Source organism: Armatimonadota bacterium, assembly GCA_029907255.1.
GTDB lineage: Bacteria > Armatimonadota > UBA5829 > DTJY01 > DTJY01 > JAIMAU01.
This window is the reverse complement of sequence record JARYMF010000006.1, coordinates 173014-271904: the sequence shown is the minus strand read 5'-3', so window position 1 is coordinate 271904 and position 98891 is coordinate 173014. Positions and strand designations below refer to the sequence as shown.

The following is a 98891-nucleotide window of genomic DNA, read 5'->3' as shown; positions in this document are numbered from 1 at the left end:
TCGCTTGAAAAATTATCGCCCATTATTATGACCTCAGCGGGGGATGAGCAGAGCATATCTATGCATTCAAGGTTATTGGCGTTGATTCTTTCGACAACCTCGCGCATTGTATTGGGGTAATCATGGGCGGCGTACACAAATCGCTCAATGCCCATCCAGTAATGAAGGAGTTGTCCGACTGCGCTGTACCCCGCAGGAATGTAGACAACTCCTATATCGCCAACATAGTTCGCCCATGCTTTGTAATTGTCCCACTGCGGCACATATCTGCGGGATGTTAGTGCATATTCAAGCACCCGTATATCATTCGCTGACTCAACTCCCCAGCGACTGACTGACCACGAATATGTATTGGAATTCCAAATGCGTCTTCTCTCAATGCTTCCGATGGGTGTATTATAACGCCACACAATTTCGCATTTGCCAGCCTGGAATTCCTTATTAATTTCCAAATTGACGCCGCCTGTATGCTCTACTGAGAAAAAAGCTGCCAAATTTGGCATGTAAAAACCAACGCCCATGCGCTTGTGATAGTCGACTAACGCTTTCTCAGGCTCCTGGTAGCTGGAGCTGAGGTCCCATGGCGCTCCAGTTTTGTGGTAGAACCAGTGCGATAGGTCAAGCATGAAGGGTACTACATCAGGTATCTTGCCCTTGTAAACATGTAGAATTCTTTCACGCAGTGAGAGTTGCATCAGAGGTTTATTATGTCACTACGCTATTAAAAAAGGGAGCCATTGAAAATAGAGCTTGTGACTTTGTTTCGCTTTCACTGCTGGCTTCACACTTTAAACCAGCTGCGCCGATTGCACTTTGTACTTCGGATTTTTCAACGTCTGATAGGTTCATCTCTATACCTACCGTAGTGCCTTCGGGCCCAGTTGCCAGATAGACTCTGTCGCTGAACGAAATCATCACCTTATACCCCATGCCCAGCGTGCCAGCCGTGGAGTAGCCTTTTGTCAGTGCTATGTCGGGCAGTGAAAGGGCGGCAATTCCGGGCCCTTTGTCTGATATGACGACCATTAGGCCGTTTTGCGTTCGGTGGATGGTAGCAGTACCCCCACCCGAGTGTTTCAATGCATTTGTTGCTGCTTCTCCAATGCTTACAACAAACTTGCTGATTTTTTCTTCGTCCATTCCCATGGACCTAGCCATCTCTTCTGCGCCATGTCTCACGGTTCTAAGATCCTCAGGAGTCTTTATTTCCCACGTAGCTAAAGGCGGCCCAGCAATCTTTTCTATTTCCGAATGTTCTGTAATTATTAGTTTTCCCTCGGTAGCGGCCATAATTGTGCGGCGGTAGAACTCAATCTTGTGCTCCTCGCTTTCACGAATGGCTTCTTCAGCTAGCTTTAGGTCGGTAATATCTTGCACAGTTCCAAACCCACCGCGCAGCCTTCCTTGTTCGTCAAACTCTAACTCTGCGCGTTCCCGAACCCATTTAATTTTGCCGTCCACTATGATTCGATGTTCGATATCATAAGGCTCGCCTTGTAAGGCTGCTTTCCATTTTCTATCAACGTATTCTCTATCCTCAGGATGGACACATTCCAGGAATTTCTCATATGTCATAGGTGTTCCTCGTGGTATTCCAAATATCCGATATACTTCGTCGGACCAAATTAGCACATTTTTTTGGACGTCTAGTCTCCAGCTCCCGGTATGAGCGACGGCTTGGGCTCGGTTGAGATCCTGTTGTATTTCTCTGAGTTGGTTTGCTATTCGTTGGATTCGCTGGCGTGCTCTGCGCATCATTATCGTAGCAAATCCAACTATCGCCGAACCTATGAGGTATGCAGTAAGAGCAGTCCAACCTTGCTGGGTTTCCGCCTGCGGAAATATTGTGTAAAGGGGCGGAATAAAAAAGTAATCGAAAGCAAAAAAACCAAGCACAAATGCTAGTATTGCCGGCCCTTCTCCAAAGAGGAGAGCAACCAACATTGTTAGCAATACATAGGGAATAGGAAACTCGTACAAAGGAAAACTTGGAGGCAACAAACTTAATATCAGAGTTAAAATTGCTTCTAGAGCAATTGTTGCAAAATAGCCTAACCATCTCGGATAATGGGTCATTTCAGCATTCTGTGTTTTTCTAGGAACTTCTGGTTGCGGTTCGTATAAAACTTGATAGTTCATTGTGAATTACCTGTATAGCTTAAAAGCGCTTTTGTAGCCGTCTGAAAATCATCGCAAATTTCAAAGCCAGGAAGCTCGTGAGCCCTGAGAATTTCAAGAATCCTTTGAGCCATTTTGCTTGGTACTACTGCAATGGCACCTCCTAGTGAACTTAGCCTTTGATAAATGCGCAGAACCTCCTTGATTCCTGCGCCGTCTATATATGTTGCCGACGATAAATCCACCACTAAGCAGCGGTTTTGGGAATCTCTGGCTGCTTTTTCAAGCATTGCACTAAATTCATCTACATTGCCGATGTCGATTTCGCCATGTACCTTAACAGCAATGCAAGAGTTGTGTGTGATTTCTATATCCATACATTGCCCTCCATGGCCTTTCTCTATAGAATATTGCGGCTAGTTATATTCTTCCCCTTAAAAGGTTATCCTATTTAAACTACCCAGCAAACGGCAGCAATTAAACCAAGAAGCATGATAAGAAATTTATTTAGCAATCGGTTGGTAGTGTTAGCTTAAGGCAAATAAGGGTGTCATATAAAATCTACAATGTTATTATTTTGTCCAGCAATTCACCACCTCACCTACGTAAAGTCGGTGATAGTCTTTCTGTGGGTACCATTCTTCAATTTTTGGATCAAGGAAGTTTTTGGGATCAATATCCTGGAAGTATATCTTTCGACATTCTAAAATCAGTCTTGCCTCCTTAAAGACGGTTGTCATTGGTAGCATGCCAGGAATCGGGGTCAATCCTGCCTGTCTTGCTTTATCTGACACGTCACGGCCTGATTTACTACCGCAAAATTGAAGTGCCTCCTTATATTCTTCTGAGAAGAAGCAAAGGGTGAAGTTCTCATTTTTCTCCAGAAACTTATATGTGTGCCGAGTTGGGCGGATTACGCAAAAACATATTGGCTTACCCCATAGAGCACCCATACCGCCCCACCCTGCCGTCATTGTGTTGTAATCTTCCGGCGGTCCTGCTGTAACCAGCATCCAATCTTTCAACACTATCTCGAAGGGGTTTAGGGTGATAGTTTCCACCGAAGTTTTTTTGAATACCTCTTCCATGCTCGCATCCCTCCTAGTTTGATAACCAAAATTTGTCCAGCATGTGTAAATAATACCCAACTTAAGGTAGCTCGCTCAATATTTGGTTGCTTGGTAGTTTGGATTTCACATCTGTGAAAAAGTTACTGGAAGTATGCGAAAATTTTGGGTGATACTCAACCACCCCGACCTTGAGCGGTTATTTATTGTTTTTATATGTTAGGGTTGCAGTCATTAAAAAATGCGAATTTTCGTTTAGCCCATTATGGCGACCAGCGTGGATTTTTAGAGGACATATCCACTGAATACAATTGGCCAGTAAGGTGGTCGGTGGGAAGGCCCAAATAACTCAAGATGTGGTGGGATATCCATTTCTCTATCTTTAGGACCGTGAGCTTGCGTCGCAATCGTCCCTGCATGTCTCGATTCAAAATCGAGGGGAGAGTGTTGGTAGTGATAATCTCGTCTAGATCGGGGCTGTTGAGATTCTCGCGTACCTCTGGGGAAGAGTAAAAGTGGGTAACGAAGAAGACAACCCTGCCTGCCCCCGCTTCTTTTAGTAGGCGACAGCATTCTTTAATTGTTCCGCCGGTGCGCACCATATCGTCAAATACTACGACGTCCTTTCCCTGGATGGCTTCCAGAGGACATGGTGATGATGGGTCAATAAAGCTCGATATATGCCGTTCGCCTGTTCGCTCCTTAGCAATATAGAGTAATCCTGCAGAGGGCATACCCAATTTATTTTGTACCTCAATGGCAAAACCCCTTGCTCCTTTGTCTGGCGCACATATTAGCACGCCATCACCAGAATGTAGACTTGGTGTTACATCGGACCTGCGGATGTAGTCTGCGAAAACCTCGGCAGGAGATAGGTTTAGAAAACGTCCATTCATGATTCGGTTAAAAAGTCTTTGCACGGAAGCCGAGTGGTTGTGTACGGTAATTACAGCATCAACTCCTGCGAGCGCCAGCGACTCCGCGTAAAGCTTGCTACTGAAAGGTTGGCCGTCGAATTTCTTATAGTCCCATATGTCGCGTTTAAAATCCACCTCTCCGTGTTCGGGCCTAGGTCCTCGGTCTTGAGCGCTGAAGAAAAGGTCGGGCTCGATTAGAATAACCTGTTTAGCACCATTATCTTTGGCTGCTCTTGCAACTAGTAGGGTCCGCCAGGAGAGTTCGTTCCGGCTTACGCTATTTGAGGCTGTGGAAACAATAATGACAGTCGTGTTGCACAGCTTGTTGCCAATATTCTGAAGGTCGTTCTCATCGCTGATAAAGCGTGGGCAAAATTCGCTGTTTGCAAATGTCTTTAGAGAAATAATGTCGGCTATATCTATAGTCTGCTTACAGTATACTGCAATGTCAATCGCAAACGGATTATCTGATTCTGTGCTTGTGACAAAGATTTGAGGCATACCTGAACTTTCCCCTACTCCCTATATTTGTTGGTGATTGGAAGACGTCTGTCCTTGCCAAAAGCTTTTGGTGTGATTTTAATGCCGGGTGGCGCCTGCCGCCGCTTGTATTCATTTCGGTCAACCATATGAGCAACCCGCCTAACAGTTGGCTCATCAAAACCCATGGCTACGATTTCTGCAATGCTTTTGTCTTGTTCAACATACGCATGTAGGATGGGGTCCAAGATCTCATATGGCGGCAGTGTATCAACATCCTTCTGGCCAGGGCGAAGCTCTGCTGAGGGAGGACGCTTTATGATGCTGTCGGGAATAACCTTTCCAAGGCTGTTTCGATAATCCACAAGCTCATAGACTAATGTCTTGGGAACATCCTTAAGCACGCCGAATCCTCCTGCCATATCGCCATAGAGAGTAGTATATCCTACCGCGATCTCACTCTTGTTGCCGGTAGTAAGTACTAGCCAGCTAAACTTATTGGATAGAGCCATTAGGATGTTTCCGCGTATCCGGGCTTGGATATTTTCCTCTGCTACTCCCGGCTGTGTTCCCGCAAAGGCGCCAGATAGCGTGGAGAGGTATGCTTCAAAGATTTGCTGGATTGGAATGTGGTAATACTGAATGCCTAGACTTTCGGCAAGTTTGACCGCATCGCTTTGTGTTTCCTCCGATGAATATTGCGAAGGCATAACTACTGCTACTACTCGGTCCTTGCCAAGTGAATCCACTGCGATGACTGCCGTAAGCGCGGAATCAATTCCGCCGCTCAAACCGAGAACTACCTTTTCAAAACCGTTCTTGTAAACGTAATCCCTAGTGCCGAGGATAAGAGCTTTGTATATTTCCTCTAATCGGCTGGGGGGATTTAGTAGGTACGATGGCAGTTCGTGCCTTGGTGCCTTTTGTAAGAATGGGGGTATTTGCACTTTCTCGACTATTGCTTCTTTAGGGCAGAGGCGCTCTTTTTGTTCTTTATACCGAGTGTCCGAAAGGCGATGGTGGAGGACCTCATTGATATCCAAATCTACTACAACAAGTGCTTCTTCGAATGCTGGGCCACGGCAGATGACCCTCCCATCCGGCGCGACAACCAACGAGTGGCCATCAAATACGAGCTCGTCCTGCCCACCTACTAAGTTGACGTAAGCAAAGAAGCATGAGTTGTCCATTGCGCGTGTGGCAAGCATCTCCTCGCGATGCCGCCATTTTCCCGCATGGAATGGCGAGGAATTTATGACAATGATGACATGAGCATTACCTAGGAGTGCTTGAAGTCTATGTGGTCCCTCGGCGTACCAGCTGTCTTCGCAAATTTCCACGCCGAATCTTACCTCGCCAGCCTTGAAGACTTTTGTTTCTTTGCCACGTTGGAAGTATCTATGCTCGTCGAAAACGCCATAATTTGGCAAGTTAAACTTATGATGCACCCCCACGAGTTCGCCATCTGATATGATTGCAGCTGCATTGTATATATCACTATTAACCTTATCTACAAAGCCAATGATCGCCGTGATTCCCTTTGATGCTCCAATGATTTTGTGAAGGCAATCAATATTTCGTTGGACGAAACCATTTTTAAGAAGAAGATCTTCTGGCGGATAGCTTGTGATTGAGAGTTCAGGAAAGGCGACGATATCCGCTCCGGCTTCCTTCGCCCGACCGATATATTCAACAATTTTCGCTGAGTTACCGTCAAGGTCGCCGACAGTAAGGTTAACTTGTGCAAGCGCTATTCTCAAAGGCATATCAATCGATTTTGCCATTTGGATTCTCCTATACTTAGTATATCTCCTGATTTGCCTTTTCTTCAAGTTAGCAGAGTTGGCAAGCAGGAGTGAATTTACATGTCGGCGAAATTTTTCATTGCAACCCCCCAAAAATACACCAAATGGCGGCTAAATGACTGCTGAAGGAGTGGCGACCTATGTCTTCACTTGTGGCCGATGGTTGTCGTTTTTCACAGTGGAGGGGGAGAATGGACGAACAAGAAATAGTGGCTCGTGCCCGACATGCAATTATTGACATGGCCCTGGGCGATGTACGAAAGGCATCTGCTGGCGGGGCAAAGATGGGTGCGTTTATTCTCGCCGCGTGCGTAATAGATTATCTGACTTGCCTATACGCTGGCCATGACAGCAATGCAAGCCTATTCCGCGAATTTGTGGCTCGCTTTTTTGACGACAAACGCTATGACCCAAATGACTTGTGGGATGCGATTCGATGCAAACTTCTCCACAGCTATACTGTAAAGGATGGACGTTATGCCTATACCGACGGAAATCCTCACCTTCATTTTAAACAGGATAAGTCTGGACGAATTCATATTAATTTGGAAGATTTCATCTCCGCTGTCGAGCGGGCGGCGGAGAACTATTTTACATTAGTAGAACGCGATTCAGAGGTTAGAAAGCGGATGGTCGGCCGCATCAAACGCGTTGGTATCCTCACAGTGTTTGAGCCGAAATTTTAGTTTTCAGTCTGCTAAGCAGCTCCGGAGGCGTGTGTGGAAAAAGTTGCAATCAAAGGTGTGGAGGTTAGCCGTTTCATTCTAGGGACGAATCCAATCAGCGGATTTTCCCATCAAAGTATAGAAATGGACCAGCGAATGCTGAGCTGGTTTACATTTGAGAGAATCAAGGCTTTGTTACGGGAAGCTGAGTCGCTTGGTATAAACACCGTCGTAGCGCGAACCGACCTCCGGGTGGTTAGCTTCTTAAGAGAACACTGGGATGAGGGTGGAAAGATTCAGTGGTTCGCCCAGACCTGCCCAAGCGAGGGTCCGCCCGAGCTGTGTATTAATCGAGCAATTGAAGGCGGCGCAAAAGCTTGTCACATTCATGGTGGTTACATGGACCACCAGTTTGTAAAAGGGGAACTTTCCCATATACCTGAGCTGTTTGAAATAATTCGCTCTGCTGGTTTGTTGGCTGGCATAGCGGCTCACGACCCTCGAGTTATAGAGTGGGCGGAAAAAAGCGTTGGATGTGGATTACTACATGTGTTCGTATTACAACTCGATGCGTCGTGATGAAAATCCGGCACACGTTCACGGTGCACAAGAATGGTTTTGGCAAGAGGATAGGGAAACCATGGCGCATCTCATACAAAGGCTTTCGAAGCCGGCGATTCATTACAAAATTCTTGCTGCTGGACGTAATGATCCTAAAGAGGCGTTTGGTTTTGCTGCGAGAGTCATGCGTCCACAGGATATGGTCTGCGTTGGCATTTACAACGAACATAAGCCAGATATGCTAAAAGAAGATGTGGAATTGTTTGAAGAGAGCATTCAAGGTTTGAGGTCCTAGCTAAATACAAGGTACGCTGAAGCAAGCCGCCATATTAATAAACTTATCGTAGCTTGATTTAAGGCCGACAGCTGAATCATTTAGTTGTAAATTTATTAGAGAGCTGAACATTGGATATAAAGCATCAAAATTTTAACATCGTCAACCGGGTGCCAGCTCCAAAAAATCGACTTGCACGCCTGGTCTCAGCCGCTGTTGAGCACAAAATTGTAATTCCAGCGTTCAATGTTCCCTACCTTCCGATGGCTGAGCCGATTCTTAAGACATTGGCGGAGCTTGATACGTTTGGAATGCTGGCAGTCGCGCGACTTGAACTCATAAAGTTCGAGGCAAAGAGCCTAGGCCACATTGCTGAAGAATATCGCCGCCACGCCGACCCCCGAGTGGCAACGCTCCATCTTGATCACACGCCGGTAATTGATGAGGATGGCTTACTTTGCGATTGGGAGCCCCTTATTAAGGAGGCTATATCTTTGGGCTACGACTCGGTTATGATTGACGGCTCCCGACTCCATTTTGAGGAGAATATCGCTGTTACTAGGCACGTCGTCGAGATTGCCCATCAAGAAGGCGTGCTGGTTGAAGCAGAGTTAGGCGCTGTGTTCGGCCATGAACCAGGTCCACTCCCTCCATATGATGAGCTTTTTGCCAGCAAAAAAGGATTTACAGACCCCGACGAAGCGAGGGAATTTGTTCAGCGAACAGGGGTGGACTGGCTTTCCGTTTCGATTGGTTCGGTCCATGGGGCGATTTCCGCGGCGGCAAAAGACCGACCAAAACCCAAGGCTAGACTTGATATTGGGCACTTAAAAAAGCTGCGCGATGCGACCGGAATTCCTCTTGTCCTGCATGGCGGATCTGGAATTCCACAGTCGTACATTAATGAAGCGGTGAAAAATGGTATCGCAAAGATTAACATCGCCACTGACATACGCCAGCCTTACGAGAGTGTTCTCGGTAGCGGCGGAAGTATTTCAGACGCACAGGCGGCGGTTGCCAAAGTAATAAGACATTTAATTTGCGAAGTGTATAAAATAGCAGGGTCAGCAACAAAATTGTCGGAGTTAGTCGGGAAAGTTTGAGCTTTGGGTTGTTGCTTGGTGATTCATTATGAGTTTAATGGGAATAGATATAGGCACGACAGGTGTAAAGGCGGTAGTTTTCGATGAGAAGGGTAGCCAGCTTTCCTGGGCGTACGAGGAGTATCCCCTCCTATTTCCGTTTCCAGGAGCCTGTGAGCTCAATCCTCACGTGGTGGTAAACGCTGCTTGCCGAGTGATTGAGAAAGCGGCGGGCGCTGTTCGGAGTTTAGATCCTGTAAAAGCTATTGGCATTGCGTCGCAGGGAGAGGCTTTCACTGCTATCACCTCCTATGGCCAGATGATAAGTAGCATAATGGTTTCATCCGACGCTCGCGCTGCCTCGCTTGTTGGCCCTTGGAGCACGGAGTTCGGCGTCGAAAGGCTTTATCGAATAACAGGGCACACACCATATCCTATGTATTCTTTATATAAACTCTTGTGGCTTAAACAAAATGAGCCTGAGAAATGGGACAAGGCGCTGAAGTTTCTTTTCTGTGAGGACCTACTTGCTTGGGTACTGACTGGTGAAGTAAAGACCGATTATACGATGGCCGCCCGTTCGATGCTTTTTGATGTTAGCCGCATGGAATGGTCGGCGGAGATTTTAGAAGCCGTTGGACTTTCTGCTGACCGATTGCCTGAAGTGATTCCTTCTGGGGAGGTTGTCGGCACTGTCAAACCTGAAATGGCTGCCAAGCTTGGTTTGGCAAATGGTATTAAGGTGTCAGTCTGTGGTCATGATCAACCCGTTGGGGCACTTGGATGTGGAGCAGCCTCGTCAGGCCAAGCTGCATATTCCATCGGTACGACTGAATGTATTTGCCCTGCTATTGACCACCTTGTTCTAAGCGATGAACTCATGAATGCTAACTTGGCAACTTATCCGCATGTATTACCAAACATATACACCACGGTTGCATTTAATATTACTGGTGGAAGTGTTCTACGATGGGTACGCGATAATTTTGCAACCGAGGAGGCAGAAGAAGCCAGAAGGAATGGAGAAGATCCCTACGACCGAATAATATCGGCGGCAGCAGAAGAGCCTTCGCGTGTCATACTTCTTCCCCACTTTGGGCCAACAGGCACGCCCCACTTTGATGCCCAAGGGGCTGGATTGCTATTTGGTTTGACCCTTTCGACCAATCGGTCGGAGGTCCTGCGTGCATTTCTAGATGGTATCACTTATGAAATGAAATGGAACCTATCAATCTTAAGGGATGCCGGTTTCTGCCTTGCTGAGCTAAGGGCCGTTGGCGGCGGGGCGAAAAATGATACTTGGATGCAGATAAAAGCTGATATATTGGGTATTCCACTCACCACAATGCGTGTTACTGAGGCAACTTGCATGGGGGCTGCTATGCTTGCAGGCGGAGGGGCAGGAATACTAGATATTGAAGAAGCAATTAGGACATGGGCGGTACCAATACGAACTTTCGAGCCCCGTCGCGAATATGCTTTGGTATATGAAGAGCGCTTTGCTATATATCGCGAGCTATATTCATCTCTTGCTCAGGCACGACAAATGTTAAGCGAAATGAAGTAAAGGAGGGTAATTTTATGAAAAGGATTGTGTTAGTTTTAATTATTAGCACAGTTCTGGGTTGCCTTGGTTATGCTTCTGAGGGGATCCCCCCATGGTTCACACCGCTTTTTAATGGCAAAGACTTGACAGGCTGGAAGCACGATGCCGAGGTTGAGAAACATTGGAAGGTTGTAGACGGCGTGTTGGAATATGATGGCAAGGGAAAGAACCTTGTTACCGAAAAGAACTACCGCAATTTTATTTTGATAGTTGACTGGAAAATCCCAAAAGGTGGAGACAGTGGCATTTATTTGCGTGGAAAACCTCAGGTGCAAATTTGGGATAATCCCATTGGTTCGGGCGGACTATATAATGACAATAACAAGCCAACAAGGAATATGGACAGGCCAGTTGGTGAATGGAATCGCTTTGTCATCATTATGCGCGGCAAGAAGGTGACCGTCGTCGAGAATGGTGTTCAGGTTGTTGATCAGGTGACGATGAATAGCATAGGCGGCGTGCCGGATGAGGGACCAATTGAGCTTCAGCATCACGGTACCAAGCTTTGGTTTAAGAATATCTATATTCGAGAATTGCCTTAAGGAAAGGATGCACAATGAGCGAATCACGAATTGGTGCACAACTCTATACTGTGCGCGAGTTTACGCAAACTCCTGCGGATATTGCCAAGACAATTAAAAAGATTCGAGAAATTGGATATGAGGCGATCCAGGTATCTGGCCTTGGCCCAATCGACCCGCTTGAGCTGAAGAAAATTGTTGACGGTGAAGGTGTTTATATTTGTGCTACCCACACTCCCTACCACCGAATGCGGGACGAAACGGAACGAGTCATCGAAGAGCATCAACTGTGGGGATGTCAGCACATTGCACTTGGTGGGATGCCCCAAGAATACCGAAATGCCAAGGGCTTCCATCAGTTTGCAAAGGAAGCTTCTAAGGTGGCAAAGAGGCTAGCCCAAGGTGGTCTGACTTTCAGCTATCACAACCATAGCTTTGAATTCGAAAAATTCGGCGACAAGATTGGCTTAGAAATCCTTCGCACCGAGAGCGACCCCACTTACTTCAATTTTGAGATTGACACATATTGGGTTCAGTATGGTGGAGGCGACCCAGCAGAGTGGATTTTGCGGTGCAAAGACCGCGTTCCATTGCTTCACCTGAAGGATATGGGCAATAGGGGCGGCCAGCAAATCATGATGGAGGTTGGCGAGGGCAACCTGAACTGGCCTGAGATATTGGAAGCTGCTATGGAAGCCGGAGTTGAATGGTACCTTGTTGAGCAGGATATTTGCGAAAGAGATCCATTCGAGAGCCTAGCAATCAGCCTTCGCAACTTAAGAGAGATGGGGTTAAAGTAGAAGTTGAGGGGGGAGCTTGGCTAGCAGAATAGCGGTTGTCCTAATTCGCTTTTAGGCGGGCAGTTAAGTGGGCAATGCAGGTGTATGAAATCCTTCAATCCGAGCTATGCTTGCTTGTGACCTAGGCTGCCACTAAGCTTGCGTTCCTATCCATAATTAGACGTCGTTGAGGGATAAGGCTTTATTTTCCGGTTGTCGAGATCAAGCTTTTGGAATTGGAGGCAGGGCAGGTATGAACCTCGTTTGGCTAATTGTATTTTGGCTAATGCAAGCGGCGGCACAGGTGTTTTTTAAGTATGGTAGCGCCCATCCAAGCAAATGGTTGATAGGTTATATCTGCGGCAATGTTTTTGGAGCCTCAAGCATATGGTTTCTAATGTTACTCTATCGTTCAATGAATCCAAATGTTGCACTTGGCTTGGGTACTGCTGGCGGATTCCTGGGCGCTCAAATAGCAATTCTCCTGATTTTTAGCCCAAAAGTGTCGCCAATGCAGTACATTGGAATGGCGGCAGTTTCCATAGGCATGGCACTTTTTATTGTGGGTAATACTACATAGCGCCAAGTATCCCTTATTTGTTTAAATGTAAGTTTGTGAGAACTCCCTGTGTAATGTTAGCTAATCACCGCAAGCTTTCCCATGTTGACTCTAGACGTTGCTAATGGTATACTCTTATCAGAAGAAGGTTTGCGCATACGGCTACCTTGTTATTTGAGGTGAAGCCGATGGAACTCGGCGAGCGGAGAAGCAGAATACTGGAAGCAATTGTAAATCAATACGTGAGGACTGCGGAACCGGTAGGTTCGGAAACGCTAGCGGCGAACTACAACTTTGGAATTAAGCCCGCGATGATTCGTCATGAGCTTGCGGCTATGTCAGAGCTGGGCTATCTAAAACAACCGCACAAATCTGCGGGCCGCGTGCCATCAGACCTTGGCTATCGGTACTATGTTGACAAGCTAATGCCTGACCCCAAGCTGGGGCGAGCAGAAGCTTCGCGTGCAAGGGCGGCATATAATCCTTATGAGAGCGAAATTGAGAACATCCTTTTACAGACGTGCCGGATTCTATCTGGATTGGCCCAATATACTTCTCTGGCAACTAAGCCACAGATGGGCACCATAAGTATTCGCCACGTAGCACTCTCTCCAATTGGCCGAGGCAAGCTTCTTGTAATCACTGTACTTAGCACCGGACATATTGATCACCGATTGCTAGATTGGGAGAGCGACCTCAACACTGTTGACCTTAATTCTATTGGGAATCTGGTTAACGAGCGTCTACAAGGTGCTGAGTTGCGCGAATTTACTACTAGGATTAGAAATGCTCTGCCGGCGGATCTTTTTAGAATGACCGCTCTTTACAAAAAGGTGGTTGCCCTCGTAAAGCAGGCGCTGGTTGCAGCTACTGATAGCGAGGTTTTCATAGATGGAACAAGCCACATTCTCAAGCAGCCGGAATTTTCCCGAACAGAAAAGCTTACGATGATTCTCGACGCCCTAGAAAAGCGCAAAGTACTATTCCAGGTTTTGAGCACGGCATTGCTTGGCAAGGATGTAACCGTCATTATCGGTGAGGAAAACCAGTTCTGTGAGCTAAGCGATTGCAGCTTTGTTACAGCAAACTATCACATCGGCGATCGCGTATGCGGGAGCATAGGAGTTGTAGGGCCTACAAGGATGGACTATCGGCGTGCAGTGGCCGCTGTTGAGCTAATGGCATCGAGCCTCAGCCAGATGCTGACCCAATTAAGTATTGGATAATCAGCATGCTACGGCGGGTTTCTGGATACCTAAATCCCTCAGCCCCAGGATCCCTTCTTAAGTTCAAAAATGAGTTCAAACATTAAGCAGGTAAGTAAGTCGGCGGACGTAGATGAGCGCCTTGCGGCATTGCTTGCGAATGCAACCGCAGTGCGCGCGGTTGCTTCGTCTGTTGAAGGAACACTTGGACCTAAAGGTCTGAACTGCATGCTCGTTGACAAGTTCGGCGACGTGACAATTACCAATGATGGCAGCACGATTCTCGACAAAATTGATATAAATCACCCTGCCGCAAGGTTGGTTATTCGTACAGCCAAGGCTCAAGATGAAGAAGTAGGCGACGGCACAACTACCGCTGCCATCCTAGCTTCTGCCCTTGTAATGGAAGGGGTCAGCAGGGTGTCGAGAGGCGTGCCGGTGACAAAGGTAATACAAGGGCTTTCCATTGGTATGAAGAAAGCCCTTGAGGTATTGGAAGCCGCAAGCAGACAAGTCAAGGACTTCGACGACCCGCTTCTGTGGCAGGCGGCTTATATCGCCGGAAGAGAGGATGCCGAGATTGCAGATTTGGTCGTCCAAGCGGCGAAGCTTGTGGGTAAAGAAAAACTGGCGGAACCAGCATTCAAACTTGCTGATACTATTGTTGCAAAAGAAGGCGCGCAGAACGAAGTATTTACGGGTCTCATTATAGAAAAAGAGCGCATGAACAGCCAGATGCCGCGCTCGCTCGAAGATGTCAAGGTTTTGGTAGTTGACGACGCGCTTGAGCCCGAACGAATGGAAGATGATGCACTTGGCACAGAATCGGGTTTTGCGCGGTATGTCCAACTTCAAAACGAGTTTTGTGAGAATTTGCGAAAAATCGTTGATTTAGGAATTGGTCTCGTTGTTGCAAATAAGGGCGTTGCAGATTTGGCAGAGGAGTTACTTACCGATGCCGGTATTATAGTTCTCCGTCGCGTATCTACGAGGGACATAGCAAGGATTGTGGAACATACAGGTGCTAAGACAATAAAGCGAGCGGGTCTAAAGAAACCGCTTGAGGAGTTATCTTTGTTTGTCGGGCGATGCGCACGGGTATATGAAGATGAGAGGTTGGAACATACGCGTATTATGGGCGGAGTTGGGAAGCCTGCCGCCACACTACTTGTCGGTGCAGCAACAAGGGAGGTCAGAGACGAACGCGAGCGGATAGCGCGCGATGCCGCCTCAGCAGTTCAGGCCGCTATTATAGGCGGCGTTGTTCCAGGCGGTGGCTCTATCGAGATTGCTGCATCAAGAGAGGTTTCTTTCCTGAGAGACGGAGTTAAGGGCATGGCAGCCTATGGCGTTGATTGCGTGGCGGAGGCCCTTAAGAAACCTCTGAGCCAAATCGTTGCAAATGCTGGGTTCAACCCCCTTGAGAAAGTCGAGGACGTGATAGCCGCCCAAGCAGAACAAGGCAAGGTTTCACTTGCCATTGAATGCGATACTGGCGAAGTTGCCGATATGTGGGAGCTGGGGGTAGTTGATCCCTTAAAAGTTAAAGTTCACGCTCTAAAGGCTGCTGCTGAAATTGCAGACGCCGTTCTAAGGATTAATACCATAATTAAAAAGCGGAATGATGACACCGAGGCGGCTGCTCAGCCGCAAGCAGGCAGTTGAACGGAATTCGCTTTTGGTGTGAAAAAACATATCAGGGTTAAAAATTGTCCAATTCGAAAAGAACAAGCTGTGAAAATTTGTTCATTGAGGTAGAAAAATGGCGAATAAACGAAAAATTCCAATAAATGATAATTCAGCGCAAAACTCCTCTGAGTCTGAGGCACAACACAGGGATAAAGAGCTTGAGGAGACTGGCGTAGTTCCGCCTGAGGTGTTTTCAGAATCGCCAGAAGAAGCGGATGTTGTCGTGGAATCCACCGCAGAAGAGGTACTTCCCGAAGACATTCGCATCTTAAAGGAACGGTGTGAGGAAGCAGAGAGGCGAGCGGAGGAGGAACATGACAATTTCCTTCGGACGCTTGCTGATTTTACTAACTACCGACGCCGCGCTAGGGAGGAGCTGGAGCAAGTAAGGAAATTTGCTACCGAAGACTTTATTATTAGATTACTTCCGATTCTCGACAACTTCGAAAGGGCTATCAAAGCTGCAGAAGAGACAAAGAATTTTGACTCTCTGCATGGAGGTGTAATACTCATCCTGCGTCAACTTCGTGATCTCCTCGCGAAGGAAGGCGTTGAACCGATAAAAGCCGTTGGTGAAAAATTCGACCCAATGAAGCATGAAGCTGTTGCACGTGTGGATACGACGGAGTACCCCGACGAAACTATCATTGAAGAGGTTCGGACAGGGTACACCATGAATGGCCGTGTGATAAGACCGAGTGCCGTGAAGGTAGCCCACCATCCCAGGGTGGAGCAAGATGGTTAAGGTAACACGACGTGTTCCGCATTACAGCATACCACCCGAATAAAGGCGTCCAAATTATAAAAAACATAGCCCAAATTAGCGATTTTATTGCCGATCCAGAGACTATTGTTTGGTTGGACGCTATGAATCCTTCGAAAGAGGAGATGGAAAAGCTCGCTTTAGAGTTTGGTTTCCATCCGCTCGCGATAGATGATTATTTTACTCCACATCACAGGCCTAAGGTTGACGAATATCCAGGCTACCTTTTCTTGGTCTCGCACTTTGTAACATACAACCCAAAGAAGGAAGATGTTCGGCCGATAGAGCTCGATATTTTTGTGGGCAAAAACTATATTGTAACCCTACATAAGCAAGAGCTCACAGTTCTCCATGAGGTTGCGGATAGATGGAGTCGGCATCCCCAGGCATTTGTGGGCGGTGTTGGACTGCTATTGTACGATATTCTTGACGCGCTGGTAGACTCTTATTTCCCCATCCTTGACCAAATAGACGAAAGGCTTGACCAAATTGAGACCAGTATATTTAAGCAGGAAGCAGCGGAGTCCCCAGAAAGAATATTTCGGCTAAAGCGAACCTTGCTGGTCTTGCGAAGGATTGCAACTCCACTGAGGGATATGTTCAATATCCTAACCCGAAGGGACCAACCGCTTCTTTCGGAGCAGGCCGTGACATATCTGCGCGACATTTACGACCACACCTTGCGAATTGTAGACACCATAGATACCTACCGTGACATCCTGGCAAGTGCGCTGGATGCCTATCTCACGGTAATTTCCAATCAGCTCAACGCCGTGATGAAATCGCTCACGGTCGCAGCGACAGTCTTGATCTCAGTGGGATTGGTAGCGGCTATTTATGGTATGAATTTCCGTTACATGCCGGAGCTTACTTGGCGATATGGTTATCCTTACGCTTTAGGCCTAATGGCATTGATTGGTGTCGTTCTTCTCTATTACTTTAGGCGTATTAAGTGGTTGTAATATCTTAATTTTAGTGTAGGTGCTTAGTTAGCCCTTGTGCCCCAACTTGCTTTGAAAAACCCCAAAATTTCGTTATCCGAATAGTTTAAGCTCTTTTTTCTCCTGGGTATTAAAAAATTGCGATAGACACTTGTCCACAAAACGCAAAATCCTAATTCGCTAGGGCATTTGAGAATAACATGCTTAGGAGGTGAGAGATATGAGTTTAATGAGATGGGAACCATTCTCTGAGCTAAGACGCATGCGAGAGGAGATGGACCGTCTGTTCGAGGAATTCTGGAGAACTCCTTTACTTGTGATGCCACGAGAGGAGGTAATCTCCCCGGCGATTGACATGTTTGAAAGAGATAACAACATAGTCATCAAGGCTGAGCTTCCTGGCCTAAAGCGGGAGGACGTGGAAGTAACGGCTACGGAAGACAGCATCAGCCTGAAAGGCGAGTTCAAGCGCGAGGAGGAGGTTAAAGAAGAGGGCTACTATCGCCGGGAGAGACGAGCTGGTAGGTTCTATCGCAGCATTCCCATGCCAGTAGCCATTAAGCCCGAAGAGGTTAAGGCTATGTTCAAGAACGGTGTCCTAGAAGTCGTAGCTCCAAAGGCCGAGGAGGCGAAGGAGAAAGAGAAGAAAGTCCCTGTTGAGGGATAATAACTAAGTGCTAATTACGGGCGGCCGAGCCGGTTAGGCTCGGCCGCAGGGCTTTATGAAGCAGTAAATAGACAACCAAAAGCATGAGGAAAGGGGAAAGAAAAGCATGAGAAGCGCAAGGTTAGCACTAATGTTGAGCTTGGCCGCTATGTTTGTGCTGGGATTGCGTGCCCAGGCGGCCGATGTGTACAATGTGGACCTGAAACCCGTAGGGGATCAGGGAGTGTCTGGTTTGGCCACGATAATTTCGGCCAAGGTTTCGGGAACTAGCCCATATTACAATGTCGAGGTAAACGCCCGAGCGGATAAGGCCCCACCGGCAAACATGGTCTATGAAGCATGGTTTGTTGATAACGATGCCAACTACAAGCTTAGCCTCGGGGCTTTCACGGGCATGAGGTTCAGCGCAAGAACGAGGCTAGTCCGTTTTTCAGACGCCATGCCATTTGATATGCTGGCGGTTTCTCTTGAACCGGCGGATGATTCCAATCCAATGCCGACCACTATAGTCGCTCAAGGCAACCTTCCTGGCAGTCGTGTTTCAGCGGCTGATTTCTCGCGGGTTGCAGTACTTCCCGAGGATGAGGCGTTCCTAAGCCACATCATCACTCAGAGATTTGGGTTGAGCAGTGACACGGCTAATGATTTACGGATGCGTGGTTGGAGCTATTCGGATATAGCCGTTATGGCAAATGCGGCTTATAGGTGCAATAGACAGGTGTCTGAGGTGGCTTCAATGCTTGAATCCGGGAAGACTTGGAGCGACATTGCACAGTCATGCAATATGACAGTTGCTGAGCTTCTCACTCCCGTGCCAAGGGTAGAGGTTGCAGGGGCCCTGATGGAGTTGCCTTCTGCTACGGCGCCCTCTGGTGTGGTTGCACCCCTGCTTTACTATAAGAGAGGGGCAAATAACGCACCGCTCATAACTCAGCAGAAGTGGAATGAACTCCGTGTTCGTGGCTATGATTGGCAAAGTGTGGCTATAGCGGCGAATATTGCTGCCGAGACGGGGGAGAGTGTTGATGACCTGCTTCGCATCAGGAGAATTCAAGGGCTACCATGGCAAACCATCATCATTGACCGTGCTTTAGATATGAAAAAGATGATGGATGTGAGCGGTTGGCCGTTTAGCAAGGATGAGGAAGAGATGCAGACACCTCCACCGTTGCCGACAGCACCGGCGCAATAGGAGAGCTAAAAATCTTGTTTGGTGAAATGTTCGCACGGGAGCGGATAAAACCGCTCCCGCTTTTACTTTTGGGTACAATGATTGCGTGGGCTTATAATTTCTCCAAACCCCGCTATGACGTTATCAAACAGGCTTATGCTTTGTAGTTTGAGTATTGGTAGAATTATTCCAATCACGCATGCAAGCGCAGCCCCGAAGACTGCTGTATTCACATATAGCCAAGGTAGAAGAGCGCTTTGAAGATGGGAGGGTGTTAGAATCCGTGCCAAATTCGACGCACCCCATGCGGTCCACAGCGCGAGCAGTATCAAAGCTCCCAACAAAATATAAACCCACATCGGCTTCTCAATTTCATACTCAATTTTAGTGCATCTCTCGTCTTCCGGCTTTATATAGATTACTGCATGTTCTGCAAGCATCTGCCTCTGCCTTAAAGGAAGTCTTACTGAATCCTCCAGGTTTTCTGGCCAATCGGCATACATTCTAGCTCGAAGGTCGGCGGTCTCTTGGTCCAGCCATTCAACTTGAATCCCTGTTGGAAAGCTGCTTTTCCCAAACATTGCCGCCATAGAGAGAAGACTAGATTTATCCTCTTCACGCTTCAATAGGTTTTCCAGTGTAATTTCGCCCAAAGCATTAATGCGTTCTTTGACTGCAATAGGTGATGTGGTGACGACGAATGCTCTTGCTGCCCAACTTCTCATGCCGAATCGGCGCGAATGCTCGAATGGTCGCTGATAAGGTGATAAGCGGTCAACCCATCGTACCCAGCGCTTATATACAAGAACAGCTGGTATTCCTAGCAACACAAGCACCCCAAATTCTGCGAGTAGTACCCATAACAATGCGCATGCAGCTCCTTGCTATTCTCAAGTTCTCTAGCATAAGCCAATTCGACACCTATCATATATTTCCCTACACATAGTACTGCTTGACCTCCTTTTAACACAATTCTATAATGGTTTTGCTGATTCAGGAGTGCGCGATTAGCAGGAGGCATATCGTGGAGAGAGCTGGGGGCGACATATCCGGGGGTTCCAATATTATCTCATGTGATCTTGAACCTAGAATTGTTTTAAGTCTTAGGCTGACATTGCTAATTGCTGCCCTAGCGGATTTGTACTTACTTGTTGACCTTCTTGTTCGTTCGCACAGCCCCTTCAATTTGGCGTTTGGAATCTTTGTTATAGCAATTTTAGCTATAGTTATTTGGCTTTACACTCGCATAGCTATAAGTTTTGCTGTCACCGATTTTGGCCTGCAGTTGATAACAATCCTTGGCTCGAAGGAGAGCATCAAGTGGTCCGAAATACGCCTCCTCCGAGGAAAGAGCAATCGGGCAGTGCTGGTTTCTGAAGATCGTCCTATCTACTATCTGTATCTGTTTCCGAAAGATGCAATGATGTCTCTTGCAGCAGTGTTGCGCGAAGCCAGCAATGCGCGAGTTATCGGCTTTGGCGAGAAGCTGTGAGCAGTCTCAATGTTTAATCCTGATAACTATATAGACCGCATCGAGGAATCTAAAAAGCGGCTGGAAATAACATGGAGATTTGAAGAGCCAGACCGCGTGCCAATTCAAATAAGCACTGGCGGCAGCTTCTATGCGAAGCTTTTTGGCTATAATATCCGCGACTACTACACCGACCTAGAAGTCTGCTTGGAAGTACAGCTCAAGGGTTTGGAATGGGCATTTGATGAGCTGCAAGACGATAGAGTCAGCTATGGGCTCCATCTGGATTTTGGGCCAATTGGCGAAGGGCTTTATTTTGGCTTTCCAATCGAGTATCCGGACGACACATCCCCATGGGTTGTGAAGGCGATTGAGACGCCGGAGCAAATTGAGGCATTCGAAGTGCCAGACCCTGCCGAGAGTCCAGGAATTCAGGAAGCCTATCGCCGAATTGAGAAATTTAAGGAGTTGGTCGAAAAACGTGGAATCAGATTGCCGGCAGGAGGAGGTATTGGAATCCATCCACCATTGAGCTGTGCATGTGCCCTAGCCGAACCAGAGCTTATATTCTCACTAATGTATGAAGCCCCCGACTTAATTCACCGTTTCTTTGCAAAGCTCCTAGAAGCATTCTGCCGGCTTCAAGACTATCGCGACAAACTTGCTGGTCGGAAAACAGAGAGCATCGGTTTGGCTGATGATCATTCTGCATTTATCTCAAATGCAATGCACCGAGAATTTGTCTTTCCATACAACATGGCAATCTATGAACGATACGGCAAGAAGGGTCGGCATCTTCATGCCGACGGCCCAAACGACCACCATTTCGAGATGTATGCGAATGACATGAAGCTTACTAGCATGGATATCGGTGGCTTTAGCGATATAGCGAAAGCCAAACCGGCATTACATGGAAAGACAGTTTTCTCTGGTGGGCTAAATTGTCGGGATTTGTATTATGACTTGGAGACTGCAAAGCCGGCTATTGACCGCGCGATACGCATTGGTGCGCCCGGAGGTGGGTTTATCCTGGCGGTTGGCGGCGAGACCTACGTAGGAGTTAATCCTAATACCTTGGTGCAAGCGGTAAAGTACGCAAAAGAAGTGGGAAGATATCCGATTAGAATTTAGCATGGCTAACCGCTGAGCTATGCAAGCAAGGAGGAATGGATGAAGGTCTATATTGTCACCGACCTTGAAGGCGTTGCCGGAGTAATTAGCAAGGAGCAGACCTTTTCAAATCAGCCTGATTACCCCAAGGCTTGTGAGTGGCTTACCCAGGAAGTGAATGCCGCAGTGGAGGGTGCCATTGAGGGAGGTGCAACCGATATCTTGGTGATTGATGGCCATGGGGCGCGTGGCGGACGTAATTTCGTTTATGAAAAGTTGACCCGTGGCGCGAGGTATATTCAAGGCACGCCCTGGACTGAGTATCTTCAAGCATTGGATAATTCCTACGATGCTCTTTTTCACATTGGTGCTCATGCAATGTCTGGAACTCCCGGCGCCGTTCTTGAGCATACTATGTCGTCAGAGGGATGGGTCGAGATGACAATCAATGGCAAACCGATGGGCGAAATAGGCCTTTGTGCGGCAATTGCTGGGGAGTACGATGTGCCTTTCGCGATGGTGAGCGGTGACGACAAAGCCTGCGCTGAGGCAGCCGCCCTCTCGCCGGGCATCGAGTGCGCAATAGTGAAATATGGAATCAGCCGCACTAGTGCAATTTTATTGCCCATTGAAGCGGCTCGAGACCTTATACGAGAGAAAGCAAGGGAGGCCATTAGTAAGGCAAAGGAAATCAAACCCTTCAAAATTCAACCACCCATTGAATTAATCGTAACATACTTTCGCACAGATATGGTAGAAAGGATAAAGGAACGGAAGGGCGTTCGCAAGGTTGGGCCTCTGACAGTTGCCTACACAGGGAACAGTGTGAAAGAGGCTTTTGCTCGCGTCCTTGGAGCCTGAGCCGCTGGCAAATATTGAAAAGGGAGAAAAGGGATTTAATACTGGCTAGTAGTGCTTATTTACGATTAACTTTTCAAAAATCAAAGACAGGAGGTAAGGCTATTGCATGATTTGAGTAACCTTAAGGGGGTCATACCTGCGCTTATAACGCCTCTGACTGACGGCCTTGAGTTTGACGAAGCCGGGATGCGGCGGTTGATTCGCTTCGTACTTGAGAGCGGAGTGCATGGCGTCTTCGTCATGGGATCTAGCGGAGAATTCTATGCATTCACACCGGACCAGCGTAGGCGCATCGTTGAATTCGTGGTGGACGAAGTAGCTGGCCGCGTACCCGTCTTTGCTGGAATTAGCGATGCAGCAACTGATTTGGCGATTAGAAACGGCAAGGATGCAAAGAAGGCTGGTGCAGATGCTGCAGTACTTGTGCTTCCATACTATGCGACACCTGTTCGTCAGGAAGATATGGCGGCACATTTCCGTTATGTCAGGGAACATATAGACATGCCGCTAGCAATGTACAACGTCCCGCAAGCAGTCAAGGGCTTCATCAAAGCCGAAACGATTGCAAGTCTTGCTGAAGATGGAACTATATTCGCTCTTAAGGATAGCACTTGTGACTTCAATCACTTCCAGCAGGTAATCATAAAGCTGAAGGAACGGAAGTTTCCCATCTTTCAGGGTAGTGAGCCCCAATTGGCGGCTAGTGTGCTAATGGGAGGCCATGGTGGTGTTCTAGGCTTGGGAAACGTTGCGCCTAAACTGTGCGTAGATATATACGAAGCGGCATCTGCCGGACGAGCAAAAGAAGCAGCAAGGCTTCAGACAATTATGACTGAGTTATGGGACCTATTCTGGGCTGCCGAATCAACGATAGGTGGAATGAAAGCGGCTGTATCTCTTCTCGGAATTTGTGGGCCGGCGACTATGCGTCCAACGCCAGCGGCATCTCCTGCGGCAATGGAGAAAATACGCTCGATTATGAAGAGAGCAGGCATCATGCCTCAGGCATAAACAATATTTCAATTGGAGGTTCCACCAAATGGCTTGCAGATATTTTTGTGTGATTGCGCTTTTGGCCTTTATGTTTGTAGGTGTTGCCCAGGCGGCTGACACTAGTAAAGGGCCGTTCCTTTGGGAAGCTGATACTACTTTTGCCGCATTTGCTGACAAAGCAAAGATAGATTCCTACCTTGATAACCTGAAGGCTCACGGCATTAACGGCATTTGGGTGCAGGTCGAGATGTATACCCAGGGCACGGTAAATTATAAGAAGACCACCCTAACCGGCTTGCCGACTGCTCAAAAATTCAAGACTGGCCAGTGGGCAAATGATGACTACCTCAGTTACGTTATCGCGCAGGCAAAAAAGCGAAATATGAGCGTAATAATCAAGTTCCATGGCAGCAATGATGTTTTGTGGGATAAGAATCCAAATTGGCGAATGAAGGATAGCAAGGCAAATGATGTTCTTTGGGGCGGTAAGTTAAAAAACTTTTGCGTAAATTCGCCATATTGGGACAAGGTTTTCTTCCCTATGATTCGCGAGATTGGCGCGAACTACGCAGTAGATGGGTTTTACTTCGATACATGCCAGGTGGTGTTTCCTAACTCGGATACATGTTTCTGTTCCAACTGCCAAGATAGGTTCCAGAAAGAGACTGGGAAAAGGCTTCCGATGAAGCCTGTCGACAAAGAGAATTGGAACGACCCGGTAGTCAAATTGTATGCCACTAAGCGTGTTGAGTGGCTAAATGAGTTCTACCAGAAATACCGCAAAGTAGTTGATGAAGCTAAACCTGGCGCGATTGCTCTCCTAAATGTTAGCGGCGGTTATAATTCTTATAAGGATGGCCTTTCGACGAGCGCTGCTGCGGAAAGCGTCACCATGCTCACGCCTGAACCGGTCAATACTCCGCGGATGTATGCTGCCACCGAGAATCTCAAGCGCAAGAAGGCTGGACAGCCGCCTCTTGACGAGCGCGAACTTGCCAAGCAAGAGATTAGCTGGAACATGAACAGGTATGGCTACAACGAGTTCATGGTCAAGACAATGCTTGCGGACGGCGGTGGCAAACCTGTTATCCCAATCAGCCGATATTGGTTTACCGACGAAGCTGCTGGGCTAATGGGACCAACTGACCTAGAGATTGCACAGATTGAGTCGGGCATAGGCGGTGGTGCAAAAGGCTTCTGCTTCTTTGGATATTTGGGTACCGCCATAGAGAAAGGTACTGTTAGTAAGACTGCCTGGGCTGATTCGAAGTTTATTAGCTATCTAAAAGGTTTGACATCCGGTGAACATGGAAGGTGGATTGCTGACATGAAGCCGGATGCTCGAACTTGCATAATTTACGACAGGGGCGCAAGCTTCTGGAACGGAGACTATTGGAAACGCTTCCGGTCGGTAGGCGGCGTCTACTCTCTGCTTCAGTGTTGGAAAAAGAACCCCGTTGAACTTATTTCTGTCGGTGATCCTACCGAACCTGGAGCGCCGTCACGAAGGCTCAACCTAGATGAGCTAAAGCGATATCGTGCCTTAATCGTTCCGGGTCTTGACCATGTAACTAGGGAAGACTTGGAAACCCTTCGCGCATACGTCGAGGCAGGAAATGGATTGCTCCTAATGGGAAGCATAGGGTCAGAGAAGAAACTGGACGGCACGTCCATCGCCGATGATGCCTACCAAATCTTTGGAATATCTACCGAGGGTGGTCCTGAACCTTCGGGGTTTGTGATAAAAAAGGAGAAGCATCCAGTGTTCATGGCTGTAGAAGGGACGGGGAGTTTTGGTAGTTTCCGAATAAGTCCGGATAAGAATGACGCAGCGAGTTACAAACCGCGGTATGATGATACGTGGTCGGTGATGGCTGAAGAGGTGACGGATTCGGGAAGGCGAGCTTGCGTCTTGGAGAAGCGAATAGGGCGCGGGAGAATTGGCTATATTAACTCAAGCGAGGCGAAAGGCTTCACAGGTCAAATGAACCAGCTATTTGTTAATTTTGCAACCTACATCTCTGGCACAAGCCAGCTAATAATGCCAGTCGGCATGTCGCCTGCGTCGAGTTTAAATGTGTTCAAATCGGAGGATGGCCTTACGAGATATCTTCACATTCTCACTCCAGACGGCGAGTCTAATTTTGAGATAAGGTTGTACGCTGACAAAGGCTACTTCCCCGTCTCAGCTGAAATGATGCAGTCCGACGGCACCATTACTCCAGTTAAGATGGACGTGGCTTCTCCGAGCGGCAATTCAGTTATTAAAATTGATAAAATCAAACCAACTTGGGCAATTATAAGAATAAAAACCGAAAAGCGCTCATGACTTTTACATTGGCTAACAAAAGCAATTTAGAGGCTATTGTTCAGTAGCTAGAGATTAAGTGGGAATGGGGGAGTAGGGAGCCTATGATAATTATCCCTTTCTCCCATTCTGCTTATTATATTGGGAGGAGAACAAATGCATTGGTGGCAGCGTCCGGTCAGGATGATGAGGCTCGACTATGTTGACAAGCTTGAGCGGATGAAAGACACTGATCTTGATGCTCTAGCTCGAAGTAAACGCGATGATTGGCATATCAACTGCGAGTGGGTTATAGGCACGCCGGGCATTGCGCCAGGTCTCGGATATATGACAACATTTAATACTCAAAAATTCGAGAAGTATCCGGCACTTGGTGACTTTGACCTTATTCGTGAGTACCTCCCCTATGCGCATAAATATGGCATTCATGTGATTGCTTACCTTAACATGCACTGGTTCTCCTATGAGTTTGCCGACCGAAACCCAGGATGGGAACAAGTTTTGGCTGATGGAACGCCTTATGGCAGGGTACGTCCGCTTTATGGGAATGGAACAACCTTTTGCGTGAACAGCGGCTGGCGGGACTGGGCACAAGAACTGATTGTAGAGTGCATGAAAACTGGCATTGATGGAGTATTTCTCGATGGACCAGTAGTTTATCCTGATTGTTGTTACTGCGACTCTTGCCGCTTGCTGTTCGCGGAGCGGTATGGGAGAGAAATTCCGCCAGCCGAGGATTGGAGTAATCCAATCTGGAAGGACTTTATAGAGTTCCGAGAGGATTCGCTAGCGCAGTTTCTTGCAGATTGCCGGGCTGCGGTGAAGTCGGTGAATTCTGAAGGGGTGATTTTCCTTAATGCAGGCAGTTGGCATGCTGGCGCGTGGAGAGTAGCGCGCGATATTGAGAAAGTTGGCCCGTACGAGGACTTCAACGGCGCTGAGGCGTTTTTTCACCCAGGGCCTAGGAACCACATCCTGCATTTCTGGTCAACGGCGGCAAAGCATTTGGTTGCGGGAAAGAAACCAGCAGTTGTTTTCAGCCACCATGCGCTAGGTTCGTGGCATTATGTTCCTTTGCCTCCTGTTGAAGCAGAGATTGCAATCGCACAAACAGTCGCGTGCGGGGCAAATCCCTGGTTTGCGGTTTTTGATTATGCTCTCGACCACAGCCGCCATCTAGCAGTTGCACCGATTAAGAAGATTCAAAGTTTCCTTGAAAAGAATGAAGAGTATTATTGCGCAAGCACATCGGCCGCTGAGGTAGCTTTGTACTTCTCTAGGCAAGGTGCGACTTTTTATTTATCGGAATTAGAAGAACTATACGGCGAACAGGGAAGCGGCCGGGAGCAAGATTTAATTGCAGACCTGGGAAGCGGCAAACGCATTGTTGATTGGAAAAAGCGAAAGCAAATCTGCGACGAGCTCCACGGCAACACATACCTTGGTTATTTTACTTCCCTGGTTCGCGAGCACATACCATTTGACGTTATACTCGACTCCGACCTGACTCATGAAGGGCTTGCAAAATACAAGGCAATAATTCTTGGAAATGCCGCCTGTCTATCGGATATGCAGGTTGAGACGCTGAGGCAATTTGTTGAAGAGGGCGGCGGCCTCATTGCCGAATTTGAGACAGGGAGGTATGATGAAAGAGGCAATCGGCGCAAAACAAATCCGCTGGGCGAAATTCACGGCGCATTGGATATACTTGAAGTGATGACCCCTTCAGTTGCTGAAGAGTATGTTAAAGTCAAAGATAAGCATCCAATTACTGAGCAGTTCAATCTGGGTCAGCTTATCGCGCGCCCACAGTTTAGTGTTAAGATTAAAAAGGTGGACTTGGGGGAGGCACCTGTTATCTTCATGAACCCAACCGGGAGATTGTATTCGGGTCTAACCGGCGAGTCACCACATCCCGCGGTTATCGCTAACCAGGTTGGAAAAGGACGTGTTGTTTATTTCCCAGCCTTAGTCGGCGAGTTCTACGCGAGATATCGAATGTGGGAATACCAAGCCCTTATAGGCAATGCTGTTAGATGGGCATGTGGTGGCACTCTTCCAATATTCGTTGAATGCCCTGCATCTGTCGAGGTTGAGCTCCGAAGACAATCGAGTCCAACTCGGACGATTATTCATCTTGTCAACAACACGGGAGATATGCAAAGACCAATGTCGGAGATTATCCCTATTCGCAATATTCGAATAGCCTTAAAAACAGAAAATGCAAGCCGTGTCTACACGCTCTGGGCCCAACTGAATTTGAATTTCAAGCGCACAGACGTGGGTATCGAATTTACAATTCCGGAAATAAGTACCTATGAAGTAGTTGTAGTAGAGTAGACTTATTTGGCGTATGGAAACAAACTAAATACTTCTAATGAGAAGAGTAGCTTATGGTAGACGATCACAAGTACAGCGTCCGTCGAATAGTGGCATATAGACATCCCGACCCGGAACAACCAAAGGAGGTATATGGCCCACTTGGGCCAGATCGAACCTATGGCGTTGTACTTGAAGTCATGCTTGTTGGGGAGGGAAACCCTCACTGGGAATATATAGTGAGGAATAGCTTCACCGGTGAGGTGCGGCAGATTGCCGAAAGCGAGATTTTCCACGGAGCTGACTGCGAGTATTTGGATTTTTACAGGCGTGATTCGATATTTCTCACGAGAGAATCACCTTCTCGATTCGATGACGAGGATGCAAGGAGCCAGCACTGGCAACGTGCGCTTAAACGTTTTCTCCGAACAGGGGTGCGAAAGCTTCGTGAACGCGAGGAAAAGGAAGCTCGTGCGCGAGAAGAGGGTGTCAATCTCGGCCTTGCCCCAGGGGATTATGTTAGGGTTCGGGGCGACCTCCGCCCAGAAATGGAACAATATCATAACCTATATGGCAAAGTCTTAGCAGTTGCACCTGCAGATATCGAGTCCTTGGAGGTTGGTCCTGGGAAGGGTGGCATGTTGCCTGGCGTTTACAAGGTGCTGAAATCCTACCACATCAAGCTAGATAATGGCGAAGAAGCTGACTTCTATGACGTGGAAATTAAGGCGGTTTATACAACAAATGGAAGACGCAAGATACTAAATTGGCGAGCGGCATCATTTCTTGCAGAGGCATTTGGAGATGAGCCGCCTTATCAAGCCGACCTTGAATACCTCTGCTCGCATGTATTTACGCGCGCTGAACTGGAGGGGAAAAGTAACGAGGAGCTTGCCGAACTATTGGCAAAGTTGATATTTGTTAAGGGCCAGGCGACTTTAGAGGAAATTGAGGAGAAACGAGCGGCGTTGGAAAACTCGCCGACGACCTATCTTGTAGACCAAATACTGGCTCTTTCACGATTCGATATGTCTAAAAACCGCTCGCTTACCGATGAAGAGATTGAACAATCTCGCATTGCCGATGCCAAACTTAAGGAGTTGTTTGAGTAGGACTTTCCTTAAGTTGCGAGCCATCCGCCGTCAATAAATATTGTAGCTCCTGTGATGTAATCCGCTTCTTCAGATGCTAAAAAGACTGCTAGGTTGGCGATATCTTCAGGAGTGCCCACTCGCCCCTTGGGTATTCGCTGTTTGACGAGTGTTTCAAGGACGCCTTCTTTTTCCAAAGGGGAAATCATAACAGTTTTTATTACCCCTGGGCCAATTGCGTTGACGTTTATACCATAAGGTCCCAGCTCAATCGCCATCGCCTCTGTCATGCCTGTTATTCCACCTTTTGAGGCGGTGTAATGCACAAGGTTCGGGAAGCCTATGCCGATTTGGCCTGATGCAACAGAAGCGATGTTTATGATTCTGCCCCAGCGTCGCTTAATCATGTCTCGGGCCGCTGCCTGGGCACAGAGAAATTGCCCTCGCAAGTTTATATTTATTGTTTCATCCCATTCTTCAGGGGTAATTTCAAGGAATGGCTTGAACTTTGCAATGCCCGCGTTGTTCACCAGTATGTCTACTTTGCCAAACGTTCGAATAGTCTCGTCAAAGAGATTATCTACTTGCTCTTTTGAGCTTACGTCACATAAAATTGCATGGCCCTTTGCGCCCTGCGACTCAATTTCTGCTACTACGGCTTTGGATTTGTCTGGATTTATGTCAGCAACCACCACTGCTGCGCCTTCAGAAGCCATTGAAAGCGCAATTCCTCTGCCAATTCCTTGCTGAGCACCGGTCACTACCGCACATTTTTCACGTAGTTTCATGTCTTGGGTCTCCTTTCAAAATAAGAACGCGACAATCTTGGAGGAATTATACCCGTGATGGTGATGGGATAAAGATGGAGCGTTGTTGAAAAATTACTTTATTTTGTATACATGCACTTCTAGCGGGGCAAAGTTGTCGCTCCAGGCACCGTCTTTTGCTTCCAATGTGCGGGATTCGAAGACGACCTCGATGCGTGCGTTCTTTTGGAGACCCTTTAGATTAAAGGTTGCTTTGCATGCGTCTGAATTGTGATTTACAGCAAAAACGTAGAAGGCATCTCCTACTTGCTTGACCATTGTATCTATGGGCGCATCTGCCGGCGATACAGCAAGGGCACCTTCAATATTTCGAGCAAGGAGCGCTGGTGTTAGGAGCTTCATCTCACCAGCCAATTTCTTAACGGTTGCCCAATGGAGTGGGTAGTCGTGAATATAGTACCTTGAGCCGAGGTGAGCCCAGTAAATGATGCCCTTTGCTCCATGAACTAGGGCAAGGTAGGTCATGCATCGCTCTTCCTCGGGTGTTGGCCTATGTACTTTATCTACCTTTCCAGTTTTCCAAACATTCCAGTCAAATGCTTGTAGAACCGCCCATACAGGTTTGTCCTTGCCAACTGCTTTAATGGCGCCCGACACGCAGTCGGTGACATAGGTTACGGGTCTGTATGGTATAGGATATGGGTCAATCCACATTATATCCGTACATAGTTTGTATTTTTCAGCCGCCTGGGGGCTCATTACAACCAAGGAACAAGGATGCTTTGGGTCTGTTTTTTTGATAAGTTTATAGCGGTGAAGTACCTCCTCGACTGAGGCCTTTCCAATGCCTTCGGGCTCGTCAACAACATACCAACCGAGAAGAGCTGGGTGGTTCTTGCGCAATTCAATATCTTTGACAATAGCTTCGTCGGTGAGAGTCTTTCCTCCCTCTATGCTGAAGGGAATTGTAGGGTAGATAAAAGCTAATATCCCGTTGCGAGCCGCCGCGTCCAAGAGGGGGGTCACTGTTTCGGGTGTGTAAGCATAAAAAACGGTCATGTTGAACCCAGCAGCTTTGCCCTCAGCCATAACTGCATCGTGGTTTTTCCCGTCTTTATTCTGCAAGGTGTATATTCCTATTGGGAAAAACGGCTTCCCATTTACGTTCAAAAATCCGTCTTTGTCAAAGCTAATCTGCGGGCTAGTAGAGCCGAGCATTGGGATTAAGCTTAAGAGACATATGGAAAGCACGTCACGCAACCTCATGGAATCCTCCGATGAATTATTACTTTTGCTACCGAGCGGCAATATAACAAAAAGACGCGAATACGTCAAATGCTTGCTAGTTTTAGCTTTGATGCTGTTAAAGCAGGAAAGGCGGCAGAATGGTTTTTAATAGCAGTGGATAGCTGAATTTGATACAATGAATCGCCATGGCTACTAATCTTAAAGCTGAGCGATTAGCTCGATTCATGCTGAAGAAAGTCAACAAAGCAATTTATGAGTTTGGAATGATTGAGGATGGCGACCGCATAGCTGTTGCGCTCTCGGGCGGAAAGGATAGCCTCAGCTTGCTGTATATCCTTAGATTCAGGATGCGTTTTGTGCCTGAGAAATACAGCGTCGTTGCCATTCACGTCGTCGGTGATGCTAGAGGGTCGCACCTGCCACCATACCTAGAGCTTGAGGAGTGGCTCCGGGCGCACGAAATCGAATATCTGGTTCGACAAATGTTTGTGCCCGAGGGTGAGGCGATTCCGATGACCTGCGAACGTTGCACTTGGAACCGCCGGCGCACCCTCTTTGAGATGGCAAGGGAATTGGGATGCAATAAAGTAGCATTTGGCCACCATCTCGATGATTTGGCAGAGACTGCCCTTCTTAATCTCATTTATCATGGAAGATTGGAAACAATGGCTCCGTGTGCGTCCTACTTTGGCGGAATGTTTAAGCTAATTCGTCCCTTAGCTTATGTTCCGGAGGCCGAGATTAAACGCTTCTCTTCGCTCATTGAGTTGCCCTTCCCTCCGCCGCCTTGCCCGAGGGGTGAGCAAACTAAAAGACAGCTAATGAGGAAATTAATTGAGGAATTGGGTAAGGATGCTCATAGGATTAGGGAGAATATTGTGCGAGCAGCATTAAAGAGCGAGATTTATGAGAAGGAATCTTTAAGGAGGGCAGAGGATGAGAAATAGCAGTGGCAATTCAGGAAACCCAGCGGCTACTCTTGGCATTGGCTTTGGCTCAGTACTAGCTGCGCTTATTTCGTGGTCACATACCACCTCGGTAGTGTGGACCTTCGTGCACATGATCTTCGGCTGGTTTTATGTAATATATGCGTTAATTGTTGGGAAGGCTCACTTGCTATAGGTGGCGCTCTTTATTGCAAAGTCAAGATGTCTTCTTGGCGGAGTACTAAGATGCCGTCTGCTTCCACTAGACCAGTTACCCTAACGTATGCGTTCATAGCCGGTGGCGTTATTCCCGGAATGTATTTTATCGGCAGACTGCTGGGTATGGGGCACCCATCGGAGATATAGAAGACCCCTGGGTCCGAACCTATTACCCGCCCGAAAACGACGGCAGTCAGCCCAACGTTGTTCGGGCCTCTTCCCCATGGTGTTCCTTTTTGTCCTTGAACTGGCGGCCCCGGTTCATAGAAGAAGTCAGATCCTCCAACGTCACGGCTTGTCAGAAGAACTGGGTCACCGTTAGCCGAACCTCCAGTGGTAATATACACATCTGTCAGCTCTCTAGTGTGGCCTGTACTGGACATTCGACCCATTACCGTAAGCTGAGTGCCTCTTGCTATTGATGGCAGAGTCCCTGTGCCCTTTGTGAGTTTGATCCCAACATAGCTGTTGGATTGACGTACCCCCATGCAGTTGGCCGTTGCAGGAAGAGTGCAGACAAGGTTTTGAACTTCTACCCATCGGCCGTCCGGGCATTTCTTTGCCTCCGCAAGAGATGGCACTGATTGCACCACGCGTATGCCGTCCGACGCCATGATGTCGCTCCATTGATTGTGGGGGTTTCTAGCCTTTACCAGGATGTAATATACTTGTCCATTGACAAGCGAGAGGCCAGTCCTGGTACCTTGCGGGGCACCGGTGTAAAGCCAACCTCCACCCGGAATGATTCCAGATTCATCCGGCGTCGTGCTAATCGCATAGCTGTATAACTGAATGCCTGATTCTGGGTCGGATGCTAGCCATGAACCGTGGATGGATGTTGTGCTTGTCTGGTAGACACCATCGTCGTTGACGTACACCATCACGGGTGGAGTGGGCACCTCGTATATTTCGGCGTCATCGGCATAAGCCCAGCTTGGCCCAGTGCCGCCTTCGAAATATTGCCCAAACTTATAGAAAATGGAAATTTTGTCGGTAGTTGCTGTCACGGTTTTTGTATAGTATAGCCAAGTGTTCTGGCCGCCGCTTTCAAGCTTTGTATATTGGACCGTGCTTGCTTCGCCGTTTGAGGTCTGGCCAGTCAGATCGTATCCTATCTCGGCCCAAGCGCCGGGATCGGTAGCTTGAAACCTAATCCAGCCGCTAACAGTGTACTGTCGTCCGGGGGTCACCCCGCCTACCGATTGGCATATTCCTCCGTGGACGCGGTAACGGTCGGGTCTTCCCCATTTCTGCGCATGGCTTCCGCCGTGAACTGGCGATGTTGAATCAGCATATGTAATTGGGTTGCTCCAAGGTGAAATCCATGGGGTCCAATAGTTTGCCACACCATTTGCTTGGAAGCCACCCTCAAAATCGCCGTTTAATAACATATTGTTGCCAATCATTGTAAGTGTGAAGTCCTGATTTGTAGTCCCACCTGAAACTACGGTTACATTGGGGATGGTCTGATAGCAGTATGCTGGCTTTGAGGCGGTAACCGTATAAGTTCCTGGCATGACATTGGTTAGAGTGTATTCACCGCTACTGTTGGTAGTAGTAGAATAGCCTCCTGGGCTTGCGGAAACTGTTGCGCCATATATTCCGCTTCCGTTCCTATTGCGCACATAGCCGGTGATCGTTCCGGGGAGCTGGAGCGGCGACTTGTACTCCCATCGCACAGCGTCTGCAATTACGACTTTTGAGGGCTCTGCGTTGTCTGAGAGGGAAACATAACCAGACTGACCAGCGTTGAATGGGAATGTTCCTAATGAATTCCATTTCCCGCCATTTATCGTCTGGTTGATAAGGATTGTGTTCGAACCGTCCTTATGAACAACCGTAAAAGGAGCGTTGACGGCGCGATTCGTGCCCGCTGAGTACCATGCCATTACTTCATAATTGCCGCTTTGGAGCAAGTTTGGTGTCCATCTCACTACGTCCTCGCCAGTTCCGGTGCTGTTCCAGCGGTAGTCGGCGCCGTATTTATCTGTAGCGGACGTGCCGGTATTCCAAGTGCCAGATATCACGGTAAACTGCGAATCTGAATTATCAATGATAATGCCAGGGTCAGGCCAGCGGTATTTTTGTGAGACTGCTTGGTCGAGGTCACTTAGGATTTGGCTCTTGTACGGATTGCTCGCCCCATCAATATTCCAGTCATCGCAATAGGCACACCAGCGATACATATTGATGCAGCGGAAAATCGGCTTTCCTTCTGTCCTTGCTTGTTGATTGTACCTATTAATCTCAGCGTAAATTTCCTGCATCCATCCCGGTTCATAATGGCTAGTCGGATTTTCTGGGTGGCCTCCCTTCCAATAGTAAACGCCATTGCACTCTGTGACATAAAGTGGAAGGTGATACAAATCGGTAGGGATGCCGTAGTCAATCCAGTCTTTGTACACGTAGAAGCTGAAGTAGAGCATCTGGCCGCCTGCGTTCACCTTCTGAGTGCTGTGGATGTCGGCGTAGGTATAGCCTCGGGAGTTAATATGCAATGCTATGCCATCAATGCCCCCGGTGCTCTTAATGGCTGTGAGCATTCGATTCATATATGTCACCCAGTTGATTGGGCACGCATCGTGGGTATATCCACATACTGTACCCGAGCCATACGGCCCTCCAAAAGGGGCAATTGCTTGGCAGACGACCTTATCGTTTGGTCTAACTGCTTTGATTGCGTTGTAGCACAAACGGAAACATTGGGCATAGCTCTCAGGCGAGACATATGCTTTATGTCCATTTCTTGGCGGCCATTCGACTGCTAGATTTGTCTCATTCCCAATGACCCAAATATTGCAGCCCGGCGAATTTGAAACAAAATTGGCGCACCTCTGAGCGAAATCGGCGTAATATTCAGGTAGCGGAATTGTGCCAACGTCGCAATAACCATTGTTAATTCGACAGATTACCGTGTGTCCAGCGTTCGCGAAGGGCGTAAAGTCTACGCCGCTCTGATCATTTGGGTTGTGCCCAACTGCAACGGTGGCAGTAATCCAGCCGCCGGTGACACCGTATTGTTTGATGTGATTGAGATATTCGGTAGGAGCAGGATCGTGGTCATGAATGCCGTAGAGGTACGGGCATTCCGCCGCTAATATTCTAACGGCAGACAGAATAAGCCACAAAATGTATACTATGCGGAGGGCGATAAAAAGTCTAAAGCCACCGCTCATGTTTCTTCTCCGAAACATTAATTACCGAAAATGTGTAAAATTCCCATAAATTAGACTACCAAATAAATTTCAGAAAGACAACCAGTAAATATACTAGTTGCTAGCCACTAGTACTGCCTTAGTAACGCAGGCAAAATCTACTTCCGAAGGAATTCCCATACATCTCGACGAAGGTATTAAAGATGTTGCTCTCGATTGGGATGTCCAAAATCTAGTAAAATTATCTCCGGGGAGCATGAGATGCAGGATATTATTGGGATAATTCTTGCCGCTGGAAAGGGCACGAGAATGAGGTCAAAGTTACCGAAAGCCCTTCATCCAATCTGCGGCAAACCAATGACGCGATATATTATTGACGCATGTAAAGACGCAGGAATTAGTGAATGCATTGTTGTAATCGGGCACGGCGCCGAGCAAGTTAGAGAAGGACTTGGCGGAGATGTCTCATATGTCGTCCAGGAAGAACAGCTAGGCACGGGTGATGCATGCCGGCGGGCTGTTGATACACTTGGCAACCGTTTTGGCAATGTCCTAGTCCTCCCGGGCGACACACCGCTCGTGACAGCCGATGTCCTAAAGCGATTAATCAGCGAGCATTCTCAGTCTGAGGCAGACGCAACTGTTCTCACAGCCGTTCTCGAAGACGGTGCGCACTATGGCCGGGTTGTACGCGGTTCGGATGGCTCAATTAAACGAATTGTAGAGGCAAAGGATGCCTCGCCTGAAGAGATTAAAATTCGTGAAATCAATACAGCAATCTATTGCTTCAAACTTGCATGCCTCCGAACTTACTTGCAGAAGATTTCGCCAAATAACAAGCAGGGAGAGTATTACCTTACAGATGTAATCGAGTTTATGGCTAATGATGGTCTGAGAGTGGGCGGAGTGGTGTCAGACGACCCGGATGTAGTTCTTGGAGTTAATGACCGCGTTCAGCTTGCGAAGCTGGGGGATGTCATTAGAAGGCGAATCCTCGAGCGGCTGATGTTGGAAGGAGTAACGGTGGTTGACCCATCGTCAACATATGTTGATTGGGATGTGGAAATTGGCCAGGATACCATTCTCTATCCAGGCACAATTATCGAAAAAGGATGTCGGATAGGTGCCGATTGCTTAATAGGCCCTGCGGCACGGCTGGTTAATGTGGAGGTTGGCGATCGAGTTACAATCCTTTACTCAACCGTTATTGAAAGCGTCATAGATGATGGAACACGCGTAGGACCATTTGCAAATATACGTCCTGGATGCAAAATAGGTAAGGATGTTCGAGTGGGCGACTTTGTCGAAGCAAAGAATGCGATAATTGGAAATTCGGTTTCGATGGCTCACCTTGCTTATGTAGGTGATGCTGAAGTTGGCGATAATACCAACATCGGTGCCGGAACAATTACCTGCAACTACGATGGCATCAAGAAAAACCGCACGATAATCGGCAAGAACGCTTTTGTTGGGTCGAATGTAACCTTAATAGCGCCTGTTACTATTGGCGATGGTGCTTACATTGCTGCCGGGTCTACAATCACAAAGGACGTTCCTGCAGACTCGCTTGCGGTTGCAAGAAAGCGTCAAGAAGTTAAAGAAGGCTGGGCAAAGCGCCGTCGTGAGAAAAGCCAAAAGGATGGCAATACCTAATCCATTTGCCTTCCATAATTGTGGCTGCTTTAGCTGCCAACCCTTTATTTTCCAAGTAAAATCGTGGTATCCCCTAATGATGCTCTCCTAGCAAGGGGGAGAAAGCTAGAAAAAAGGAGATATGAGATGCCGAGGAATTCTGATTTGCGAATATTTGCCGGGAACTCAAATCCTGGATTGGCGGAGTCCATTGCTCGGGAGCTCGGCCTTTCGCTTGGGAAAATGTTGGTTTCCCGATTCTCTGATGGCGAAGTGCGAGTTAAGATAGATGAAAGCGCTAGGGGCACGGACGTTTTTCTTATACAATCAACATGCGCGCCCGTCAACGAAAATCTCATGGAGCTTCTTGTAATGCTTGACGCATTCAGAAGAGCCTCTGCAAAGCGCATCACATGCGTAATCCCATACTACGGCTATGCCCGCCAGGATAAGAAGGTAAAGCCGCGCGAACCTGTTACTGCCAGGTTGGTGGCGGACCTTTTGACAGTTGCTGGTGCAAGTCGTGTTCTTACTGTAGACCTTCATGCCGACCAAATCCAAGGTTTTTTTGATATTCCTGTGGACCACCTTTCGGGTTGCCCCATCATCGCAGAGCATCTAAAGAAATTGGGGCTAACAGATTCAGGTTTGGTTGTAGTTTCCCCTGATGTCGGTGGCGTGGCGCGAGCAAGGGCACTTGCCGAAATGCTTCAAAGCCCAATTGCAATAATTGCAAAGCGTCGGCCGGAACCAAACAGGGCAGAGGTCATGGAAATCATCGGCGACGTAAATGATAAGATTGCAGTGATGATAGACGATATGATAGATACCGGAGGCTCAATCGCCACAGGAGCACTTGAGCTGAAGAAACGCGGGGCAAAGAAGGTTTATGCATGTTGCACGCATCCTGTGCTATCTGGCGGGGCGATTGAAAGACTAGATGCGGCGCCGATTGAAAAAGTTGTTGTGACTGACACAATACCGGTTAAAGCTCAGCCGAACGGTAAAATTACAGTTCTCTCGGTGGCGCCGTTGTTAGCAGATGCAATCCGGCGAATTCACCTAGATGAGTCCGTAAGCGAGTTGTTCAGAGAATGAAAATCATCGTTGGTCTTGGCAATCCCGGCAGAAAATACCAAGGCACACGACATAATGTTGGATATATGACTGTGGATTTGTTGAGTCGCAGGCATCATATTCCTATCAGGGCACGAGCGCTGAGGGCACATATAGGCCAGGGGATTATAGCAGGCCAAGAAGTGGTGCTTGCCAAGCCGCTCACTTTCATGAACCTGAGTGGTCAGGCAGTGTCGGCGTTAGTTCGCAAATATCAGGTAACGCCTGCCGATTTGATTGTTATCAGTGATGATGTCAATCTCCCATTGGGAAGGCTTAGAATCCGAGCTAGTGGCTCTGCTGGAGGGCATGGCGGCTTAAAGTCCATTATTAATGAACTAGGCACTGAAGATTTTCCAAGAATTAGAATTGGCATTGGCATGCCAGCCGGGGACATGGTTGATTATGTGCTTAGCAAATTTAGCCGTTCGGAAATGCCAATTATTCGCGAGGTGATTTCACGAGCCGCAGATGCTGTCGAAACTATCCTCGAGCAAGGCATAGAACAGGCTATGAACCGCTTCAATGCGCCATCTTTGTAAAAATAAGCTGATAACGATTACATGTTTTCAACTAAAGAAATTTTAATCAAGAAAACGATTACAAAAAGATTGAATAGTTTTCATTTTAGTACTTGACAAGCGTTCTTGCTAGTGGTATATTCGCTTTGGTGTGGGTGAACCGCCAGCGTCAGGGAGGTGATTCTGATAACAAAGTTCGATACCAAAGCTGAGATAAGCCCGGTGGTGGCAGCGGTGGTGATCATACTTGTTTTGGCCGTTGCCGCGGCCATAGTCACCTACCCACTGGTTGCAAGCAAATCCTCCAGGCCAGCCTCGCCTTCCGAATTGCGGCATATCGAACCCGCCCCGGACATTGGCAAGCCTGCAGAGCCTGCGAATCAAAATCAAGCAACGCCTCTACCATCGCCCGTTCCTGATAAACGATGAAGGCAAGATGAGCTTTATCAGGGGTAAATTGGTCGGTAAATAAGTTGACTTTAAAGTTTTCGAACAGCACCCAAGCAGCCAGCAGAAAGAGCTTACGCCATCAAATAGCTGGTATTTATGTTATTACCGATGAGCAGCTAACCCCAGGGCGAACCCATCTTGAGATTGCTAGGGCTGCCATTTCCGGCGGAGCTCGTATTATCCAGCTGAGGGATAAAACTGCCGATGATAGCCGCTTAATCGAAGTTGGATCTGAGATCGTTCGGTTTACCACTAGGGCTGGGGCTTTGTTCATTGTTAATGACCGGGTCGAGGTTGCTATCGCATGCGGCGCGGACGGAGTACACATCGGTCAAGAAGACCAGCCGATTCAAGAAGTCCGCAAACTATTCCCCCGCGGAATCATCGGAGTTTCCGTGTCAACAATTGAGGAAGCCCTAGCGGCTGAGGAGGCTGGTGCCGACTACATTGGTGTAGGTTCAATTTTCTCGACTTCTACTAAATCGGATGCTGGGCCTCCTATTGGGATTGAGGGCTTGGCAGCCATTCGCAAAGTTTGTAAAATTCCTATTGTAGCGATTGGTGGAATCTCGCTTGAGAATATACGCGAAATTGCCAGGGCTGGTGCTGATTCGGCGGCAGTCATATCGGCAGTCGTTTGTGCTGAGGATATGAAAGCTGCAACCGCCGCCTTAATTGCCGAATTCCAATCTGGTCTACGGTGATTTGCTGCGGTCTTTTTGTTCCACCTTGAATATTCTAACTGCCTGCGAATCAAGCTTTCTGCTAATGTTTATTGGAACTCCTCCTGGCTTGGCAGTAAGCATCTCAATTAATCCTCCATGCTGACTTGCCGATGCTGCAAATGCTTTCGCCTTTGGAGACCAGTCAAGATGTATGAGGTCGTTTTCCTTTGAGAACCGAGATAGCCAGCCTTTTGGGAAGGTCCCAGGAGCGGTAATGATTACTTTGCCCCACTCCTTCTCGATAACTTTGCTATCGCTAGCCCCTAGTAGGTAATGTTGTGAGGACCCATCTTCAATTAATATAATCTTCTCGCCCTCCTCGTTCTCTGTCGTGTAATCTTCGCTTGTGCCAATGTAACCACCGTAAATTCCAGGCATGAGCTGGATATTTTCCACCCGCACGTTGCCTAGGGGCTTAGCTTTCCCTTGGCTAAGATTGGCGAGCATTGGCTTTTCGCCATCGAGATAGAAGATGTAGCCGTCTTTTATGCCTAGGATGCACATTTCTTTGGCACTCGTGGCGATGGTCTTTATGCGGAGGTTTTCTTTGGAAATGCACAGGAGCATGTATTTATCTCTAGCCCTAACAACGACTGCCCAGGTTTTGCCGTCATTGCTCCACCCATCATCAACGTACAATCCAGGCAAGCGGATTGACCGGGTATTCTGAGAAAAGGCATCCACGAAGTATACATTGGAATTTCCCATTTTCTCAGGACTTAGACTTGCTCCAAAGACGACGCCTTCGAGTCCTACCACCACTGCTAAAACCCTTGAAGTGGGTTGCCAGCTCAAGTTCGTCAGGAAAAAACCAAATTTGAAAACCGGCAATTTGTTTTTTAAAGAAACCGCTTTCGCGGTATGAGGATTCAAAAGGAGCACATCTGACATGTAGTAAATGTCGTCATCCGCGCCCGAGACAATTGCCGCTATCATTTTTCCATTCGGTGACCATAAAACCTTTGTGATTGCATTCTTACAGTCGGTGATTAAGCGAACAGTCCTTCGTGTTAAATCTCCCACCACAACCTTACCGTCTGCGATGTATGCAATCATCCGCTCGTCAGGCGACCAAACAGGCAAGCCAAGGACGCTGTGTGTTCCAGCAAGCGACCGCACGCTCTTCGTCGCTGCTGTTCCGCCTATGCGTATAGGTTGGCTCCCATCAGGCGATGCTATTAGGACGTCCACAATATCTCCGCGCCATGACTGGAACGCAAGTCGGCTTCCCGATGGAGAAAAGACTGGAAAGCCATCATCTGGAAATGCGGCCAGTGCATGCTTCGCGCGACGTGTATGGTAATCTGAAAGTTCGCCGGAAAGTTCAAGGCTATTGCCTGCAGACATTTCAAGTAAAGCATGCATAACCCTTGGGTCAGTAAATGGTGGCTTGATTACTGCCTTGACATTCTTGCCTTTCAGCACCATTCCTGGCGGTTTACCTCTAAAACCAAACACCGAAATTTTCACGTCCAGCTTATTGCCAATGGAACTTCCCGCCGGCGAACGCATATAGCTTTCAAAAAGCCGCTTTTGATGGGCCAAATTCTGCATTAACGCCCAGAAGCCGTAGCTAGGGGGGATTGGTGTGCCAACGCAATCTCTATAGGCGATCTCAACATGACGGGTTTTCCACCGGTAGGAAATGTCGTGTGTTGCGGAGCATTTGGCATATATGGTGGACGCGAAAATTATTATGGCGCAGATCCGAAACACAAGGCCTATGTGGGGCTTCATTGTTGGCCTCCTATGTTAAGAGTTAGCTGGCTTTATGTGCTACCAAAGTTGCCCATTCGCCATCTTTGAGGATCTCCGCTATGTCAAAACCTTCATTTCGAAGTGCGCGTTCGACGTCTGCCGATTTCTCGTCTACAATACCTGAGGCAATCAGGATGCCGCCCCTGCGAAGCACGCGGGCGATGTCAGGCGCGTTTTTTATGATAGTTTCGGCTACTATGTTTGCCGTGATTAGGTCAACAGTATTTTGAATGAACCCTAAGTTGTCAGTTTGGTGGACCTCGATATGCTCTTCTTCGTTATTACGTTGGACGTTTTCCCTTGCTGCTCGGACGGCTAGCTCGTCTATGTCGAATGCGATTACAAGGCAGGCGCCTAGCTTCGCCGCTGCAATCGCCAAGATTCCCGAACCAGTACCAAAATCTACGACAGTCATGCATCGCCGAATGCGCTTCTCAAGAGCTTCAAGGCTCATACGAGTAGTTGGGTGTTGCCCTGTTCCAAATGCCATGCCTGCCTCGATTTCAATCACGACATCGCCAGGTTCGGGATTAAATTTTTCCCAGGGGGGTTTAATGACTATATGCTTTCCAATTCGGGTTGTGCGGAAAAACTGACGCCACGCCTCTGCCCATTCTTGTTCTTCGGCATATTTGATAGTAATTTCGGCTGGAGCTGGGTCGAGCCCAAACTTGGTGAGATTTGTTATGCCACTTTGGATGTTGGAAATGCGTTCTTCTAACCGGTCATCAACTGGGAGGTAGCATTTAATGAAAACAGGGGTTTCACCTTGAATGGCTAAGCCGCCGCATCCGTTCTCAAACATTATCGCTTCGACGGCTTCTTGAGCCGTCACGTTGGTTTGGACTTCTATTTCGGCCCAACGCATGATATTTCAGCCTACTTCTTTCGTTGTCTTTTTCTAAATAAGCCTTTGCCTCGGCTGTTTTCCACCGAGATCCCGCTCAACTGAGCGAACTGCTCGAGCAATTCTTTCTGCTGGGCCGAAAGCTCAGTTGGGATTGTTACTTTGATAACCACGTGTTCGTCGCCCCGCCGACCTGTATCAAGATTAGGCATACCCCTGCCATCAAGTTTGAAAACCTGTCCTGGTTGGGTTCCCTGCGGAATGCGCAGAGTAGTAGTTCCGCCAAGCACTGGCACCTCAATCGTATCACCAAGCGCGGCTTGAACGAAGCTTATGGGAACCTCGCAAATGATATCGTCCCCCCGACGCTCAAATATGTTGTGAGGCTTGATGTAGACTATTACGTACAGATCTCCCGGTCGCCCGCCTCGAATGCCTGCGTCGCCAGCCCCACGGATTCTGATTCGAGAGCCGTTTTCAACACCGGCCGGTATGTGAACAGTTTGCTCACTCGTCTGGCGAATGCGCCCCTGGCCGCCGCAATCGCGACAAGGGTTCGTAAGTATCTCACCTGTGCCCCGGCATCGGGAGCATGTGCTTACCGATGAGATATACCCAAGTATTGTTGAGCGACGATGTTCTATCTTGCCAGTGCCACCACAGTCAGGGCATATCCCTGGCGAACTGCCTTGTGGATACCCAGCCCCATTACAGGCTTCGCATCGTTCCATTCTTGATAGTCGGAATACGCGTTCAACGCCAGTGGCAGCTTCCTCCAGGGTAATCTCAAGTTCATATTGAAGGTCGGCGCCAGGTTCGGCGGTTGATCTTCGATGTTGTTCTGTTCTCATGCCTGAGCCAAAGAACAAATCGAAGATATCGCCAAATCCACCTATGCCGAAGTCCTCAAATCCAAACCCAGGTCCAGACCCTGAGAAGCGGCCATTTAGCCCTTGATGACCATACCGGTCATATATCTCGCGCTTCTTTGGGTCGCTCAGGACGTCATAGGCTTCGTTGATTTCCTTGAAGATTTCCTCGGCGTTCGAGTCGCCCTTATTTACATCTGGATGGTATTGGCGAGCTAACCGTCGGTATGCCTTTTTGATTTCTTCCTGAGATACCCCGCGGTCAACTCCCAATACCTCATAGTAATCTCTTTTCACAGGCATCTTGGTTGTTTAGTTACTCAACGTGTGCTTAAGTTATTTTGAGGCTTGTTCTTGTAAGTCCTACGAGTATTATTCTTCTACGATTTCGGTTTCTTCTTCGAGCCCGATTTCGGCCGATGAACCTTGGTCATTTACATTGGACAAGCCATTGCCCGAAGCAGTGAACCCTTCCTCTCCTTCTTCCTCATGGGATGTTTCTTCATCACCCGTCTTTTCAGTGACTTCTTGTACTGGAGCTCTGAGAAGGTCGACTGCTTCTTCTATTTCACGCTTGCGTTCGCGAGGAAGGGCAAGCTGCTCTTCCCGGGCCGCTTGTTCCTCTGGAGTTGGCTTGTGAATGCGAATCTTTCCAGCCGCAATTTCTTCAAGAGCAATGGTGATCGGATTTTTGGATGTGCTTTCCACCAGCGGTTGGGCACCCTCCCGCAATTGGCGCGCTCGCTTCGCCACTGCTATAACTAGTGCATACTTGCTTCCTACCTTGGCGTCAAGCTCATCTATCGAAGGATATATCATTCCGAATCCCCTTTCACATTATGAAACTGTTGGCGGTGATAGTAAACCAAATAACTACGCACCTAACCGCTTGGCTTTTCAATCAAATATCAGATGACAAAGCTCGAAAATTGCAACTTATGATTTTAAATCTAAACAACGCTCTATGTCAAGATAGTTAATACTTCGGCGATATCACCGATAATTAAGACATTATAGCAGAAATTTGCATGCAAAATGGATTCACCCATGGGCTGGACACATCTGCGACAACATCTCATGGCGGGAAGTGCTGACAAAGTTTTTGATTGCTTCTTCAAAGCATACCAAGTCTTGCGGCTATGAGGATGAATGGGCGATAAATAGAAAATGGGATGAGCACTGAACTTCTTGATTAGCTTAATCCAGTGCAAAGTGGAAAGTTTCCCGTTTGCGAAAGTTTCGAGGAATGCCGCCCTGAACGGCGGGCTTATATTTTCGACTTTGGACGGTTTCGGTCGCCGCGCGGTCAAGTTCGATGCTGCCGGAAGATTTTGTAACCTTCACGCCCACAACATTGCCTTCTGTGTTGATGGTATACTCGACTGTTACGGAGCCCTCGATTCCTTGGTCCCTGGCTGATGGAGGGTATTTTGGACGCTTTGGCCCGCTGACCAGTTCTGGCTCAGCCCTGTCGGCCAGGGTTGAGATATGTTTTGGCTTGCAGATTGTGCAAATTGAAGTTGGTTCTTTGCCAGGCCTAAATGACTTAATCACTGTTTTTTCGCAGTATGGGCCTGGCAGCATTCCAGATTCGGCGCATACCTTTACGTCTATGTCGGGTGGCGGTGGAGGGGGTGGCGGCGGTGGAGGTGGTGGCGCTGGGTTTGGTTCTTGACCAGGACCTGGCGTCGCATTCGGTATGGGTTCTGGTTTTCCAACACCTTCTCCACTGCCTGAACCTATGCCCTTGCCGCCTGGGTTTCCAGGAACCCATCCAACAGGTGTCTGGCCACTTGGTCCAATGTTGATATCGCCATGATGGCTTGGTGAGCCGAAGTTCAAGTCCCCGCCCGGATCGCCCGGCGGTTTATTAGAAGCAATGGTTGAGCCAGGAGAGTATCCAGAAATTGGCGCCTTTTTTCTAGTCTCTTGATATGTAGGCTGTTTACCTGGCTTTGGTTTTGGCTTTGCTGGCGGTGCTAATGGTATCTTTTCTGGCGGTGGGAGTGATAAGTGTTCAGACTCGGTTGGTTTGAGTTTAGGTGCAGTTTTGATGTCCTGCGGCTCTGAAACTTTCACATTCTCTGGGATGTCAACAACCTCTACTCGAACTAGCTTAAGGTCTTCGATTTCAATCGGGCGGGCGGCCGATGTTTTGCCAACCAAACCAAGAATGGCAAGATGAATTCCAATCGAAGCAGCAATTGCGTATGTAAGCAACCGATCGCGCATATTACTTTTTCTCAATCTTTGGTTCTGTGGCGATGGTGATGATTTCAGCGCCTGCCTTTTTTGCTTCATCCATCACCTCGATTCCATCGCCCCAATTGCGGCTCTTGTCGCAATTGATTACAACAACCATTTTGGGATTCTCTTTCAGTTTCTCCCTCAAAGTTGGTTGGATAAGCGCGAATGGAACAGGGCGCTTGTCCACATAGAATTTGCCAGTTGCAGTTATGGTGACAACGGTCTTCACCATAGACCTATCTTGAGCCGTGCTTGACTTCGGTAGGTTTACTGGCATGCCTTTCATTGTGGTCATTGCCAGCGAGGCAATCATAAAGAAAACGAGAAGAAAGAAGATCGTGTCTATCATCGGCACGATCTCAATCCTTGCCCTCTTAGGCTCGAAGCGCTTTAGCCTCATGCTGGTCCTCCTCGCCGGCTGACAGGATATTAACTAAGCGTGTTCCGTATATCTCCATGTCGCTAACCAATGCCTTGGCTTTTTCAGTTAAGTAGTTGTAGCCAATAAGGGTGGCAATTGCAATGGCAAGGCCCGTTGCAGTGGCAATCAAAGCCTCGGCGACGCCGCCGGTGATTGCAGTAGGCGTTCCAATGCCCGACTTAGTGGATATTACGTGGAATGAGCGTATCATACCGGTGACTGTTCCTAGCAATCCCAAGAGAGGAGCAATTGTGATTATTGTGTCTAGGATAGGTAGCCGGCAAAACAAATTTGGAGTCATTCTGAGAGCATACTCCTCCATGCATTTCTCAGCTTGCCGTGATCCTATTCCACGACATTCAAGCCCTCGGGCGAGCATTTCCGCTAAAGGGGTGCCGACGGTTCGGCAAAGGTTGACTGCATCTGAGCCCTTGCCAAGAGCAAGGCATTTTTCAATGCGTTCCATTAGTTCGTCAGGGTCGGCTCCTGCATTCCTTAGGCGTATAAAGCGCTCAATCATTACTGCTACTGAGATTATTGAGCAGGCTATTAGTGGAATCATTACGGGGCCGCCCTTGCACAGGAAATTGAATGCGTCAACAAACCAAATCATGAAGTTTTTTCCTCCTCGCTTTTAAAGGTGGAAGCGCAAGCCCACCAAATCGTCCCATAAGATGTCTCCATGCTGTGTCTTCAAAAGACGTAAACTGCTATTTTATAATTATCGGCGAAGACCGAGAGAAGCCTCAGCCTCCAAGGAGAGATTCAGAGTCGACGGGGGCAAAAAATTTTGGCAAATTCTTAAAACACATTTCACATGTTTATTATCGGTTAACTGCAAACTAGCATTCAGTGTAACTCCTGACGCTCGTGCCTTGGAGTAGCCCCTGCTTTTGCATATCTAAAGGAAAATTGTTACAATCCGTTTTGGCTATTGAAAGCTCCGCCAGAGGTGTTCAAGGTATGAATTGGGATCTGCTGTTTATTGCTGAGTTTTGGAGGACTGCGGCACACAAGATTGTTCCCTCCACTTTGGCCGTGGTTAAGATAGTAGTTATCTTTCTATTAATTCGCGCTGTGGTTAACAAGTTTGTTGAACGCGTGATTCAAGTGATAACTCAGCGCGAAACCAAAGGACCGACACCGGAAACGATTGCACGTGCAAAAACGCTCGGTACTCTCGTTAAGAGTGTGATTTCTTATGTCCTAATCTTTATAGCAGGTGTAATGGTCCTGGAGGTCTTCAAGGTTAACATTGCTCCTGTGCTCACAACCGCTGGAGTCGCTGGTTTGGCAATAGGTTTTGGTGCCCAAAGGCTTGTTCGCGATGTTATTTCTGGCTTCTTTATAGTTTTGGAAAATCAGTATGCAGTTGGCGATTATGTTACCATCGGCAACATCTCGGGTTTGGTTGAGGAGCTCGGTATGCGAGTCACTAAAATTCGCGACGATGTTGGCAAGCTTGTATTTATCTCAAATGGCGATGTAACTCTAGTAACTAACCATTCCCGCGGGACGATACAAGTGTCGTTGGATGTTAACATTGCTTCGAATTCCAATCTTGAGATGGTACGGTCTTTGATAAATGAATTGGGCAGAAGGGTTGCGGATGAGGTTGAAGGCGTTGTCACTCCGCCGCGTGCTGACGGGATTACAGCCATAGATGCGTCTAAAGTTACTATTCGCATTACCGGTGCCGTAAAGCCAGGCTATCAGGAGTCGTTGCAAACCGCTCTACGTGAGCGCATTCTGGAGAAGGCTTCTGCTGGCGAAATCAATTTAGTTTGATGGTGTTCAAGGATAGGACGATGAGAAGAAAGGATCAAAAGCTTATTCTTCGGGGTAGGAGATGCTGTGTATGTGGATGTTTGGAAGAAAACCGACTTAAAATGATAAGCCTAGATATTTTTAGCAATGTTGTTTCCTTTATTACCGCCATATTTGGTCGGATTGGCGATATTGCCCGATTATTCAATAGTTTGCGGCGTTACCCGCATGCGTAATTTGCAAATCTCTGAAGAATCCTGTATCATCTCTAAGGTAATTAGGTAATAGAAAGGATGCCCATAATTACCTATTGGTCTTTTGGAATTTCCTTACTTGGTTGATGAGAGGTGCAAAGTGGATCCTCTTACGTTGAGACATAGTGCAGCGCATATACTGGCACAAGCAGTGAAAGAACTTTATCCTGAGGTCAAGCTTGGAATCGGGCCCGCAATAGAGGACGGCTTTTATTATGATTTCGACCGCAAAGGTGGTTTCTCGCCGGAAGACTTAGAGAAAATTGAGGCCCGAATGCGCGAGATTATCGCAGCGGATCTTCCGTTCGAGAAAAAGGAAATATCAAAGGAAGAGGCTTTTAGCCTTTTTGCTGATGAGCCCTACAAGCTTGATCTTCTTCGTGAAATCGAAGAACCTGTTGTCACCATCTACAGCCAGGGGTCTTTTGTCGATTTGTGCCGTGGTCCTCATCTTCCAAGCACTGGTTTGGTGAAGGCTTTCAAGCTTCTTAGCGTTGCAGGAGCTTATTGGCGTGGCAATTCAAAGAATCCAATGCTACAACGCATCTATGGTACAGCGTTTCCTACCCAGCAGGAGCTGGATGAATATTTAAAGCGCCTTGAGGAAGCTAAGAAACGCGACCATCGAAAGATTGGTAAAGACCTTGACCTTTTCAGTTTCCATGAGGAAGGCCCGGGATTTCCTTTCTGGCATCCAAAAGGAGCAATTGTCTATAACCAGATTATTGATTTTTGGCGGCAAGAACATCAAAAGCGCGGATATCTAGAAATTCGCACACCAATGATCTTAAACGAATCACTTTGGCGCCAGAGCGGCCATTGGGAAACATATCGCGATAACATGTATTTCCTTGAGATAGATGACCAGACCTATGCAGTTAAGCCAATGAATTGCCCTGGTGCAATTCTAATTTACAAGGAAACGCTAAAATCATATCGCGACCTTCCGCTTAGATATGCCGAACTAGGGCTTGTCCATCGGCACGAGCTGTCGGGAGTGTTGACCGGCTTGTTCCGAGTGCGGAGCTTTACAATTGACGATGGACACATTTTTTGCCGCCCTGAGCAAATACAGTCAGAGATAACGGGCGTCATTGACCTAATTCGCACAACGTATGCGAAGTATGGATTCAAAGATTACCGCATTGAGCTCAGCACGCGGCCGGAAAAATCCATCGGCTCTGACGAGATATGGGAGACTGCGGAGAATGCCCTTCATGAAGCCCTCCGCGCAAATAACATAATTTATCAAGTAAACCCAGGTGATGGAGCTTTCTACGGGCCGAAGATTGACTTTCACGTCAAAGACTCGATGGGACGCTCTTGGCAGCTAGGCACGATACAGCTCGATTTCTCGATGCCAGAGCGCTTCGACCTAGAGTACATCGGCGAGGATGGCAAGCCCCACCGACCGGTGATGATTCATAGGGCGGCTTTGGGTGCCATTGAACGATTTATGGGTGTTCTGATTGAGGAATATGCCGGAGCATTTCCTCTTTGGCTTGCCCCAATACAGATAATTGTGTTGCCAATCGCAGACAGGCATCTGGAGTATGGAGAGAAAGTAGCGGGTCGTCTTAGTGAGGCGGGCTTTAGGGTATCGGTAGATTCAAGAAATGAAAAGACAGGTTTTAAAATCCGTGAAGCCCAGGTACAAAAAATACCGTACATGCTCATAGTTGGCGATAAAGAGGCCGAGTCAGGCAAAGTATCGGTGAGGAAGCGCGAAAGCGGTGACATAGGAGTTATGCTAATAGAGGACTTTATCGCATTTGCTAAAAACGAGTTGACGAATTAATGATATTATGCTATACTAACTCCAATAATACTTTAAACGCTACGACCGCAGGGTTCGGATGGCGCACGGAGACGCGGTTTCTGGGGTTTAGCACACCAACTCCGGGCTGTGTGTGCAGTCCGCATATGGCCCTGTGGTTAATTTTTACGAGGTGATGGAGCATAAATAAAGATCTCAGGGTTAACGAGCGGATTCGGGCTCGAGAATGCAGGCTGGTTGACGAACAGGGAAACCAGCTTGGGATCAAACCCGTTCACGAAGCACTAGCGATTGCAAGGGAGAAGGGCCTTGACTTAATTGAGGTGGCGCCGACCGCTGTGCCTCCTGTATGCAAAATAATGGACTATGGGAAATATAAGTATGAGCAAGGAAAGCGCGAACGGGAGGCTCGAAAGAAGCAGCGGGTTACCGAAGTGAAAAGCATCAAAATGCGCCCTGGCACTGATGAGCATGATTTTCAGGTCAAGCTGAAGCACGCCCTGAGGTTCCTTGGAGAAGGAAACAAGGTTAAAATAATAGTAATATTCCGGAGTCGCGAAATAACCCATCCGGAGTTCGCCAAGCGCGCACTTGATCGGATTGCAGAGGCAACCGCTGATATAGCGGTGGTTGAAAAGCCTGCCGCCATGGAAGGCAGGACGATGACGATGGTGTTAAGCCCAAAGTAGGAAGGATTGTCTAGGTCTGCCGATTGGTGAACTAATCATACGGAACGCCCAGCCGTGCCACGGATCCGGAGCTTGGCTCGAGAGGTCGCGTGGCAACTTGTATCTTGAAAGGAACAGTGTCAAATGCCAAAGATAAGGACAAGAAAAACAGCTGCCAAGAGATTCAAGATAACTGCGTCAGGTAAAATTGTACGGCGAAATACGGGGAAAGGACACCTAATGATGAAGAAGTCCCCAGCCAGAAAGCGCAGACTGAGCGTAGAGTCTTTGGTTTTTGGCGGCGAAAAGCAGAAAGTTCATCGCATGATTCCTTACGGTGCATAACAGGAGACGGCTGTAAACATTAGAAGGCCAAATACAAGTTGCAATATTGAAAGGAGCAGGTTAGATGCCACGGGTAAAACGTGGGATAATGACCCATAAGCGGCACAAAAAAGTCATGGAGCGCGCAAAAGGCTACTGGGGCGCAAGAAGCCGCCTCTTCAAAACTGCGAATGAAGCAGTCGCAAAGGCGCTCAACTATGCATACCGCGACCGCAGAGTTAGGAAGCGAGAGTTTCGGAGTCTTTGGATAACACGCATCAATGCGGCATGCCGAGAAAATGGCATATCCTATAGCAGATTCATCCAGGGCTTAGCGAAAGGCGGGGTAGCCATAGACCGCAAGGTTCTTGCGGAAATGGCTGTTAACGACAAAGCCGCCTTCGCTGCGCTGGTTAAACATGCCTCAGAACAGCTAGCAGCTTGACTTTCAGAGAACGGGGAGTAGGATTTGGTTTACGAGCAAATCGAAGCCCTGCGCCGTGAAGCAGAGCAACGGATTGCATCAGCTGCATCTTCGCAGACGTTGGCGGAGCTGGAAACCGAGTACCTTGGACGTAAGGGCAAGGTTACTGAGCTATTGCGCAGCGTGAAAACGCTGCCCCCAGAGCAAAGGCCATCGTTTGGCCAGAGCGCAAACGAACTTCGACAACTGCTAGAAAGGAAAATCGCCGAAAAGCGCGAGAAGATTTTAATCGAGGAGCGGGATGCCCAGCTCGCCCGCGAAGCTGTGGATGTCACGCTGCCAGGCAGATTGTTCCGAGTAGGCAGGCGCCATATCCTGTCGGTAACCGTCGCAGAAGTAAAGCGAATCTTCATCGGGATGGGCTATCAAGTGGTCGAAGGACCGGAAATCGAGCAGTATCTTTACAACTTCGAAGCCTTAAACTATCCCGAAGAACATCCGGCGCTGGATGAGCAGATGTCATTTTATATAACTGATGACCTCCTACTCAGGACTCAGACAACTGCTCTGCAGGGAAGGGTAATGGAAAGCCAGAAACCGCCATTCCGCATCGCGACAATTGGGCGATGTTTTAGGTTCGATGCTGTGGATGCCACGCATTCACACACCTTTCACCAGGTTGACTGTTTTACGGTCGACGAAGGGATAAGCTTGGCAAACCTAAAGGGGACTTTGGCACAATTCGTGCGCGAGATGTTCGGACCAGAAACCAAAGTGCGGTTTCGCCCAGACTACTTCCCGTTCGTAGAACCTGGCGCTGAGTGGGCTATTAGCTGCGTGATGTGTAAAGGCGCCGGATGTTCACTTTGCAAGTCTACCGGCTGGCTTGAATTAGGCGGTGCCGGAATGATTCACCCAAACGTACTTGAGCGGTTTGACATAGACTCGGAAAAGTACACTGGGTTTGCTTTTGGCCTGGGAATTGAGCGCATGCCGATGCTTAAGCATGCCATCGACGATTTGCGCCTGTTCCTTGAGAACGACTTGCGTTTTCTTCAGCAATTTTAGGCTTCCTACAAAGGGTTCCTGCTGTGTTAGTACCTGTCGAATGGCTAAGAGAATATGTGAGCTTTGATGTCCCTCCGAAGCAACTAGCGGAGCGATTGACACTCGCTGGTCTCGAAGTGGAAGAGGTAACCGAGATAGGTGACAAGCTTGTCTTCTCAACCTACGTTACCCCTAATAGGCCTGATTTGCTTTCAATAGTTGGCGTGGCACGTGAGGTTTCAGCTCTACTTGGAACTCAACTAAATCCTCCAATCCCTAAGTTGGTCGAAAGTGATACGAAGGCGTCTGACCTCGTAAAAGTTGATATAGAAAGCCCCATCAATTGTCCGCGATACTCAGCACGCGTAGTTACTAATGTCAAAGTCGGACCATCACCGGCATGGGTTCAGGAAAGGCTAATCGCTGGGGGTCTCCGGCCCATAAATAATGTCGTGGATGCAACGAACTATGTGTTGCTTGAGCTAGGGCAGCCCCTTCATGCTTTCGATTATGACTTAGTGAAGAATCACCATATAATCGTTCGTCAAGCAATGCCTGACGAAAAAATCGTAACTTTAGATGGCGAAGAGCGCATACTAAACGAGGAAATCTTGGTGATAGCAGATTCTGAGAGGGCTATTGCCATCGCAGGAGTGATGGGCGGGGCAGACACCGAGGTAAGCTTTAGCACGCGCAACGTTCTTTTAGAGTCGGCCCATTTTAACCGAATCTCTATACGAAAAACCGCAAAATATCTCGGCATGAGTACCGAAGCATCGTATAGGTTTGAGCGCGGCGTTGATCCTGAATTAACGACCTATGCCCTTGACCGTGTAGCCCAATTAATTGTGGAGTGGTCTGACGGGTCAATCGCTAAGGGCATTGTTGATGCCTATCCAAAAAAGATCAACCCGGTAACCATAGAGATTAGACCTCAACGGACAAGCGAAGTCTTGGGCGTTCAAGTAAGCTCAGAGCAAATCGCAGACTACCTTTCCAGACTAGGCATGTCTGTTGCGAAAGGTGACCCGCTATTGGTGACCGTTCCCACATTTCGGCCGGACATAACGCGTGAAATTGACTTGATTGAAGAAGTCGGCAGATTGTACGGATACAATGCAATCCCAGAGAAACTCCCTGTAGGTGAAACAATGCAAGGGAGCGACAGCTCGGAAGGAAGGTTTGCTTCTGAAGTTGCGGAAACGTTGATTGCATGCGGCCTTCAGGAAGTTGTCACTCATTCACTTGTACCTCCAACAGAGGGCGAACACGGCGAAGTTGTGATTCGCAACCCGATAAGCGATGATCTAAGCCGGATACGAAAGCGCCTTATTCCAAATCTATTAGGAGTAATTGGCTACAACGCAAGTCGAGGTATAAGGGATATCGGCGTATTCGAGATTGGACGCGTGGCCTCCACCGATAATGGCGCGATTATCGAACGTTTGAGCATCGCTGGGGCTTTAACTGGCTCGATGTGGCAGACGGCTTGGAATGTGGATAAAAGTAGCCTCGAAGCAGATTTCTTCTTGGCAAAAGGCATAGTTGAAACTATTTTCAACCGATTGGTAAAAGGCGAAGTGCTTTTCAGACAGGCGCTGCTTGATGGATTCCACCCAACTAGAGCAGCAATCATACAAATAGGAAATACCGAAGTCGGCGTTCTTGGCGAAGTCAGCTCGGACCTTGCTGCTAAGTTCGACCTCCCCGGTCGGACTTACGCCTTTGAACTTGATTTTGACGAATTGATTAGCCGTCGCCGAGAAGCTGAAACATATCGTCCATTCTCTCGGTATCCAGCTCTTACGAGGGACTTGGCCGTCGTGGTGGCCGACGAGATTCCGTATGATAGAGTTAGAGAGGTTTTGGAAGAAGGGGCGGGAGACCTATTAGAAAGCTTATCGTTGTTTGATTTATATAAGGGCCCCCCCTTACCTGCAGGCCAGAAGAGTCTTGCGTTTAGAATGGTATTTCGTTCGCCCACGAAGACTCTACGTGACGAGGAAGTAGACGACCGCATGGCAAGGATAAGAAGTCTCCTTGGAGACAAGCTTGCAGCATCCTTTAGAGATGCGTAGCTCGGAGGAAGAAAAATGGGGACCACAAGAAAAATATCGGCTTCAGAAATTGAATCAGTTATTCGCTCGCTCAACCATATCATCTCAAGCCGTGTTGTAACAAACAATGCAGGCGTCATAGAAGAGATTCATGTTCTAGCAGAGTCGAGCAGAGCACCAAAGCAGGTGGTAAGGGATGTAGAGTCGGCACTCATGGCCAAGTTTGGTATAGAACTAGACCACAAAAAAGTGAGCGTGGCACAAACACAGGATGGAAAGCGCTTCAGGTTCGACGTAGGAAGATTGAAGTTTTCGGATGTCTCAATCTCACTTAATGGAGCTCATTCTCAGGCTACTGTTCATCTTAAAAAAGACCAAGAAGTGTATACTGGCAGTGCAACAGGTCATAGTTCAAGCCTGAGCCAACTCAGACTAATCGCGACGGCAACCCTCCGGGCAGTTGAAAATTGTGAAGGTACCGATGGGACATTCGTTGTTGAAGACATCAATCCAAATATTACTTTGTCAGGCAGGCAAATAGTAATAGTTTTAATAAACATGATAACTTCACGGGGCGAAGAACCACTTATAGGTTCAGCAATCGTCAAGCAGGATTTATGGAAAGCGGTGGTGAATGCAACGCTAGATGCCGTCAATAGACGGCTAGGCTTAATGGGCGAAGAAAAAGAATAATTTGTTTGGGCCGACGGCAGGCGGTGAAAGGGTCGCAAAACGATTCAAATCCCGAGCGAAGCGGTGGAAATGTCTATGTCTAGCGGAAATAGACATTATCCTCACGACGAAAGGGGTTGACGTAAATGAAGACCTTGGTCAAAGTACTGCTTGCTCTGGCGTCGCTGGTGCTTACATCCGGCGCGTTCGGTAGATTCTGGCCACCGCCCTAGGATCTAGGACGGCTAAATTTAGGCTAATGCCTAAACCAAAGTAGCCACCTCCGTCGGCCCAACTCTGAACAGGAAGTTCAAGTGCGTCAGGTCGCCAAAGCATTCACTCAGTATAAGTACACAATATACCTCCTCGGTTTTATTATTTTGACTTCAGCCGTGGCGTTTGGGGGAATAGAACTGCACGCCTGGCCTGAATTAGTTATTTTCTTTATCCTTATCTTCTTTGCCGAAATACTTCCCGTTATATTCCCCAGCTCAGCAACCGAATATACTATGACTATGCCAGCGGTGCTGGCCTTATTTATTAGCCGTGGATTCACCGATACCGTACTTATAACTTCATTGGGTTTAATTGCGTCAAACATGGTGTTCCACCGCGGCAAATACCCGCTAAGATTGCTCTTAGATTTAACGTGCTACAACTTGTGCAATACTATAATTTCGATAACAGTTGCATCTATCGCCTACGTGTTTGCTGGCGGCATGACCTTGCAGACAGGAAGTGAAGTCACTTTGTCTGCTGTTGTGCTACCTGTGTTGCTATGGGTATTTACCTGCACAACGACAAATGCACTATTACTAGCAACCGCTTTGGCCTTACATCTTCGCGAACCCTGGCGAATTCATGCGGCTCAACAATTGAGATGGACAGCCACTAACAATCTCGTGACTGGCCCATCGGGAATACTGTTTGCATACCTTTACTTAGCCTATGGTATACATGGAATATTGCTCATGATAATCCCATTTTTGATGGGGAGACAGGCTCTCAACCAATATGCCAAACGACTTGATACTTACCGCGAGACGATTACTTCACTAGGCATCTATATGCAGCATTACCACCCATATACAAAAGGACACCTCGAAAGGGTGGCGGACATCTCCGATAAAATTGCCAGGCAAATGGGTTTACCGTTGCGAAGTTTGATGTTAATACGCGATGCGGGCCTTTTGCATGATGTAGGTAAGATTGGAGTAGACGAGCAGATTTTGGACAAAGTCGGAGCTCTTTCGGAAGAAGATTGGGCTATTATAAAGCAGCACCCCGCACGAGGAGCAGAAATTCTCTCACAAATGAAACACCTTGAGGCGATAGTCCCATGGGTACGTGGGCATCACGAACGTCCAGATGGCAAGGGCTATCCAGATGGCCTCAAGGATGGCGAGATTCCAATAGAGGCAGCTGTAATTGCCGTTGCCGACGCTTTTGATGCCATGACGGGGGGACCTGACGAGAAAGATAGACGCGTATACCGGGCGCCATTAACAATTGACCAAGCAATAGATCAAGTACGCTACGGAGCCGGGACTCAGTTTGACCCGCGAGTTGTAAAGGCGTTCATGCAAGTAATGGCGAGAGAGGAGTTGGAGCATGGGGAATAGCTTCTGGGTTAGTCCGGTTTTCCTCATGGCTGTAGCATTCACCATCGTGTTTGGGTGCTATTCATATATATATCTGCCATTACAAATGCGTCGCGCTTATAGACAGTCCCTCCTGACACTTGCCCGTGCTGTTGAAACAAAAGACGTCGGTGCTGAGGGGCATGGGGAACGTGTAGCACGATATGTGGTAGATATTGCCCGCGAGATGCGCATACCTAGGTCGCAAATTCTGCGGATGGAGTATGCGGCTTTACTTGCAGACATCGGCAATGTGAGGGTACCGTATGCAATCCTCAGCAAAAAAGGCAAGCTTACCGCCAAGGAGTTTGAGATTCTAAAACAACATGCCGTAATCGCCGCCGAGATGGTGGAACAAGTCAGGTTACTCAAAGATCTTGCGCCGCTGATTCGCCATCATCATGAATGCTGGGATGGATCGGGATACCCGGATGGGCTAAAAGGTGAAGAAATTCCCCTTGGTGCGAGAATCCTAGCTGTAGCAACTGCGTATGATTCTATGGAATCGAAAAAATCATTTCACGACAAGATGGATGATAAGCGTGCAATTGAGGAACTAAAGAGTAACGCAGGAGTTAAATATGACCCAGCGGTAGTAGAAGCTTTCTTGAAAGTATTACAGAGGCGCTGGCGAAATGAAAGGCAGCTATCTTGATTATTGAATTTGCCATACTTTCCTTAATATTGGGGATAGTTAGGAGAGGGAGCCTAAGAAATCTTTCAAGTATCCCTCTAAAGCATTTATACCTTTTTGCGTTCCCGTTTGTGGCTTTCGTAGCAATGTACATTGTCGCTCTTTTTGGGCATTTTTCATTTCGTGGGTATGCAGGGTTACTGAATATCGTTAATTACATTCTTTTGCTTGTAGCTCTCGGTGCGAACTTGCATATCCAAGATTTGCGCATAATATGGGGAGGCACATTTTTAAACTTCTTGGTCTGCGCGGCAAATGGCGGCTACATGCCCATTAGTGAGAAGGCTGCTAAAATAGCTGGGCTTGCCAACATAATCAATCCTAGCCGGGAGGGGGAATTCGTACGCCATGTGCTTCTTACGGCCGATTCAAAACTTAAGTGGTTGGCAGACGTTATTCCCCTTCCGGGGTTTGGCCCTCATACCCCAGAAGTGGCAAGCATTGGGGATGTAGTGATAACAATTGGTATATTTATGCTAATCCAGAGATATATGTGCATCCGAAAATCATCGCTCGAAAAGAAGAAACCGCACTAGCTTGCAATTTCGCGGATGTCGAACCCATTAAATCTTCGGTAGCAATTTTGGAGGAGACCTTCGAAGGTGGTCAGGAGATTTTCGCCTTTTTTCGCAATTCTAATCACGGCAGTAGCGCTCGCACTTCGACTCTATGGCCTTAAGTGGGGGCTGCCGAACATGGACCATTATTTTTCCTATCATCCTGATGAAACAACGATTTTGGAGGCAGCTCAAAGGATTGACTTCTTTAGTGGGCAAATAGACCCTGGATTCTACAATTACGGTTCTCTCTATATTTATCTTGTATACATTGCAATCTTTATGGGGATGGGTTGGGGGCTTATAGTTCTCGGCAAAAGAGACCCTGAGTTGATAGTGCGCGGCTATGCGCAAATGTACTTGGCTGGACGCGTTGTCGCATTGTTGATGGGAGTTGCGACAGTGCTGCTAGTCTACTACGTAGGGCGTCGTATGTATGGCCGAAGAACAGGGCTGATAGCTGCAGTCTTTATGGCGATATTGCCAATTCACGTTATGCACTCACATTTTCTGGCAGTGGATGTCCCTGCAACGTTCTTTGTAACATGCAGTTTGCTATTTGCATCTCGTATACCTGAGGAAAAATCTAGAACCCGATATTATTTGCTTTCGGGACTTTTCGCTGGGTTCTCTGCCGCGACGAAATACAACGCCGGCTTGGTTGTGCTCGCGCCTATTGTAGCCCACCTTTCCAAAGGAGGTTCTTTCTTTAGGCGCCTAATGTCTTTGAACTTGCTTTTGGTAATTATTGGTTTAGCAGCAGGGTTCCTTATTGGTTGTCCAGGTGCAGTGCTCAACTCCGAAAGTTTTCTGCGAGGTTTTCTTTATGAAGCCCATCACGTACAAACAGGTCATGGGTTGCTCTTTGCCGAGACAGGCTCCGGTTTTATCTACCACTTGATTCATTCTCTTCTCCCAGGGATGGGTTTGCCCATAATGGTCCTTGCTCTGGCGGGGGTAATTTACGCTATAAGGAAATGGACCCCGCAGGATGCCATGCTTATTGCTTTTCTAGTGCCGTACTACGTACTAATTGGTGTAGCACAAGTCAGGTTTGCGCGGTATACCATGCCAATATTGCCGCCGCTTGTCCTGCTTGGGGCTCGAATTCCTGGTAAACTAATGGAAAGGTTTGAGGATGAAAGAGGTTTTGCTAGGGGCGTTGCCAGGGTTGTCACCGGTGCGCTCACCGGCCTGATAGTTCTATACACTTTATTTTACTCTATTTCGCTCGATGGAGTTATGGCACGAGAGGATAACAGAGACGCGGCTCTCACGTGGATTAGGAAAAACATTCCCCCCGGAAGCAGCATCGCCATGCCGACAATTCCTTGGTTTTATACGCCCCCGCTAGACCCCCGCTTTGGGTATGGAAGCGCCCGCGCACGTTTCGAGGCCGCTCAGAGCATCGCTGAATATGGGATTATCACAGACGAAAGCAAGGAATGGAATTGGCGTCTGCTTAGCGAAATGGAACCTGAGTTTGTTATTCTCTCCGAGTTTGAGTATGAAGATAGGCTTCGGATTGGCGATCAAGCAGCGATAGACTATTTTGCTGTTTTGGATAAAAAATATAGGCTTGTTCGCCAATTTGATTCACCGCCATCTATTTTTGGAAAGAAATTCCCGCTTTTAGTTGAGTTGCCGCACGATATGTCATATGCCAATCCAACAATAAAAATATATGCGCGAAACGATATTGTGTTGAGCAATGGATGAAGCAATCCAAGCATTTGTTGATTACGTTGCTATTGAGCGAGGACTTTCACAGAATACTGTGGCAGCGTATGCACGCGACCTCTCGCAATTTGCGCATTACGCTGCCGGGAAAGGCATTAACTCTCCCGAAGGCCTTTCGGAGGAAGTGCTGGTGGGGTTTCTCGAGGAATTGCGAAAAGCCGGGATGTCGCCTAGTAGCATTAGCAGGAAGCTTTCTGCAATAAAGACGTTCTGCAAATTTGCCTGTCGGGAGGGGCTGATTACAATCGATTTTACCTCGGGCGTCGAGACTACGAAGTCAGCACTTCGCTTGCCTAGCATATTATCAATCGAGGAGGTATCAGAACTCCTAGCCCAGCCCGATTGGCGCGACCCATCTGGATGTAGGGACAAGGCAATGCTTGAAGTGCTCTACGCAACAGGAATTCGAGTTTCGGAGCTTCTAAGCCTTCGGATAAGCGATGTAAACACAAGCGTCGGCTTCCTCAAATGCTTTGGAAAGGGCTCAAAAGAGCGTATAGTTCCCTTGGGCAAGGTGGCGATTGAATATCTTGAACGTTATTTGTCTACCGGTAGACCAAAGTTTGCTAGGTCAGGAAGTTCAGAATTTCTTTTTCTCACAAATCGCGGCCGAAAGATGTCGCGCGTCGGCTTCTGGAAGCTAATCAAGAAATATGCTGCTCAAGCTGGAATCACCAAGAACATAACACCGCATACCATCAGGCATTCATTTGCTACCCATCTTCTCCAAGGAGGAGCTGATTTGCGCTCGATTCAAGAGATGCTTGGACATGCTAATATTGCTACTACCCAGGTTTATACACATATTTCTCGAGAAAAATTAAAGCAGACGTATAAGAAGTCTCATCCTCGTGCCTGATAAGAAAAGCCCTATTTCCGACGCAGATATTCGTCAACGACCTTCATTGCGCAGTATTGGCTACACATTGAGCACACATCTTCCGCGTTGCCGGCGCGCTCGGTGCGATACTTTTTGAACGCTATTGGGTCAAGTGCAAGCTCAGCCTGTTTTTGCCAATTTCTAGCCTTTCGTGCGGCTGACATCTCATTGTCCCATTCAATAGCGCTAGGGATGCCTTTCGCTATGTCGGCTGCATGGGCTGCGATGCGCGCAGCAGCGACTCCCACGCGAACTTCGTCAGGTCCGGGGAGCCCTAGGTGTTCGGAAGGTGTGACGTAGCACAGAAAATCTGCGCCTGAAGCGGCTGCGATTGCTCCGCCTATCGCCGAAGTTATGTGGTCATAGCCAGGTGCAACGTCGGTCACGAGTGGCCCAAGCACGTAGAACGGGGCGCCTTTGCAAATCGTTTTCTGGATTTGAATGTTAGCGGCAATTTGATGCATTGGCACATGTCCTGGTCCCTCGACCATAACTTGTACGCCAGCCTTCCGCGCACGGTCGACTAGTTCGCCGAGGATTATCAATTCTTGGATTTGTGCTCGGTCGCTAGCATCAGCCAAGCAACCAGGGCGCATTCCATCGCCAAGGCTAAGCGTTACGTCATGCTTTCGGCATATTTCGAGGAGATCATCGAATCGGGCGTAGAAAGGGTTCTCCCTATCGTTTTGTAGCATCCAGCAGACTAGAAATGCCCCGCCTCTGCTCACGACATCCGTAACCCGTCCTGATTCGCGAAGCCGCCTAAGCGATTCTCGCGTGATTCCGCAGTGAACGGTTATAAAGTCAACGCCATCCTCGGCGTTTCTTTCAATCACTCTGAAAAGTTGGTCCTCTGACATGTTTGCAACAGAGCTGTTTTCCGCCGCCTTAATTGCAGCTTCATAAATGGGGACGGTTCCAAGCGGTATGGTGCAATTTGAAATTATTGCTTTTCTGATTGCTGAAAGATCCCCACCTGTGCTTAAGTCCATCGCTGTGTCGGCTCCGGCCTCAATGGCTACCTGCAGTTTTTTTAGCTCATCATCAAGGTTTGGAAAGTCTGCGGAAGTACCAATGTTGGCATTAACCTTCGTTCGGAGGCCAGCGCCAATCCCGCAAGGCTTTTTTGGTATCGCATTGACATTTGCGGGAATAACAATAGTTCCCGCAGCAACACCCGAGCGGATAGTTTCGGCATCCAGGTGTTCTTGCTCTGCCACTATCTTCATTTCGAGGGTGATTTTGCCTGTTCTCGCACTTTCAAGCTGAGTCATAGTACCTTCTTTGGAATAATTGTGTGGAATAGCGGAGTGCCAGATTCCTTAACGCAGTATACCATCAGGGTGGTATGCTGTCAAACACTGCGCTGTTTAAGCGGCATTGGTTGCATACCGCTTCATAGATTGCCTTGTACCATTTCCGCCATTGCTATGAAGTTGTGGGCGCCGTTCTCGCCATAGGTCCCAGATGACGTGCCGCCGAGGATAAAGCCACTATCACCCGCCGCCTCAAGTCGCTCCCTGGCAATGGCTAGAACTTGCTCGGTAGTAAGTTTGTCAATTACTTCCATATCATCGAGGTTCCCAACAAGGCAAATTTTATCTCCAAGGCGCTTGCGTGCTTCGTGGAGGTCAGCATCGCCCCACGGAGGCGCTTCTAGTGGGTCTAGCGAGTCCATGCCAATTATGGCAAAGTCTTCTAGGTAGTGCATCACTGGGCCATGATTATGATAGTGGGCAACCGCCCCATAACGGTGCATAACATCAATTAACTCCCTATCATAGGGCACGCAGAGTCGGCGGAATCCTTCAGGGCCTAATTGAACAGTTGCATATTCCCCGCCGCAAATGCGGAATGCGTCCACGCCTAATTTACAGCATTTTTCCACGAAAACAATCAATCTCTCTGTGGCAACGGCAGTCAAGCGTTCGACAAGATTGGGTGCATCTGCCCATGCAAAGCAGAACCCCTCTGGAGAAAACCATGAGGCTGGTGTTGCTACCCCATTTCCCATGCCAATCATTACAAGCCCTTCATCGCCAATCTTTTCGCGCTGCTTCCAATAATGCGAGAGGTCTGGGTCACCCGGCTCGAATGGGATGGAAAGTGCTTTTTCAACATCACTGGGATCCTTGAGAAGGAACTCAATTGTAGCGCCGGTGACTTCTGTCCTGCGGTATCGGCTCGTAAGGTCGCCCTTTGGAGTATGGATAACTGTAATTATAGTTTCGCCTTCTTGCCGACTTTCTATCTTAGCTGCTTTGCCGAGGAAAGGATCATAGCCAGCGCCGACATCAATTATTATGTCCGTTTTCTGTATCAATTGTCGGCCAAGCGGAGTTTCGGGGTTTATTTTCCCAAAGCCCCAAGGAGAAACAGGTATGCGGTCAACCCTATCAAACCTTATGGCCGAGAGTATACGTTCTCTTGAAGTCATTGCGGCTCTAAAGCAATATTGTTTTCTGTACAAGTTAATGAAATTCTCCAAGATTCCTTCTTACCCCCAAAAGGCAAGCTTAACCAAGATATTAGCATTTTGGCTTCTAATAATGAGATTGTGCGTTTGGCATCTCGTGTTTTGTGACAAATGCTTTGAATCTGACACTCTTCTGCAAGATAATTTGCTGATAAAGAAAGCAAACTCTTTTTCTTTTTCTGTTTTGTTTGACATTGCCTGCAATAACCAGTATAATTACTAGTGCGAACATATGTACTGATTTTTAATAAACGAGGGCTCTTCTGTGAATCAAATTGCACGAGAAGTAATACCAATAAACATCGAAGACGAAATGAAGCGCTCATATTTGGGCTATGCTGTCAGCATGATCATAGCCCGTGCGCTTCCTGATGTTCGGGATGGTTTGAAGCCGGTCCAGCGTCGAATCCTTATGGCGATGCACGACCTCAACCTGACCCCGAACTCCCACTATAGAAAATCTGCAAAGATTGCAGGCGACACATCTGGAAATTACCACCCCCATGGCGAGCAGATAATCTACCCAACCATGGTTCGAATGGCCCAAGATTTCAACGCTCGCTATCCTCTCATTGACGGCCAAGGGAACATGGGCAGCATTGATGGCGATCCTCCAGCGGCAATGCGTTATACCGAGATGCGCATGTCGCCGTTTGCCGTCGAGATGTTGGAGGACCTCGATAAAGATACAGTTGATTGGCAGCCAAACTATGACCAAACGCGCGAGGAGCCGATGGTTCTGCCGGGCAAATTCCCAAATCTCCTTTGCAACGGGTCGGCAGGAATCGCGGTTGGCATGGCGACGAACATACCGCCGCATAATCTGCGTGAAGTCGTAGATGCGACAATTTGGTTGATAGATCATCCCGAATGTACGGTTGGGGACTTGATGCAGCATATAAAGGGCCCAGACTTCCCGACGGCAGGGCTAATACTTGGGACTCGAGGTATCCGTGCGGCGTACGAGACTGGCAGGGGCCAAGTCACAATGCAGGCGGAGGTAACCATCGAACAGCACGAGAGCGGGAAGAGCCAAATTGTCATCACAGAGCTCCCATACCAGGTCAACAAGAAAAAGCTTATTGAGGACATTGCCGAATTAGTGAAGGCGAAAAAGGTGGATGGCATTACCGCTCTTGACGATTTCAGCGACCGAACCGGCATGCGGGTAGTCATCGAACTCCGCCGAGACACTCATCCCAAAAAGGTGCTCAATTATCTACTCAAACATACCCAGCTTAGAACCAATTTTGGCGTGATAATGCTCGCGCTTGTTGACGGGACGCCGCGGGTGCTCAACCTCAAGCAAATTATCCAGCTTTATGTAGACCACCGCAGAGAGATTGTTGTTCGCCGGACACGCTATGAGCTCGAGAAAGCGAAGTCGAGGGCACATATCCTAGAAGGCCTGCGAATTGCACTTCAGTTCCTTGATGAGATTATCAAGATAATTCGTGAGTCGAGGACAACTGAAATTGCTCGGACGACTATGATGTCTCGATTTGGCTTAAGCCAGGTCCAAGCCGAGGCGATTCTAAATATGCTTCTTCGCCAGCTCACTGGTTTGGAGCGTGAGAAGATTGAGAACGAGTACCGCGAAGTACTAAAGCAAATAGCTTACCTCGAGGATATTCTCGCAAATCCGCAAAGAGTTTTTGAAATCATCAAGCAGGAGCTGAGAGTTCTCAAAGAAAAATATGGCGATGACCGGCGCACTCGCATTATCCCAGTGGAGGCTGAAGAAATTGGCGAAGAAGATACAATCCCCGAGGAAGAGACAATTGTCACCATAACAAGAGGCGGATATATAAAGCGCGTGCCGGCAGATACATACCGCAGCCAGCGAAGACCTGGCAAGGGCGTTATTGCGGCGAATACTAAAGAAAAAGATATTCTGGAGCATGTTTTTGTTGCTACAACCCACCACTATATCCTATTCTTCACGGATAAGGGTAGGGTTTATCGTTTAAAAGCCTATGAAGTACCGCAGGGCTCCCGCCAGGCGATGGGGACGGCTATAATCAACCTAATTCAAATTGAACCAGGCGAAGCAATTACAGCTACTGTGCCCGTGAGAGAACTTGAGGGCGAGGGCTATTTGGTAATGGCCACTAAAAATGGCGAAGTAAAGCGGACGGCAATAAGCGAATTCCATTATCTCCGAGCAAACGGCCTTCGAGCATTCGACCTCGAAGAAGGCGATGAGCTCCGATGGGTCAAGCTGACTACAGGCAAGGACCACATAATTATGGTCACCAGAAAAGGGATGGCAATACGATTTCCCGAAACGCAGCTTAGAGTAGCAAGCCGAGCGTCGGGCGGTGTAAGAGGAATTTCGCTTCAAGAAGGTGATTATGTCGTCGGCATGGATGTAGTCAAGGATGACGGCGAGCTCCTAGTCGTAAGTGAGAAGGGTCTTGGGAAGCGGACACCTCTTAAGTTGTATAAGCACCAAACCCGTGGTGGCAAGGGCCTTATAACTATGGCAATCACCCCAAAGGGCGGGGAGGTAGTAAGTGCGCATGTCGTCACCGGCGATGATAACGTCTTCATCCTGACTGCAAAAGGTATTGGAATTCATATCAGACTAAGCGAAGTTCGATGCTGTGGCCGCAGCACTCAAGGCGTCAAGTTGATTAACCTTGAGGAAGGTGACTGGGTATCTTCGGTCGCTGTAATAGCAAGAAAAGACGAGGACGAAGAGGATAACGGAAAAGGCTAGTGGCGTGCAAACGTTTTGAAGCACTCGAGCATACGGCAGACAAAGGTATAAAGGCATATGGCTCTACTTTTGAAGAGCTGTGTGAGAATGCTGCCTATGGCATGTTTTCCTTGATGGCCGACCTTGAAAGATACAAGCCGGTATTCTCTAGAACAATTGAAGTGTCGGCGGATGAACCTGAAGAGCTTTTGCGAGCTTGGCTGGGCGAATTACTCTATCAGTTTGAGGTTGATGAAGTTCTCTTTGTTGAGTTTAAGGTAACTAAGGTCGAGGATGGACGACTGATTGGTATTGCCTGGGGTCTGCCGTTCGACCATCAAATTGAGTGGCTTGGTGCTACCATTAAAGCTGTTACTCACCACGGCCTTTATGTTCGTCAAACAGACAGTTGCTGGGAAGCTCAAGTTATATTTGATGTGTAATCTTTCAGAGAAATTTTAAAAATTAAGTATGCAGCATTCAGCTTAATAAATGGCAGTTTGATTCCAAATCAGCTCTTCAACTTCCGGATATTGAACTTCCCCGGAGGGATTTATATGCCAAAAGAATTGACGGCAAGACAAAGGCAAATTTTGCAATATATCCTGCAGCACATCGAGATGAGAGGATATCCGCCGACTGTGCGGGAGATAGGTGAGGCGGTTAATCTCAGCTCGAGCTCGACGGTTCATGCGCACCTCCGAAGTCTCGAAGATGCTGGCCTAATCAAAAGGGATGCAGCTTTGACCCGGGCAATCAAACTGCTCCCAGGCCCGGTTGCGAAGACAAAGACACGCAGAGTGGTTAACGTGCCAATAGTTGGACAGGTTGCCGCCGGAAAGCCGACTCTAGCTATCGAGGATATCCAAGATTACTACCCGCTTCCATACGATTTCCTTGCTGGTGCCGATGGTTTCATACTCGAAGTTCACGGCGACAGCATGATTGAAGATGGCATCCTAGATGGCGATTTGGTAATAGTACGTCGGCAGCCTGTTGCAGAGAATGGCGATACCATCGTTGCGCTGATTGATAACGAAGCAACTGTTAAGCGATTCTACCAAGAAAATGGGAAAATTCGCCTCCAGCCTGCGAACTCCTCAATGCGTCCGATAATTGTCGACGAAGCTACAATAATTGGCAAGGTAGTTGGTCTAATACGTAAGATGTAGTCGAAGATTTGCAATTTCTCGTTGCAAGCCACTTATCATAAGGGAGGTTTCTATTGCCAAGAGTTGAAAGTTCGGTAGTTATTAAAAGCGATGTTGACAAGGTATTTGCCCTGGCAAGGGATATCGAATCGTTCCCAAATTTTATGCCAGACCTAAAGAAAGTCACCATCCTTGATAAAAGCCCCGACGGAAGCCATGTAATCTCGGAGTTCGTCGGCGATATAAAGCAGTTTAAGATCACCGTCAAATGGGTTGAAGAAGATGAATGGGACGAGCAGGCAAAAACCTGCCGATTTAAGCTAGTAAAAGGCGATTTCAAGAACTATTCCGGCTTATGGACGTTTGAACCAGTCGAAGATGGTACAAAATTCACTTCCGTAATTGACTTTGAATATGATATTCCGTTAATTGGTCCGATGATTAAGGCACTGGTTGCTAAATTGATGAAGCAAAACGTGGAGAATATGCTCCAAGCAATCAAAAAGAAGGCTGAAGAGGGCTAGACTAAATGTTTTTTCATTCCCAGTTTTCAATCGCTTATAATGGTGAAAAATGAAGCGATATGATGTCATAATCGTTGGCGCTGGACCAGCAGGAATATTTGCTGCGCTTGAGCTTTCAAAAGTTAAGGGAATTAAAATCCTAATCCTCGACAAAGGGAGCGATATCGAAAAACGCATTAAGGAAGTCCCTAGGTCGCTACTGTGCGGTTGGGGTGGCGCAGGTGCATTCTCTGATGGGAAGCTCACGCTTTCTACTGAAGTTGGCGGCCAACTTACGACGTATATCCCCGAGGAAGAAGTCCAGCGTCTTATTAACTATGTTGATCGAATTTACGTTGAATTTGGCGCTCCTGAAAAACTTTTTGGCACTAATGAGGACGAGGTAAGCCGCATTGCCCATAAAGCGACCTTAGCCGACCTAAAACTAATCCCGTCAGCTGTCCGCCACGTTGGCACCGACCAGTGGCCTGCAATGCTTCGGAAGTTTCGCGAGGTCATTGAGAAAAAAGCTGACATACGGATGGAAACCGCTGTCAGCCGAATTCTTACTCGCGAAGGAAAAGCTGTTGGCGTTGAGACTTCCACCGGAGAAGTTATTGAGGGAGATTTCGTGATAGTCGCGCCCGGTCGCGAAGGAGCAGACTGGCTAGTGGAGGAGAGCCGCCGCCTCGATTTGGAATTGACTATAAATCCTGTTGACATTGGTGTTCGAGTAGAGCTTCCAGCGCCTGTTCTGGAGCCAATCACGGACGTAGTATATGAGCCCAAGCTGATATTCTACTCGCCGACTTTTGATGACAAGGTGCGCTCGTTCTGCGTTTGTCCCTATGGCGAGGTCGTAATGGAATACAATGATAGCGTTACGACAGTTAATGGGCACAGCTATGCGACGAAAAAGACAAAAAACACGAATTTCGCCCTCTTAGTTTCCACGATGTTTACCGAGCCGTTTCGCGAACCGATTACCTATGGTCGGTATATAGCTTCACTTTCGAACTTACTGAGCGGCAGCGTTATAGTCCAGCGGTTGGGAGATTTGAAAGCAGGACGGAGGTCAACATTGTCGCGGATAGAGCGTGGCTTAGTCGAGCCGACGCTCAAGACAGCGACCCCAGGCGATCTAAGCTTTGTGCTCCCCTATCGGTATCTTACGAGTATAATGGAAATGCTCGACGCGATGGATAAGCTTGCGCCTGGCGTGGCTTCTAGGCATACCCTCCTCTATGGAGTTGAGGTTAAGTTCTACTCTTCGCGTCTTAGATTGACACCTTCGCTTGAAACGGATATCCAAAACCTCTTCACCATTGGTGATGGAGCGGGCGTCACTCGCGGTTTGGTGCAAGCATCGGCATCAGGGGTGGTAGCGGCGCGCGAAATAATCAGGCGTCGGATGTAAAACCTACATTTCGCATGGGAAGCTAATTCTCGGCAGGTTTATCATCTTTTATAATTAGGCTCGGCAGTTCCTCAAGCCAAGCTTTGCATTCCCATATTGGTTTAATCTCAACGCCTGTATAATAGTGCTTGAGGATTTCCTCTGCTGTTTTGCCCAGGCGGCCAAGTTGGTCTGCACCATACATACAAGCACCGAGTCCATGTCCGTAGCCACTGCCAGTGATGATGTACTTTCCTTCCGGTGAAATAGTCAAAGTTGACCTAGTGCTCTTTAATTTATCATGCCCAAGTGCGTTTCTTAGTTCTTTGCCGTGAATTACACACTCACTTTTATCACCTTTGAGTAGAACAGCTTTCACATGCCCTGATAAATCGAACTCGGCGAACTCGATGCTTTTAAGTTTGCCAATCTTACCTTCCCAAGCCGAAAGTTTGTTTGCTAGCTCATCAATGGTATAGGTAATCGTCCAAAGATGATGGGGACTTTTTGAACAGTAGTCCTTTGGAGTGATATTCTCAGTTGGAGGTTCCGCTTCGCTGACGTTATTCACGCCATTGTTTTCATCAGCAGAAGGAGGTTTAATGGGCGTCGGTATGCCTGAGGGATTATCAACAACCGAGCGCAAATATGGGAAAGAAACCACTCCATCACCAGAGTCCTCACTATTCATCGTTGCCCCACCGCAGTCGGCCATGTAGGTGGCAAAAATCGGCTTGTCGTCGAAAGAAATGACAAGGCCTTTTGTTTCGTCCACTGCTTGCCGTACCCATTCCGCCTCCCTGCTAGCACCACAATAAGTCTGGCAGTGGGTTGAGTCACATAGGTTGAAACCGGCGTCGAAGTGGCGTTTCATACATCGAAGCGCATATGTTCTTGCCGCAATTGCAAACGCTTTCTGAGATTCCGGGCTGAAACCTCGGGGAACCTCGCTAGGCAATACTCCGTAGACATAGTGTTCAAGGTCTATTTCATTTATGACCGAAAGCTCGCTACCGCCATATATGATTAGTGTCCCGCGAAAATACTTATTACGAACTTTTGCGGGCTGGATGATCTCAAAAATTTGGTCCGAATCTTCAGGCTTGAACCGAATCGGTCCTTTAAAGGTACCAATTTGATTGCTATCTATAGCAAGTGTGATTAGGCCGTCTTTGAGGGAGGTTTCAACCTTGCTTAGGGCTTTCACTGGGGAAGCTGGGCATTCCCCTGACGAATCTACTATTCGGAACTCCTTGGCGGATGTCAGCGTCAGACAGTTGACGCCGGCGAAATTCCTGGTAAGCCCAACTCGAATGATGATATCCTTTGGAATTTCATTAGCACTCAGTGAGTGTAAGGGGATTTTGGAAACGCAGAAAAGAAAAACAAAAGCAAAACAAGATGCGAAAGAAAACCTTTGGCGGTTTTTGTATCCGTGTTCGATTGGCGGACCTTTTCTCAACGGATCTTCTCTTGCATATGCAAATAAAATGGTCGGGGTGGCGAGACTTGAACTCGCGGACCTCTCGCACCCGAAACGAGCGCTCTACCAAACTGAGCTACACCCCGACAAAACAAATTATATCATTACTTGCTAAACAATGCAAGTGAATCGAATCGCAGAATTCTGTTCTCAGATGCGTTTGGAGGTATTATATACGTAAGTGTTTAAAATAAGCTTATCACTTGAAAGCCGGGGATCCCCAAACTTGAGAAGTCTTTGGAACTTATCATTTATTATAGTTTTCCTTTTTCTACTTGCCAATATCGCTCAATCAGACTCAACCGATACGTTAGTAGCTAAGCTGCCAAGCGGCTTGACTGTCATCATCCGCGAGGAGCACACAATCAACCTAGCGGCGGTTGATATTTGGATTAAAGCTGGCAGTATTAATGAGACAGAGGAAAATCGTGGTGGTTCTCATTTCGTTGAACATATGATCTTTAAAGGTACGCGAAAGTACGGTCCTGGCGAGATTGACCGCACTATCGAAGGAATTGGCGCCGAGCTGAATGGTGGTACATCAAAGGATTATGTACATTTCTACACAACGGTTGCCAGCGAGTACCTGCCGGTAGCATTGGACGTTTTAGCAGATGCAATTATTAATACACGTTTTGCCCCAGAAGATTTTGAAAAGGAGCGTGGTATCATACTCGATGAGATTGCACGTTCAGAGAGCGACCCTTCCCAAAGAGCACTCAGCTTGTTCATGGAAACAGCCTACTCGGTTCATCCTTACCGGTTTCCTAGCACCGGAACGCGAGAATCTGTCCAAAAGCTTACCTTAAAGGATTTAGAAGAATACTATTTAGCCCACTACACGCCGGAAAACACCTGCGTAGTAATAGTAGGGGATGTAAACTCTGAAGCGGCGCTCGATCTTGTTAAGACAAAGTTTGCAGATTTTCGCATGAAATCATCTGAGGCTGTGCAGGTGCCACAAGAGCCCCTGCAGACAAAGCCAATTGTTCGAAGGGTTCATATGGACATCGATCAGGCTTACATTGTCCTGGGTGTGCGGGCACCCTCAGCGTCCGAGTTCAAAGATATATGCGCACTTGACATACTTCTTGGTGTGCTGGGGGATAGCTACCGTGGAAGGTTGTCCTCGATATTTACCGAAAAGGGGATACGGTTCACGAAAATTGATCCTGATTTCACGACTCGACGAGACCCAACTGTTTTCTTAGTGCTCGTAGCTGTTGACCCTGAGGATGCAGAAAAGGCAGAAGAGGCTCTTCTGGGCGAATTTGATAGGCTTGCGCAGGAAGGATTGTCGGAATCGGAGATAGGCCAAGGTAAGCGTCTTGTCGTGGGAAGCGACCTTTTCGAGCGGGAAACCTTCTCTGGCGAAGCACGGACGCTCGGTCTCGGCTATGTGCTTGGATTACCTGAACTGGCATCGCATTATGTGGAGATCGTTCAGAACCTCGGCCGTGCCGAAGTTAACGCTGCCATTCGGAAATACCTTGGCGGGAACAAATATACTCTTGTGGTAATAGGACCACAGGTTTCAGCTGAAGGAAGTTAGATGTATATTCGCCTTATCATAATCGCAATTATCGTAACATTTGTTTTTAATTTTCAAGTATCAGCTGCCAATCAGCCTGCTGTAAAAACAATTTTCAGCAACGGCTTGGTGCTAATAGTCAAACCTGAGCCAAAAGCCTCGACCGTGGCGATTGAAATCTTTATAAGAATGAATGTCAGCGGCGAAGACAAAGCCACCCAGGGGTTGGGGCACCTGTTTGCAGGGTCAATCCTGGGCGGCACGAAAAGCCGCTCGCCTGGGAAAGTAGCACGCCTATTCTCCGAGGTCGGAGGAAGCTTCCATGCAGTGTGGCAATGGGACTATTTGGAAATCTATGGTGTGACTGTTCCCGAGATGTGCAACGAGGCGCTGGCTCTGCTAGCTGATTCAGTTCGAAAGCCTGCATTTTATCCGGAAATAGTGGAATACTCTCGCTCGGTCGTACTCAAACAGGCAAAGGCGTTCGAGAGCGAACCCTTCAACGCTACATATGCCGAACTCAGAAAGTCTCTTTATCCAGCAGGTCCTTACAGGCACGCATTTATTGGAGACCCTCAAGCCATTGGCAGAGTATCACGAGAACAGCTTGAAGCTTTCCATAGGCTTTGTGTAGCGCCAAATGACATAGTAATCTCTATTGCTGGAAAGGTCTCCTTTGAGAAAGTTTCTGAACAGGTGCATAAACTTTTTAGCAATATGCCCTTTGTTCAAAGGAGCGAAGGCGCCCAAAAGTGGGACTCACCGGTTGAAGGCAAATTCGTCGTCAAAACTGTTGGGCCTGCAACATACTTGATGCTTGGTTTCCCTACAGCAGGCATGGCATCGCCTGATTATCCAGCATTGGCAGTGGCGAACGTTATGCTTGGCGGCAATAAAAGTTCTATGCTATTTCGCAGGCTCCGAGAAGAACTAGGAATAGGCTACCAAGTGGGAAGCTTCTATCCGAGCCTGCGAGGGCCAAGCCACATAGTAGCTTTTGTGGGGATGGATTCAGGTCGGGCGACTCAGCAGGTTATAGATACTGCAAAGGATGCCATCCTCCAGCAAGTGGCAAGACTTAAAGAGGGATTATTCACCGATGATGACCTTGAAAGGGCAAAGCGATATTTGATAGGGACGTACGCCGTTAAGCACGAAAGAGTACGAGACCGAGCGTTCTACCTTGGCTGGTACGAGATAATGGGCCTTGGTTATCAGTACGACACAGAGTACGCCAGCAAAATTAGAGCCGTTACGAGGGACGATATTTGTCGAGTAAGTGAGCGATATTTAGGCGTTCCGATAGCTTTTTCTAGTGGCAGTGCTAGCAGTTAACGAAACCCTTGGCTATCTGTTGATTTTGCCTATATTGGTGTGCTATAATTCTGGCGCTTCAGATGCACTGAAGCTTAGTTGTAGAAAGGAAAGCGGAATGTCTGTGCGAAGGACTGTCTCCTTAGTTTTCCTGTTTTGCTTTCTAATCTTATCCGTATCCTACGCTGCCGAGCAGACCAAAGTAGATCCGGTTCTAGCTGCAAACTATCAAAAGCTTGCAGGCGAAGTAAGCGCTGCTAATATTGCCCGGACGATCAATACTCTATCGGCACAAGAGTCCCGTGTTGCCGGTTATCCAGGCTGTGATGCGGCAACGCAATATGTGTTAAACGAATTCAAAAAATTGGGGCTTGAGGATATCAAGGTTGAGCCCTTTAAGGTTGCCGTCCCCGTTGATAAAGGTGCATCCCTTGAATTCAATGGAAAGTCCTACCGTCTTTATCCAATATGGCCCAATCTTGTACGGACATCACAACTTCCTAAAGAGGGCATAACAGGGCAATTAATTTACGCTGGCTCAGGAAAGCTCGCAGAGTTTGACGGATATGATGTTGACGGAAGCATCGTCATGTTGGACTTTAACTCCGGCTCTGAGTGGCTTAATGCTCCGAGGCTAGGTGCCAAGGCAGTCATTTTCATTGAGCCTGACAGCACGATGCGCGGCGAAGCTGAAGCCAAATTCATCTCCATCCCTGTTTCCATCCCTAGATTCTGGATATCGAAGGCAGATGCAGCATCACTTCAGGCACTTTGTGCGGTGAATCGGCCCCCTGTGGTGCGTGTCAAGTGTCGTATGCCGTGGGAGCGTCGGACGACTTATAATATTTCAGGCGTCATTAAAGGTACCGACCCGAAGCTTAAAAATCAGATTATAATAATCGAATCCTATTATGACTCGACCTCGGTAGTTCCTTCTTTATCGCCGGGTGCGGAGAATGCCTGTGGCATTGCCTCGATGCTCGAGCTGGCGCGAATATTTAAAAAGCATCCGCCTGGTAGAACTGTTTGGTTCATAGCGACCAGTGCTCACTTCCAAAGTCTGCAGGGTATCCGTGAATATGTTGACCGCCACCTTCATGAGTTCCAGCGGCCGGGCACCCGCGAGAAAATGGCCGCATGGTTCTCTCGAATCATCCCCGGAATGGCCCATCGGACTGTCCGAAAGCCGCCCCAAATTTATCTATTTGTTGGGCTGGACCTATCGAGCCAGACAAAGGGAGTTGGCGTTTTCTACAAGGGCTATTTCTATGATTGCAGGGAAGATATTCAGAATAAGTTTTCCGATATTGCCAGAGTCTGCCGCGAGAACACAGAAAAAATAGGAGCTGTACTTGGCTTTGACCCTGCAAAAGCCTTTGCAGACGGCGTGAACCCAATTGCAGGAAAGAACTGGCGAAACTTCATTCCAGGCAAAATCGCCCTTGATGCGGAGGCAGTCACGCTTGCAGGAGCTAGAGGGATATCATTTGTAAGCACAGATGATGGCCGCGCACTTGTAGATACGCCGTTTGATGTTGCCGAGAAAGTAAACGTAGCAAATCTTGTCCAGCAAACTAGACTGCTTGCCTGTCTTTTTTATCATATACTGCATGACACTAATAGCCCTGAGGCTGTGGATGTGCCTAAGTTTCCAATCACCGAGCCGTCAAACTTCGCTCGAATGACGCTTCAGGGCGGCTTCGCCAGGCTGCAGGGCCAAGTTCTAATCTTGAACCTGAAGAAAAGCTTCATCCCAAACACACCCGTGCCAAACACATTAGTAATAGTTAGACATGTTCATTTAAACAAGACCCTTATGGGTGTTCGCGGGAACATGATCGGAACTGTGGATAAGGAGGCAAGGTTTAGCTTCCCAGGAGTTGCGCCGCTGACCACATATCCTGGCCCACCCAGAAAGATGTCCGTGGCGGCTTATCGTCTTGATCCTGACAGCGGCGAAATCATATATTCACCTGACCAAGGCATATGGGGTGCGGATTTCTACCCCACGGAAATTCCGATAAATACTGGAATTAAGGACATACCTATTGTTGTATTCAAGTGCCGCTCGACTGCAATTTTCGACCTAATAGACCCCCAGTCCCTGCGCACCCTGCCGCAAATAGACATCTTTGAAGGCGAATCAAATGCAAGGCCTAGGATGTATGGCGTCTCCCTCGCAGTGCCGGAGTGGCAGGTCTCGCATGTTGAAGATGTTGCCGTCATCTTTACAATGCCGAACACCCTTTTGAAGATAACAATGTCTGCTGGCCCGGCGGCGACTCGCCTAGTATTAATAAATGCCACAAAAGAGAAGCCTGAAGGCATAGGATATGTGGTTGGCAATGGCGTGCCGATAAAGAATACCTCCCTCAGGGTTGCAAAAGATATGTGGATTCTCGACGATTTCCGCATCAATCGCTTGAGAAAATACCGCATCATAAACGAGGGCATAGACAAACTTCATAAGCTAGCGGCAGACGAAATCAAACTTGCAGAAAAAGCATTGGCTGAGAAGAAATACTCCGTCTTTGATGCACACGCCCGTGCAGCTTGGGGTTATGAGTCGCGGGCCTACCCCGATGTCCAAAAGACGGCTAAGGATGTAGTAAACGGCGTCATTTTCTATCTAGCCTTGCTTTTACCCTTCGCATACTTTGCAGAGCGGCTACTCTTTGGGTTCTCGGACCTAAAGCGCCAATTAGCAACAGCGTTTGCCATTTTCTTGGGAATATTCGCGGCTTTCCGATACTTCCATCCTGCGTTCGATATTACAATGAATCCGGTGATCGTGTTTATAGCGTTCACCATGCTAGCGTTAAGCTTCCTTGTCACGGTGCTTGTAACCAACAGGTTTGAGGAACAGTTGAAAGCTCTCAACCGAAGCATGAGCGGTGTTCACAAAGTTGACATCGGTCGGATGAGTATAGCGGCGGCGGCATTCTCGTTGGGCATCTCGAACATGAGAAGGCGGCGGGCTAGAACATTCTTAACATGTATAACGCTTATTCTTCTAACGTTCACAGTGCTTTCATTTACATCCATTGTTCAGACGATGCGATTTAACAAGGTCCCAGCGCCAGGAAAGCCTAGGTACAACGGCTTGATGCTCAGAACCGCAATGTGGGAGCAGTTGCAAGAGCCAGCTTATCGGCTCCTTAAGGACGAATTCGGTGCTACTAGGGCAGTCGCTCCACGAGCTTGGTACTACGGCGCCGCTCCTGGGGAGCAGACGTTCATGACCCTAAAGCGCAACGATAAGACCTTCGACGCCAGGGGGATTGTCGGATTCACTCCTGAAGAGAAGCGAGTAACTCATCCTGAAAAGGCATTGATCAAGGGTCGGTGGTTCAGACCTAGCGATCGTTATGCAATGATTATACCAGGGGCGATTGCAAAGGCACTCGAAATTACCGAGGAGGATGTTGGGAAGGCAAAGGTCACATTTAGCGGCGTAGAGTACACGATTATCGGCATAATAGACAATGATAAATTTAAAAAGATAACCGACCTTGACCGCGAGCCTTTGACACCAGTTGACTTTATCATGATGCAGAAACTTACCCAACAGGGCAAGACAATGGGTGAAGCTGGATTCCGAGAATACACCCACCTTGAGCCTGATACCGTCTTCTTTGTACCTTATCAGACTTTAATTAATTTAGGCGGAGAAATTCGCTCAATAGCCATCAACTTCGTAACTCCCGAGGAAGTCAAAGAAGTTTTGGACAAATTAATGCCAAGGCTTGGATTGAACCTCTATGCTGGGCTTGGCAACCGAACTTTCCGATACAGCTCCATTGCAACTAAATCCGGCAAGGGGTTCAGCGCAGTATTTATTCCCGTGCTTATTGCAGCCTTAATTGTTCTCAATACAATGTTAGGCTCTGTATACGAGCGCGTTCGCGAAATTGGCATATTTAGCTCACTAGGCCTGGCGCCGAACCATATTGCTATGCTTTTCATCGCTGAGGCGATGGTCTATGCCGTACTTGGTGCGGTTGCTGGCTATCTAATCGGACAAGGTGCCTCGAAGTTGATTTATACATTCCATCTCTTGCCAGGGCTTTATCTAAACTTCAGCTCGCTGTCGGCGGTGCTCTCGACGCTTATAGTAGTAGGCGTTGTCTTGCTCTCAACAATCTACCCCGCGAGAAAGGCATCTGAGGTGGCAACGCCTGCTATTGAGCGAAGTTGGAAGGTCCCAGACCCAGTGGGCGATGTTTGGAATATTTCACTTCCATTTGCAGTAACCGGTGCGCAGGCGACAGGCGTCAACAAATTCATCGCTGAATGGTTCGAGGCTTATGAAGAATACTCAGTTGGCGATTTCGTTACACAAAACGTCGAGACATCAGCATATGACTCTGAGTTTGGGAAAGCTTACCGAGTGCAATGTAGGGCGTGGCTTGCACCGTTTGACCTGGGCGTTAGCCAGGAGGTAATTCTCGATACAATTCCAACCTCGATGGAGGATGTATACGAGGTTCGCTTGACCATCAACCGCGAAAGTGGGGACATATCAAACTGGAAACGCGTTAACCGCAGATTCCTAAACACACTAAGAAAGCAGTTCTTGATTTGGCGAACGTTGAGGGCAGAGGAGCGGGAGCGCTACCTCTCGACAAAGCCCCAGGCTGAGTCGGCATCTGCTCCTCAAGCCTAACCAGGGCTGCGTAATAGAAAGGAAGAGTTTAGGTTGCCGGTCGAAGAAAGTTCCATAGAAGCGGCTCGAGAAAGGGCCGAAGAAGCATCATCCGAGGAAGGGCAGACTGAGAAATTTGAGGAAGGTTTTACTGGGAAGGCGATTGTTGGCGCGTTATTTATTGCCTTTATAATGCTTCCCGGTGCGTTGTATCTGGGATTGGTTGCAGGCCAAGGGCTTGGCCCAGCTGCGCAGTGGGTAACTATTGTTCTTTTCGCAGAAGTAGCCCGCCGGTCATTCATGCCTTTGAAGCGCCAGGAAATTTACATTCTGTTCTACATCGCAGGCGGCCTTGCGCACATGACGATGGGCGACCGCGGTATCTCCGGCGGACCGTTTGGTACGCTGATATGGAACCAATACTTTGTGCAGAGCCCTCAAGCAGCAGCAATAGCCCATGAAATTCCCAGATGGGTTGTGCCCCAGCCTGGTTCTAAGGCATTAATCGAGCGGACTTTCTTCCACGCGGACTGGCTTGCCCCTATTCTTCTTTTAATAGTTGGCGAAATCCTCGGAAGGATGAATTGGATAGGCTTAGGTTACGCGCTTTTTAGGATTACCTCCGATGTTGAAAGGCTTCCATTCCCAATGGCTCCTGTTGCGGCATCGGGAGCAACCGCATTAGCGGAAGCATCCACTAAAGAGGAGTCTTGGCGGTGGCAGGTATTCTCGATTGGAACGATGGTTGGGCTAGTATTCGGCTTCTTCTACCTAGCGGTGCCGATTTTTACAGGTGTTGTGTTGAGCAAACCACTCATGTTGATACCAATTCCGTTTATCGATTTCGCGCGTAATACAGAGCGCGTGCTGCCCGCTGCGTTGACCGGGATATCAGGCGACCTAGGAGGCGTTTTGACGGGCTTCGTGCTTCCATTCCAGATAGTCGTTGGGATGTTTATAAGCTCCATTGCATGTCAGGTAATCACAAATCCAATATTGCAAAGGCATGGTTTACTTCCAACTTGGCGATATGGAATGGATTCAATCAACACCCACCTATCGGTAAGTATTGACTTCTGGATGAGCATTAGCGTGGGAATTAGTGTTGCCGTGGCTGTGATTGGCATATATGCAGTCATATCCTCGGCGGTTAAAGCTCGCGCCACCGCTCGCGAAAGCAGATTGGCACCGTACAAAATACCAGCTGGGCGCGGAGATTTCCCAATCGTAGTTGCAATTGCAGCATGGTTCTTTGCCACACTAGGTTATATAATCATCGCGCATCGGTTGGTGCCGTTGTTCCCACTTTGGATTCTGATTGGCTTTGGTTTCTTCTATTCGCCGATTATGTCATACGTTTCCGCTCGAATGTTCGGCTTGACTGGGCATGGCGTTGGCTTCCCATACGTAAGAGAAGCAACGGTCATCAAAAGTGGTTACCGTAATGCAGACATCTGGTTTGCGCCAATTCCCATTTATGACATGGGCTGGGCTGCGGCAAGATTTCGTGAAGTCGAACTCACGCGAACGAAATTTACAAGTGTTCTAAAGGCAGAGGCGCTGATGCTGCCTGTTATGTTAATAGCAAGCTTCTTGTTCTGGGCTTTCTTTTGGCACACAAATCCAATCCCGTCGCCGCAATTCCCCTATGCACAGAAATTCTGGCCGCTTTCGGCCACATTCCAATCCATATGGCTGACGGCAAACAAAGCTGGGGAAAGCAATTTCTTGCTTCAGGCGTTAAAGCCGAAGCTCATGGTCTATGGCGGCGTTGGAGCGTTTATGGTATTTACAATTTTGGCAATGGCAAGGGTGCCACAGCTTTACTTCTATGGACTAGCAGGAGGAGTGGGCGCATATCCCCACAATACTATACCGCTTTTCATTGGGGCGCTGCTAGGGCGGTACTATTTCGGAAGGCGGTTTGGTACGGATAAATGGAGGATGTACACTCCCGTGTTATTGGCGGGATACTCCTGCGGTATGGGACTAATGGGTATGAGTGCAATTGCGCTTGCTTTGATTTCAAAGTCCGTCCAAGCGTTGCCATATTAGGGTTTCAATTTACACGATGCCAAAACTTGCAAAAGTTTGACCACCTGCGATCAACAGTTATAAAATGGAGGTATGAAAAAAGAGAAAATTAGACGCACACTCGTCGGCTGGCAGGGAATTGTAGCAGAAGTTCCCTGTGATTGGAGCCTTGCCTCAATTGGAGGTGACGGGAAAAGCGGATACTTTCGCGTTGACAGCCCGCATAGTTTATCGCTTGAAGTTAAATGGTTCACTGGTTCTTCTGAACGGATTGACGTCCGCAGGCGGCTTGAGGAGTTTCTGAAAGATCTCGGAAGGAAAGCTAGAAAGCGCAAGGTTAATTTCGAATACAAAATAAAGTCGAAAGAAGACGGAACCATATCGTTTACATGGCAGGCTGATCGCAAAGCGGTTGGAAAACTCACAAGATGTGATCGTTGCAAGCGTATCCTAATCGCCCAAGTAAGTGGTTTGAGCTCTGACAATGTTTCCGGTGTTGCATCGCAGATCCTGCCGTCGCTCATGGACCATTCCGAGGATGGTTGGCAGACATGGGCGGTTTATGATTTAATTGCGGAGGTGCCGCCTGACTACCGGTTGGAGAAACATCAGCTAATGGCCGGTTATATTAGGCTTAACTTTCGCAAAGGTGTAAACCGTCTAACAATCGAACGATGGGGACTTGCAGATGTAGCTCTGAGGAAGTGCACTTTTACTGAGTGGTATGCGGACAGAGTGCGTTATGATTTCCGCCCATTCCGATATTCTATGCAAGAGGTTGACTTCGATGGCGAGAGTGCTATCGAGGTTACGGGAAGGCGGCACGGGCTGAAAGAAATATTAAGGTCGGCTAGCGAGCTCCTCCGAGGGAAAAGTCCGGCCATATTTCTAGATGCTTGTGCTTGGGTTTGCGAGGAATCGAATAAGATATACTCGGTCCAAGCTATACATTCACGGCAAGAGAAAGTATTTGACGAAGTAGTAGATAGAGTGGAGTGTCATTAGGTGGGTTCGCTTTATACTATCGCGGCTCAATATCTGCCCTTTATTAGAAAGAAACCAGCGCTGAGCCGCCAACAAGCGCTCAAGACTCGGCCTATCAGGAATCCGCTGGTTGAATGGACGAAGGACGAACTGGGTGAAGTAAGCGTATTTATCCCTAGGCGAAAAGACCGCATAGCGCGGATTCTGTGTTGGCTGTTCCGTGCGCCTGAAAAGCGCGAGATTGTGCTTGGCGAAGTCGGCGGTTTTGTTTGGGAGCTTTGCGATGGTGAACACAGCGTTGATTCGATAGTTTCAGCAATCACTAATCGGTATAAGATTACACGACGAGAAGCAGAGGCGTCGGTGGGCGTATACTTGAAGATGCTAGCCGACCGGAAGCTTCTTGGTTTTCGAGTTGGAGGCAGTGGCAAGAAAAATGAACAAACCAGTCGAAAGTAAAGAAATTGGTCGGCAAATTCAGCTTCCATTGAGCAAAGCTTTTAGAATCAGCCTGACGAGTATAAGAATCAGATTTTGGCGCTCTATGATTACGGCTGGCGGCATATTTTTAGGAATCGCATTTCTTGCGTCAGTGCTTACGACTGCGCTAATCCAACAACATCTGCCAGGGCCTTCTGACCCGGCGGCTGCAGCGGAGGCAGCAAATCGGCGAACTTGGTTGGTAATCATGTCGCTTGTGGTTTGCACTGTGGGCATTACGAATTCCATGCTTATGTCTGTTACCGAAAGGTATAAAGAAATTGGCACAATGAAATGTTTGGGAGCGCTTGATATTTTCGTTGTGGAGCTTTTCTTATTGGAGGCGCTAATTCTTGGAATCATAGCGTCGTTCCTTGGTTGGATTGTAGGTTTCGGAAGTATCTCGCTTCTTGCACTGGCTACCCACGGCTGGGCGGTGGTTGGCAAGATTCACTCAATCCAAATATTAGAGCACCTGGGGTTGTCCATGTTGGTTGGAGGGTTGCTGACGGTAATTGCGACAATACCTCCTGCAATAAGAGCGGCAAAAATGCCACCAGCAATTGCCTTAAGGGTGGAAATATAGCTTTAACTTTAGCTTGTCAGTTATAAAAGCTTGGTGGGACGGAGCGAATTCGTTCTGTAATCTTTCTTGCAAAAGCATTATTTGCAGCCAACAGTAATTCAAAAGGGTGATAGACGAATGGCATCAAACGAGTATGTAGTTAGAACAAAGGACCTCTGCAAAGAGTTTGTTATGGGCGACACTGTTTTGCGGGCGCTCGATGGTGTGCAGCTCGATGTGCGCAGGGGTGAGTATATCTCAATAATGGGCCCCTCTGGCTCTGGGAAGTCTACGCTGTTTAACATGATTGGCGGGTTGGACAAGCCAACATCAGGTTCTGTATTTATTAACGACGTAGACATGGCACAGCTTGATGCACATGAGCTTGCTTATCTGAGGTGCAGAACCATCGGCTATATTTTCCAAACTTTCAACTTAATACCAGTAATGACGGCCCTAGAAAACGTCACCTTGCCGACAGTTTTCGCTGGAACACCCACGGACGAAGGTATCGAGAAAGGTATAAAACTTCTGACCCTTGTTGGACTTGGTGATAGATTGCATCATAAGCCCTCTGAGCTTTCGGGTGGTCAGCAGCAGCGCGTTGCAATCGCCCGTGCATTAGCGAATGACCCCGCCATAATTCTTGCCGACGAGCCAACCGGAAACCTTGACCTCAAGACGGGTAAAGAAATAATACTGCTTCTAAAAAGGCTCAATCAGGAACAAGGGGTAACTATTATCTCCGCAACTCATGACCTTAAGATGATTGACGTCTCCGACCGCGTTGTCTGGATACGAGATGGCAAGATAGAGCGCATCGAGGAGAGGTCGGAAATTGAGCTGAAGGTCGGCGAACTTGAGGGCGTCGAGCAGTAAGCAGTATTGCTAAGGGATTGCGTTCATAGGGGACAGGCTGTCAATCACGCGCTGTAAAAGCAAATAGGCGTTTTCTATGTTTTTAGCCGCACCGAAGATCTTGGTCAATTGTGCGTGCTGCGCGCATGCCCTCCGCAATCGCCTGAACGACAGTAGAGCCACCATTAACTACATCTCCGCCGGCATATACTCGGGACCGTGAAGTTCTGCAATGCTCATCAACCTTAATCAGCCGGTCTTGGGTAAGCTCTACACCTGGAATTAGGTCTGCTATATCGGGGGAAAGCTCCTGACCGAGCGCCTCAAGCACCAGGTCGACCTCCAAAAGGGATTCGCTTCCAGGTACAACCTTGGGCTTGCGCCTCCCCGATGCGTCTGGTTCTTGTAATACTGTGCGAGCAATCTTAATCCCAATCAGCTTCCCTTCAGCGTCATACTCATATCCTATCGGTTGCGTAAGAAGCAAAAAGTGGATGCCAAGAGCTAGAGCCTGAGCCCTTTCCGCTGGCCATGCGGGCATCTCAGCGAACGAACGCCTGTAGATGAGGTATACGTCATGCGCACCTAAGAGCTTCGCCTGATTGGCAGCATCCATGGCGGTGTTTCCTCCGCCGATTACAGCAACGCGAGAAGGCATGCTCACTTTTCCCTTTTTGCATAGGCATAAGAATCTGATGGCTTCTTCAACCCCTAATAGCCGGCCAGCCGCGTTAAATTTGCCCTCAGTTATGGGAAGAGGCCAACTTTGCGCTTCCCAGTTAGTTAACTTCCCCGTCAGGCCAATGCCAAGGAAAACAGCGTCATATTCTTTAAGGAATTTGTCAAGCTGTCGTTCTTTGGACAACCCCTCACCTTTGCGGATTTTTATGCGGTCTTTGGGAATGCCTGCTAAAATTGCTTCGAGCTCGGCTTCGAAGTCGCTTTGTTTAATGCGGTTATTAGGAATTGCGGTGGCTGCTATGCCGCCGACGATTTCATCCTTTTCAAATATATCAACAGAGTGTCCTAAGCGGAGAAGTTCGATTGCACATGCAAGTCCTGCAGGACCCCCGCCGATTACTGCAATGCGCTTTCCGGTCTGCTGGGCACTTAGGTGTAGAGCTGCCAACCCTCTTTCCCGTGCAACTCTAGAGACATAGGATTGAAGCTTGCGGATAGGAACTGGATTCTGAGAGAATATGTTTTCGATACAGTGGCCCTCGCATTGCATTTCTGATGGACACGTGCGCCCACATAATTCGGGAAGGACATTCTGTTCCCTGAGGGCCATATACGAGCGCTCAATATCACCATCTGCAAGGGCGCAAACAAATTTCGGAATATCTACTCTGGCCGGACATCCATCTCTACAGCGAGGGTCGAAGCAATTCCAGCAACGTGAGGCTTGGGCACGAATATATTCTAGGTCGTTTTGCCTCCCCTCTCGATAGATTGGAGCATACACCTCGCTGTCGAAAGGCACGCATCCTGTCATGCCGCCGTCACGCATAATCTGCGTGCAGGAGGAGCATGTAATGCAAGTGTGGCGGCGGTCAAGCCGACCGGTCTCTATAATCTCTTTGGCAAAGCCTGGAAATGCAAATGCTTGGCGCCCTAAGCCGACCATTTGAATACTGCCGCGCTTAATTTCGGCAGCTGCCACGTGGGGCCATAGGTGGCGCAGCCATGAATATCCGCTACCGACAACTTTAATATCTGGCAGGCCTTCGCGAACTTGCCGTACAAGTTTAATCAATCTTTCCTCGCCGACAAGTGGGTGTTCCTGTGGAATTGAGCCGCCTGCTATTGGGCGGTCAAATGGGCGGTTGATATGGGGGTTGTAGTAAGGATTGCCCATGGTCATGTTGATTAGTGTTATGCCCATCTCGCTCAGTTCTCTTACTAAGCGTTTGGGCTCATCGAGATTTGGCTTGGTGGGCTCACTTGAATCCATTCCCCAACCGTAGGGATAAGGATGTGCATCATGGATGTTCAAGCGACAAGTGATGACCTTATCCTTTCCAAGGTTGTCTTGTATCTTGAGAATGATATTCTTTAGAAACCGAGTGCGATTCTCATAGCTTCCGCCGTACTTTCCTTTTCGAGTATGCGCCGCGAGGAGCTCGTTCACCAAATATCGGTGGCAGGCTTTTACATCTACTGCGTCAAACCCTGCTAGAAACGCTAGTCGAGCCGCCTCAACATAAGCATCCTCAAGAGCCTCTAGTTCGTCATCGGAAATAATGGGCTGGTCGGGGGATATACCGCGCGTGGGGTCGAGATAGGGATCATGGTAAGCAATAATTGGTGCTGGGTCGCATCCAGGCTTGCTATACCTGCCGGAATGCGTGAGTTGAAGCACGAAGAAGGGACAATGCTTAGTGCCCATTGAGTCGGCTGCTGCCAGGCGAGCCTGCTCAAGCATCATGGCAAATGCGTCGACTGTTCCTTTGTGTATCCATAGTTGGCGAGGATTAGCCCGGCCTTCTGGGACAACAGCGCAAGCTTCAACCCAAAGCAATCCGGCTCCCCCTGCTCCAAACCTTCTATAGCGGCGATTGGTAAGCTCGCCAGGCGCACCCTCAGCGGTTCCGTCGCACCCTTCCATTGGCTGAATTGCCATACGATTTGGTATAAGTCGCCCGGCAATTTCAATCGGCTCAGTTAGGCAAGTGATATCTTCCTCGATTGAAATGTCCAAGGCAAGCTCATGGATTGCAGCGTGGAGATCGTCTAGACTGCTTAGACTAAAAGTTCCGTGGACTGCTCGATCTATCATGTAGTTATCCCCCTAAAGCAAATTTAACATAATCGCCCCCTAAATGTCTTGTGCAGGAGGTAGAAAGGGTGAATAAGAAGAACGATTAGGTTGCGAGAGACTTTTCTTAGAAATGCGAGAAAGGAAGGTTCCACATGGACTTCAGCAAATTTCAGAAACCGGAAAATATACTCCGTCCCGCGCCTTTTTGGGCTATCAATGATCGGATAACTCCTGAAGAAACTGCCCGGCAAATGGAAGATATGATAGATGTTGGCCTTTCGGGTGGCTTCTTTCATTCGCGTGCGGGTCTCATAACTGATTATTTGGGGGAAGACTGGTTCAAGGCAATGAAGGCTGCTCTTGACGTAGCAAGAAAGAAGGATGGATACCTCTGGCTTTATGACGAAGACCTCTGGCCAAGTGGGAACGCTGGCGGCCAAGTAGCAGGAATGAAGGATGAGTACCGCCAAGCTGGTCTCCAAGCAGAGTTCGTTCCCGTTGGCAGAGAAGCACTACCAGATGGCAATGATGAACCCAAGGCGGCGTATGTTCTAATTGGCCGAAAAGATGCGAAAATTGAAAGAGCTGAGCAAATTGACTTTGATAAAGCGAGAACTTATACCGATTACGAACGTCTTCTATTTCGCCGCCACTATGCTGACAAGACTGCGTGGTGGGGAGGAGAGTCATATGCAAATCTTCTCAATCCGGAAGCAATGCAGCAGTTCATACGGCTGACGCATGAGGTCTATAAGTCCCACCTGAGATCGGAGTTTGGCAAGCGTATACCTGGTATATTCACCGATGAGCCACACGTTCGCCAGGGTGGGAACACAATGGCTTGGTGGGAAGGACTGCCAGATGCCTATAAAAAGTGGTATGGACGCGATTTTTGGGCAGACCTACCCTACCTCTATTTCGATGGGCGCGAGTGCCGCAAGATTCGGCTTTTCATCCACCGCACCATACACCGGCAGTTCCAGGAAGCTTTCAGTAAGCCTATTTACGAGTGGTGTGAAAAGAACGGCTTGGAACATACGGGCCATTATCTTATGGAGGACAGTTTTGAGGGCCAAATTTCATGCTGCTATGGCGGCGTAATGCCGTTCTATCGATGGCACCAAGCTCCAGGGATTGACCACCTTTGTCGACAGGTTGATGGCATACTCCTCACGGCAAAACAAGTTGGCTCAGCGGCGAGGCAGCTAGGCAGAAAGCGTGTGCTGGACGAAATATTCGGTGTCACACGCCACACAAATACCTTTGAGGACTTCAAGTGGATTGGTGACTATGATCTTGCGCTCGGCGTGAACTTTTTCTGCCCTCATTTGACATTGTATTCGATTCGCGGACGAAGAAAACGCGATTATCCTCCAAATTGGAACTACCAGCAGACTTACTGGAAGGAACTTAAGCCTCTTAATGATTATTTCACCCGACTGGCGCAGGTCCTGTCGAGTGGGAAGGCGAAGCCTGATGTGCTTATCCTTCACCCAATTGAAAGCGGCACATCAGGCCACAGGTTTGGTATCAATCCGCCGCGGAAATACGGTGTGAAAGATACCAAGGAGCTCCTTATGCCTGTGGACCTCCCAGGCGAGGAGTGGGGTCCTGCACGACATTTCGATGGCTTGCTCAAACGCACACTGGATTCGGTGCTGAACGCAGGTTATGATGCTGACCTTGGTGATGAAAGCTTTCTAGAAGAAATGGGGGCAGTTGAGGGGGATAGATTACGCGTTGGCGAAATGACTTACCCTGTGGTAATACTTCCTCCAGCCCAAACCTGGCGGCCTAAGACATTCGAGATGCTCAAGCAGTTTGCGGCGAATGGCGGGAAGGTGCTTATCCTGGGCAAACTTCCGACCGAGTTGGATTGCGACGATGCGACAAACAAATGGAAGGATTTCGCCTCATCTTTGAATGTATATCCTCTTCCATGTGGAGCAAAGCACATCCAGGAGGCACTCGACAGAATCACGCCGAGGTCGTATTCTCTGCGGGGTGCAGATGGCCACCCCGTGCCGAAGTTGTATCTCCAGCATAGGGTTGACGGTGAGGATGAAATATTCTTTATCGTGAATTCCGACCGAGACAGAGCGCATGATTATGTGCTTACCTTCTTGACTAGCGAGGTCGAGGGAAGGGAAATTGCTGTTTGGAACCCGCTAGATGGAACGCGCAAGAGAATAAAGCCAGAGAAAGTAGGCGACAATCTTCGCTATGCTTTCAGCTTGCCGCCAGCTGGTTCGATTCTTATTGTTGCTGGCCCAAATGCAGCTGGTGATGCACCCGATGCCGACATATCCCCTTGTCTTAGCCATGGAGAAGTTATGCGGCTACCGGACAGCTGGCAATTTGCTCGCTCGGAAAAGAATGTATTGGTTATGGACCGCTTAGCCGTTTCGGTGGATGGAGGCAAGACTTGGTGGGACGAAGATATGGAGTTCCGTATACGCCGCCGCCTAGCGGAGCACTTTGGTACGAGTGATGCCCTCCATTGGCAACCGTGGGTTGCCATTCGGAAGGGTGCCTTTAACGGCAAAGGCGGCCCCGTGATTCTCCGGTACAAATTCAGGAGTGCCATTGCGCACCCGAAGAGCGCATACCTGGTAATGGAGGACATGGATAAAGGCCAGGTATTTGTTAATGGCGTAGCTATTGACCTATCAAATATGGGGTGGTACTGGGATCGAAGCTTCGGAATGGTGGAGATTACTAACCTGGTGCACAAGGGCATTAATTCGGTTGACTTCCACTTTGATTACAACTTCCTAAGCGAAGTGGAGGCAGCATACATAGTAGGCGACTTCGGCGTTAGGCTTGTTAACCCTTATGAAGGTGAAATTATCGAAGAGCCGGCCGAAATTTCAAACGGTTCGTGGATAGTTCAAGGTTATCCATTCTATTCGGGGATTATAACTTATCGAACTCTTGTGCATGTTCCTGCTGATGGCAAGCGCACCTTCCTTCGACTTATTCACCCATCAGGGATAATGTATAAGGTTCGCGTAAATGGGCGTAAGGCAGGAAAGATTCTCTGGCGGCCTTTCGAACTTGAGTTGACCAATTTGCTAAACGGTGGCATGAATGAACTTGAGATCGAGGTAGTGGGAAGCAGGCAAAATACTTTCGGCCCGCTTCACGAACGCGATGGTGAGGATTTCCCATACTGTGGTCCGAATGCCTTCGAGGATGAGAATGCTGTCAAGCCGGAGCTGAGTTTATTCGATTATGGTTTGCTTGGTGGAGCGGAGTTAGTCAGGGTTAAATAGTCTGACGCAAAATTTTCAAGGGGTGAGAAGCAGTGAAATTTGAGCGTAAAGATAAGGAAATTTTGCGCGAGCTTGCAGGCAAAGTTGCAGAGGCTGCCGCCCATCCAAGGCAGGCTAAGCTGCGGGAGATGTGGAAACGACACAACCGATTGGAAAAGGTAAAGCCGATGGTTCTGGTCTATCCCGAATGCTCGTGGATGGAAATACTTCCCGATTCTGTTCTCCAGTGCACTAATGATTTGGCAAGAAGATACGAGAAACAGCTTCGCCAGCGCATTTACTATTGGGAATATCTGCGCGATGACAGCGTACAGGAGCCTTGGGTGAAGGTGGATTTGTGCTGGTGGACTACGGGCTGGGGTATTACTCCCACCACAATTCCAAGTCCGGTGGAGCGTGGTGCTTGGGCTTTCAATCCCCCAATTAAAGAGGAATCGGACATTGAGAAGCTCAAATTCCCAGACCTTGTTATTGATGAGGAAAGAACACAGCAAAACTTCGAGGCGCTTCACGACGCAATTGGTGACATCCTAGAAGTCAAGATTCACCGGAGAATTTTTGCTTGGAACTTTACCGGATTGGCGAACATTTTTATATACCTTCGCGGCCTTGACCAGATGATGTGGGATATGGTTGAGCGTCCGAAATGGTTACATCGTGTCATGTCATTCCTTGCACAAGGGAATATGCGACTTCTTGACCAGGTGGAAGCTTACGACAAACTCGACTTGGTGAACACCGATGATTATGTTGGCTCGGGCGGATTGGCGTATACCGATGAATTGCCAGGGCCGGGGTTCCAAGGGCGAGTGAGACTTCGCGACCTGTGGGGATTTGCCGAGGCACAGGAGCTGGTTGGCGTATCGCCTACAATGCACGAGGAGTTCATATTCCAATATCAGCGGCCATTGCTAGAACGATTTGGCTTGAACTGCTATGGTTGTTGTGAGCCAGTTACTGACCGCTTGGACTATGTATTCAAATTTGCAGGGATGCGCAGAATTTCAATTAGCCCTTGGGCTGATCGCCGCATAGCCGCAGAAAAGCTCCAAGATAAGTACATATACTCATGGAAGCCAAATCCCGCGCATCTTGTGGGTGGTTTTGACGCTGATTTTATTCGCAAGTATATCCGCGAAACGCTCGAGATTGCGAAAGACTGCGTATTGGAGATTATTCTCAAGGACGTTCACACGGTTGAATACCATCCCGAACGCCTTTGGGAGTGGGTGCGGATTGCGCAGGAAGAGACTGGTGGATTCTAGTTTTTTGCCTTTGTGCTTCTATCAACCTTCAATTCCTTTACGACGCATCCCACGTCCCTTGGGCCAATTTCTAACGTAAGGTAGGCAATCTCGCCTACGATGCGGGGCTTGAGCTCACGGCCATTCCATACGTCGTAATACTTTGCACCTGTGGTATGCTCGACGGCTAATAGTTCTCCACGCACTGTTGAATAGTTTGCATTAAAAAGCGTCCAAAGCGTGCGCTCCTTCGCCGGGAATTTGTTTGCAAATACTAACTTCTGCCCCGTCGGAACAAGCGGCACCGGTGATAAAGATGTGAAGCAATCTTCATATTTTCGCATCACTTTATGCATCTTGCGGATGAAAGCTAGTACTTGCGGCGCAAACCATTTGTCTGCTGGTCCTTCCAACCAAATGCCTTCGCCATTGAAGAAGATTTGACGCACAGCAGTCAAACGGTCTCCAAGGGGTTTATCACACACAATGATTTCGAATGTCTTAAAATCTGGTAATGCAAAGCGAGTTAGATTTATATGCGAGGGCGACCAGGCATCTGAAACGCTTGAGATTGCGTAGGTGAAGCTTCCATCTTGATGTTGAGTATTTACATCAGCAGGTGTTTCTTCGGTATAAAGGGCGACGTCTGGACCTAGCGCCTGCCTAATTTTCTTTAGAAGGTCTCGCTGTCCCCTAAGCGGTGGTTCTGGCACGGGATGTCCATGATTTTCGGCATAACAGAAGTGCCCTGGGTCTGCAAAACCCATTTCATCGCAGTAATAGCCTAGTGCGTGGGTTTTTTCTTTTACGGTGCTGTAGACCGAAGCAAGGTAATCCTGCCATTCTTTCACCGCTGAGCACATGTTTAACGCCGGTGCAAAGAATGGAAGGGGCTTGCCATCTTTGCCGATAATTTGCCACTCCTTACCGTGAGCTTGAGCTATGCGCGACTGCGGGTCAACCAAGTAGCCTTCGATATATAGGCCCACAGGAATTCCAGATGCTTGCGTCTTTGTAATTGCGTCGCGGAAAGCTTCTACACCGCCAATCTCATCCCAGGGGTCGTAGTCACCGCACCTGCCCCACTTTTCTGAAGCACCCCAATCGAAGAGATGGAGATAATCAACGCCGCCAAAAGCCTTTGAATCCTCGGCAATGCCTTCAGCAAAAGTGTACTTTTTCTTTTCCTTGTTGTAGTACTTTTCTCCACCTGGTATGTAGAACCGCAAAAACTGCTGGCGGAAGTTGAATACTTTGCGGAACCAATCCTTGCGTGGCGCATCAGGCTTATACCATGTGCCAATCCATTCTTTGTATGCATTAAATGCCGAGTGCCAATCGCCTTTGTGGAACCCAATTGTTGTGGCTGGAGAAGTGAAGCGTGCCCACGGAAGCACTTCCTGCTCTAGATACTCCACGCTCATTGAAATGCCCTTGGCATCCTTTCGCAGGTGGAAGTAGCGATACGTTGCTAATGTGTCCATCGTTATTAGGTACATTCCACCGTCAGGACCATAGACGTCCATGAACTGCAAAGGCATTAAGCCGGAATACGGTTCCCGGAGTTCGATTGGAATGTCGTTGATGACTGCACCACGTCTCGGGAAACAATACGAGAGGTTTGCCCCCCGCAGGCTTTTGATTTCTGATATTGTCGGAAAGTCTACTTGAATTTTGCTTTTCTCTTTTGTCCAAAGGTCTAACTGAAAATGTATCCGGTCACCCGATTGAGGTGTTATACTCAGTAAACCGTTGATGCCAAGTCCTTTTCGGTCAATCAACTCAAGAGTGGAGAATACGCCGCGTGACTCGACTACTGAACCTTCAAAATCTGTGGATTCGAGAATCTGGTCGCCCATGCGAACTCGCCAGAAACTTCCTTTGGCTGATATGCTTGGTGGTCCCTCTTCTCCTATTATTTCGATTGAGACGCCTGGTCTATAGCGAATCAACACTCGAGTTTCGCCATTGAATATCTCAATTCGCTCGCTGATGGGACTCACATACGCATTCCAATTGTATTTTCGTTTTGCCTCTGAATAAATATGTGCCTTTGCGCCGCCTACCTTTGAAGGTCGTGCATGAGCGGCAATATTAGAATCAAATCCAATGGTCGCCGAAACAAGGTAGAGCGACACGCCGGGTATGTTTTCTCTGATTACCAGCTCTTTGATGGGATGCTCTCTTGAGGTGGTTATAGCATAGACCCCAAAGCCCTGAGCAAGCCCAAATCCTTCGGGAATTCGCGCTGGTATAGTTTCATCCGCTAAGGCGCGCGAATACACAATCTTTGCAGAAAACAAATGAGGCTCGGGGGAAAGGCTGACTGCGCCTTTATTTTTTGATGCAGTGGCTATAAGCAAAAAGATTTCTGAGGCCCTAACCTCATTAAGTGGGATGCGAAGTTCTGCGGGCTTGTCAGCGTAGGTCATGGCAAGGCTTTTTGGACCCGAGTAGATTCGGAAGGGTATGCCCGAGACTATGATTTCATTCTCTTTTGACCACTCGCTTATGTTCAACTCTTCCATCAGAACTTTATGGCTTGAGTTGAAAATAGAGCGCAAATCAACAGGCTTAAAATTTTTGCCGGCTTTCTGCTTATCCGTTGCCAGAAGCTCTGTAAACGTTAGTTTTGGGGCATTTTCATGAAATTCCAAGCGTGATATTTCGATTGTTCCATCAGGACGGGCAGCCTGCAGTTGAACTGCAAGCATATCTGCCATGACGGGGTTAGCCTGTTTCACCAGTGTATGCCATCTTCCGTCAGATATAAAATCGCTCGGCTCGGCGATAAACTGCTCCTCACCCTTTGTGCCGTGGATGTAGACAAAGTACCCGAGCGGCTGGTCGGCGCCAATCGCACGATAGCGTATCAGCAACCAAGGGGTCTTCGCCAAATCAAGTGGTTGCGAAATCTCGGCAGTCCACTTCATTCCTCTTCCAGGTTGTTTGACTTCAAAGCGGGTGACCTCGGGCGAACTGCTAACTTTATGAAAGTCCGCTGGATTGTGAATCCAATCAGGGCGAGCGTTCCAGATTAACTCGGATGTCAAGTTCGCCCCGATTGCATTGCAAGATAGCGTTAGGGCTAGAAAAACGGTTAATGTAGAGATGAGTTGAAATACTGCCATTGTGATTTGCCCATTTCTTAAAACTTTTCAAAATCTATTTTCTTATTTTTTGGATCTTAGTAGTATCCTTCTTGAAGAACCAATACATGCTCCTTTTGCTCTGGCGAGAATGGGATGGTTACAACAATCCTACCTTCCTCAATAGTTGCAGAACCGTCTTTTCGGTAGGGATTGTGAGGCAAAACAGGCCAAGTCACGCTAGACCCCTCGGGTAGCGAGAGCTTCCACCCCGCGTGTGCTATCCATCCCCCAGCATTACGGCTTGACAAAGTGAATCCCTCTTCGCCTAAAAGCTTCTCAGCCATCTTCTCAGTGCGAAACGGCTTGCCGATATGCGGTATTAGAGTTAAGTGTGCTGCGACCGGCAAGCCCGATTTACTTGTCGCCCTTAAGCGAATCTTGAGTGTCGAAGCGTCTACTGGCTCCACCTCAATTGAGCATTTTTCCTCGCCATATACCAGCCCCAAGCCTGGTGGGTCCGTCTTTTTAAGCCCAGCCACTGAAGGCACGTGGAATAGTTGTCCTTCAGGCATAAAGTTCGGATTCTCATCACCCGGCTTGTGTTTTAGAAGAGAGATATCCCCAACAGTAAAAGTGCTCCATAGTGGTTGGAGTTTCGTATTTCCACCGCCAACAATGAGACCGCAATTGTCGTGGAATATACTTACCAAGTTTTGCCGGTCTTGTAGCCATCGACTTTTTGGAATAGGACAATGGTAAGCTGAAAGGCAAATGAACCATGGGCCTTTGCGTCGTATCAGCGACTTTCCATCGCTTGTTATGAACGTTCGGTCGGATTCCTGAGCTGCTGTTGGAGCAACTGGGCCTTCTTGACCGTACATGAGAAAGCTTGCACATGAATCCGCCGAAACTTTGCCGCCACTCTTGGCAAGCAGATTGAGCTCCTGAAGCACATATCCCCTGCCCTCTGGCGTGAGCGTAAAGGCAACGTTGGGGAATCTTATCCTACGGTTGTAGGGTGTCCGCTCATCGACAGTTTCAACGGAAGTGCCATCGGGATATGTGAAGTTTGTGTGAAATCGAATTGCTCGCTCGATTGCCGGTAGCACGGTTTCATCGTGTGAAACCGCATAGTATATTCCCAGCGCGTTTGTATAAACGTTTCCATATCCTACCACTGGCCCGCAGTTCTCAGACCAGAAACCTGCTGGGTCCTGTGCCGCGACTACTTTCGCCATGAACTCCTTTGCCTGTTTGCACCATTCTGGACGGTCGAACACTTGGCCAGCGATGTATAAGCCCATGGCATGGTGGGTAGGGATATTGTGAACCCGCTTCAGAGCGGTTTGCGAAATCCCAGTGTATCCATGAATTAGTGCATCATCCCAGCGCTTCTTTTGCGAAGGAGTCATGCCTTTGCGAACAAGTCCATAGGACATTATCCAAGCTGAATACGTCCATGGCATGTAAATGTTGCCCCAGGTCGAGCCATCTTTCTTGCGAAATTCCCATTGTCCATCAGGCTTTGCCTCGGCGATTAGTGCGTCACCCGCCTTGACGACAGCCTCCAGTACTTTTGGATCATGGTAGTATGGGTTCGCTGGCGACTTCAGCGCCCATGCTACTGCGAGGCTGAACATTATGTTCTGGTCATTTACAATCCATATGCCTTTTCCAAAGCGTCCTGTTTTAGGGTCCTGGTCCTTTAGAATATCAGGCACCGACGCCACGAGCATTCGTAGGAACTCGTCCTTGAATCGCAGTTCTTGCGGTTGTTTGTCTGATGAAGCATAAACGCTTACTGCAAATATAAGAGTCAAAATTGCAAAAAGGCACTTTTCCATTTTACCGCTCTCATTCTAGCTCGATGCCGAAGCCAGATGCTACGCATTGCATCTCACCAATCATGCGAGTAATAACTGCGATTTGTTTGCCAGTAAAAATCTCGTTAGGCGACCTTCCTGGTACAAGCGCTTCCCAGTTCGGAAGTTGGCTGACCACCTGATTAAGGCCATCCACATAAGCCTTGAAGTAATCTAGTGCTTTTCCCTTGTTTTCAGGAGCTATGCCCTCTGGCTTAACAATCTTCCTGAGTTCCCACAGAGCATTTAAAGAGTTTATGTATCCCTGGATGATTAGGCTCTCGCTCATTAATATTGGGATTTCCATTTCTTTTGCGAGTTTGACTGCTTCCGCAGCGGCGGCAACGTCATTTTTTAGTTGCTCCTCGCTTTTGATGTCTCCGAATGGCAATCGGTAGGCATCCCAAAGGACGAATCCCAGTTCGGGCAGCGTACCCTCTTTGAGTCTTTTTGCAGAGTGGCCAGGTGTGTTCCTTTGTTCTCCAGCTGGCCAATGAGAGCCATACACATCCCACGCAACCGGACTGATAAGCTCAACCCAGTCTGCGAACTTCTTAGGGTCCTTTAGTCCTTCACGAACGGCCCACGATTCGGCGAATTCGCGTGGTGTTCGCCCCTTGGAATTCCACGACCATTCGGCGGCTGCCTCAACATTGAACCTGTTGTAGTGGACCCGCGGCGTGGCATATCCCAGCAAACCCGAAAGGCCCTTATCAACGAACTCGTTCATGCGATAATGGATGAAATGAGGACCAGTAAACGGGCTTGTCCAATGCACACCAGCGTCAAAGTTCGGCACAACGCCCAGCCAATGGCCGCTCTTCGCATAATCCTCCAGATATTTGCGGAGCATAGGTACCTCGCCGTTGTCGTAGGTCAGCAGGCTATGATAGTACCAGACTTTAACTTCCTTTGGAAGTTCTTTGAATATCAACTGGTTACTACTTTCCGTCTCTTCACTCGTGAGGATTCTGAGGCCTAGATGAGGAAGTTTTTTCTTTGCTTTATTCCAGGCAGCTAGGACGGTGCGAGCTTCAAGGACGCTTCGATCTACCTTCTTGCATTCTTCGCATGTGCATCCGCCTTGTTGATCAAGATTTTCTGCAAGCCACACGTCAACTTCGCGAACATGCGGTATCTTTCCAAGCGCAACTATCCAATCTGCTAGTACATCTACAAATTCAGGCTGCGAGTAGCAAATTGCACCCTCGCCCCCGCCCTTAGCTTTGAGATTAGGATAGGCTGCGAATACGCCCTTGTTGCCAACCTGCTCGAGGTGTAGGACTACCGGCACAAAATTTATTCCGTAGCGTGGTCCCTCTGTAAATAAAGGCTCATGGCCATCCTTTGGCCTAGCTGTTGCAATTTTCCTCTCGTCAACGCTGACATAGCAGATTTGCTCGACGATGTTCATCTTCCGGTCTGCAAGCCACTTCAGGTGCAGGAAAGAGTCCGAGCCCCACAATCCCCTGTCCGCAAGGTCGGGCCAGTCGGTTATTTCGGCTATTGGCATATCAACCTTTCCCCCTGCGGCGCGCGCCTTTATAAGCTGCTGGAGGGTTTTCGCAGCGTAATATAACCCTCTGGGGGTTTGGGCAATGAGGCGCAGTGTCTTTCCACTTGCATCGGGGACAATCTTATAGGCTTGGTCAGAGTTCTTTAGGCTTTTGAGACTTGATGCTTCCGGCCCGCCTAGCTTGAGAACGATTGTGAATGCAGGTTTTAGAGGTGACTTAGCTTTATTTGGTATGCCGATTGCCTGTCGAAGTTCCGCACATGCCTGAACAACTACCGGGTCGGTGCTGTCAGCCCTGATTATGACTTGATCAGCAGGAATGGTGTTTTTTGCTGTAATCTTAACTGACTTTGGCAGAGGAACAAGATGCATAATCCATGCTTTTGCTTTGTCAGGTTGTATTGGTGAAACTGCTCCAAAAATTGGCGTGGCTAGAAGATAACAAATGATTATTCCCATAATGAGTCTTAGCATTTCTTTCTTACCTCCAGAATCTATCCTCTTCGCCGAGATAAGCTCCTTGAGCGATTAGCTGTTTTTGAATATCGCGAATTGGTACCTGCTCGGCGGGTGTGTTTGATTGAGCTCCCAGGGCAGCTGCTACTCCTGCTGCTTCGCCTAACGTCATGCATCGAGACATTCCTCTAAGAAGTCCAACAGGGTCTGTGGAGACGCTCTTCCCGCTGGCGACTAGAAGTCCCTCTACTCTTTTTGGAACCATTACGCCGAATGGAATCTCGACTCCATAAGGCGGTTCACCAGGCGCTTTGAGTGGAAATCGGCCGATTACATCGTCCCACTCTCTCCCAGCTGCTACATCATCCTTGGTGAGGGTTGATTTTCCCTCAATAAGTCGGTTTCGGCGCTGCCCCCAGTCTTCTGCCGTCTGAATTACTACGGCGTTTTCGAAGCCTGGGAGGTGCTTTCGTAGGAACTCGGCCACTTTGTGGCACATTCGCCGCCCTTCAAGCTCAGCACGAGTATACTGGCGTGCGTCTACATCGGTCAACCAGAGGTAATTCGAGTTGATGACAACCGTGCCGTCGCCAGCTAGTCCATACATCCCAAAGGCATTCAGAGCATACCAATCGCCGTCCTTTTCAGAGTATTCTCCACGCTCGATGGCATCATTCCAAGGTTTGAACGCCTTGCCACCATGGTGGGGAAAGAAGAAAAATCCGAACTCCTTCCAGTTTCGACGGAAAGTATCGTAATCTTTTACTCCGTCGCTGTTGTTTGGGAATGAATCGCGGTGCTCGCCAATCCAGTCAACTGCGCGGTCGAGATCAACATTCGCCAGCCTGAAGAGCATACTCCCGCCACTTGCGACAATCCGGCATGGAGCCCCAGCATAGGAAGCAATGTCAGCCTCGCCGGTCGCATCGATTACGTTTTTTGCAATTGCCGCCTGCCGCCCGCTTTTACTCTCAATAAGGACTCCAACAACCCTATTGCCCTCCTTAATTGCCCCAACCGTTAGCGCGTGAAGCAGAACTTCCACGCCTGCTTCGCGGAGCATATCAATAAGGACAAGCTTCATTTTTTCAGGATCAAAAATAACGCCAGGTTGTTCGGGTCGGTGCCAGCTAGGTTTTGTGCCACCCTCAAATACTAATCGCTCAACCACTTCGCGAGGGATTCCCCTTACCACGGGAAAGTTTTCGTTCGTCATGAATGCGTTCCCAATATTTGCCATCAATCCTGCAGTGGCCGTTCCACCCACAACGCCATTGCGCTCGATGAGCAGAACCTTTGCTCCGTTTCTAGCTGCCGAAATAGCTGCCGAACACCCGGAGACTCCTCCGCCAGCAACAATGACGTCGGGTTCATAGGCAATTGGTATATCACGAGATGGCTCATGGTAGGTTTTCATTGTCTCTCCCCCTATAGTAAAAGAGTAGTTTATGGTGTTTGCGGTGTCAATCTCCTTCTAATTTGGTAATTTTAGGAGGCCTGGGGGGCTGGATGGGTATGAAAAAGACATCATCTTTTATAAGGCCGCCAGAACGCAGTATATTTGAGCGTGCAATGCGTAAGCATGCGGGGATAAGGGTTGAAAAACTATACGGGACATACGAAAACTGTTTATCAGAAATTGCAGGGATGCCACTCTTGTATTCGTCAGGGATGGCGTTATAGCCAAGGATTGTGCACAGTACCCCAGCTGCGGTCGAGGGATTACAGTCCGAGTCTTGCCCGCAACGCGTTGATATCTCCAGCGTCTTGGATAAAGAGCCCTTGCCGTAGAGTAGTCCAATTACAACGTAGGCACCGTTTAGACTTGCGTCTATATTGAATCCATTTGGGTCCGAGGAGCAGTGACCACTGGGTTTGGAAGCCCATTTTTCCTGAACTCTCTGCCAGGTTTTGCGCCAATCGTCCGGATATACCCAATGCCAAGTGATAACATCGCGAATAGTTTTGGCATAAGTGCTGTTCGGCGGGATTGCGCGAAGACCGAAGCGCACAACTTTTTCAACGTCGGTTTCAAAGAAAGCAGACGTGTACATTGCCGCAGTGAACATTCCTCCGTAGAGACCGTCTCCAGAATTCATTAGGCGGCCAAATTTGTTGCACATTTCATTAGAAGAAAGC

At 48.2% G+C, this 98891-nt stretch carries 81 protein-coding genes, 1 tRNA gene and 3 pseudogenes (1 of these 85 running past the window's edge); 55 read left to right on the top strand and 30 right to left on the bottom strand.

The features are described 5' to 3' along the window. The 8 genes and pseudogenes from QHH26_07730 to QHH26_07695 all read right to left on the bottom strand — a co-directional run. Positions 1-695 (bottom strand): hypothetical protein (locus QHH26_07730; GenBank protein ID MDH7481845.1); only part of this gene is annotated, 695 nt, incomplete at its 3' end. Positions 696-705: 10 nt separating this feature from the next. Continuing rightward, complete coding sequence (locus QHH26_07725) at positions 706-1290, bottom strand: ATP-binding protein (protein ID MDH7481844.1); 585 nt, start codon at positions 1288-1290, stop codon at positions 706-708. A 36-nt stretch (positions 1291-1326) separates the two neighbouring features. Next, positions 1327-1725: pseudogene (locus QHH26_07720) on the bottom strand (PAS domain-containing protein). A 15-nt stretch (positions 1726-1740) separates the two neighbouring features. After that, a pseudogene (locus QHH26_07715) lies at positions 1741-2076 on the bottom strand (DUF4118 domain-containing protein). Between the two features lie 59 nt (positions 2077-2135). After that, a complete protein-coding gene (locus QHH26_07710; protein MDH7481843.1) occupies positions 2136-2495 on the bottom strand; it encodes an STAS domain-containing protein in 360 nt (119 codons plus the stop codon). Between the two features lie 195 nt (positions 2496-2690). Further along, positions 2691-3206, bottom strand: coding sequence for a flavin reductase (locus QHH26_07705; protein MDH7481842.1), 516 nt, complete (start codon positions 3204-3206; stop codon positions 2691-2693). Positions 3207-3448: 242 nt separating this feature from the next. Then, positions 3449-4603 (bottom strand): phosphoribosyltransferase family protein, encoded by a 1155-nt coding sequence (locus QHH26_07700; protein MDH7481841.1) that lies wholly within the window; start codon positions 4601-4603, stop codon positions 3449-3451. Between the two features lie 14 nt (positions 4604-4617). Next, the gene (locus QHH26_07695; GenBank protein MDH7481840.1) at positions 4618-6366 is read right to left on the bottom strand and encodes an NAD+ synthase; all 1749 of its coding nucleotides are present in this window, start codon (positions 6364-6366) and stop codon (positions 4618-4620) included. A 212-nt stretch (positions 6367-6578) separates the two neighbouring features. Between QHH26_07695 and QHH26_07690 the strand changes: the two genes are divergently transcribed. From QHH26_07690 to QHH26_07625, 14 genes are all read left to right on the top strand, one after another. Then, complete coding sequence (locus tag QHH26_07690; protein ID MDH7481839.1) at positions 6579-7073, top strand: hypothetical protein; 495 nt, start codon at positions 6579-6581, stop codon at positions 7071-7073. A gap of 33 nt (positions 7074-7106) precedes the next feature. Then, complete coding sequence (locus QHH26_07685; protein ID MDH7481838.1) at positions 7107-7631, top strand: hypothetical protein; 525 nt, start codon at positions 7107-7109, stop codon at positions 7629-7631. Further along, positions 7600-7908, top strand: coding sequence for a hypothetical protein (locus QHH26_07680; protein ID MDH7481837.1), 309 nt, complete (start codon positions 7600-7602; stop codon positions 7906-7908). The genes QHH26_07685 and QHH26_07680 overlap by 32 nt, the downstream gene beginning before the upstream one ends. 110 nt (positions 7909-8018) lie before the next feature. Continuing rightward, positions 8019-8990, top strand: coding sequence for a class II fructose-bisphosphate aldolase (locus QHH26_07675; protein MDH7481836.1), 972 nt, complete (start codon positions 8019-8021; stop codon positions 8988-8990). Between the two features lie 28 nt (positions 8991-9018). Then, positions 9019-10536: an FGGY family carbohydrate kinase gene (locus tag QHH26_07670; protein ID MDH7481835.1), complete on the top strand. Its 1518-nt coding sequence runs from the start codon at positions 9019-9021 to the stop codon at positions 10534-10536. A gap of 14 nt (positions 10537-10550) precedes the next feature. Continuing rightward, positions 10551-11117, top strand: coding sequence for a DUF1080 domain-containing protein (locus tag QHH26_07665; GenBank protein ID MDH7481834.1), 567 nt, complete (start codon positions 10551-10553; stop codon positions 11115-11117). Positions 11118-11131: 14 nt separating this feature from the next. Continuing rightward, positions 11132-11896, top strand: a complete 765-nt coding sequence (locus tag QHH26_07660; GenBank protein MDH7481833.1) for a sugar phosphate isomerase/epimerase — start codon at positions 11132-11134, stop codon at positions 11894-11896. Positions 11897-12128: 232 nt separating this feature from the next. Continuing rightward, positions 12129-12455, top strand: a complete 327-nt coding sequence (locus tag QHH26_07655) for a hypothetical protein (GenBank protein MDH7481832.1) — start codon at positions 12129-12131, stop codon at positions 12453-12455. Positions 12456-12622: 167 nt separating this feature from the next. After that, a complete protein-coding gene (hrcA, locus tag QHH26_07650) occupies positions 12623-13660 on the top strand; it encodes a heat-inducible transcriptional repressor HrcA (protein MDH7481831.1) in 1038 nt (345 codons plus the stop codon). 69 nt (positions 13661-13729) lie between these two features. Further along, complete coding sequence (locus tag QHH26_07645; protein MDH7481830.1) at positions 13730-15304, top strand: TCP-1/cpn60 chaperonin family protein; 1575 nt, start codon at positions 13730-13732, stop codon at positions 15302-15304. 97 nt (positions 15305-15401) lie between these two features. Continuing rightward, positions 15402-16073 (top strand): nucleotide exchange factor GrpE, encoded by a 672-nt coding sequence (gene grpE / locus QHH26_07640; GenBank protein ID MDH7481829.1) that lies wholly within the window; start codon positions 15402-15404, stop codon positions 16071-16073. An 11-nt stretch (positions 16074-16084) separates the two neighbouring features. Further along, positions 16085-17053 (top strand): magnesium/cobalt transporter CorA, encoded by a 969-nt coding sequence (gene corA / locus QHH26_07635; protein MDH7481828.1) that lies wholly within the window; start codon positions 16085-16087, stop codon positions 17051-17053. A 199-nt stretch (positions 17054-17252) separates the two neighbouring features. Next, complete coding sequence (locus QHH26_07630) at positions 17253-17699, top strand: Hsp20/alpha crystallin family protein (protein MDH7481827.1); 447 nt, start codon at positions 17253-17255, stop codon at positions 17697-17699. Positions 17700-17805: 106 nt separating this feature from the next. After that, entirely contained in the window at positions 17806-18891 is a 1086-nt protein-coding gene (locus tag QHH26_07625) for an anti-sigma factor (protein MDH7481826.1), read from the top strand. 62 nt (positions 18892-18953) lie between these two features. Here the strand turns inward: QHH26_07625 and QHH26_07620 are convergent, their stop codons facing one another. Further along, positions 18954-19736 carry a hypothetical protein gene (locus QHH26_07620; GenBank protein MDH7481825.1) on the bottom strand — a complete coding sequence of 261 codons (783 nt, stop codon included), beginning with the start codon at positions 19734-19736 and terminating at the stop codon, positions 18954-18956. 158 nt (positions 19737-19894) lie between these two features. Between QHH26_07620 and QHH26_07615 the strand changes: the two genes are divergently transcribed. The 7 genes from QHH26_07615 to QHH26_07585 all read left to right on the top strand — a co-directional run bounded on the left by QHH26_07615 (position 19895) and on the right by QHH26_07585 (position 29044). Further along, positions 19895-20362: a hypothetical protein gene (locus tag QHH26_07615; protein ID MDH7481824.1), complete on the top strand. Its 468-nt coding sequence runs from the start codon at positions 19895-19897 to the stop codon at positions 20360-20362. Between the two features lie 9 nt (positions 20363-20371). Then, positions 20372-21472, top strand: a complete 1101-nt coding sequence (locus QHH26_07610) for a uroporphyrinogen decarboxylase family protein (GenBank protein ID MDH7481823.1) — start codon at positions 20372-20374, stop codon at positions 21470-21472. 39 nt (positions 21473-21511) lie between these two features. Then, the gene (locus tag QHH26_07605; GenBank protein ID MDH7481822.1) at positions 21512-22312 is read left to right on the top strand and encodes a M55 family metallopeptidase; all 801 of its coding nucleotides are present in this window, start codon (positions 21512-21514) and stop codon (positions 22310-22312) included. A 102-nt stretch (positions 22313-22414) separates the two neighbouring features. Beyond that, entirely contained in the window at positions 22415-23323 is a 909-nt protein-coding gene (locus QHH26_07600; protein MDH7481821.1) for a dihydrodipicolinate synthase family protein, read from the top strand. A gap of 28 nt (positions 23324-23351) precedes the next feature. Continuing rightward, positions 23352-25634, top strand: a complete 2283-nt coding sequence (locus tag QHH26_07595) for a family 10 glycosylhydrolase (protein MDH7481820.1) — start codon at positions 23352-23354, stop codon at positions 25632-25634. 135 nt (positions 25635-25769) lie between these two features. Further along, a complete protein-coding gene (locus QHH26_07590; GenBank protein MDH7481819.1) occupies positions 25770-27953 on the top strand; it encodes a ThuA domain-containing protein in 2184 nt (727 codons plus the stop codon). A 53-nt stretch (positions 27954-28006) separates the two neighbouring features. Continuing rightward, a complete protein-coding gene (locus QHH26_07585) occupies positions 28007-29044 on the top strand; it encodes a hypothetical protein (protein ID MDH7481818.1) in 1038 nt (345 codons plus the stop codon). A gap of 8 nt (positions 29045-29052) precedes the next feature. Here the strand turns inward: QHH26_07585 and QHH26_07580 are convergent, their stop codons facing one another. Together QHH26_07580 and QHH26_07575 are read right to left on the bottom strand one after the other, a co-directional pair. Further along, positions 29053-29811 carry a 3-oxoacyl-ACP reductase family protein gene (locus QHH26_07580; protein MDH7481817.1) on the bottom strand — a complete coding sequence of 253 codons (759 nt, stop codon included), beginning with the start codon at positions 29809-29811 and terminating at the stop codon, positions 29053-29055. A gap of 93 nt (positions 29812-29904) precedes the next feature. Beyond that, positions 29905-31056, bottom strand: a complete 1152-nt coding sequence (locus QHH26_07575; GenBank protein ID MDH7481816.1) for a hypothetical protein — start codon at positions 31054-31056, stop codon at positions 29905-29907. A gap of 167 nt (positions 31057-31223) precedes the next feature. Here QHH26_07575 and QHH26_07570 point away from each other — a divergent pair, with 167 nt between their 5' ends. Beyond that, positions 31224-31985: an ATP-binding protein gene (locus QHH26_07570; protein ID MDH7481815.1), complete on the top strand. Its 762-nt coding sequence runs from the start codon at positions 31224-31226 to the stop codon at positions 31983-31985. Continuing rightward, the gene (locus tag QHH26_07565) at positions 31975-32160 is read left to right on the top strand and encodes a hypothetical protein (protein ID MDH7481814.1); all 186 of its coding nucleotides are present in this window, start codon (positions 31975-31977) and stop codon (positions 32158-32160) included. The genes QHH26_07570 and QHH26_07565 overlap by 11 nt, the downstream gene beginning before the upstream one ends. A gap of 10 nt (positions 32161-32170) precedes the next feature. On the opposite strand, the gene QHH26_07560 is transcribed toward QHH26_07565, so the two are convergent. After that, complete coding sequence (locus QHH26_07560; GenBank protein ID MDH7481813.1) at positions 32171-35359, bottom strand: carboxypeptidase regulatory-like domain-containing protein; 3189 nt, start codon at positions 35357-35359, stop codon at positions 32171-32173. A gap of 240 nt (positions 35360-35599) precedes the next feature. Here QHH26_07560 and glmU point away from each other — a divergent pair, with 240 nt between their 5' ends. The 3 genes from glmU (at position 35600) to pth (ending at position 38628) form a co-directional block, all read left to right on the top strand. Next, complete coding sequence (gene glmU, locus QHH26_07555; GenBank protein ID MDH7481812.1) at positions 35600-36991, top strand: bifunctional UDP-N-acetylglucosamine diphosphorylase/glucosamine-1-phosphate N-acetyltransferase GlmU; 1392 nt, start codon at positions 35600-35602, stop codon at positions 36989-36991. Positions 36992-37117: 126 nt separating this feature from the next. Beyond that, on the top strand, positions 37118-38068 hold the full coding sequence (locus QHH26_07550; GenBank protein ID MDH7481811.1) for a ribose-phosphate pyrophosphokinase: 951 nt from the start codon (positions 37118-37120) through the stop codon (positions 38066-38068). Continuing rightward, the gene (gene pth, locus QHH26_07545; GenBank protein ID MDH7481810.1) at positions 38065-38628 is read left to right on the top strand and encodes an aminoacyl-tRNA hydrolase; all 564 of its coding nucleotides are present in this window, start codon (positions 38065-38067) and stop codon (positions 38626-38628) included. Before QHH26_07550 ends, pth begins: the two co-directional genes overlap by 4 nt. 108 nt (positions 38629-38736) lie before the next feature. On the opposite strand, the gene QHH26_07540 is transcribed toward pth, so the two are convergent. Then, complete coding sequence (locus QHH26_07540; protein ID MDH7481809.1) at positions 38737-38997, bottom strand: hypothetical protein; 261 nt, start codon at positions 38995-38997, stop codon at positions 38737-38739. Positions 38998-39140: 143 nt separating this feature from the next. Between QHH26_07540 and thiE the strand changes: the two genes are divergently transcribed. Further along, positions 39141-39761, top strand: coding sequence for a thiamine phosphate synthase (gene thiE, locus QHH26_07535; protein ID MDH7481808.1), 621 nt, complete (start codon positions 39141-39143; stop codon positions 39759-39761). Here thiE and QHH26_07530 read toward each other — a convergent pair. The 7 genes and pseudogenes from QHH26_07530 to QHH26_07500 all read right to left on the bottom strand — a co-directional run bounded on the left by QHH26_07530 (position 39753) and on the right by QHH26_07500 (position 46537). After that, positions 39753-41519, bottom strand: a complete 1767-nt coding sequence (locus QHH26_07530; protein MDH7481807.1) for a hypothetical protein — start codon at positions 41517-41519, stop codon at positions 39753-39755. The genes thiE and QHH26_07530 overlap by 9 nt on opposite strands. 22 nt (positions 41520-41541) lie before the next feature. Beyond that, complete coding sequence (gene prmA / locus QHH26_07525) at positions 41542-42408, bottom strand: 50S ribosomal protein L11 methyltransferase (protein ID MDH7481806.1); 867 nt, start codon at positions 42406-42408, stop codon at positions 41542-41544. Positions 42409-42419: 11 nt separating this feature from the next. Then, complete coding sequence (gene dnaJ / locus QHH26_07520) at positions 42420-43553, bottom strand: molecular chaperone DnaJ (GenBank protein MDH7481805.1); 1134 nt, start codon at positions 43551-43553, stop codon at positions 42420-42422. A 348-nt stretch (positions 43554-43901) separates the two neighbouring features. Beyond that, a pseudogene (gene rpoZ / locus QHH26_07515) lies at positions 43902-44075 on the bottom strand (DNA-directed RNA polymerase subunit omega). A 378-nt stretch (positions 44076-44453) separates the two neighbouring features. Next, the gene (locus tag QHH26_07510; GenBank protein ID MDH7481804.1) at positions 44454-45488 is read right to left on the bottom strand and encodes a TonB family protein; all 1035 of its coding nucleotides are present in this window, start codon (positions 45486-45488) and stop codon (positions 44454-44456) included. A 1-nt stretch (position 45489) separates the two neighbouring features. After that, on the bottom strand, positions 45490-45903 hold the full coding sequence (locus QHH26_07505; GenBank protein ID MDH7481803.1) for a biopolymer transporter ExbD: 414 nt from the start codon (positions 45901-45903) through the stop codon (positions 45490-45492). Continuing rightward, positions 45878-46537, bottom strand: a complete 660-nt coding sequence (locus QHH26_07500; protein MDH7481802.1) for a MotA/TolQ/ExbB proton channel family protein — start codon at positions 46535-46537, stop codon at positions 45878-45880. The genes QHH26_07505 and QHH26_07500 overlap by 26 nt, the downstream gene beginning before the upstream one ends. Positions 46538-46887: 350 nt before the next feature. Between QHH26_07500 and QHH26_07495 the strand changes: the two genes are divergently transcribed. From QHH26_07495 to xerD, 13 genes are all read left to right on the top strand, one after another. Next, on the top strand, positions 46888-47712 hold the full coding sequence (locus QHH26_07495; GenBank protein ID MDH7481801.1) for a mechanosensitive ion channel: 825 nt from the start codon (positions 46888-46890) through the stop codon (positions 47710-47712). A gap of 333 nt (positions 47713-48045) precedes the next feature. Beyond that, positions 48046-49743, top strand: a complete 1698-nt coding sequence (gene thrS / locus QHH26_07490) for a threonine--tRNA ligase (GenBank protein ID MDH7481800.1) — start codon at positions 48046-48048, stop codon at positions 49741-49743. A 161-nt stretch (positions 49744-49904) separates the two neighbouring features. Then, entirely contained in the window at positions 49905-50411 is a 507-nt protein-coding gene (gene infC / locus QHH26_07485; GenBank protein ID MDH7481799.1) for a translation initiation factor IF-3, read from the top strand. A gap of 123 nt (positions 50412-50534) precedes the next feature. Further along, positions 50535-50735, top strand: coding sequence for a 50S ribosomal protein L35 (rpmI, locus tag QHH26_07480; GenBank protein ID MDH7481798.1), 201 nt, complete (start codon positions 50535-50537; stop codon positions 50733-50735). Between the two features lie 64 nt (positions 50736-50799). Next, positions 50800-51159 carry a 50S ribosomal protein L20 gene (rplT, locus tag QHH26_07475; GenBank protein MDH7481797.1) on the top strand — a complete coding sequence of 120 codons (360 nt, stop codon included), beginning with the start codon at positions 50800-50802 and terminating at the stop codon, positions 51157-51159. Positions 51160-51183: 24 nt separating this feature from the next. Then, entirely contained in the window at positions 51184-52206 is a 1023-nt protein-coding gene (gene pheS, locus QHH26_07470; protein ID MDH7481796.1) for a phenylalanine--tRNA ligase subunit alpha, read from the top strand. 23 nt (positions 52207-52229) lie between these two features. Beyond that, positions 52230-54263, top strand: a complete 2034-nt coding sequence (pheT, locus tag QHH26_07465) for a phenylalanine--tRNA ligase subunit beta (GenBank protein ID MDH7481795.1) — start codon at positions 52230-52232, stop codon at positions 54261-54263. Positions 54264-54278: 15 nt separating this feature from the next. Continuing rightward, positions 54279-54935, top strand: coding sequence for a hypothetical protein (locus tag QHH26_07460; GenBank protein ID MDH7481794.1), 657 nt, complete (start codon positions 54279-54281; stop codon positions 54933-54935). A 293-nt stretch (positions 54936-55228) separates the two neighbouring features. Next, positions 55229-56536: an HD-GYP domain-containing protein gene (locus tag QHH26_07455; GenBank protein ID MDH7481793.1), complete on the top strand. Its 1308-nt coding sequence runs from the start codon at positions 55229-55231 to the stop codon at positions 56534-56536. After that, positions 56526-57209 carry an HD domain-containing phosphohydrolase gene (locus QHH26_07450; protein ID MDH7481792.1) on the top strand — a complete coding sequence of 228 codons (684 nt, stop codon included), beginning with the start codon at positions 56526-56528 and terminating at the stop codon, positions 57207-57209. The genes QHH26_07455 and QHH26_07450 overlap by 11 nt, the downstream gene beginning before the upstream one ends. 29 nt (positions 57210-57238) lie before the next feature. Then, entirely contained in the window at positions 57239-57784 is a 546-nt protein-coding gene (locus tag QHH26_07445; protein ID MDH7481791.1) for a DUF5317 domain-containing protein, read from the top strand. 66 nt (positions 57785-57850) lie between these two features. Continuing rightward, positions 57851-59524 carry a glycosyltransferase family 39 protein gene (locus QHH26_07440; GenBank protein ID MDH7481790.1) on the top strand — a complete coding sequence of 558 codons (1674 nt, stop codon included), beginning with the start codon at positions 57851-57853 and terminating at the stop codon, positions 59522-59524. Then, entirely contained in the window at positions 59517-60404 is an 888-nt protein-coding gene (gene xerD / locus QHH26_07435; GenBank protein ID MDH7481789.1) for a site-specific tyrosine recombinase XerD, read from the top strand. Before QHH26_07440 ends, xerD begins: the two co-directional genes overlap by 8 nt. Before the next feature lie 11 nt (positions 60405-60415). Here the strand turns inward: xerD and thiC are convergent, their stop codons facing one another. Continuing rightward, positions 60416-61699 (bottom strand): phosphomethylpyrimidine synthase ThiC, encoded by a 1284-nt coding sequence (thiC, locus tag QHH26_07430; protein MDH7481788.1) that lies wholly within the window; start codon positions 61697-61699, stop codon positions 60416-60418. 122 nt (positions 61700-61821) lie between these two features. Beyond that, positions 61822-62862 carry a uroporphyrinogen decarboxylase family protein gene (locus tag QHH26_07425; GenBank protein MDH7481787.1) on the bottom strand — a complete coding sequence of 347 codons (1041 nt, stop codon included), beginning with the start codon at positions 62860-62862 and terminating at the stop codon, positions 61822-61824. 304 nt (positions 62863-63166) lie between these two features. On the opposite strand from QHH26_07425, the gene gyrA reads away from it, so the two are divergent. The 5 genes from gyrA to QHH26_07400 all read left to right on the top strand — a co-directional run bounded on the left by gyrA (position 63167) and on the right by QHH26_07400 (position 68673). Continuing rightward, the gene (gene gyrA, locus QHH26_07420; protein MDH7481786.1) at positions 63167-65623 is read left to right on the top strand and encodes a DNA gyrase subunit A; all 2457 of its coding nucleotides are present in this window, start codon (positions 63167-63169) and stop codon (positions 65621-65623) included. Next, positions 65623-66045, top strand: a complete 423-nt coding sequence (locus QHH26_07415) for an archease (GenBank protein MDH7481785.1) — start codon at positions 65623-65625, stop codon at positions 66043-66045. Before gyrA ends, QHH26_07415 begins: the two co-directional genes overlap by 1 nt. 114 nt (positions 66046-66159) lie before the next feature. Then, positions 66160-66774 (top strand): transcriptional repressor LexA, encoded by a 615-nt coding sequence (lexA, locus tag QHH26_07410; protein MDH7481784.1) that lies wholly within the window; start codon positions 66160-66162, stop codon positions 66772-66774. A gap of 53 nt (positions 66775-66827) precedes the next feature. Next, the gene (locus tag QHH26_07405; GenBank protein MDH7481783.1) at positions 66828-67277 is read left to right on the top strand and encodes an SRPBCC family protein; all 450 of its coding nucleotides are present in this window, start codon (positions 66828-66830) and stop codon (positions 67275-67277) included. 49 nt (positions 67278-67326) lie between these two features. Continuing rightward, positions 67327-68673, top strand: coding sequence for an FAD-dependent oxidoreductase (locus tag QHH26_07400; GenBank protein MDH7481782.1), 1347 nt, complete (start codon positions 67327-67329; stop codon positions 68671-68673). Positions 68674-68695: 22 nt separating this feature from the next. Here QHH26_07400 and QHH26_07395 read toward each other — a convergent pair whose 3' ends face one another. Together QHH26_07395 and QHH26_07390 are read right to left on the bottom strand one after the other, a co-directional pair. After that, complete coding sequence (locus tag QHH26_07395) at positions 68696-70114, bottom strand: SpoIID/LytB domain-containing protein (protein MDH7481781.1); 1419 nt, start codon at positions 70112-70114, stop codon at positions 68696-68698. 29 nt (positions 70115-70143) lie between these two features. Beyond that, a tRNA-Pro gene (locus QHH26_07390) sits at positions 70144-70221 on the bottom strand. Between the two features lie 140 nt (positions 70222-70361). On the opposite strand from QHH26_07390, the gene QHH26_07385 reads away from it, so the two are divergent. The 8 genes from QHH26_07385 to QHH26_07350 all read left to right on the top strand — a co-directional run bounded on the left by QHH26_07385 (position 70362) and on the right by QHH26_07350 (position 82567). Further along, positions 70362-71687, top strand: a complete 1326-nt coding sequence (locus tag QHH26_07385) for a pitrilysin family protein (protein ID MDH7481780.1) — start codon at positions 70362-70364, stop codon at positions 71685-71687. Continuing rightward, complete coding sequence (locus QHH26_07380; protein ID MDH7481779.1) at positions 71688-73001, top strand: pitrilysin family protein; 1314 nt, start codon at positions 71688-71690, stop codon at positions 72999-73001. 97 nt (positions 73002-73098) lie between these two features. Beyond that, complete coding sequence (locus QHH26_07375; GenBank protein ID MDH7481778.1) at positions 73099-77646, top strand: FtsX-like permease family protein; 4548 nt, start codon at positions 73099-73101, stop codon at positions 77644-77646. Between the two features lie 33 nt (positions 77647-77679). Further along, a complete protein-coding gene (locus tag QHH26_07370) occupies positions 77680-79680 on the top strand; it encodes a peptide transporter (GenBank protein MDH7481777.1) in 2001 nt (666 codons plus the stop codon). A gap of 72 nt (positions 79681-79752) precedes the next feature. Further along, positions 79753-80664 (top strand): hypothetical protein, encoded by a 912-nt coding sequence (locus QHH26_07365; protein ID MDH7481776.1) that lies wholly within the window; start codon positions 79753-79755, stop codon positions 80662-80664. After that, positions 80665-81102, top strand: coding sequence for a PqqD family protein (locus QHH26_07360; protein MDH7481775.1), 438 nt, complete (start codon positions 80665-80667; stop codon positions 81100-81102). Further along, positions 81080-81709, top strand: a complete 630-nt coding sequence (locus QHH26_07355) for an FtsX-like permease family protein (GenBank protein MDH7481774.1) — start codon at positions 81080-81082, stop codon at positions 81707-81709. Before QHH26_07360 ends, QHH26_07355 begins: the two co-directional genes overlap by 23 nt. 117 nt (positions 81710-81826) lie before the next feature. Next, the gene (locus QHH26_07350; GenBank protein MDH7481773.1) at positions 81827-82567 is read left to right on the top strand and encodes an ABC transporter ATP-binding protein; all 741 of its coding nucleotides are present in this window, start codon (positions 81827-81829) and stop codon (positions 82565-82567) included. A gap of 82 nt (positions 82568-82649) precedes the next feature. On the opposite strand, the gene QHH26_07345 is transcribed toward QHH26_07350, so the two are convergent. Further along, positions 82650-85325 carry an FAD-dependent oxidoreductase gene (locus tag QHH26_07345; protein ID MDH7481772.1) on the bottom strand — a complete coding sequence of 892 codons (2676 nt, stop codon included), beginning with the start codon at positions 85323-85325 and terminating at the stop codon, positions 82650-82652. A 134-nt stretch (positions 85326-85459) separates the two neighbouring features. Here QHH26_07345 and QHH26_07340 point away from each other — a divergent pair, with 134 nt between their 5' ends. Both QHH26_07340 and QHH26_07335 read left to right on the top strand, forming a co-directional pair. Further along, complete coding sequence (locus QHH26_07340; GenBank protein ID MDH7481771.1) at positions 85460-88582, top strand: hypothetical protein; 3123 nt, start codon at positions 85460-85462, stop codon at positions 88580-88582. Positions 88583-88614: 32 nt separating this feature from the next. Next, on the top strand, positions 88615-89847 hold the full coding sequence (locus tag QHH26_07335; protein ID MDH7481770.1) for a hypothetical protein: 1233 nt from the start codon (positions 88615-88617) through the stop codon (positions 89845-89847). On the opposite strand, the gene QHH26_07330 is transcribed toward QHH26_07335, so the two are convergent. The 5 genes in view from QHH26_07330 to QHH26_07310 are tightly spaced (at most 56 nt apart) and all read right to left on the bottom strand, a layout consistent with a single transcriptional unit that may run on beyond the window. Further along, complete coding sequence (locus QHH26_07330; protein ID MDH7481769.1) at positions 89844-92957, bottom strand: DUF6259 domain-containing protein; 3114 nt, start codon at positions 92955-92957, stop codon at positions 89844-89846. The two genes, QHH26_07335 and QHH26_07330, sit on opposite strands and share 4 nt — an antisense overlap. 56 nt (positions 92958-93013) lie before the next feature. Beyond that, entirely contained in the window at positions 93014-94762 is a 1749-nt protein-coding gene (locus tag QHH26_07325) for a hypothetical protein (protein MDH7481768.1), read from the bottom strand. A gap of 10 nt (positions 94763-94772) precedes the next feature. After that, positions 94773-96770 carry a glycoside hydrolase family 20 zincin-like fold domain-containing protein gene (locus QHH26_07320; protein ID MDH7481767.1) on the bottom strand — a complete coding sequence of 666 codons (1998 nt, stop codon included), beginning with the start codon at positions 96768-96770 and terminating at the stop codon, positions 94773-94775. A 7-nt stretch (positions 96771-96777) separates the two neighbouring features. Next, a complete protein-coding gene (locus QHH26_07315) occupies positions 96778-98169 on the bottom strand; it encodes an FAD-dependent oxidoreductase (protein ID MDH7481766.1) in 1392 nt (463 codons plus the stop codon). A 46-nt stretch (positions 98170-98215) separates the two neighbouring features. Then, on the bottom strand, positions 98216-98891 hold the 3' portion of the coding sequence (locus QHH26_07310; GenBank protein ID MDH7481765.1) for an ADP-ribosylglycohydrolase family protein. It continues 491 nt past the right edge of the window; only the last 676 of its 1167 coding nucleotides appear in the window; its start codon lies off the right edge, out of view — the gene reads right to left on this strand; the stop codon is at positions 98216-98218.

What these genes read in the sequence shown, in the direction of transcription:
- QHH26_07605 (MDH7481822.1), top strand. Translation starts at nt 21,512, where the DNA reads ATGAAGGTCTATATTGTCACCGACCTTGAAGGCGTTGCCGGAGTAATT.
- thiC (MDH7481788.1), bottom strand. Translation starts at nt 61,699, where the DNA reads ATGACTCAGCTTGAAAGTGCGAGAACAGGCAAAATCACCCTCGAAATG.
- QHH26_07450 (MDH7481792.1), top strand. Translation starts at nt 56,526, where the DNA reads ATGGGGAATAGCTTCTGGGTTAGTCCGGTTTTCCTCATGGCTGTAGCA.
- QHH26_07500 (MDH7481802.1), bottom strand. Translation starts at nt 46,537, where the DNA reads ATGATTTGGTTTGTTGACGCATTCAATTTCCTGTGCAAGGGCGGCCCC.
- QHH26_07625 (MDH7481826.1), top strand. Translation starts at nt 17,806, where the DNA reads ATGAGAAGCGCAAGGTTAGCACTAATGTTGAGCTTGGCCGCTATGTTT.
- QHH26_07425 (MDH7481787.1), bottom strand. Translation starts at nt 62,862, where the DNA reads ATGACTTCAAGAGAACGTATACTCTCGGCCATAAGGTTTGATAGGGTT.
- QHH26_07610 (MDH7481823.1), top strand. Translation starts at nt 20,372, where the DNA reads ATGTTTAATCCTGATAACTATATAGACCGCATCGAGGAATCTAAAAAG.
- QHH26_07345 (MDH7481772.1), bottom strand. Translation starts at nt 85,325, where the DNA reads ATGATAGATCGAGCAGTCCACGGAACTTTTAGTCTAAGCAGTCTAGAC.
- QHH26_07330 (MDH7481769.1), bottom strand. Translation starts at nt 92,957, where the DNA reads ATGGCAGTATTTCAACTCATCTCTACATTAACCGTTTTTCTAGCCCTA.
- QHH26_07355 (MDH7481774.1), top strand. Translation starts at nt 81,080, where the DNA reads ATGAACAAACCAGTCGAAAGTAAAGAAATTGGTCGGCAAATTCAGCTT.
- rpmI (MDH7481798.1), top strand. Translation starts at nt 50,535, where the DNA reads ATGCCAAAGATAAGGACAAGAAAAACAGCTGCCAAGAGATTCAAGATA.
- prmA (MDH7481806.1), bottom strand. Translation starts at nt 42,408, where the DNA reads ATGCGTTGGGCCGAAATAGAAGTCCAAACCAACGTGACGGCTCAAGAA.
- QHH26_07320 (MDH7481767.1), bottom strand. Translation starts at nt 96,770, where the DNA reads ATGCTAAGACTCATTATGGGAATAATCATTTGTTATCTTCTAGCCACG.
- hrcA (MDH7481831.1), top strand. Translation starts at nt 12,623, where the DNA reads ATGGAACTCGGCGAGCGGAGAAGCAGAATACTGGAAGCAATTGTAAAT.
- QHH26_07550 (MDH7481811.1), top strand. Translation starts at nt 37,118, where the DNA reads ATGCCGAGGAATTCTGATTTGCGAATATTTGCCGGGAACTCAAATCCT.
- QHH26_07660 (MDH7481833.1), top strand. Translation starts at nt 11,132, where the DNA reads ATGAGCGAATCACGAATTGGTGCACAACTCTATACTGTGCGCGAGTTT.
- QHH26_07705 (MDH7481842.1), bottom strand. Translation starts at nt 3,206, where the DNA reads ATGGAAGAGGTATTCAAAAAAACTTCGGTGGAAACTATCACCCTAAAC.
- glmU (MDH7481812.1), top strand. Translation starts at nt 35,600, where the DNA reads ATGCAGGATATTATTGGGATAATTCTTGCCGCTGGAAAGGGCACGAGA.
- QHH26_07665 (MDH7481834.1), top strand. Translation starts at nt 10,551, where the DNA reads ATGAAAAGGATTGTGTTAGTTTTAATTATTAGCACAGTTCTGGGTTGC.
- QHH26_07655 (MDH7481832.1), top strand. Translation starts at nt 12,129, where the DNA reads ATGAACCTCGTTTGGCTAATTGTATTTTGGCTAATGCAAGCGGCGGCA.
- QHH26_07400 (MDH7481782.1), top strand. Translation starts at nt 67,327, where the DNA reads ATGAAGCGATATGATGTCATAATCGTTGGCGCTGGACCAGCAGGAATA.
- QHH26_07315 (MDH7481766.1), bottom strand. Translation starts at nt 98,169, where the DNA reads ATGAAAACCTACCATGAGCCATCTCGTGATATACCAATTGCCTATGAA.
- QHH26_07645 (MDH7481830.1), top strand. Translation starts at nt 13,730, where the DNA reads ATGAGTTCAAACATTAAGCAGGTAAGTAAGTCGGCGGACGTAGATGAG.
- QHH26_07375 (MDH7481778.1), top strand. Translation starts at nt 73,099, where the DNA reads ATGTCTGTGCGAAGGACTGTCTCCTTAGTTTTCCTGTTTTGCTTTCTA.
- QHH26_07700 (MDH7481841.1), bottom strand. Translation starts at nt 4,603, where the DNA reads ATGCCTCAAATCTTTGTCACAAGCACAGAATCAGATAATCCGTTTGCG.
- QHH26_07670 (MDH7481835.1), top strand. Translation starts at nt 9,019, where the DNA reads ATGAGTTTAATGGGAATAGATATAGGCACGACAGGTGTAAAGGCGGTA.
- QHH26_07350 (MDH7481773.1), top strand. Translation starts at nt 81,827, where the DNA reads ATGGCATCAAACGAGTATGTAGTTAGAACAAAGGACCTCTGCAAAGAG.
- QHH26_07380 (MDH7481779.1), top strand. Translation starts at nt 71,688, where the DNA reads ATGTATATTCGCCTTATCATAATCGCAATTATCGTAACATTTGTTTTT.
- QHH26_07695 (MDH7481840.1), bottom strand. Translation starts at nt 6,366, where the DNA reads ATGGCAAAATCGATTGATATGCCTTTGAGAATAGCGCTTGCACAAGTT.
- QHH26_07725 (MDH7481844.1), bottom strand. Translation starts at nt 1,290, where the DNA reads ATGGCCGCTACCGAGGGAAAACTAATAATTACAGAACATTCGGAAATA.
- QHH26_07565 (MDH7481814.1), top strand. Translation starts at nt 31,975, where the DNA reads ATGAGAAATAGCAGTGGCAATTCAGGAAACCCAGCGGCTACTCTTGGC.
- QHH26_07365 (MDH7481776.1), top strand. Translation starts at nt 79,753, where the DNA reads ATGAAAAAAGAGAAAATTAGACGCACACTCGTCGGCTGGCAGGGAATT.
- QHH26_07595 (MDH7481820.1), top strand. Translation starts at nt 23,352, where the DNA reads ATGGCTTGCAGATATTTTTGTGTGATTGCGCTTTTGGCCTTTATGTTT.
- grpE (MDH7481829.1), top strand. Translation starts at nt 15,402, where the DNA reads ATGGCGAATAAACGAAAAATTCCAATAAATGATAATTCAGCGCAAAAC.
- QHH26_07585 (MDH7481818.1), top strand. Translation starts at nt 28,007, where the DNA reads ATGGTAGACGATCACAAGTACAGCGTCCGTCGAATAGTGGCATATAGA.
- QHH26_07495 (MDH7481801.1), top strand. Translation starts at nt 46,888, where the DNA reads ATGAATTGGGATCTGCTGTTTATTGCTGAGTTTTGGAGGACTGCGGCA.
- QHH26_07560 (MDH7481813.1), bottom strand. Translation starts at nt 35,359, where the DNA reads ATGAGCGGTGGCTTTAGACTTTTTATCGCCCTCCGCATAGTATACATT.
- QHH26_07575 (MDH7481816.1), bottom strand. Translation starts at nt 31,056, where the DNA reads ATGAGGTTGCGTGACGTGCTTTCCATATGTCTCTTAAGCTTAATCCCA.
- QHH26_07710 (MDH7481843.1), bottom strand. Translation starts at nt 2,495, where the DNA reads ATGGATATAGAAATCACACACAACTCTTGCATTGCTGTTAAGGTACAT.
- pth (MDH7481810.1), top strand. Translation starts at nt 38,065, where the DNA reads ATGAAAATCATCGTTGGTCTTGGCAATCCCGGCAGAAAATACCAAGGC.
- QHH26_07630 (MDH7481827.1), top strand. Translation starts at nt 17,253, where the DNA reads ATGAGTTTAATGAGATGGGAACCATTCTCTGAGCTAAGACGCATGCGA.
- QHH26_07340 (MDH7481771.1), top strand. Translation starts at nt 85,460, where the DNA reads ATGGACTTCAGCAAATTTCAGAAACCGGAAAATATACTCCGTCCCGCG.
- QHH26_07530 (MDH7481807.1), bottom strand. Translation starts at nt 41,519, where the DNA reads ATGAAGCCCCACATAGGCCTTGTGTTTCGGATCTGCGCCATAATAATT.
- QHH26_07680 (MDH7481837.1), top strand. Translation starts at nt 7,600, where the DNA reads ATGTGTTCGTATTACAACTCGATGCGTCGTGATGAAAATCCGGCACAC.
- QHH26_07510 (MDH7481804.1), bottom strand. Translation starts at nt 45,488, where the DNA reads ATGCGCGATCGGTTGCTTACATACGCAATTGCTGCTTCGATTGGAATT.
- QHH26_07460 (MDH7481794.1), top strand. Translation starts at nt 54,279, where the DNA reads ATGGGGACCACAAGAAAAATATCGGCTTCAGAAATTGAATCAGTTATT.
- QHH26_07325 (MDH7481768.1), bottom strand. Translation starts at nt 94,762, where the DNA reads ATGGAAAAGTGCCTTTTTGCAATTTTGACTCTTATATTTGCAGTAAGC.
- xerD (MDH7481789.1), top strand. Translation starts at nt 59,517, where the DNA reads ATGGATGAAGCAATCCAAGCATTTGTTGATTACGTTGCTATTGAGCGA.
- rplT (MDH7481797.1), top strand. Translation starts at nt 50,800, where the DNA reads ATGCCACGGGTAAAACGTGGGATAATGACCCATAAGCGGCACAAAAAA.
- QHH26_07590 (MDH7481819.1), top strand. Translation starts at nt 25,770, where the DNA reads ATGCATTGGTGGCAGCGTCCGGTCAGGATGATGAGGCTCGACTATGTT.
- QHH26_07570 (MDH7481815.1), top strand. Translation starts at nt 31,224, where the DNA reads ATGGCTACTAATCTTAAAGCTGAGCGATTAGCTCGATTCATGCTGAAG.
- QHH26_07505 (MDH7481803.1), bottom strand. Translation starts at nt 45,903, where the DNA reads ATGAGGCTAAAGCGCTTCGAGCCTAAGAGGGCAAGGATTGAGATCGTG.
- QHH26_07690 (MDH7481839.1), top strand. Translation starts at nt 6,579, where the DNA reads ATGGACGAACAAGAAATAGTGGCTCGTGCCCGACATGCAATTATTGAC.
- QHH26_07580 (MDH7481817.1), bottom strand. Translation starts at nt 29,811, where the DNA reads ATGAAACTACGTGAAAAATGTGCGGTAGTGACCGGTGCTCAGCAAGGA.
- lexA (MDH7481784.1), top strand. Translation starts at nt 66,160, where the DNA reads ATGCCAAAAGAATTGACGGCAAGACAAAGGCAAATTTTGCAATATATC.